Annotated in this window: 103 protein-coding genes, 1 tRNA gene and 1 riboswitch (2 of these 105 cut by a window edge); of the genes, 18 read left to right on the plus strand and 86 right to left on the minus strand. The window is 70.1% G+C overall.

All coding sequences use genetic code 11. The features are described from left to right. Positions 1 to 403 carry the 5' portion of an acyl-CoA dehydrogenase family protein gene (locus tag G3I56_RS10140; protein WP_164408581.1) on the minus strand. Its footprint begins 770 nt before the window's first position, so the window shows 403 of its 1173 coding nt (coding positions 1-403); the start codon lies at positions 401 to 403; its stop codon lies beyond the left edge, outside the window. A gap of 321 nt (positions 404 to 724) precedes the next feature. On the opposite strand from G3I56_RS10140, the gene G3I56_RS10145 reads away from it, so the two are divergent. Next, positions 725 to 1981: a glycoside hydrolase family 18 protein gene (locus G3I56_RS10145; protein WP_164408582.1), complete on the plus strand. Its 1257-nt coding sequence runs from the start codon at positions 725 to 727 to the stop codon at positions 1979 to 1981. Positions 1982 to 2036: 55 nt separating this feature from the next. On the opposite strand, the gene G3I56_RS10150 is transcribed toward G3I56_RS10145, so the two are convergent. The 3 genes from G3I56_RS10150 to G3I56_RS10160 all read right to left on the minus strand — a co-directional run bounded on the left by G3I56_RS10150 (position 2037) and on the right by G3I56_RS10160 (position 4489). Continuing rightward, complete coding sequence (locus G3I56_RS10150; protein WP_164408583.1) at positions 2037 to 2696, minus strand: TetR/AcrR family transcriptional regulator; 660 nt, start codon at positions 2694 to 2696, stop codon at positions 2037 to 2039. 118 nt (positions 2697 to 2814) lie between these two features. Then, complete coding sequence (locus G3I56_RS10155; protein WP_164408584.1) at positions 2815 to 2958, minus strand: SCO1431 family membrane protein; 144 nt, start codon at positions 2956 to 2958, stop codon at positions 2815 to 2817. Positions 2959 to 3121: 163 nt separating this feature from the next. Further along, positions 3122 to 4489 carry a peptidase C39 family protein gene (locus G3I56_RS10160; RefSeq protein ID WP_164408585.1) on the minus strand — a complete coding sequence of 456 codons (1368 nt, stop codon included), beginning with the start codon at positions 4487 to 4489 and terminating at the stop codon, positions 3122 to 3124. A 194-nt stretch (positions 4490 to 4683) separates the two neighbouring features. On the opposite strand from G3I56_RS10160, the gene G3I56_RS10165 reads away from it, so the two are divergent. Both G3I56_RS10165 and G3I56_RS10170 read left to right on the plus strand, forming a co-directional pair. Next, positions 4684 to 5346 carry a hypothetical protein gene (locus tag G3I56_RS10165; protein ID WP_164408586.1) on the plus strand — a complete coding sequence of 221 codons (663 nt, stop codon included), beginning with the start codon at positions 4684 to 4686 and terminating at the stop codon, positions 5344 to 5346. A 430-nt stretch (positions 5347 to 5776) separates the two neighbouring features. Further along, positions 5777 to 7642, plus strand: coding sequence for an AAA family ATPase (locus G3I56_RS10170; protein WP_164408587.1), 1866 nt, complete (start codon positions 5777 to 5779; stop codon positions 7640 to 7642). A 226-nt stretch (positions 7643 to 7868) separates the two neighbouring features. On the opposite strand, the gene G3I56_RS10175 is transcribed toward G3I56_RS10170, so the two are convergent. The 10 genes from G3I56_RS10175 to G3I56_RS10220 all read right to left on the minus strand — a co-directional run bounded on the left by G3I56_RS10175 (position 7869) and on the right by G3I56_RS10220 (position 17087). Further along, positions 7869 to 8954 carry a hemolysin family protein gene (locus G3I56_RS10175; protein WP_164408588.1) on the minus strand — a complete coding sequence of 362 codons (1086 nt, stop codon included), beginning with the start codon at positions 8952 to 8954 and terminating at the stop codon, positions 7869 to 7871. Beyond that, positions 8951 to 10303: a hemolysin family protein gene (locus G3I56_RS10180; RefSeq protein ID WP_164408589.1), complete on the minus strand. Its 1353-nt coding sequence runs from the start codon at positions 10301 to 10303 to the stop codon at positions 8951 to 8953. Before G3I56_RS10180 ends, G3I56_RS10175 begins: the two co-directional genes overlap by 4 nt. Before the next feature lie 202 nt (positions 10304 to 10505). Further along, complete coding sequence (locus tag G3I56_RS10185; protein WP_164408590.1) at positions 10506 to 10988, minus strand: PH domain-containing protein; 483 nt, start codon at positions 10986 to 10988, stop codon at positions 10506 to 10508. Positions 10989 to 11034: 46 nt separating this feature from the next. After that, positions 11035 to 11883, minus strand: coding sequence for an ATP phosphoribosyltransferase (hisG, locus tag G3I56_RS10190; protein WP_164408591.1), 849 nt, complete (start codon positions 11881 to 11883; stop codon positions 11035 to 11037). 46 nt (positions 11884 to 11929) lie between these two features. Continuing rightward, positions 11930 to 12202, minus strand: a complete 273-nt coding sequence (locus tag G3I56_RS10195) for a phosphoribosyl-ATP diphosphatase (protein WP_055533705.1) — start codon at positions 12200 to 12202, stop codon at positions 11930 to 11932. Between the two features lie 34 nt (positions 12203 to 12236). Then, on the minus strand, positions 12237 to 12722 hold the full coding sequence (gene ribH, locus G3I56_RS10200) for a 6,7-dimethyl-8-ribityllumazine synthase (RefSeq protein WP_053740326.1): 486 nt from the start codon (positions 12720 to 12722) through the stop codon (positions 12237 to 12239). Between the two features lie 60 nt (positions 12723 to 12782). Further along, a complete protein-coding gene (locus G3I56_RS10205; protein ID WP_203689611.1) occupies positions 12783 to 14132 on the minus strand; it encodes a bifunctional 3,4-dihydroxy-2-butanone-4-phosphate synthase/GTP cyclohydrolase II in 1350 nt (449 codons plus the stop codon). Continuing rightward, on the minus strand, positions 14129 to 14770 hold the full coding sequence (locus G3I56_RS10210; protein WP_164408592.1) for a nicotinamide mononucleotide transporter family protein: 642 nt from the start codon (positions 14768 to 14770) through the stop codon (positions 14129 to 14131). The genes G3I56_RS10205 and G3I56_RS10210 overlap by 4 nt, the downstream gene beginning before the upstream one ends. Beyond that, complete coding sequence (locus G3I56_RS10215; protein ID WP_164408593.1) at positions 14767 to 15369, minus strand: riboflavin synthase; 603 nt, start codon at positions 15367 to 15369, stop codon at positions 14767 to 14769. The genes G3I56_RS10210 and G3I56_RS10215 overlap by 4 nt, the downstream gene beginning before the upstream one ends. A 147-nt stretch (positions 15370 to 15516) precedes the next feature. Continuing rightward, a riboswitch (FMN riboswitch) is annotated at positions 15517 to 15652 on the minus strand. Positions 15653 to 15896: 244 nt separating this feature from the next. Continuing rightward, a complete protein-coding gene (locus tag G3I56_RS10220; RefSeq protein WP_164408594.1) occupies positions 15897 to 17087 on the minus strand; it encodes an ROK family transcriptional regulator in 1191 nt (396 codons plus the stop codon). A gap of 160 nt (positions 17088 to 17247) precedes the next feature. On the opposite strand from G3I56_RS10220, the gene G3I56_RS10225 reads away from it, so the two are divergent. Continuing rightward, on the plus strand, positions 17248 to 18459 hold the full coding sequence (locus tag G3I56_RS10225) for an MFS transporter (RefSeq protein WP_164408595.1): 1212 nt from the start codon (positions 17248 to 17250) through the stop codon (positions 18457 to 18459). On the opposite strand, the gene G3I56_RS10230 is transcribed toward G3I56_RS10225, so the two are convergent. Together G3I56_RS10230 and G3I56_RS10235 are read right to left on the minus strand one after the other, a co-directional pair. After that, on the minus strand, positions 18419 to 18868 hold the full coding sequence (locus G3I56_RS10230; RefSeq protein WP_164408844.1) for a thioesterase family protein: 450 nt from the start codon (positions 18866 to 18868) through the stop codon (positions 18419 to 18421). The genes G3I56_RS10225 and G3I56_RS10230 overlap by 41 nt on opposite strands. Positions 18869 to 18993: 125 nt before the next feature. Beyond that, positions 18994 to 20142, minus strand: a complete 1149-nt coding sequence (locus tag G3I56_RS10235; protein WP_164408845.1) for a glycoside hydrolase family 6 protein — start codon at positions 20140 to 20142, stop codon at positions 18994 to 18996. A gap of 175 nt (positions 20143 to 20317) precedes the next feature. Here G3I56_RS10235 and G3I56_RS10240 point away from each other — a divergent pair, with 175 nt between their 5' ends. Together G3I56_RS10240 and G3I56_RS10245 are read left to right on the plus strand one after the other, a co-directional pair. Continuing rightward, on the plus strand, positions 20318 to 20992 hold the full coding sequence (locus G3I56_RS10240; RefSeq protein ID WP_164408596.1) for a DUF5995 family protein: 675 nt from the start codon (positions 20318 to 20320) through the stop codon (positions 20990 to 20992). Positions 20993 to 21111: 119 nt separating this feature from the next. Next, positions 21112 to 22041 (plus strand): LLM class F420-dependent oxidoreductase, encoded by a 930-nt coding sequence (locus G3I56_RS10245; RefSeq protein ID WP_164408597.1) that lies wholly within the window; start codon positions 21112 to 21114, stop codon positions 22039 to 22041. Between the two features lie 40 nt (positions 22042 to 22081). Here G3I56_RS10245 and G3I56_RS10250 read toward each other — a convergent pair whose 3' ends face one another. The 5 genes from G3I56_RS10250 to G3I56_RS44665 form a co-directional block, all read right to left on the minus strand. Beyond that, positions 22082 to 23779, minus strand: coding sequence for an NAD(P)/FAD-dependent oxidoreductase (locus G3I56_RS10250; RefSeq protein ID WP_164408598.1), 1698 nt, complete (start codon positions 23777 to 23779; stop codon positions 22082 to 22084). 62 nt (positions 23780 to 23841) lie between these two features. Further along, complete coding sequence (locus G3I56_RS10255; RefSeq protein ID WP_164408599.1) at positions 23842 to 24630, minus strand: carbon-nitrogen hydrolase family protein; 789 nt, start codon at positions 24628 to 24630, stop codon at positions 23842 to 23844. Between the two features lie 182 nt (positions 24631 to 24812). Then, complete coding sequence (locus G3I56_RS10260) at positions 24813 to 25151, minus strand: hypothetical protein (RefSeq protein WP_164408600.1); 339 nt, start codon at positions 25149 to 25151, stop codon at positions 24813 to 24815. A 23-nt stretch (positions 25152 to 25174) separates the two neighbouring features. Beyond that, the gene (locus tag G3I56_RS10265) at positions 25175 to 25537 is read right to left on the minus strand and encodes a hypothetical protein (protein WP_164408601.1); all 363 of its coding nucleotides are present in this window, start codon (positions 25535 to 25537) and stop codon (positions 25175 to 25177) included. Positions 25538 to 25722: 185 nt separating this feature from the next. Next, positions 25723 to 25857 carry a hypothetical protein gene (locus G3I56_RS44665; RefSeq protein ID WP_275406674.1) on the minus strand — a complete coding sequence of 45 codons (135 nt, stop codon included), beginning with the start codon at positions 25855 to 25857 and terminating at the stop codon, positions 25723 to 25725. Positions 25858 to 25889: 32 nt separating this feature from the next. On the opposite strand from G3I56_RS44665, the gene G3I56_RS10270 reads away from it, so the two are divergent. Further along, positions 25890 to 26630: a GntR family transcriptional regulator gene (locus tag G3I56_RS10270; protein WP_164408602.1), complete on the plus strand. Its 741-nt coding sequence runs from the start codon at positions 25890 to 25892 to the stop codon at positions 26628 to 26630. A 107-nt stretch (positions 26631 to 26737) separates the two neighbouring features. Here G3I56_RS10270 and G3I56_RS10275 read toward each other — a convergent pair whose 3' ends face one another. From G3I56_RS10275 to G3I56_RS10285, 3 genes are all read right to left on the minus strand, one after another. Beyond that, complete coding sequence (locus G3I56_RS10275) at positions 26738 to 27190, minus strand: Lrp/AsnC family transcriptional regulator (RefSeq protein WP_164314977.1); 453 nt, start codon at positions 27188 to 27190, stop codon at positions 26738 to 26740. Positions 27191 to 27197: 7 nt separating this feature from the next. Then, positions 27198 to 28640, minus strand: coding sequence for a GuaB1 family IMP dehydrogenase-related protein (locus G3I56_RS10280; RefSeq protein WP_164408846.1), 1443 nt, complete (start codon positions 28638 to 28640; stop codon positions 27198 to 27200). 178 nt (positions 28641 to 28818) lie between these two features. Beyond that, a complete protein-coding gene (locus G3I56_RS10285; protein ID WP_164408603.1) occupies positions 28819 to 29235 on the minus strand; it encodes a barstar family protein in 417 nt (138 codons plus the stop codon). Positions 29236 to 29441: 206 nt separating this feature from the next. Here G3I56_RS10285 and G3I56_RS10290 point away from each other — a divergent pair, with 206 nt between their 5' ends. Next, the gene (locus G3I56_RS10290) at positions 29442 to 31691 is read left to right on the plus strand and encodes an MMPL family transporter (protein WP_164408604.1); all 2250 of its coding nucleotides are present in this window, start codon (positions 29442 to 29444) and stop codon (positions 31689 to 31691) included. Positions 31692 to 31774: 83 nt separating this feature from the next. On the opposite strand, the gene G3I56_RS10295 is transcribed toward G3I56_RS10290, so the two are convergent. Together G3I56_RS10295 and rpe are read right to left on the minus strand one after the other, a co-directional pair. Beyond that, entirely contained in the window at positions 31775 to 32788 is a 1014-nt protein-coding gene (locus G3I56_RS10295; protein WP_164408847.1) for a sugar-binding domain-containing protein, read from the minus strand. A gap of 125 nt (positions 32789 to 32913) precedes the next feature. Next, entirely contained in the window at positions 32914 to 33600 is a 687-nt protein-coding gene (rpe, locus tag G3I56_RS10300; RefSeq protein ID WP_164408605.1) for a ribulose-phosphate 3-epimerase, read from the minus strand. 134 nt (positions 33601 to 33734) lie between these two features. Here rpe and G3I56_RS10305 point away from each other — a divergent pair, with 134 nt between their 5' ends. Continuing rightward, positions 33735 to 35885, plus strand: a complete 2151-nt coding sequence (locus G3I56_RS10305) for an MMPL family transporter (RefSeq protein WP_164408606.1) — start codon at positions 33735 to 33737, stop codon at positions 35883 to 35885. Here the strand turns inward: G3I56_RS10305 and G3I56_RS10310 are convergent. Both G3I56_RS10310 and fmt read right to left on the minus strand, forming a co-directional pair. Further along, positions 35866 to 37284 carry a transcription antitermination factor NusB gene (locus G3I56_RS10310; RefSeq protein ID WP_164408607.1) on the minus strand — a complete coding sequence of 473 codons (1419 nt, stop codon included), beginning with the start codon at positions 37282 to 37284 and terminating at the stop codon, positions 35866 to 35868. The genes G3I56_RS10305 and G3I56_RS10310 overlap by 20 nt on opposite strands. A 111-nt stretch (positions 37285 to 37395) precedes the next feature. Then, positions 37396 to 38328 carry a methionyl-tRNA formyltransferase gene (fmt, locus tag G3I56_RS10315; RefSeq protein ID WP_164408608.1) on the minus strand — a complete coding sequence of 311 codons (933 nt, stop codon included), beginning with the start codon at positions 38326 to 38328 and terminating at the stop codon, positions 37396 to 37398. A 204-nt stretch (positions 38329 to 38532) separates the two neighbouring features. Here fmt and G3I56_RS10320 point away from each other — a divergent pair, with 204 nt between their 5' ends. After that, complete coding sequence (locus tag G3I56_RS10320; RefSeq protein ID WP_164408609.1) at positions 38533 to 39114, plus strand: hypothetical protein; 582 nt, start codon at positions 38533 to 38535, stop codon at positions 39112 to 39114. Between the two features lie 82 nt (positions 39115 to 39196). Here the strand turns inward: G3I56_RS10320 and G3I56_RS10325 are convergent, their stop codons facing one another. The 14 genes from G3I56_RS10325 to pyrR form a co-directional block, all read right to left on the minus strand. Then, positions 39197 to 41383, minus strand: a complete 2187-nt coding sequence (locus tag G3I56_RS10325; RefSeq protein ID WP_164408610.1) for a primosomal protein N' — start codon at positions 41381 to 41383, stop codon at positions 39197 to 39199. A 260-nt stretch (positions 41384 to 41643) separates the two neighbouring features. Continuing rightward, on the minus strand, positions 41644 to 42852 hold the full coding sequence (metK, locus tag G3I56_RS10330; protein WP_164408611.1) for a methionine adenosyltransferase: 1209 nt from the start codon (positions 42850 to 42852) through the stop codon (positions 41644 to 41646). Between the two features lie 259 nt (positions 42853 to 43111). Next, positions 43112 to 44314, minus strand: coding sequence for a bifunctional phosphopantothenoylcysteine decarboxylase/phosphopantothenate--cysteine ligase CoaBC (gene coaBC, locus G3I56_RS10335; RefSeq protein ID WP_164408612.1), 1203 nt, complete (start codon positions 44312 to 44314; stop codon positions 43112 to 43114). A 119-nt stretch (positions 44315 to 44433) separates the two neighbouring features. After that, entirely contained in the window at positions 44434 to 44706 is a 273-nt protein-coding gene (rpoZ, locus tag G3I56_RS10340) for a DNA-directed RNA polymerase subunit omega (RefSeq protein ID WP_006382157.1), read from the minus strand. Positions 44707 to 44744: 38 nt separating this feature from the next. Beyond that, entirely contained in the window at positions 44745 to 45338 is a 594-nt protein-coding gene (gmk, locus tag G3I56_RS10345) for a guanylate kinase (RefSeq protein ID WP_164408613.1), read from the minus strand. A gap of 36 nt (positions 45339 to 45374) precedes the next feature. Beyond that, a complete protein-coding gene (locus G3I56_RS10350) occupies positions 45375 to 45698 on the minus strand; it encodes an integration host factor (protein ID WP_164315001.1) in 324 nt (107 codons plus the stop codon). 276 nt (positions 45699 to 45974) lie between these two features. Continuing rightward, entirely contained in the window at positions 45975 to 46820 is an 846-nt protein-coding gene (pyrF, locus tag G3I56_RS10355; protein ID WP_164408614.1) for an orotidine-5'-phosphate decarboxylase, read from the minus strand. Next, positions 46817 to 47923, minus strand: a complete 1107-nt coding sequence (locus G3I56_RS10360; protein WP_164408615.1) for a quinone-dependent dihydroorotate dehydrogenase — start codon at positions 47921 to 47923, stop codon at positions 46817 to 46819. Before G3I56_RS10360 ends, pyrF begins: the two co-directional genes overlap by 4 nt. Before the next feature lie 78 nt (positions 47924 to 48001). Further along, positions 48002 to 51310 carry a carbamoyl-phosphate synthase large subunit gene (carB, locus tag G3I56_RS10365; protein ID WP_164408616.1) on the minus strand — a complete coding sequence of 1103 codons (3309 nt, stop codon included), beginning with the start codon at positions 51308 to 51310 and terminating at the stop codon, positions 48002 to 48004. After that, positions 51303 to 52460, minus strand: coding sequence for a glutamine-hydrolyzing carbamoyl-phosphate synthase small subunit (gene carA / locus G3I56_RS10370; protein WP_164408617.1), 1158 nt, complete (start codon positions 52458 to 52460; stop codon positions 51303 to 51305). Before carA ends, carB begins: the two co-directional genes overlap by 8 nt. Then, a complete protein-coding gene (locus tag G3I56_RS10375; RefSeq protein ID WP_164408618.1) occupies positions 52457 to 53035 on the minus strand; it encodes a hypothetical protein in 579 nt (192 codons plus the stop codon). The genes carA and G3I56_RS10375 overlap by 4 nt, the downstream gene beginning before the upstream one ends. Then, positions 53032 to 54318, minus strand: coding sequence for a dihydroorotase (locus G3I56_RS10380; protein WP_164408619.1), 1287 nt, complete (start codon positions 54316 to 54318; stop codon positions 53032 to 53034). The genes G3I56_RS10375 and G3I56_RS10380 overlap by 4 nt, the downstream gene beginning before the upstream one ends. Before the next feature lie 5 nt (positions 54319 to 54323). Then, positions 54324 to 55301, minus strand: a complete 978-nt coding sequence (locus G3I56_RS10385; RefSeq protein ID WP_164408620.1) for an aspartate carbamoyltransferase catalytic subunit — start codon at positions 55299 to 55301, stop codon at positions 54324 to 54326. Between the two features lie 91 nt (positions 55302 to 55392). After that, a complete protein-coding gene (gene pyrR, locus G3I56_RS10390; protein WP_164408621.1) occupies positions 55393 to 55974 on the minus strand; it encodes a bifunctional pyr operon transcriptional regulator/uracil phosphoribosyltransferase PyrR in 582 nt (193 codons plus the stop codon). Positions 55975 to 56239: 265 nt separating this feature from the next. Here pyrR and bldD point away from each other — a divergent pair, with 265 nt between their 5' ends. Continuing rightward, positions 56240 to 56740 (plus strand): transcriptional regulator BldD, encoded by a 501-nt coding sequence (gene bldD / locus G3I56_RS10395; RefSeq protein ID WP_003956405.1) that lies wholly within the window; start codon positions 56240 to 56242, stop codon positions 56738 to 56740. Positions 56741 to 56982: 242 nt separating this feature from the next. Here the strand turns inward: bldD and nusB are convergent, their stop codons facing one another. The 18 genes from nusB to G3I56_RS10485 all read right to left on the minus strand — a co-directional run bounded on the left by nusB (position 56983) and on the right by G3I56_RS10485 (position 76577). After that, positions 56983 to 57417 (minus strand): transcription antitermination factor NusB, encoded by a 435-nt coding sequence (gene nusB / locus G3I56_RS10400; RefSeq protein WP_164408622.1) that lies wholly within the window; start codon positions 57415 to 57417, stop codon positions 56983 to 56985. Positions 57418 to 57419: 2 nt separating this feature from the next. Next, entirely contained in the window at positions 57420 to 57986 is a 567-nt protein-coding gene (gene efp / locus G3I56_RS10405) for an elongation factor P (RefSeq protein ID WP_006382090.1), read from the minus strand. Positions 57987 to 58045: 59 nt separating this feature from the next. Then, complete coding sequence (locus G3I56_RS10410) at positions 58046 to 59155, minus strand: aminopeptidase P family protein (protein ID WP_164408623.1); 1110 nt, start codon at positions 59153 to 59155, stop codon at positions 58046 to 58048. 1037 nt (positions 59156 to 60192) lie between these two features. After that, entirely contained in the window at positions 60193 to 61098 is a 906-nt protein-coding gene (locus G3I56_RS10415) for a Pro-rich N-terminal domain-containing protein (RefSeq protein ID WP_164408624.1), read from the minus strand. Between the two features lie 165 nt (positions 61099 to 61263). Then, the gene (gene aroB / locus G3I56_RS10420) at positions 61264 to 62358 is read right to left on the minus strand and encodes a 3-dehydroquinate synthase (RefSeq protein ID WP_164408625.1); all 1095 of its coding nucleotides are present in this window, start codon (positions 62356 to 62358) and stop codon (positions 61264 to 61266) included. Further along, a complete protein-coding gene (locus G3I56_RS10425) occupies positions 62355 to 62837 on the minus strand; it encodes a shikimate kinase (protein WP_203689655.1) in 483 nt (160 codons plus the stop codon). Before G3I56_RS10425 ends, aroB begins: the two co-directional genes overlap by 4 nt. 29 nt (positions 62838 to 62866) lie before the next feature. Further along, the gene (aroC, locus tag G3I56_RS10430) at positions 62867 to 64051 is read right to left on the minus strand and encodes a chorismate synthase (RefSeq protein ID WP_164408627.1); all 1185 of its coding nucleotides are present in this window, start codon (positions 64049 to 64051) and stop codon (positions 62867 to 62869) included. Positions 64052 to 64220: 169 nt separating this feature from the next. Next, on the minus strand, positions 64221 to 65060 hold the full coding sequence (locus G3I56_RS10435) for a shikimate dehydrogenase (RefSeq protein WP_164408628.1): 840 nt from the start codon (positions 65058 to 65060) through the stop codon (positions 64221 to 64223). Beyond that, entirely contained in the window at positions 65041 to 66816 is a 1776-nt protein-coding gene (mltG, locus tag G3I56_RS10440; protein WP_164408629.1) for an endolytic transglycosylase MltG, read from the minus strand. The genes G3I56_RS10435 and mltG overlap by 20 nt, the downstream gene beginning before the upstream one ends. Positions 66817 to 66941: 125 nt before the next feature. Continuing rightward, complete coding sequence (gene ruvX, locus G3I56_RS10445; protein ID WP_164408848.1) at positions 66942 to 67406, minus strand: Holliday junction resolvase RuvX; 465 nt, start codon at positions 67404 to 67406, stop codon at positions 66942 to 66944. A 17-nt stretch (positions 67407 to 67423) separates the two neighbouring features. Then, positions 67424 to 70096, minus strand: coding sequence for an alanine--tRNA ligase (alaS, locus tag G3I56_RS10450; RefSeq protein WP_164408630.1), 2673 nt, complete (start codon positions 70094 to 70096; stop codon positions 67424 to 67426). Beyond that, complete coding sequence (locus G3I56_RS10455; RefSeq protein ID WP_164408631.1) at positions 70096 to 70455, minus strand: DUF6167 family protein; 360 nt, start codon at positions 70453 to 70455, stop codon at positions 70096 to 70098. Before G3I56_RS10455 ends, alaS begins: the two co-directional genes overlap by 1 nt. A gap of 8 nt (positions 70456 to 70463) precedes the next feature. Next, a complete protein-coding gene (locus G3I56_RS10460; protein WP_164408849.1) occupies positions 70464 to 70910 on the minus strand; it encodes a DUF948 domain-containing protein in 447 nt (148 codons plus the stop codon). Positions 70911 to 71181: 271 nt separating this feature from the next. Beyond that, the gene (gene rpsD, locus G3I56_RS10465) at positions 71182 to 71796 is read right to left on the minus strand and encodes a 30S ribosomal protein S4 (RefSeq protein ID WP_164315037.1); all 615 of its coding nucleotides are present in this window, start codon (positions 71794 to 71796) and stop codon (positions 71182 to 71184) included. A 299-nt stretch (positions 71797 to 72095) separates the two neighbouring features. Next, positions 72096 to 73451 carry a replication-associated recombination protein A gene (locus G3I56_RS10470; RefSeq protein ID WP_164408632.1) on the minus strand — a complete coding sequence of 452 codons (1356 nt, stop codon included), beginning with the start codon at positions 73449 to 73451 and terminating at the stop codon, positions 72096 to 72098. A gap of 44 nt (positions 73452 to 73495) precedes the next feature. After that, positions 73496 to 74155, minus strand: a complete 660-nt coding sequence (locus G3I56_RS10475; RefSeq protein WP_164408633.1) for a vitamin K epoxide reductase family protein — start codon at positions 74153 to 74155, stop codon at positions 73496 to 73498. A gap of 423 nt (positions 74156 to 74578) precedes the next feature. Then, on the minus strand, positions 74579 to 75841 hold the full coding sequence (gene hisS, locus G3I56_RS10480; protein ID WP_164408634.1) for a histidine--tRNA ligase: 1263 nt from the start codon (positions 75839 to 75841) through the stop codon (positions 74579 to 74581). Positions 75842 to 75854: 13 nt separating this feature from the next. Then, entirely contained in the window at positions 75855 to 76577 is a 723-nt protein-coding gene (locus G3I56_RS10485) for an MBL fold metallo-hydrolase (protein ID WP_164408635.1), read from the minus strand. Positions 76578 to 76755: 178 nt separating this feature from the next. Here G3I56_RS10485 and G3I56_RS10490 point away from each other — a divergent pair, with 178 nt between their 5' ends. After that, positions 76756 to 77574 carry a peptidylprolyl isomerase gene (locus G3I56_RS10490; protein WP_164408636.1) on the plus strand — a complete coding sequence of 273 codons (819 nt, stop codon included), beginning with the start codon at positions 76756 to 76758 and terminating at the stop codon, positions 77572 to 77574. 134 nt (positions 77575 to 77708) lie between these two features. After that, positions 77709 to 78938 (plus strand): DUF349 domain-containing protein, encoded by a 1230-nt coding sequence (locus G3I56_RS10495; protein ID WP_164408637.1) that lies wholly within the window; start codon positions 77709 to 77711, stop codon positions 78936 to 78938. Positions 78939 to 79045: 107 nt separating this feature from the next. On the opposite strand, the gene G3I56_RS10500 is transcribed toward G3I56_RS10495, so the two are convergent. The 16 genes from G3I56_RS10500 to pgsA form a co-directional block, all read right to left on the minus strand. Continuing rightward, positions 79046 to 81574: a bifunctional (p)ppGpp synthetase/guanosine-3',5'-bis(diphosphate) 3'-pyrophosphohydrolase gene (locus G3I56_RS10500; protein WP_164408638.1), complete on the minus strand. Its 2529-nt coding sequence runs from the start codon at positions 81572 to 81574 to the stop codon at positions 79046 to 79048. Positions 81575 to 81806: 232 nt separating this feature from the next. After that, positions 81807 to 82232, minus strand: a complete 426-nt coding sequence (locus G3I56_RS10510) for a hypothetical protein (RefSeq protein ID WP_164408640.1) — start codon at positions 82230 to 82232, stop codon at positions 81807 to 81809. A gap of 308 nt (positions 82233 to 82540) precedes the next feature. Beyond that, positions 82541 to 83080, minus strand: coding sequence for an adenine phosphoribosyltransferase (locus G3I56_RS10515; protein ID WP_164408641.1), 540 nt, complete (start codon positions 83078 to 83080; stop codon positions 82541 to 82543). Continuing rightward, entirely contained in the window at positions 83077 to 84192 is a 1116-nt protein-coding gene (gene secF / locus G3I56_RS10520; RefSeq protein WP_164408642.1) for a protein translocase subunit SecF, read from the minus strand. The genes G3I56_RS10515 and secF overlap by 4 nt, the downstream gene beginning before the upstream one ends. Position 84193: 1 nt before the next feature. Next, complete coding sequence (secD, locus tag G3I56_RS10525; RefSeq protein ID WP_164408643.1) at positions 84194 to 85954, minus strand: protein translocase subunit SecD; 1761 nt, start codon at positions 85952 to 85954, stop codon at positions 84194 to 84196. Positions 85955 to 86099: 145 nt separating this feature from the next. After that, complete coding sequence (gene yajC, locus G3I56_RS10530; RefSeq protein WP_164408644.1) at positions 86100 to 86603, minus strand: preprotein translocase subunit YajC; 504 nt, start codon at positions 86601 to 86603, stop codon at positions 86100 to 86102. 175 nt (positions 86604 to 86778) lie between these two features. Next, the gene (gene ruvB, locus G3I56_RS10535) at positions 86779 to 87852 is read right to left on the minus strand and encodes a Holliday junction branch migration DNA helicase RuvB (protein ID WP_164408645.1); all 1074 of its coding nucleotides are present in this window, start codon (positions 87850 to 87852) and stop codon (positions 86779 to 86781) included. Positions 87853 to 87941: 89 nt separating this feature from the next. Further along, positions 87942 to 88550, minus strand: a complete 609-nt coding sequence (gene ruvA / locus G3I56_RS10540; RefSeq protein WP_164408646.1) for a Holliday junction branch migration protein RuvA — start codon at positions 88548 to 88550, stop codon at positions 87942 to 87944. Next, a complete protein-coding gene (gene ruvC / locus G3I56_RS10545) occupies positions 88547 to 89164 on the minus strand; it encodes a crossover junction endodeoxyribonuclease RuvC (RefSeq protein ID WP_164408647.1) in 618 nt (205 codons plus the stop codon). Before ruvC ends, ruvA begins: the two co-directional genes overlap by 4 nt. Before the next feature lie 141 nt (positions 89165 to 89305). Beyond that, complete coding sequence (locus G3I56_RS10550) at positions 89306 to 90058, minus strand: YebC/PmpR family DNA-binding transcriptional regulator (protein ID WP_164408648.1); 753 nt, start codon at positions 90056 to 90058, stop codon at positions 89306 to 89308. Positions 90059 to 90106: 48 nt separating this feature from the next. Beyond that, positions 90107 to 90748: a pyridoxal 5'-phosphate synthase glutaminase subunit PdxT gene (gene pdxT / locus G3I56_RS10555; RefSeq protein ID WP_164408649.1), complete on the minus strand. Its 642-nt coding sequence runs from the start codon at positions 90746 to 90748 to the stop codon at positions 90107 to 90109. A 5-nt stretch (positions 90749 to 90753) separates the two neighbouring features. Then, positions 90754 to 91668, minus strand: coding sequence for a pyridoxal 5'-phosphate synthase lyase subunit PdxS (gene pdxS, locus G3I56_RS10560; protein ID WP_164408650.1), 915 nt, complete (start codon positions 91666 to 91668; stop codon positions 90754 to 90756). Positions 91669 to 91819: 151 nt separating this feature from the next. Beyond that, positions 91820 to 92365 (minus strand): LemA family protein, encoded by a 546-nt coding sequence (locus G3I56_RS10565; protein ID WP_164408651.1) that lies wholly within the window; start codon positions 92363 to 92365, stop codon positions 91820 to 91822. A 166-nt stretch (positions 92366 to 92531) separates the two neighbouring features. Beyond that, positions 92532 to 93701 (minus strand): glycosyltransferase family 4 protein, encoded by a 1170-nt coding sequence (locus G3I56_RS10570; protein ID WP_164408652.1) that lies wholly within the window; start codon positions 93699 to 93701, stop codon positions 92532 to 92534. Next, positions 93698 to 94645, minus strand: coding sequence for a phosphatidylinositol mannoside acyltransferase (locus G3I56_RS10575; RefSeq protein WP_164408653.1), 948 nt, complete (start codon positions 94643 to 94645; stop codon positions 93698 to 93700). The genes G3I56_RS10570 and G3I56_RS10575 overlap by 4 nt, the downstream gene beginning before the upstream one ends. Beyond that, a complete protein-coding gene (pgsA, locus tag G3I56_RS10580; protein ID WP_164408850.1) occupies positions 94642 to 95376 on the minus strand; it encodes a phosphatidylinositol phosphate synthase in 735 nt (244 codons plus the stop codon). The genes G3I56_RS10575 and pgsA overlap by 4 nt, the downstream gene beginning before the upstream one ends. A gap of 265 nt (positions 95377 to 95641) precedes the next feature. On the opposite strand from pgsA, the gene G3I56_RS10585 reads away from it, so the two are divergent. After that, complete coding sequence (locus G3I56_RS10585) at positions 95642 to 97840, plus strand: elongation factor G-like protein EF-G2 (RefSeq protein WP_164408654.1); 2199 nt, start codon at positions 95642 to 95644, stop codon at positions 97838 to 97840. A gap of 219 nt (positions 97841 to 98059) precedes the next feature. Beyond that, the gene (locus G3I56_RS10590; RefSeq protein WP_164408655.1) at positions 98060 to 99727 is read left to right on the plus strand and encodes a hypothetical protein; all 1668 of its coding nucleotides are present in this window, start codon (positions 98060 to 98062) and stop codon (positions 99725 to 99727) included. A 120-nt stretch (positions 99728 to 99847) separates the two neighbouring features. Here the strand turns inward: G3I56_RS10590 and G3I56_RS10595 are convergent, their stop codons facing one another. Next, entirely contained in the window at positions 99848 to 100435 is a 588-nt protein-coding gene (locus G3I56_RS10595; RefSeq protein WP_164408656.1) for an HIT domain-containing protein, read from the minus strand. A 67-nt stretch (positions 100436 to 100502) separates the two neighbouring features. On the opposite strand from G3I56_RS10595, the gene G3I56_RS10600 reads away from it, so the two are divergent. Beyond that, positions 100503 to 101186 (plus strand): potassium channel family protein, encoded by a 684-nt coding sequence (locus tag G3I56_RS10600; RefSeq protein WP_164408657.1) that lies wholly within the window; start codon positions 100503 to 100505, stop codon positions 101184 to 101186. A gap of 51 nt (positions 101187 to 101237) precedes the next feature. On the opposite strand, the gene thrS is transcribed toward G3I56_RS10600, so the two are convergent. The 3 genes from thrS to G3I56_RS10615 all read right to left on the minus strand — a co-directional run bounded on the left by thrS (position 101238) and on the right by G3I56_RS10615 (position 105123). After that, a complete protein-coding gene (gene thrS / locus G3I56_RS10605) occupies positions 101238 to 103214 on the minus strand; it encodes a threonine--tRNA ligase (protein WP_164408658.1) in 1977 nt (658 codons plus the stop codon). A 122-nt stretch (positions 103215 to 103336) separates the two neighbouring features. Next, the gene (locus tag G3I56_RS10610; protein WP_164408659.1) at positions 103337 to 104560 is read right to left on the minus strand and encodes a hypothetical protein; all 1224 of its coding nucleotides are present in this window, start codon (positions 104558 to 104560) and stop codon (positions 103337 to 103339) included. Next, entirely contained in the window at positions 104557 to 105123 is a 567-nt protein-coding gene (locus G3I56_RS10615; protein ID WP_164408660.1) for a DUF4365 domain-containing protein, read from the minus strand. Before G3I56_RS10615 ends, G3I56_RS10610 begins: the two co-directional genes overlap by 4 nt. A 168-nt stretch (positions 105124 to 105291) precedes the next feature. Here G3I56_RS10615 and G3I56_RS10620 point away from each other — a divergent pair, with 168 nt between their 5' ends. Beyond that, on the plus strand, positions 105292 to 106017 hold the full coding sequence (locus G3I56_RS10620; protein ID WP_164408661.1) for a 3'-5' exonuclease: 726 nt from the start codon (positions 105292 to 105294) through the stop codon (positions 106015 to 106017). A 97-nt stretch (positions 106018 to 106114) separates the two neighbouring features. On the opposite strand, the gene G3I56_RS10625 is transcribed toward G3I56_RS10620, so the two are convergent. Then, a tRNA-Val gene (locus tag G3I56_RS10625) sits at positions 106115 to 106186 on the minus strand. Between the two features lie 39 nt (positions 106187 to 106225). Beyond that, entirely contained in the window at positions 106226 to 106672 is a 447-nt protein-coding gene (locus G3I56_RS10630) for an SRPBCC family protein (protein WP_164408662.1), read from the minus strand. 101 nt (positions 106673 to 106773) lie between these two features. On the opposite strand from G3I56_RS10630, the gene G3I56_RS10635 reads away from it, so the two are divergent. Further along, on the plus strand, positions 106774 to 109206 hold the full coding sequence (locus G3I56_RS10635; RefSeq protein WP_239134815.1) for a hypothetical protein: 2433 nt from the start codon (positions 106774 to 106776) through the stop codon (positions 109204 to 109206). A gap of 7 nt (positions 109207 to 109213) precedes the next feature. Here G3I56_RS10635 and G3I56_RS10640 read toward each other — a convergent pair whose 3' ends face one another. The 4 genes from G3I56_RS10640 to G3I56_RS10655 form a co-directional block, all read right to left on the minus strand. Beyond that, a complete protein-coding gene (locus G3I56_RS10640) occupies positions 109214 to 111946 on the minus strand; it encodes a Tat pathway signal sequence domain protein (protein ID WP_164408664.1) in 2733 nt (910 codons plus the stop codon). Positions 111947 to 112078: 132 nt separating this feature from the next. Further along, positions 112079 to 112687 carry a hypothetical protein gene (locus tag G3I56_RS10645; protein WP_164408665.1) on the minus strand — a complete coding sequence of 203 codons (609 nt, stop codon included), beginning with the start codon at positions 112685 to 112687 and terminating at the stop codon, positions 112079 to 112081. Between the two features lie 10 nt (positions 112688 to 112697). Further along, entirely contained in the window at positions 112698 to 113573 is an 876-nt protein-coding gene (locus G3I56_RS10650) for a carbohydrate ABC transporter permease (RefSeq protein WP_164408666.1), read from the minus strand. Beyond that, positions 113570 to 114316: the 3' portion of a sugar ABC transporter permease gene (locus G3I56_RS10655; RefSeq protein WP_164408667.1), read on the minus strand. It continues 210 nt past the right edge of the window; 747 of the gene's 957 nt are visible here — the last part of the coding sequence; its start codon lies off the right edge, out of view; its stop codon occupies positions 113570 to 113572. The genes G3I56_RS10650 and G3I56_RS10655 overlap by 4 nt, the downstream gene beginning before the upstream one ends.

Raw genomic sequence — 114316 nt, forward strand, 5'->3', positions numbered from 1 at the left:
CGGAGAGGCAGTACGCGCCGAGGAGGCCGCCGCCGAGCATCGCGGGCAGATGTTCGGCCTGTTGCTCCTTGGTGCCGTAGCTCGCGAGGGCGTGGCAGGACAGCGTGTGCACGCTGGCGCCGAGGCCGACGGTGAGACGGGCCGCGGCGAGTTCTTCGAGGACCTGGAGGTAGACCTCGTACGGCTGGTCGCCGCCGCCGTGGTCGGAGGAGTACGGGAGACCGAGCAGCCCCGACTCCGAGAGCAGGGCGAAGACTTCGCGTGGGAAGCGGCCGGCTTCCTCCTCCTCGGCCGACTTCGGGACGATCTCGCGCTGGGCGATGTCACGGACGAGCGAGATCAGGTCCCGGGCCTCGTCCGTGGGCAGTTGACGGTCCACCGGCTGCGGGGCGTAATCGGGCATGTCGACGCTCTCCTCCCTGTCGGGCGCGACGGCACACGCGCGCCTGAGTAGGGGGCGTCCGCCGGTCTCACTGGTCACGGCCGATGCTGGCCCTTCCGGGTCGCGGAAGCGGTCGGCGAACGGCTGTGGAGCTGCGAGTATGCCCGATCGGCGGCACCGCGTCATCGGTTAACGAGCGTTTATTCGATCACACCTCGGGGCAGCGGGCTCGACCGGGAATTGGTCCGAACCATTGACCGCACTGGTCTAGTCCTCTTACTGTGCCCTCGGTTCCTGACACCATCTCCCCCACGCTCCCCTCCCTCCCGAGGAGACAGCTCGATGCACCGACCGCATCTCCCCCGCGTCCGATTCAAGGCGCTTGTGTCCGCCGCGTGTTGTGCCGTTCTCGGCGCCGGACTGCTGGCCGGCGCGGGCACCGCGACCGCCGCGCAGCCGGCCTCGAAGGCCGCCGTGAAACCCGTTCCGAAGGCCGCCGGCTCCAAGGTCGTCGGTTACTTCACCGAATGGGGCACGTACGACCGCAAGTACTACGTCAAGAACATCCAGACGTCCGGTTCTGCCGCCCGGCTGACCCACGTCAACTACGCCTTCGGCAACGTCATCGGCGGCAAGTGCGCGATGGGCGACGCCGATGCGGCGACCGGCCGGGCGTACACCGCCGCCGAGTCGGTGGACGGGGTCGCCGACACCGCGAGCCAGCCGCTGCGCGGCAACTTCAACCAGCTGCGCGAGCTGAAGCGCAAGCATCCGAACCTCAAGGTCCTCTGGTCGTTCGGTGGTTGGACCTGGTCGAGCGGTTTCGGCGAGGCCGCGCAGAATCCGGCCGCGTTCGCCAAGTCCTGCTACGACCTGGTCGAGAACTCCAAGTGGGCCGACGTGTTCGACGGCATCGACATCGACTGGGAGTACCCGAACACCTGCGGCAACACCTGCGACACCAGCGGCAGAGCGGCCTTCAAGAACGTGATGGCGGCGCTGCGGGCGAAGTTCGGCTCCGGCAACCTGGTCACGGCGGCGATCACGGCCGACGCCACCGCCGGCGGCAAGATCGATGCGGCGGACTACGCGGGCGCGGCCCGGTACGTCGACTGGTACAACCCGATGACGTACGACTACTTCGGTGCCTGGGCGGCGACCGGTCCGACGGCACCGCACTCCGCGCTGAACTCGTACTCAGGCATCCCCCAGGCCGGCTACTACACCTCGGCGACCATCGCGAAGCTCAAGGGCCTCGGCATCCCGGCCTCCAAGCTGCTGCTCGGCATCGGGTTCTACGGGCGCGGCTGGACCGGCGTCACACAGTCGGCACCCGGCGGCACGGCGACGGGTCCGGCGGCGGGTACGTACGAGGCGGGCTTCGAGGACTACAAAGTGCTGAAGTCCAAGTGCCCCGCGACCGGCACCGTCGGCGGAACGGCGTACGCCAAGTGCGGGAGCGACTGGTGGAGTTACGACACCCCGGCGACCATCGGGACGAAGATGGCGTACAAGAACCAGCAGGGGCTCGGCGGCACGTTCTTCTGGGAGCTGAGCGGCGACACCTCGAACGGTGAGCTGGTCAGGGCGATCAAGTAGGCGTATCCGGAGGGCGGTTGGGGGTGGAGGCCACGAGCCTTCGCCCCCGCTGCCGTCAGTTGTCCCGGCGGGCCGGCTCCGGTGTCACATACGTCGGGTCGAGTTCCTCGATGGCGCGCATGGCGCCGCCCAGCATCTTCACCAGGAGCTCGCGCATGGTGTCGCGGGAGAGCTGGGGGCGGTCGATCCAGTCGAGGGTGGCGCCCTCCACGCTGCACACCCAGCCGAACAGGCCCATGCGGGCCAGCGGTCCGATGTCCTGCCTGCCGTACGCGCCCTCGGCGATGGTCGCGACGATCGCCTCGCGCACCCCGTCCCGGATGGCGTGCACCTCGGCGTCGAAGCCGACGCCGCCGCTGACGATCGTGCGGTAGGCGGCCTGGTTGTGCTCGGCGAACCGCAGGTAGGCGTCGAGAGTGCGGTGCACCCGGTCCACGGGTGCGTGGACGAGGCCGCTGGACGCGAAGGTGACCAGGTCGGCGACCGAGTCCTCGACGATGGCGAGGTAGTAGCCGCGCTTGGACTGGAAGTAGTAGTAGATCAGTCCTTTGGCGACCTGCGCCTGACGTGCGATGTCGTCCATCGACAGAGCGTCGTACGACCTGTCGGCGAACAACTTCCGTCCGATGGCGATGAGTTCGGCGCGTCGCGTCAGAGAGCGGTCGGTGCCGCGCGCCCGCGGGCGTTCGGTGGCAGGCTGTCGACTACTGTTCAACTTGGGGCCCTGGTCTCCAACTGCGGGCGGGACATCCGAAGTATGGCAGACCGGAGCCACCTGCACGTTCGACTCTGATCGACAGGGCGGGGGCCCGTTCGAGGCGGATCGCACCGGGTCAGAGCAGGCCGAGTTGGACGACGAGCATGGCGAGCACGACCACGAACGTCCAGCCCATGACGTGCTCGAAGATCTTCGGGCCGTCCTCCCGGGGACCACCGGTACGGGTACGGACGGGGGCTGCGGCAGTGCTCGCGGTCATGGCATCTCACTGAGGTCGGCGTGCGATGGACTCCCCCCACCGTTCTGTTCACCTTGCCATTCATCGGGGCTTTCGCGGCGGAGACGTTGGTCACATCCCGCCGGAAAACGGACAGCCCCCGGTCTCCCGGGGGCCGCCGCACGCCGTCACGCGCCTCCTCGGCTCAGCGCACACCCACCGCCGCGAGCGCGGCGAGCTGAGCGGTGCTCGGCCGGGCCGGGAAGTACAGGTAGCAGACGCCACCGGTGCCGGACACGACCTTGCCACTGGCGTTGTACCGCTTGGTGCGCAACCAGATGTTCTCGAACTCGCGCCTGGCGTAGACGCGGCGCACGGCCTCGTTGGTCGCCGAGAAGGGGTCGTTGGCGATCACGTCGCCGTCGGCGGTGAAGCCGATCACGGTCATCAGATGGCCGGAGGTGCCGTAACCCGCCCCCGTCAGCTCGGTCTTGAGGAACGACTGGGACGCTATGGCCGGGATACCGGCCGCGATCAGCGTCTCCAGGTCGGTGAGCGAACCGAGCCGGGTGACCACGCCCTGGAGGTCCTTGTAGGTCGCCGCGTATGCCGCGTTGAAGGGCCAGTTGCCGCAGCCGCCGTACTGGAAGTCGTAGGTGAAGCGGGCCGCGTGGCACACCTGCGGGTCGGCGTAGGCCGGGTCGACCCAGGCCAGTTGCGCCGCCGTGGGCTTCCGCCCCCAGTACTCGATGATCATCTGCGAGGAGGTGGGACTGCACCAGGCCTCGCCGCCGTTGTCGTACTCGGGGTACTGACCGCTGTGGATCTCCTGCGAGTAGCGCGGGACGATCAGTTCCCTGACCACGCCGGGCGCCGAGGCGGGGACGGTGAAGCGGTCCGGGACGTCGGAACCCATCGCGCCGAGCCGCCAGACCGTGGGCGTGGCCGTGGTGCCGGGCTTGCGGTAGAGGGTCAGCCGCAGCCGGTACGAGTCCAGACGCAGGCCCGTGGCCGGGTCGTCGATGGCGAAGGTGTCGGTCCAGACCGTGCTTTTGTCGTCGGTCTGGTCGTCGACGGAGGTCCGCTTGATGTCCTGGTCGCCGGAGGCCCAGCGGCCCATCACGTACCAGGGGGTGGCCGTGCCGTCGGAGTACGTGCCCGTCAGCTCGACCTGGAGCCAGGTCCCGGCCGGGGTGCGCGCGTTCCAGGAGGCGATGACCTCGGTGGCGGGCACCTTCAGTCGGTGCACGACAGACGTCCAGGTCGCGTACTCCCAGGCCGCCGTCGTACCGGTGTGCGGATCGGTGTAGTCGACCGTGCCGACCGGAGCACCGATCACCACCCCGGGCCGCGCGCCGGCGACGGCACGGGTGCCCTTGGCCGTGCCGGCGACGCACCAGTCCGCGTAAGAGGTCCAGGCGCGGTGGTCGACGGGCCGGGCGGAGTCCGCCGCGGCCTCGTGGCCGGTCGCGTCCGGGGCGGCGGCGGCAGACGGGCCGGCGCTGCCCGCGACGGCGGCGGCGACCGCCGCGGCGAGGACGGTTCTGCGGGACGGCTCTTCGGCTCTGCTCATGGGCGGGTGACCCCCAGGTGACCTAAGCGGGCGGGACAGTGCACGGCTGTGCGCCCACTATGGCCGCCGATGACCTGCTCCTGCCAGCACTTCGGGCCATGCCACGCCCAGGAATTTTGGTCTCGACCATTGGCGTGACCTGGGGTGCGGGCGACGGCGGTGCCCGACTGGTCCCTAGAATGCGCCCTGGCAATATGTCCGAATCCCTTCACCCCCGCCACCCTCCGGGAACCGTCATCCACGACCTCGCACGCACCCTGCGCCGCCTCCCGCCCTCCTGCGGCCCGGTCCGGCTGATCGCCGTCGACGGACACGCGGGCTCCGGGAAGACCACGTTCGCCGGACGACTGGCCGCCGCTCTCGACGGAGCGCCCGTGCTGCACCTCGACGACATCGCCACCCACGAAGAGCTGTTCGAGTGGACGCGACGCCTGCTCGTTCAGGTGATCGACCCACTGAGGCGCGGCGAGAGCGCCTCCTACACCCCCTACGACTGGACGACCCGGCGCTTCGGACCACCCCGGCCCCTGCCGGCCGCGCCCGTGGTGCTGGTGGAGGGGGTCGGGGCCGGACGGCGTGCGCTACGGCCGTTTCTGGCGCGGCTGTTGTGGATGGAACTGCCGGACGAGGAGGCCTGGGCGCGCGGGCGGTCGCGGGACGGGGCGGAACAGAGCGAGTTCTGGGCCGGGTGGGTCGACGCGGAGCGGCGGCACTTCGCCGCGGACCCTTCGCGTCCGTTCTCCGAGCTCCTGGTGCGGCAGTGCGGCGAGGGATACGAGGTACTCCCGGGGCCTGCCGGGGCCGTTGGATCAGACCAGGATGTCACTCATGGTGACGGGCCGTCCGCTGTGTGCTGAACTTGTGAAGACCCTCGTCACGCAACTTCTACGAGTGCTTCAACTCGGCTTGACCGGTGAGCCGTACAGGACTTACGTTCTGAATGCGCGGCCGTTCGAAGCCGCCCACAGTCGCGAAGCCCCCGGTTGTTCCCCCGTGATCGGGGGCTTCGTTCTGCCCGCGGCCCGCTTTCCGGCCGCTCCGAGGCACGATCTGTTCACCCTCGGTGACTGCGCCGTGTGCGCCCCATCTGCTCCCACCTCGTCAAACAGCCTGTACGGCACCCTGCTGCGGGCACGTGAAGCGCAGGTACGATGCCCTCGGTGCGAATCGGACGGCTGCTCTGCGCACCGTTGCAACTCCCGTCCGCGGCACAGTGGTTCGACCAAGCTGCCGACGGGCACCGGCCCGTCGGAGAGGCAATCGGGGGCACGGTTTGTGGGGGACGTGATGGACTTCGGCACGCAGGGCCCCGAGGCCCCGGCCGACCTCGTCTGGCTGCGAGGTGTGGACGCCTACACGATGGGCGCCTATCCCCAGGCGGAGGAGGAGTTCCGCACCGCGGTGCGGATGGATCCCGGGATGGCCGACGGCTGGCTCGGACTGCACGCGCTGCGCGTCGACACGACGACCGCGCTGCTTCGGATGTTCCGGCACCGGGAGCGCTTCGGGGAGCAGCGCTCACGTCACCGCCGGACCCTCAACTCCTGGTACTGGCTGGGCTGGTGGGTGCAGCCCGTGCTCGAGAGTCCGCGCGATCTGCTGCTCGCGCACGCCTCGCACTGGCTGGACGGCCGCCACGTGCCTGAACTGGACCGGGCGTTGGCCGGCCTGCCACCGGTGGACACCGACCCGCAGGTCCGTTTCCTGCACGCGTGCCGCGCCTATCTCGTCAAGGACTGGGAGCAACTGGTCCGGCACACCGACCCGTTGATCAACGACACGTTGCTGGGCATCGAGGCGGGTCTGTTCGGCGGCATGGCCCGGGTGCGCCTGGAGATGTTCGGGCAGGCGGAGCCGCTGCTGTCGGCCGCGCTGATGCGCTGTCGCAGTGAGCAGCCGCAGCGCAAGGAACTGCGCTACTGGCTGGCACGGGCCCACGAGGGCACGGGCCGCTCGGCGGCGGCCCTCCCCCTGTACCGGGCCGTGCACCGCGTGGACGCCGCGTTCATGGACACCTCGGCGCGGCTCGCCGCGATCTCCGAGGGCGACGGGTACGACGAGGCGACCGACCTCGCGGCGATCACGCTCTCCGGGATCGGGCAGGAGTTGCTGGAGAGCCCGGACGGCATCGACCCCCTCTTCGGCGGCGAGGGCCGCGACCTGAAGCTCTCGGAGCCCGAACTCCCGCCTCCGGGTGGCCCGTTGCCGTCCGCGACCGACTCGGTGCGCGAGAAGGCCGCCCTTCCGGTGCAGCCGCTGCCGACCGGCCCGACCGATCCCGGGCTGCTCGAGGAGGCACTCGCCCAACTGGAGTGCATGGTGGGTCTGGAACCGGTGAAGCGCCAGGTGAAGGCGCTCTCCGCCCAGCTGAACATGGCGCGGCTGCGGGCGGGGCAGGGACTGCCGGTACAGCCGCCGAAGCGGCACTTCGTCTTCTCGGGTCCGTCAGGCACCGGCAAGACGACGGTGGCACGCATCCTCGGCCGGGTGTTCTACGCACTCGGGCTGCTCGGCGGCGACCATCTGGTCGAGGCGCAGCGGGCGGACCTGGTCGGCGAGTATCTCGGCCAGACCGCGGTGAAGGCCAACGAGCTGATCGACTCCGCGATCGGGGGCGTCCTGTTCGTCGACGAGGCGTACTCGCTCTCCAACTCCGGGTACGGCAAGGGCGATGCGTACGGCGACGAGGCCCTGCAGGTGCTGCTGAAGCGGGCCGAGGACAACCGGGACCACCTGGTGGTGATCCTGGCCGGCTATCCGGAGGGCATGGACCGGCTCCTCGCCGCCAACCCCGGGCTGTCGTCCCGCTTCACGACCCGCGTCGACTTCCCCTCGTACCGTCCGCTCGAACTCACCTCCATCGGCGAGGTGCTGGCGGCGGAGAACGGTGACGTGTGGGACGAGGAGGCGCTGGACGAGCTGCGCTCGATCGCCGGGCATGTGGTGGACCAGGGGTGGATCGACGAGCTGGGCAACGGGCGGTTCCTGCGGACGCTGTACGAGAAGAGCTGTGCGTATCGGGATCTGCGGCTGTCGGTGTACCCGGGGATGCTGACACGGGACGACCTGTCGACCTTGCGGCTGCCGGACCTCATGCAGGCGTACGGGGAGGTCCTGTCGGGGCGCGGGCCACAGGATCCGTCGGCCCCCTGATCGACAGCGGGCACCTTGAGTTCGGCGCCCGCTGTCGGTGCTGAGGTAGAGCTGGGTCGCGCAGCCCGGCGCTTACGGGGTGCCGCTCTCGGTGGGACGGGTGCCGCCCCTGGCGTGCGCATGCCCGCAGCTATGCGGGCTGGGGGCGCCCCTTCAGGGGCGCGGGGAACTGCGCGATCAGTCCCCGCCCATCCGCAGCCCAACAACCCGCCCGTCCCGCGGAGCGTCAACTCGCCAGCGCCTCCTTCTGTGCCTCCGCCCTGGGTTCCGTCGCCTTCGGTACCGGAGGTGACTGGCGGTGGGCGGGGTCGCGTACCTCGCCCACCAGGAGTTCCAGCACGTCCTCCATGGCGACCAGGCCGATCACCCGGCCCGAACCGTCCGCGACCTGGGCCAGGTGCGTCGCCGCCCGGCGCATGACCGTCAGCGCGTCGTCCAGCGGGAGTTCGGAGCGCAGCGTCGTCATGGCGCGCCAGATGTGCTGCGGCACCGCCCGCTGCGACTCCTCCACGTCCAGTACGTCCTTCACGTGCAGGTAGCCCATGAAGGCGCCGTTGTCCGCCACCACCGGGAACCGGGAGTAGCCGGTACGGGCGGTGAGGGCGACGACCTGGCCCGGGGTGACCGACGGGCCCACTGTCACCAGGGACTCGCGGTCGAGGAGGACGTCGGTGACCGGGCGGGAGCCCAGTTCCAGCGCGTCCTCCAGGCGTTCCTGCTCACCGGGGTCGAGCAGTCCGGCCTGGCCGGCGTCCTCCACCAGCCGGTTGAGCTGCTCGCTGGTGAAGACCGCCTCGACCTCGTCCTTGGGCTCGACGCGGAAGAGCTTCAGGATGAGCCGGGCACAGGCGCCCAGCCCCACCGTGACCGGCCCGCACACGCGGGCGAAGGCGACCAGGCCCGGGCTCAGCCACAGCGCGGTCTTCTCGGGCGCCGCCATCGCCAGGTTCTTCGGGAGCATCTCCCCGATGACCAGGTGGAGGAAGACCACGACCGCGAGCGCGATGACGTACCCCAGCGGGTGGATCATGCCCTCGGGCAGGTGGGCCGCCTCGAAGACCGGTTCCAGCAGCTGGGCCACGGTCGGTTCGGCTACCGCGCCCAGGGTCAGTGAGCACATGGTGATGCCGAACTGGGCGGCGGCCATCATCTGCGGCAGCCGTTCCAGTCCGTACAGCACCTGGCGGGCCCGCGCCGTGCCCAGCGGTTCGATCTGGCTTCGGCGGACGGAGACGAGGGCGAACTCGGCGCCCACGAAGAAGCCGTTGGCGAGCACGAGGAGCAGGGCGAAGAGGAGTTGGAGGATGCTCATCGGGCCGCCTCCACCGCGAGGTCCGCCGTCTTCGTACTGCCCTCGGCCCTGATCAGGCGTACCCGCTCGGCCCGGTAGTGGCCGACCTGGCGGACCGACAGACGCCAGCCCGGCAGTTCGGCCCTGTCACCGGGGACCGGAATTCTGCCCAGCAGGTCGGCGACGAGGCCGGCGACCGTCTCGTACGGCCCCTCCGGTACGTCGAGGCCTATGCGCTGGAGGATGTCGACACGGCAGCTGCCGTCGGCGTCCCAGGCGGGGCGGCCGTCCTCGGGCGGGGCGGCGGCGAGCTCGGTCGGTTCGTTGAGCACGTCGTCGTGCTCGTCGTGGACCTCGCCGACGAGTTCCTCGACGATGTCCTCCAGGGTGACCACACCCGCCGTACCGCCGTACTCGTCGACGACGACGGCGATGGGCTGCTGGCTGCGCAGCAGTTCGAGCAGTGGCTGCACCGGGAGCGTCTCGGGGACCAGCAGCGGTGATTTGGCGATCCGCCCGACCGGTGTGCGCAGCCGGTCCCCCGCGGGCACCGCGAGGGCGTCCTTGAGGTGGGCCATACCGACGATCTCGTCGATCCGCTCCCGGTAGACGGGGAAGCGGGACAGGCCGGTGGCCCGGGTCAGGTTGACGACGTCCTCGGCGGTGGCCGACGACTGCAGCGCGCTGACCCGCACACGCGGGGTCATGACGTGCTGCGCGGTCAGCTCGCCCAGCGACAGCGTCCGTACGAAGAGGTCCGCGGTGTCCTGTTCCAGCGTGCCGGCCTGGGCCGAGTGTCTGGCCAGGGAGACCAGTTCGCCGGGGGTGCGGGCCGAGGCCAGTTCCGCGGTGGGTTCGACACCCAGGGCACGGACCAGGCGGTTGGCCACCGCGTTGAGCGCGGCGATCACCGGGCGGAAGAGTCGGGAGAAGGCGTGCTGCGGGCCGGCCACGAAGCGGGCGACCTGCAGCGGCCTGGAGACCGCCCAGTTCTTGGGCACGAGTTCGCCGATCACCATCTGCACGGCCGAGGCCAGCAGCATGCCGACGATCACCGAGATGGTGGGGACGGCCCCTTCGGGCAGGCCGATCGCGGTGAACGGGCCGTGCAGCAGCTCCGCGAGCGCCGGCTCGGCGAGCATGCCGACGACGAGGGAGGTGATGGTGATGCCGAGCTGGGTGCCGGAGAGCTGGAAGGACAGCTCCTTGAGCGACTCGACGACCGTACGGGCCCGTCGGTCACCCTCGGCGGCCGCCTTCTCCGCGTCCGGTCGCTCGACCGTGACGAGGCCGAACTCGGCCGCCACGAAGAAGCCGTTGGCCAGGATCAGCAGGAATGCCGCGCCAAGGAGCAGCAGGGGGGTGGTCATGATGCCGCCGCCTCGATATGCCGGGAGGGGGCGGCGCAGGTACTACAGGACGATCCGTCCATCGCTGGAGGGAGTCACTCCTCGGGTAGCAGGGGGCCTCTGAAGACCGGGGGGAACATCAGAGGCGGAGGCGCGCGAAAAACGCCTCCGCCAACAGATTAATCAAGACATGGGCCTGAGCGGCAGGGTGGACGGCCCTGAGTCAGCCCTGATCTTGCTCGGGGGTACCCGCGGACCGCGCCTCGGTGAGCGCCCGCAGGGTGCGCGCGTCCTCGATGGCACGCTGTTTGGCGATGCCGGGCTGGATGCCGAGCGCGGGCAGGCTCGTACCGTCGCTGAGGTCGAGGAACACCCAGGGGTCACCCGGCCGGAGGTTCACCCGGAGGATCTCCGCCCAGTCCAGACGCCTCTTGCTCGCGATGTTGACGACGGTGACTCCGGACTCGTCGGCGACCACCTTCGGCCGGGACAGGAGCAGGAGTACGGAGGACAGCAGCGCGCCGGTGAAGACGAAGCTGAGGCGCTCCCCGGGGCTGAGCGTCTCCAGGAGCAGCGCGATCGTCGTGATGACGACGAAGATCGCGACGCCGGCGGTGGCCAGCACGGCCCGGGTGCGGCCCGGCCGGAAAGTGACGGGCAGCGCGGGCAGCGCCGGCGGAACGGGTGCGGTGGGCGGATCCTGCATCGGTGTACGGTCCCTGTCGCTCACGGTGTCGGTGGCTTCCCGTGTCTCAGAGGCGGCAGGCGTGGATGGCCGTGGTCAGGATGGCCCGCGCGCCGATGTCATACAGATCGTCCATGATCCGCTGGGCCTCCTTGGACGGGACCATCGCACGGACGGCGACCCAGCCCTCGTTGTGCAGCGGCGACACGGTCGGCGACTCCAGGCCGGGCGTCAGGGCGACGGCCTTCTCCAGCTGCTCGACGCGGCAGTCGTAGTCCATCATCACGTAGGTCCGGGCCACCAGGACGCCCTGGAGGCGGCGCAGGAACTGCTGGACCTTGGGTTCCTCGGCCTCCGCTCCGACCCGGCGGATGACGATCGCCTCGGACTTCATGATGGGTTCGCCGAACACCTCCAGGCCCGCGTTGCGCAGTGAGGTGCCGGTCTCGACGACATCCGCGATGACCTCGGCGACGCCGAGTTCGATCGCGGTCTCGACAGCGCCGTCGAGGTGAACGACGGAGGCGTCGACGCCGTGGTCGGCGAGGTGCTTGGCGACGATCCCCTCGTACGAGGTGGCCACGGTCAGGCCGGCCAGGTCCTCGATGCCCGCTGCGGTGCCGGGCTTGCCGGCGAAGCGGAAGGTTGAGCGGGCGAAGCCGAGCGGGAGGATCTCCTCCGCGTTGGCCCCGGAGTCGACGAGCAGGTCCCCACCGGTGATGCCGATGTCGAGGCGGCCGGAGGAGACGTAGATCGCGATGTCGCGGGGGCGGAGGTAGAAGAACTCGACCTCGTTCTCCGGGTCGACGATCCGCAGCTCCTTGGACTCCCGGCGCTGCAGGTAGCCGGCCTCATTCAGCATCGCCGACGCAGGGCCTGACAGGGAACCCTTGTTGGGGACGGCGATGCGCAGCATGAGACAAGCTTCCTTCGTTTCGTACGGAACGGTGTGCGACTACGGCTTACAGGTGGGCGTACACGTCGTCCAGCGAGATTCCGCGGGCGACCATCATCACCTGGACGTGGTAGAGCAGCTGCGAGATCTCCTCGGCGGCTGCTTCCTTGCCCTCGTACTCGGCGGCCATCCAGACCTCGGCGGCCTCTTCTACGACCTTCTTGCCGATGGCATGGACGCCCTTGCCCACCAGCTCTGCGGTGCGGGAGGTGGCGGGATCGCCCGTGGCGGCCTTGTGCTGGAGCTCGGCGAAGAGCTCCTCGAACGTCTTATTGGACATGATGGCCCCCACATTACGTGGTGAAGGGAACTCCCTATCGCCAGGGTTCGGATACTGAGCGGAGGGTGGCCGCCGTCGCCACGGCCGCCGTCACCGCCTCGTGCCCCTTGTCCTCGTTGGAGCCCTCGATGCCCGCGCGGTCGAGGGCCTGTTCCTCGGTGTCGCAGGTCAGCACGCCCATGCCGATGGGGACTCCGGTGTCGACCGAGACCTGGGTGAGGCCCTGGGTGACGCCCTGGCACACGTACTCGAAGTGGGGAGTGCCACCCCGGATGACGACGCCGAGGGCCACGATCGCGTCGTAGCCCCGCCCGGCGAGGACCTTGGCGACGACCGGGAGTTCCCAGCTGCCGGGGACCCTCAGCAGGGTCGGCTCGTCGATGCCCAGGTCGTGCAGGGCGCGCAGGGCGCCGTCCACCAGACCGTCCATCACCTTCTCGTGCCACTGGGCCGCGATGACGGCGACGCGCAGGTCACCGCAGTTGCGTACGGACAGTTCAGGTGCACCCTTGCCGCTCACGTTCTCGTCTCTCCTTGGCTATCTCTACTGCGTCTTCTACAGCGAGTTCTGCAGCGGTCTCTACTGGTTGCCGCAGGGGGACACGGGGGCCGTGTCCAGCCAGGGCAGGTCGTGTCCCATCCGGTCCCGCTTGGTGCGCAGGTAGGTGAGGTTGTGCTCGCCCGCCTGTACGGGCATCGGCTCGCGGCCGGTGACCCTGAGGCCGTGGCGGACGAGCGCGTCGGTCTTGTCGGGGTTGTTGGTCATCAGGCGCACGCTGCGGACGCCGAGGTCCTGGAGTATCTGCGCGCCCGCGCCGTAGTCCCGGGCGTCGGCGGGCAGGCCGAGCTCCAGGTTGGCGTCGAGGGTGTCGCGGCCCTGCTCCTGGAGTTCGTACGCCCGGAGCTTGGACAGCAGTCCGATGCCGCGCCCCTCGTGGCCGCGCAGGTAGACGACCACTCCGCGGCCCTCGTCCCGGATGCGTTCGAGGGAGGTCTCCAGCTGGGGGCCGCAGTCGCAGCGCAGGGAGTGGAAGACGTCGCCGGTGAGGCATTCGGAGTGGACGCGGACCAGGACGTCCTCGCCGTCGTCGGCGCCGATGTCACCGTGGACGAGGGCGACGTGCTCGACTCCGTCGACGGTGGAGCGGTAGCCGTACGCCGTGAACCTGCCGAAGACGGTGGGCAGTTGGGTCTCGGCCTCGCGACGGACGGTGGGTTCGGCGCTCTTGCGGTAGGCGACCAGGTCCTCGATGGAGATGATCGTCAGGCCGTGCTTGCGAGCGAAGGGGATCAGCTCGGGCAGGCGGAGCATACGGCCGTCCTCGCCGGCGATCTCCACGATGGCGCCGGCCGGTCGCAGCCCCGCGAGGCGGGCGAGGTCGACGGCGGCCTCGGTGTGGCCGTTGCGGACCAGCACGCCGCCGGGCCTGGCGCGCAGCGGGAAGATGTGGCCGGGGCGGACGAAGTCGTCGGCGCCCGCGTCCCCGCCCGCGAGGAGCTGAAGCGTGGTCGCCCGGTCGGAAGCCGAGATACCGGTGCTCACACCGTGAACGGCGGATGCGTCGACGGAGACTGTGAACGCGGTTTTCATCGACTCGGTGTTGTCGTCGACCATCTGCGGCAGCCGGAGCCGGTCGAGCTCGTCGCCCTCCATGGGGGCGCAGATGAGCCCGCGGCACTCGCTCATCATGAACGCGACGATCTCGGGGGTCGCCTTCTCGGCGGCGATGACGAGGTCGCCCTCGTTCTCCCGGTCCTCGTCGTCGACGACCACGACCGGGCGGCCGGCCGCGATGTCCGCGATGGCCTGCTCGATCGGATCGAGGGACCAGTCCTCGATGTTGTCCGTGCTGTAGAGGATCGGCGGGACCGAAGGGGTGACGTGTGGCGTCTCGTTCGGGGTGGTGGTGGGAGACGGGAGGGCAGTCATGCGGGCGCTCCTTCCAGGACGGGCCGCGTGTCCTTGCGGGAGCGCAGCCACCAGTCGCGCATGCCCCACAGGACGAGCGCGCCGTAGACGACGTAGACGAAGCCGGAGAAGGCGTAGCCGTTGGCGAAGTTGAGGGGGACGCCGACGAGGTCGACGAGGAGCCAGGCGAACCAGAACTCGACCATGCCGCGCGCCTGGGCGTACATGGCGACGATGGTGCCGACGAAGATGTAGGCGTCCGGCCAGGGGTCCCAGGACAGGGTCGGGTAGGCCTTGAAGAGCAGGGCCACGGCGACCGTGCCGACGGCGGCGGCGCCGATCATGGCCCCGCGCTCGCGCCAGGTGGCGAACCGCGGGGTGATGTGACCGTCCGCGGAGTCGCCCTTGTGGCGGTTCCACTGCCACCAGCCGTAGCCGGCGACGGCCATGACGACGACCTGCTTGCCCGCGCTGCCGGTGAGGTGGCCGAAGAACGCGCCGAAGAGGACGAGACCGGAGAGGAACTGCACCGGCCAGCTCAGCAGGGAGCGCCGCCAGCCGAGGGCGAGGGCGATCAGGCCGAGGGTGTTGCCGATCATGTCCGACCAGAGGATGTGCTGGTCGAGGAGGGTGAACGCCTCGGTGTTCAGCCGGTTCACTTCGCCGCCCCCTGGGGTCCGAGCAGCCGCTCGACGTACTTGGCGATGACGTCGACCTCGAGGTTGACCGGGTCGCCGGGCTGTTTGCGGCCGAGCGTGGTCAGGTCGAGGGTGGTGGGGATGAGGCTGACGGTGAAGTAGTCCGGCCCGGCGTCGACGACGGTGAGGCTGATGCCGTCGACGGTGATGGAACCCTTCTCGACGACATAGCGGGTGAGGTCGGCGGGGAGCGAGACCTTGACGATCTCCCAGTTCTCGGACGGCCTGCGTTCGAGGACCGTGCCCGTGCCGTCGACGTGGCCCTGCACGATGTGGCCGCCGAGGCGGGCGCCCAGGGCCATGGGGCGTTCGAGGTTGACGCGCGAGCCGACGGTGAGGACGCCCAGGCTGGAGCGGTCGAGGGTCTCCGCCATGACGTCGGCGGTGAACTCGGCGCCCTCGTGTTCGACGACCGTGAGACACACGCCGTTGACGGCGATGGAGTCGCCGTGGCGGGCACCTTCGGTGACCACGGGGCCACGGAGCCTGAAGCGGGACGCGTCGCCGAGGTTCTCGACCGCCGTGACTTCGCCCAGTTCTTCGACGATTCCGGTGAACACTTCCCGGGTCCTCCCTGCCTCTTCGGGCACGGACTCCGGGGCCTGTCGATGACGACAGCTGTGAACGGGCAGGAACACCGGGAGCGACGCCGGACGGAGCTCGACCCATGGCCAAGCTGTACGGCGGCGCGCACGAATGCCCGCCCGCCGCGCACTGCCTCCCATCCGGACTTTAACCGTCGGTCCAGGAATTCCACCTGGTCAACCGGCCGCCGAAAAACATGCGGACGGGTCGCGGACTGTAACCGCCGGTTCGGACTTTCACCGACCCCGGAGTGCGCTGCTTCTGTTAGAGGTCAGTGTGCCACGCCCGGCCGTACTCCATGCGGGTGAGTTTTGTGGACTGACTCACAAGAACCGATGGGAATATCCGACGGGAACGGGCGGCAGGTGAGAGGCGGGCAATCGAGCCGCACAATTGGTCCATACCTATTGACCGCCATGGTCCAGACCTCTTAGCGTCGGTGCCGGACCGGTGGCGGTGACGACGGCCCTGGCCCGCCGCCGGTCCCCCACACCCTCCAGAACTACCTGACCGGCGCCCCGAACAGCACCTCCTGCGCACCTTCCCGAGCCGTCAGCAACGCCCCGCGCAGTACCGCTCCGCCGCCCAGTGCGCTCGCGCGCACCTGAGCCGGGAGGGGTGACATCCGGGCAAGCCGTACCTCGACAAGGGTGGCGAGTACGTCACCGCCCGCCCGGCCGACCTCGCCGCCCAGCACCACGCATCCCGGGTCGAGGACGGCGACGACGGAAGCGACGCCGATGGCGAGTCGGTCGGCGAGGGTGTCGAGGAAACGGGCGTGGGCCGGGGCCCCGGGGGCCGTCACGGCCGCGCGGACCAGAGCCGCCGCGTAGGGCTCATGGGTGGCGGCGTCGGCCACCATGTCCTGCTTACCCGCCAGTCGGGCGATCGCCGCCGCTCCGGCGAGGGAGTGGAAGCCGCCCGCGCAGTCCGTGGCCGACGGCAGCTGCCCCGTGCCCGGCACCGGCAGGAAGCCGATCTCGCCGGTGCCGCCGGAGGCCCCCCGGCGCAGGATGCCGTCGAGGACCACGGCCGCGCCGGTGCCGTGGCCGAGCCACAGCAGCACGAAGGTGTCCCGGTCGCGGGCGGCGCCGTCGCGCTGTTCGGCGAGGGCGGCGAGGTTGGTCTCGTTCTCGACGATCACGCGGGTCCCGGGAAGCCGTTCCTGGAGCGCGGCGACCAGCCTGCGGTGCCACACCGGCAGGCCTCCGGTGTCCCGGAGTTCGCCGGTCGCCGGGTCGATCAGACCAGGGGCGCCGATCCCGACCGTGTGCAGTTGCTCGGCTCCGGCCTCCTTGGCGACCCGCTCGACGAGAGCGACCGCCTGTTCCACGGCGGGGCCGGTGCCGGTGTCGCCCCCGATCGGCACGGACGCCTCGGCGAGCACCTCGCCCAGCAGGTCGGCTACGACGACGGAGACACCTTCGGTACGGACGTCGAGGGCGGCCAGGTGGGCGAGGCCGGCGACGATCCCGTACACCTTCGCGTTCGGTCCTCGGCGCTGCTCCCCCGACTCCCCCACGACCGTGATCAGTCCGGCGGCGGTGAGGCGTTCGACGAGGTCGGCGACGGTCGGGCGGGACAGGCCGGTGAGCTGCTTCAACTGCCAGGCCGCCAACGGGCCTTCCTTCTGGAGCAGACGCAGGGCGAGCCGGTCGTTGATGGCCCGGGCGGTGCTCGGTGATGCGGGCATGCCGAGATCCTTCCAGATCGGCGGGGCCGTTCCCGCTGCGGACGGCCGATATCTCGCTATCTATCAGGCAGGGTTCCTGATAGTTTACGGCAGCGCGCGGCGGAGGTTCCGCGACACAGCTGGAGACACGGCGGAGAGCCGACCCGGGAAGGGCCGCAGAATGGGTGCAGTGCTGTACGAACGAGACGAGGTGAAGCGCGCCCGGTACGCCGTGGCCGCGGTCTTCGCCGTGCACGGCGCCGTCACCGGCTCGTTCGCGACCCGGGTGCCGTGGATCCAGGACCACGCCTCGGTCAGCGCGGGGCAGTTGGGGCTGGCTCTGGCGTTCCCCGCGCTCGGCGCCTCCCTCGCGATGCCGCTCGCGGGCCGCATCAGCCACCGTTTCGGCGCCCGTACGGCGTTGCGCGGTCTGATCGCGCTCTGGACCCTGGCGCTGGTCCTGCCGGCCCTGTCCCCGAACCTCCCCACGCTCTGCCTCGCCCTGTTCGTCTACGGCGCAACCGCCGGCATGGCGGACGTGGCGATGAACGCGCTGGGCGTGGAGATCGAGAACCGGCTGGGCAGGTCGATCATGTCCGGCCTGCACGGCATGTGGAGTGCGGGGGCCCTGGTCGGCGCGGCGGGCGGCACCCTCGCCGCGCATCTGGGCTCGGACGCGCGCCTCCATCACGTACTCGCGGCGGCGACCCTCACGGTTCTCGGCGTGGCCGCCTGCCGCTGGGTGCTCGATCTGCGCCCCACCGAGGACGAGGAGCCGCCTCCGAAGTTCGCGCTGCCGCCCAGATCCGCGCTGCTGATCGGCGCGGTCGGCTTCTGCGCGGTGTTCGCGGAGGGCGCGAGCCTGGACTGGTCGGCGGTGTACCTGCGGGACGAGTTGGGCACCTCGGACGGTCTGGCGGCGGCTTCCACGACCGGCTTCATGCTGACGATGGCGGTGGCCCGGCTCGTCGGCGACTCGGTCGTGAACCGTTTCGGCGCGGTGCGCACGGTCCGCGCGGGCGGCGTGCTCGCCGTAGTCGGCGGTGTCCTCATCGTGGTCGCGGAGCATCCCGCCACGGCGATGACCGGCTTCGCGCTGCTCGGTCTCGGCATCGCCGTGGTCGTCCCGCTGTGCTTCGCGGCGGCGGGCCACAGCGGCCCCAACCCCAGTCAGGCCATCGCGGGCGTCGCCACCATCACGTACACCTCGGGCCTGGTCGCGCCGAGCGCGATCGGGACGCTGGCCCAGGCGACGAGCCTGGTGGTGTCGTTCGGGCTGGTCACGGTGCTGGCGGGCGGGCTCGCCGGGTTCGCGGGAGTGCTGCGGGCCGGCGAGAAGGACCGCCCGAAGGTCAGTCCGCCGGGCGCAGCAGTTCCCGACCGCAGGCCCTGAACCGGTCGCTCCACGGCGTGGGCCGCAGGGTGCCCGCGTCGAGACGGACCAGCACCCGGGTGCCCCGGGCGTATGTCACCTCACCGTCGGCCGAGCAGAGCCGGAAGCCGTAGGTGAGGCCAGTGGTGCCGAGGCGGTCCACCCAGAGGTGCACGGCGTAGGCGCCGGGCCGATCGACCGGTGCCTCGTAGCTGATGAGCAGTTCCCTGACCACGTTGCAGAAGTCCCCGGCCGCCGCCCAGTCACCGTCGAAGGTGAAGCCGTACCCGTGCAGCAGCTCGTTCCAGGCCCGCTCCACCAGTAGCGGATAGCGGGCGTTGTGGAGCATGCCGAGGGAGTCGAGGTCGTCGAAGTGGACGGTGACGGGCATCAGCCGCCCGTACGAGACGTCCGGATCGGCGGAGGACATGGGCGCTGCGACTTCGGCTTCGGCGGTCACGGGCGGGGCTCCTGGGGCGTACGGCATGAATGGTGGATGCAGTTATTTACGCGTCCTCATCCTAAGCGCACGCTCAGAATCACCCTCCGGTCGGCTCAGCGCGCCAGGTCGTAGGCGTACGACGGGGTGAACGTGCCAGGTGTGCCCTTGCAGCCGTCCGACTCCCCCGGCAGCTTGACCCACAGATAGGCGTCGATCCGCGCCTCGCCGGTGCTCGTGGTCGGCGCCCGGCCGAGTTTCCGGCCGTCCGGGTCGCACCACTCGCCGTCGGCCGGGGCGCCGTTGCCGTTGCGGCTGGTGTCGATCACGGCTCCGAGGCCGGCGGGGCCGCCGAGGGCGTCGAGGACCTGTCGGTCGTACGTGATCTCGTCGTCCGTGCGGTGGAAGTTGGAGACGTTGCTGAAGACGCCGTCGGAGGAGGCGGCCGATGCCGCGCCCGCCTGACGGAGGAGGGCCGCCTGCTTGGCGGGGGCGTTCCAGCCGGAGTGGCCCGCGTCGTAGTAGACGCGGGCATTGGGGTCGGCGGCCTTGAGGGCGCGGCCCGCGCGGGCCAGCGAGGCGAAGCGGTCGGCACGCTGCCCCGTGGAGAGACAGTCGGACTGGGCGATCGAGTCGGGCTCCAGGATGACGATGACCTCGTCGGAGCCGAGGCCCGCCGCGAACGCGTCGATCCAGCCGTCGTAAGCGTCGAGGTCGGGCGCACCGCCCTGGGAGGCGCCGCCGCAGTCGCGGTCCGGAACGGCGTACGGCACGAGCACCGGGACCCGGCCGGCGCCCGCCGCACCCGCGGTGACCGCGCGGACCCGGGCGGCGATCGTCGAAGGTGAGAAGTCGGCGAACCAGACCGCCGCCGGACGGTCGGCGATCTCCGCCTCGATGACGGGGCGGCGCGGATCGTCGCGGTGGGCGCCGACCCAGTCGAGGACCTGGGAGTCGGGGTAGCGGTAGAGACGGGTGGACACCGCGGCGGGCGCCTGTTTCGCCTCCGGCTCGGCCCCCTGGGCTGCGGGCGAGGGGGTGCGGCTCGGCTTCTTCGCCTTCGTCGTACGGGCGGACGGGGAGGGCGACTTCGAGGGGGTCGGCGTGGGCGGGGCCGACGTCACGGCCGGCAGCGGGGCGAGCAGGGGCGAGCTGGTCACCTCGGGCCTGGCCTCGTCGGCACCGCCACCGCGCCCGTCGTCGAGCGCGGAGAGCAGCCCGGTCGCGGTGCCCACGGCGACCACGACCGAGGCGGCGGCGACCATGACGGAACGCCGGGCGGCGCGCCTGCGTTCGACCCGGCGCGAGGCCAGGCGGTGGGCGCGCAAGCCTGACACGTACAACTCCTCTTCCTCCGCCGCGGCGGGCGCGTTCCCCCGTTCTGGGGAAGCGTCCGGCTCGGCGGCACGTCCGCCAGCCTAGGGCTGGGACCCTGCCCTCATGGTGCAATTGGAACAGTTCACCACTTCTGTCGACCAGGTCCTCTCCCGTATGCGCGCGCTGGAGGCACACCTGCCGCCGCGCGACGGGCTGGCGGTCTTCAACCGCGTCTACCTCGCCGTCACGGAGGCCTTCGACCGGCGTCTGGAGGCCGGCGCGTTCCCCGACGCCGAGGCCGCGATCACCCTGGACGTACGGTTCGCCGAGCGGTATCTGCGGGTGGCCGAAGACGAGCACGCGCCCGCCTGCTGGCGCCCGCTGCTCCAGTTCCGCCGCCACCCCGGTGTACGCCCGCTGCAGTTCGCGCTCGCGGGCATCAATGCGCACATCGGGCACGATCTGGCGCTCGCCGTCGTGGACGCCTGTCGTACGCTCGACTGCGAACCCGCCGATCTCGAGGATGAGTTCGAACGCGTGGGTGATCTACTCGTTTCGCTGGAGGAGTGCGTCCGCGAAGAGCTGATGCCGGGTCCCGACCTGCTCCAGATCGCCGATCCGCTCACCCACCTGCTCGGCGCATGGAGCATGGAGCGGGCCCGGGCCGCCACCTGGTCGGCGGCCCGCACGCTGTGGGCGCTGCGCCGGCTGCCCGATGTCGCCGAGGAGTTCACCGACCGCCTCGACGCGGCGGTCGGCTTCGCGAGCCGCATGCTCCTCACGCCGCTGCCGGACTGATCCGGCCACTCCTGCGCGGGACCTCCGCCATAGCTAGGTGAACGTTGTACGTTCGATGGCGAACGCATCTCTTGTGATTTCTTGCGATCTCTAGCGATCTCTTGCGAAGGAGCACGGGTATGGCCGTCCGCCTGGGTCTGGGTCTTCCGCAGTCACACCAGTACGAGATCGGACGGGACGTGCCGGACGTGGCACGCGCGGCCGAACAGATCGGCTACGAGAGCCTCTGGGTGCTCGAACGCGCCCTGTTCCCGGAGCCCGCGACCCAGGGCCTGTACGGCATCGAGGGCCTCGCCTGGCCCGACGCGTACCGGGGTCTGGCCGAACCGCTGGTGACGCTCACGCTGGCCGCCACGGCCACCGAGCACGCCCGCCTGGGCACCAGTGTGCTGGTGGCCCCGCTGCACGGCCCCTTCCAACTGGCCCGCACGCTCGGCACGTTGGACGCAGCGAGCGGCGGCCGGGTGGTAGCGGGCTTCGGCACCGGCTGGTCCGTCGACGAGTACGCCGCCGCCGGAGTGGCCCCGTTCGCGGAGCGCGGTCAGGTGCTGGACGAGATCCTCGACGTGTGCCGGGCGGTCTGGGGCCCGGACCCGGTCCAGTACGACGGCCGCCTGACGAAGATCGCGTCGTCCGTGATCGGTCCCAAGCCCGCCCGCCCCATCCCGATCCTCCTGCCCGCCAACAGCAAGAAGGCACTGGCCCGGCTCGTCGAACGCGGCGACGGCTGGCACCCGATCGCCATGGGTGCCGAGCAACTCGCCGCCCAGTGGCGGCAGGTGCAGGACGTCGCCGCCGAGAAGGGCCGCACCAGGCCGATCGAGACGGTGGCGCGGGTGAACCCCACCTACACGGCGAAGGCATACGACGGCGCCGACCGCCGCCCCTTCCAGGGCAGCGTCGACCAGATCGTTACCGACCTCGCCGCCCACGCCGAGATCGGCCTCGACGAGTTCTTCTTCGACTTCGGCGACACCCCGAGGGACGCCGGCGAACTCAAGGACCTGGCCGCCGAGTTGTACGAGGCGGCACGGACCGCGGGGCTCTGACCGACCCCGACAGCCCTTGGTCCTGGTCCTGGCCCTAGTCCTAGTCCTCGGGGAGTTCGACGGGTGCGATCTCGTCGTACACGTCACCGGGGCCCGGGTTGGTCGGATCGGTGGTCCCGCCGAACTGGTGCATGACGCCCCAGACCGCGTTCAGCGCGGTCTGGACGGCGCCCTCGGCCCAGCCCGCCGTCCAGGAGATGTCGTCCCCGGCGAGGAAGAGGCCCCGCTTGTCGGCGGGCAGCCGGTCCTGCATGAAGTGCGTGAACAGGCGCCGCTGGTAACGGTAGTGACCGGGCAGGTTGGCCTTGAACGCGCCCATGAAGTAGGGCTCGTTCTCCCAGGACACGGTGACCGGGTTGCCGATGACGTGCCCCCGGATGTCGACCTTCGGATAGATCTCGCCGAGCGACTTCAGCATGACCTCCATCCGCTCGTTCGCGGACAGCGGCAGCCACTTGAGGCTGTCGTCGCACCAGGTGTACGAGAGGCAGATGACGGCGGGCTTGTCCGGACCGTCGTCGAGGAGGTAGGTCCCGCGCGTCATACGGTCGGTGAGGGTCATGGACATCACGTCACGCCCGGTGTGCTCGTCCTTGTCGAGCCAGAACGGCCGGTCGACAGGCACGAAGAGCTTGCTGGACTCCATGTAGTGGGTGCGCTCGATGGCGGTCCAGTGGTCGATCGGGAAGAGCGAGTCGTCGCAGGCGATCTTCGAGAGCAGCATCCAGGACTGGGCGGTGAAGACGGCCGCCGGGTACGTACGGATGTCGCCGCCCGCGTCGGTGACGGTGATCCCGTTGCCGGCCGTGCGGTGCAGGCGGGTCACGGCCGGGCGGGGTACGCCGTTCACGTGCAGGGACGCGAGGGAGGTCCCGTACGGCCAGTGGACGATCTTCCCGGGTTCGCGTTCCCAGAGCCGCAGCGGCAGTTGCTGGCTGCCGCCCACGATGCCCCGGTGATGGTCGTCGGCCTCGGTGTAGACGACCCGCAGGATCTCCAGGATCGAGTTGGGGAAGTCGGTGTCCCAGCCGCCCGTCCCGAAGCCGACCTGGCCGAAGATCTCGCGGTGCCGGAAGGACTTGAAGGACTCTGAGTCGCAGAGGAAGCCGTAGAAGGTCTGGTTGTCGAGCTTCTCGACGAGCCGTGCCCAGATCTCGCGGATGCGCGGGATGTCGCGCTCACGCAGGGCGCGGTTCATGTCGGAGAAGTCGGCGCCCTCTTCGAGGCATGTGTTCCAGGCCTCGGCGACATCACGGTAGACCTGCGGCAGGTCGCCGACCGTCTCGGCGTAGTGCGACTCGCCCTTGAGGTCGACGACCGTCGAAGGGGTGCACTGGGCAAGGGGGTTGGGGAACGGCCGGGTCTCCAGGTCCACCAGGTCGATGTAGTGCTGGAGGGCGGTGGAGGAGGGCGGGAAGCGCATCGCGCCCATCTCGGCGGTGAGCGCGGGGTCGCAGCCGTCGAACCCGACGGTCCGCAGCCGCCCGCCGATCTGATCGGCCTCGTAGACCACGGGCTTGAGGCCCATCTTCATCAGCTCGTACGCGGCGACGATCCCCGACAGCCCGCCGCCGATGACGGCGACCTCGGTGCCGTGCTCGGTCGCGGGCACCTGCCCGAGGCCGGCCGGGTGGGCGAGGAAGTCGTCGTAGGCGTAGGGGAAGTCCGGCCCGAACATGGTGATCGGCGGCTGCTGCGCGTCGGCGTGCTGGACGGCGGTGGGCACCGTGGACGTCATGGGGTACGGACTCCTTGCGGGGTGAAGCAGGTGAAGGGGGTACGGAAAAAAAGGGGGGAAGCTCAGACGAGGGAGCCGTACAGGCCGGGGCGCCGGTCCTGGAGATACGGGTTCGCCTCGCGGGAGGCGGCGAGGAGAACGTGGTCGACGTCGGCGAGGAGGAGTTCCTCACCGCGACCGGCCCTGGTGCGGGCGACTCCGTCGGGTCCGGCGACCGTGGAGAGCCCGACGAAGTCGAACTCCCCTTCCTGACCGACCCGGTTGACGTAGGCGACGTACATCTGGTTCTCGAAGGCCCGCACCGGTACGACGGACTCGGCGACGAACTGGAAGGGGTGCATCTGTGCCGTCGGGACCAGCAGGAGGTCGGTGCCGGCGAGCGCGTGGGCGCGGACGTTCTCCGGGAACTCGACGTCGTAACAGATCATCAGGCCGACCCGGAGCCCGTCCAGTTCGGCCTGTACGACGGGCTGCTCGCCCGGTGTGAAGTGGTCGCGTTCGAAGCAGCCGAAGAGGTGGGTCTTGCGGTAGTTGGCGAGACGCTCGCCGTCGGCGGAGATCAGCTGTGCGGAGTTGAAGACCTGGTCTCCGGACCGCTCGGGGTAGCCGTAGGCGATCGCGAGGCCGTGCCGGGTGGCGATGTCGGCGACCGCGTCGGCGGAGTCGCCGTCGGCGGGCTCGGCGAGGTGGCCGATGCCGTCGCCGATCGCGTACCCGGTGAGGAACATCTCCGGCGCGGCCAGCAGCGCGGCGCCCGCGGCGGCGGCCCGGCCCGCGGCCTCGTCGAGCACCTTGAGGTTCTCGACGAGGGAACCGGGGCGGCCGGAGCTCTGGAGCAGGGCGGTGCGCATGCGGGGTCCTTGCAGGGGCTTAAGGGGTTGGGGATACAGATAGACGGTACGGGGGGCGGGCTCGGCGGGACAAGGCTGAGCCGTTGCGTGCCGGTGAGCGATTCGTTGCGTGGGGAAGGGGCTGGGCGGCGATTCGTTGTTCTCGCCACCGCCGCCCCCACCCCGCTCGGGTTCTGAGGGTCTCAGTCCCCCTGCACCTGATCCGTACCGGTCACCGGCGGGACCACTCGGAGGTTCGCGTCGGGCCGCACCCAGGACAGGTCCGCGCCCTCCAACTCGACGACGGCGCTCCAGCCGGGGGTCAGTTCGGTGAACTCACCGTAAGGCTGTCGGTGTATACGGAGTACCCGGGCCGGGGGACCCCCGGCATCCGGTGGGGTGTCCATCGGGAGCACCAAATCGCCGGGGAAGACACTTCGCCCCACACTGACGCAACGGGCGTGACAGATCACCTTGTCCGCCGCGGGCCGCTCGTACACGATCAGTACCCGCAGTAGCCCCTCAGGCTCGTTACCGGTCATGCCGGGGATGCCTCCATTCAGGATCAGAACCAATTCATGACCTTGTCGGCCACCTCGGACGCCACACCGCTGGCGATGATGCCTCCGACGACACCGCCCACGACGGTGCCCGCGCCAGGGAAGACCGAGCCGATGGACGCGCCCACCTCAGCACCGTAGGCAGCGCCCGAAAGGCCGCCCGCGAGGCCCGCCGCGTCCCGCGAGGCCGTGTGGAGTTTCTGGGCCGGCGGTGCCTCGGCGACGTCGTAGGCGGAGAGCGTCACCGCGCCGACGAAGAGGCTGCCCTTCAGCGCGCCGCCGACCGTGATGAAGCCCGCGTCGCCCCCCGCCAGCCTGCTCGCGGCCGAGGCGGCACCGCTGCCCGAAGCGCCGGCCTGCAGGTACACGGCCCGGTGTCCGCCCTGCCCGGCCGCGCCTCGGCCCAGACCCCGGTCTGGGTCAGCGACGCGACCAACCGCACCAGGGACACCGCGGCCGAAAAGTTCACGCAGACCACGGACACCGGTCTGCCGTACCTGGCCGGCATCGACGTCAGCACGCCTGCCTCCGCCCCCACCGGCTCGCTGGTCCTCTACGGCGACCAGAGCGTCAACGGCGACACCGCGAGCGCCGACGGCCGCCACCATCTGAGCGACACCATCACCGACGCCATCGTCGGCGACCCCAACGGTGACTCCTCGGTGGACAACGGAGTGCTGCTGGTCACGCTGTGCACAGCGACAAACCCAGAGGGGAAGCATGACGGCGCGACACGAGGAGATCGCCGACGAGCTGCGCCGCGCGATCGACCGCGAGCAGTACACGGTCGGCAGCCGTCTGCCTCCGGAAACGGAACTCGCCGCGCACTACGCCGTGGCCCACGGCACGATCCGCCAGGCGGTGGCGGCCCTGACGTCCGAGAGCCTGATCGGCTCCCGCCAGGGCGCCCGCCGGGTGGTCCTGGCCAGCCGCCGCAGCCAGACCTTCGAGGAACTCCGCAGCTTCGCCCAGTGGGCCCGCGCGACGGGCCGCGAGGCAACGGGCCGAGTCGTGCACCAGGAGTACCGTCCCGCGACGACGGAGGACGCGATCCGCCTCCAACTCCCCGAGAAGGAAAGGGTGTTGCACGTCCTGCGCGTACGCGGCCTGGACGGCGAACCGGTCCTCCTGGAAAGCACGGTCTACGCCGGCTGGATCGCCCCGTCCGTGGAACCCATCGAACCGGACTGCCCGTCGGTCACCCAACGCCTCTTCGAGGACACGGGGTTGGTCTTCGCGTACGGCGAGCACGTCATCGACGCGGTGGCGGCCGGCGCCCAGGACGCCGAACTCCTCGACATCCGCCGCACGAGCCCCCTCCTACGCGTCCGCCAAGTAACGACGACAAGAGAAGGCCGCCCGGTGGAATGGTCGGACGACCGCTACAGGGGCGACGCGGTGAGCTTCAGCGTCCACAACTCGATAGCGAACAACGCCCTGGCGAGGAAGACAGCCGAATAGGAGGTGACTTGCAAACGGGGCAGTGGGCACCGCCGCCAAGGGGCGCGGGGAACTGCGCGAAAAGCCACGACGAACCCGCACCCGCCGACGAACACCCGAGAACCCACCTACGTAGGCGACCCAGCAGAAAACCTCCGCAGCAACGGCGACAGCACCAGCACGGACTTCGTCCGCTCGACAAACGGCTCCCCGGCAATACGCTCGAGCACCCGCTCGAAGTGCCGCATGTCAGAGGCGAAAACCTGCACCACCGCATCCGCCTCCCCCGTCACGGTGGACGCGGCCACCACCTCCTGATAGCGCTCCAGCCCCCGCTGGATCGTCTCCGGCGAGGTGTTCCGCCGGCAGTAGATCTCGACGAACCCCTCCGTCTCCCATCCCAGCGCCGCCGGATCCACCCGCACGGTGAACCCGGTGATCGCCCCGCTCGCCCGCAGCCGGTCCACCCGTCGCTTCACCGCCGGCGCGGACAGCCCGACCAACTGCCCGATGTCCGCGTAGGAGCGACGCGCGTCCTCGGCGAGGGCGTGCACGATGCGTTCGTCGAGATCGTTCAGCACGGTCGGGTCAGCTCCAGCTGGCGTGGAGCGGCTTGCCCTCCGCGTACCCGGCGGCGCTCTGGATGCCGACGATGGCCTTCTCGGCGAACTCCTCCAGGGAGTTGGCGCCGGCGTAGGTGCAGGAGGAGCGGACGCCCGCGATGATCGAGTCGATCAGGTCCTCGACGCCCGGACGGGCCGGGTCGAGGAACATCCGGGACGTGGAGATGCCCTCCTCGAACAGCGCCTTGCGGGCCCGGTCGTAGGAGGACTCCTCCGACGTACGGTTGCGTACCGCACGCGCCGACGCCATGCCGAACGACTCCTTGTAGAGGTGCCCGGCGGCGTCCTGCTGGAGGTCGCCCGGGGACTCGTACGTCCCCGCGAACCAGGAGCCGACCATGACGTTGGACGCACCGGCGGCCAGCGCCATCGCGACGTCACGGGGGTGGCGTACCCCGCCGTCCGCCCACACGTGCTTGCCGTACTTCTTCGCCTCGGCCGCGCACTCCAGGACCGCCGAGAACTGCGGCCGGCCCACGCCCGTCATCATGCGGGTGGTGCACATGGCGCCCGGTCCGACGCCGACCTTGATGATGTCGGCGCCCGCCTCGATCAGGTCCCTGACGCCCTCGGCGGCGACGATGTTGCCCGCGGCGATCGGGACGTGCGGGTCGAGGTCCCGGACCAGCTTGATGGCGCTGAGCATCGACTCCTGATGACCGTGCGCGGTGTCGATGACGAGCGTGTCGACGCCCGCGTCGAGCAGTTGCTGCGCCTTTCCGGCCACATCGCCGTTGATGCCGACGGCGGCGGCGATCCGCAGCCGGCCGTTCACATCCGTGGCCGGCGTGTAGAGGGTGGCACGCAGCGCGCCCTTGCGGGTGAGGATGCCGGCGAGCCTGCCGTCGGCATCGACAGCGGGCGCGTACCTGCGGTTGGCGCCGTCGAGGCGATTGAAGGCCTCGCGCGGGTCGATGTCGGCGTCGAGGAGCAGCAGGTCCTTCGACATGACCTCGGAGAGCTGGGTGAAGCGGTCCACACCGGTCAGGTCGGCGTCGGTGACCACACCGACCGGCCGCTGCTCGGCGTCGACGACGACACCCGCGTTGTGCGCCCGCTTGGGCAGCAGGGCGAGAGCGTCGGCGACGGTCTGGTGCGGCGCGAGCATGATCGGTGTGTCGAGAACGAGGTGGCGGCTCTTCACCCAGGAGACGACGTCGGTGACGACCTCGATCGGGATGTCCTGCGGGATGACGACGAGCCCGCCGCGCCGGGCGACCGTCTCGGCCATCCGGCGGCCCGCGATGGCGGTCATGTTGGCGACGACCAGCGGGATCGTCGTACCCGAACCGTCGGGGGAACTGAGATCCACGGCCTGCCGGGAACCCACGGCGGAACGGCTCGGGACCATGAAGACGTCGTCGTAAGTCAGGTCGTACGGGGGCTGGATGTCGTTGAGGAAACGCACGTGCTGCACATCCCGGTCGATCAAAGGTGGCCCCCGGACAGGTCAGCCAGGGGGAAGAGCACGTACCTCATTGTCCCATGCCGGTGACCTGAAACCGCCTGGTCGGATCGTCCAGACGAATCGTGGGACGGCTCGTGCCATCCTCCGAGGGACCGACGCCCGACCAGCGACGGAGAGTTCAGGCGAGCACCATCACCACCGCCAGCCCCGTCTCCGTCTCCCGCCAGCTCGCGGCGGCGTCGGCGAAGATCTCCTGGAGCGTGTTCCACTCCTCGGGCCGGGCCGTCGCGTATGCCTGCCAGTTGCGGACGAGGAGGAGCCGGCCTCGGCTCGCGGGCCACCACTGCAGGTCGCCGAGGCAGTCCGCCAGGGCGTCCCAGTTCGACCCGAAGTGGTCCGGGAAGCGCATCGCGATGGCGCAGGCCGTCATCAGCCCGGCCTTGTCCGACACGTCTGCGAGGTCGAGGTCGGCTGCCTCCCAGCCGGCCTCGCGGGCGGCTTCGAGCGCGCGGTCCGCGGGCAGGGCGGCGGGCCAGGACAGGACACCGGCGGGCGCGCGGCCGGCGAACACCGGAGCAAGCGGGTGGTCGGTCATCTCAGCACCGCCGTGAGGAGTCGCGATAGGTCGAAGTGATCATCGCTGTAGTAGATCCCACCGCCCGCCCCATGACAACGAGGACCCGGGCGGGAAACCGGGCGAGATCCTGGGCGAAGACCCGGGTGACAGCCTCCCAACAGGACACGTTGATCGGCGAGTCGTTCAATGAAGATGACCGGCAGAGTCTCCGGCGGGAGCCGCGCATGTCATCGCCGACAGCCACACCAGCACCAGCACCAGCACCCGGGGGACGCAAGGACACGCGTGGGAGACTGCGCCGGCTGGGCGAGTGGTGTGCCCGGCACTTCGTGATCGTGATCGTGGCCTGGCTGGTCGCGCTCGCCGGGCTCCAGGTGCTCAACCGTTCCTTCGGCGGTGACTACTCCGACAACTTCTCCCTCCCCGGGGTCCAGTCGCAGGAGGGCCTCGACGTACTGAAGAAGCACGATCCGGCGGCCGGCGGCTACGGCAGCCAGATTGTGCTGCGGGACTCGGCCAAGCCGCTGACCGACGTGTCCACACAGATGTCCCAGACGGTCACCGACCTGCAGAAACTCCCCCACGTCCTGTCCGTCCAGAACCCGCTGCCACCGCCGGGCTCACAGCCCAGCGGCAAACAGACCGTCGGCCCGATCTCCAGCGACGCGAAGACCGCCTACATCACCGTTCGCTTCGACGTCCAGCCCTCCACCCTCGACGACGGCTACCTCGACGGCGTCGACAACGCGGTGAAACCACTGCGGGCGGCCGGTGTGCAGGTCGAGTACGGCGGACCGCTCGGCGAGCTGGCCCGCCCCGCAGCCGACGACCGGACCAGCGAGCTGATCGGGTTCGCGGTGGCGATCGTCGTCCTGCTGGTCGGCTTCGGCAGCGTCCTCGCCGCCGGCATCCCCCTGCTGACCGCGCTGATCAGCGTGATCGGCGGACTGGCCTGCCTCGGGCTGCTCGCGGCGGCGTTCACCTTCGCCACGGTCTCCCCCACACTGGCCACGATGATCGGCCTCGGCGTGGGCATCGACTACGCGCTCTTCCTGATCACCCGGCACCGGCAGAACCTGATGGACGGCGACGATCCGGTCCGGGCGGCGGGCCGCGCCACCGCAACCAGCGGGCGGGCCGTCCTGGTCTCCGGGTGCACGGTGATCGTCGCGCTGGCCGGGCTGTCCGTCTCCGGGGTCACCTTCATCGGCAAACTGGGCGTGGCCGCCGCCGTGACGGTCGTCTCCGCGGTCGTGGGCGCCCTCACCCTGGTCCCGGCCCTGCTGGGGCTCATCGGCCGCCGTATCGACCGCTACCGGGTACGCCGCCCGGTCGCCGAGGCAAGCACCGACGATGCCGAGGGACACGGCGCCTGGCACCGCTACGCCCAGCGCGTCGAGCGGCGCCCCTGGTGGTTCCTGGCCGGCGGGGTCCTGACGGTGCTGGTGCTGGCGATCCCGGTGGCGTCCCTCCAGCTCGGCCACATCGGGGACGGCGCCGATCCGAAGTCGTTCACGGACCGGCGGGCGTACGACATCATGGCCCAGTCGTTCGGGCCCGGCTCCAACGGACCGCTGACCGTCGTCATCGACCAGACGAAGGTGCCCGCCGACCAGCGCTCCGCCCTCGCCTCGAAGGCGTCCAAGGCGCTGACGGACGTACCGGGCGCGGCCACCGCCACTCCGCTCACCGCGACCAAGGACGGCGACGTCCTGATCGGCACGGTCTACTCCAAGGCGTCGCCGCAGAGCGGGACGACCACCGCCCTGACGAACCGCCTCGTCGACACGACCCTGCCCGACGCCGTCTCCGGAACGGCGGCGCACGGCTACGTGACCGGCACGACCGCCGCCCAGGTCGACTTCCGTGACATCGTCGCGAGCCGCCTCCCGCTGATCATCGGCGTGGTCGTCGCCCTCGCCTTCCTGATCATCCTGGCCGTCTTCCGGGGCCTGCTGGTGGCGCTGAAGGCGGCCGTGCTCAACGTCCTGTCGATCGCGGCCTCGTACGGCGTCGTCGTCGCCGTCTTCCAGTGGGGCTGGGGCGGGCCCGCCCTGGGTGTGACGGGCAAGGTGCCCATCGAGAGCTATGTGCCGATGATGATGTTCGCGATCATCTTCGGGCTCAGCATGGACTACGAGATCTTCCTGCTCTCCCGTGTCCACGAGGCCTGGCTGCGCACCGGTGACGCCCGGGCCTCCGTGGCCCACGCCCTGGAGATCACCGCCCGGGTGATCACCTGCGCGGCCCTGATCATGGTGAGCGTCTTCGCCGCGTTCGTCCTGAGCGACAACGTGGTGGTGAAGATGCTCGGCCTGGGACTCGCTGTGAGCGTGCTCATCGACGCGACGGTCGTACGGCTGCTGCTGGTGCCGGCGGTCATGACGCTGCTGGGCGCCCACGCCTGGTGGACGCCCCGTCGGCTCGACCGGATTCTGCCGCGCGTGAACGCTGAGGGCGACGAGCACGACTGACGAACTGTCGGGCAGAGCCGTCGAACAGAGCGGTGCCCGGGCTCCGAAGGGAACCCGGGCACCACCCGCACCTTCACAACCCGTCAGATCCCGTCCGGGTCCGCCCTGTTGAGCGCCGGCTTCGGCGTCGGGCCCGCCGTCATCAGGTAGTCCGCGGCCGCGGTGTCCGTGACCAGGCTGGTGACCAGCCCGGACCGCAGCACCGCGTCGATGGCAGCGGCCTTGCGCTGCCCGCCCGCGATCGCGACGACCTCGGGAACCCGGCGGAGCTGGTCCGTCTTGACGGTGATGCACCGCTCGCCGAGGTCACGGCCGACCCGGCGCCCCTCGCTGTCGAAGAGATGCGCGGACATCTCGGCGGCGACACCCAGGGACGCGTAGTGGCTGCGTTCCTCGTCGCTGAGCATGTCGTGCACCGTCGAGATACCGGCTTCCCAGGAGCCGATGGAGACGCAGGCGACGGTGACCTTGTCGAAGTACTCGAAGGCCCGCGCGATCCCGGTCTGGTTGCGCAGCGCGGCGGCGGTGGCCGCGTCGGGCAGCAGCATCGGGGCGTAGATGGGGTGGGCGTCGCCGCCGGACACCTGGGCGGCACGGCGGACCGCCTCGACGGAGCCGCGCTCGGCGGTTCCGGCGTCGTACACGCCCGTCAGCTGAACCACCGTGCAGGGCGGCAGCCGGTCGAGGGCCGCCGCCATGTGGATGGTGGACCGGCCCCAGGCGAGACCCAGCACATCGCCTTCGTTGACCAGCTCGCCGAGCAGGTCGGCGGCCACTTCACCGAGGTTCTCAGGATCGGGTGACTCCTCGGAGGCCTCGGCCGGGGACTCGACCACGACCGCATGCCTGAGGCCGTACCGGGCGCGCAGCGCGTCAGAGCGCTCGGCGTCCAGTTCGGCCGGTACACGGATCTCGATCCGCACCAGATCCCGTTCGAGAGCGGTCTCCAGGACCCGGGCCACCTTGAAGCGGCTGACGCCGAACTCCTCGGCGATCTGGATCTTGGACTTGCCCTCCAGGTAGAAGCGGCGGGCCATGGCCGCCGCCTGCACCAGCTCAGCGGGTCCCATCCGCATGGCTGACCGGCCAGCCGACATACCCGACACGGCGATCTCCTCACTGCTCTTACATCGCTGCTGTTCACATTCTGGATTCGCCGTTCATCCTGTCAGATCCCGAGTACTTGATCTGCCCAGAAGTACGTCGTTCACGTTCCCTTGGCTCAGTGGCCGCACGCCCAGGACGCACCCGCGGTCGCCGTCCGCGCCTGGGTGCGCAGTGCACGTACCGCCTCGGCCGGGTCCGCGGCGCCGTAGACAGCCGATCCGGCGACGAAGACATCGGCGCCGGCCTCGGCGCAGCGCTCGATGGTGGAGGCGGCGACGCCTCCGTCGACCTGGAGCCACAGCTCAAGGCCGTGCTTGCTGATCAACTCGCGGGTGCGGCGAATCTTGGGGAGCATGATGTCGAGAAACGCCTGGCCGCCGAAACCCGGCTCGACCGTCATGATCAGCAACATGTCGAGTTCGGGCAGCAGATCCTCGTACGGCTCGATCGGGGTCGCGGGCTTGAGGGCCATGGAGGCCCGGGCACCCTTCGCCCGGATCTCGCGGGCGAGCCGCACCGGAGCGGCGGCGGCCTCCACATGGAAGGTGACGGAACCGGCCCCCGCTTCCACGTACTGCGGAGCCCATCGATCAGGGTCCTCGATCATCAAGTGGCAGTCCAGCGGGATGTCCGTCGCCCGGGCCAGGGACTCCACGACCGGCACACCCAGCGTGAGGTTCGGTACGAAATGGTTGTCCATCACATCGACGTGAAGCCAGTCGGCCCCATCGACCGCCTTCGCCTCCTCGGCGAGTCGGGCGAAGTCTGCGGACAGGATACTGGGGTTGATCTGCGCGGCCATGACCCAAGCGTGCCATGCCCTCCGGGGGTTGCGCGTTCGGGTCCGGCGTGGCGAAGGTGGTGGGCAGGTTGCGGGTCCGTCGTGGTTGCTCGCGCAGTTCTCCGCGCCCCTGACCGCGACCAGGCGAGGTTGGTATGAACAGTCACCGTGGGATCGCGTATTTCGTCTGTGGGCGGCGGGCCAAGTGGCTGGTGTTGGCACTGTGGCTGGTGCTGCTGGTGTTTGTCGCGCCCTTTGCGCAGAAGCTCACCGATGCCCAGGACAATGACGCCGCTTCCTGGCTGCCGGGGTCCGCCGAGTCCACCCAGGTGCTGCATCTCTCCGAGGGCTTCAGGCCTGAGCAGATCCCCGCGATCGTCGTCTACGCGCGCGAGAGCGGTCTCACGGCGGCGGACCGGGCCCGGATCACCGCGGGCGCGGCGCGCATCGAGAAGCTGCGGGACCACGGCATCCGGGGCGCGGAGACCCGGGGCCCGGTGTGGGACCGCGCTTCCGATCCGCGGGCCGCGCAGATCTTCGTACCCATCACGATGGACGAGAAGGGCTGGGAGGAGATCTCGCCCGCCGTCGACTCCATCCGGGCCGCCGCCGGTAGCGGTGCGGCCGGGATGGCCGTGCACATCACGGGGCCCGGCGGTACGTCGGCGGACTTCTCGGAGGCCTTCGAGGGCATCGACTCGACGTTGCTGCTCTCGGCGATGGGCGTCGTCATCGTGATGCTGCTGCTCACCTACCGCAGCCCCACCCTGATCGTCATGCCCTTGCTCGGCGTGGTCGCGGCCCTGTTCACCGCGCAGGCGCTGATCTACTTCCTCGCCGAACACGCGGGCCTGACGGTGAACGGCCAGAGCGCCGGCATTCTCACCGTGCTGGTGTTCGGCGCGGGGACGGACTACGCCCTGCTCCTGGTCGCCCGCTACCGGGAGGAGCTGCGCCGCCACGAGGACCGCCACGAGGCGATGGCCCTTGCCCTGCACCGCGCGGGCCCCGCCGTCATCGCGTCCGGCGCGACGGTCGTCCTCGGCATGCTGGTGCTGGTGGCCGCCGAGATGAACTCGACGAGCGGCCTTGGCCCGGTGGCGGCGATCGGGGTGGCGGTGGCCCTGCTGGCCATGATCACGCTCTTCCCCGCCCTACTGGTGATCTGCGGCCGCTGGATCTTCTGGCCGGTGATCCCGCACAACAACTCGCCCGACCCGACCGAGCGCGGCCTCTGGGCCCGGATGGGCCGGGGCATCGCCGTCCGTCCGCGCATGATCTGGGGCATCACGGCGGCAGCCCTGATCGCATGTTCGTTCGGCCTGATGCAGCTGCGCGCCGAGGGTCTGAGCAACGCGGACGCGTTCACCGACAAGCCGGACTCGATCGTCGGCCAAGAGGTGTCCGCACGCTACTTCCCGGCGGGCAGCGGCGATCCGCTCGTCGTCATCAGCAACCAGGCACAGGCCCAGCAGGTCGGCCGGGCGGTCGCGGAGACGCGTGGCGTGGTGCCCACGTCCCTCGGCCTGCCGCCGGGCACGAAGGCCTCCCACGAGGGCAAGGTGCTGTTCGAGGCCACGATGACCGCCCCCGCGGACAGCGAGGCCGCGAAACAGACCGTGGAGCGGGTCCGGGACGCCGTGCACGCGGTGCCGGACGCCGACGCCCAGGTGGGCGGCGGTACGGCGGCCCTGCTGGACATGGACAGGGCGACGACGCACGACAACCTGCTGATCATCCCGCTCGTCCTGGCGGTGGTCCTGCTGATCCTCTGCGGCCTGCTCCGCGCCCTGGTCGCCCCGCTGCTGCTGATCGGCACGGTGGTGCTGTCCTTCGCGGCGGCGCTGGGCATCAGCGCCCTCGCCTTCCGCCACCTGTTCGACTACGCGGGCGAGTCGACGGACTTCCCGCTCTTCGTCTTCGTGTTCCTGGTGGCGCTGGGCATCGACTACAACATCTTCCTGACCACCCGGATCCGCGAGGAGGCGGCCCGCCAGGGCACCCGCAAGGGTGTGGTGACGGGCCTGTCGACGACCGGCGCGGTCATCACCTCGGCGGGCCTGGTCCTGGCCGGCACGTTCGCGGCCCTGGGCACACTGCCGATGGTGGCGTTCGCGGAGATCGGCTTCGCGGTGGCCCTGGGCGTCATCCTGGACACGCTCGTGGTCCGGTCGGTGCTGGTCCCGGCCCTGTTCCTGGACGTGGGCCCGAAGGTGTGGTGGCCGCACCGCCTGGCCCGGGCGGACGGCAGAACCACGGCCCCGGAGCCCGCCGCCGCCCCGACGGTCAACCGGTCCGGCGGATGAGGGCCAGATACATGGCGTCGGTCCCGTGCAGATGCGGCCACAGCTGCACGTCGGGACCGTCACCGAGGTCCGTCACGCCCTCCAACAGCGGCCGGGCGTCGACGAGTTCGGTGTTCGGGTGCTGCTTGAGCAGGTCGTCGACAACAGCCCGGGTCTCGGCGAGGTGCGGCGAGCAGGTGGCGTAGCCGACGATCCCGCCGACGCGGACCGACTCCAGCGCGGTGGTCAGCAGCGCGCGCTGGAGCGGTGCGAAACCTTCCAGGTCATCGGGGCGTCGCCGCCAACGCGCCTCGGGCCGCCTGCGCAGCGCCCCGAGCCCGGTACACGGCACGTCCATCAGTACCCGGTCGAAACTCCCGGCCCGCCACGGCGGCCGGGTCCCGTCCCCCACGACGACCTGGTACGGGCCCGGATTGCCGTTCAGTGCCTTCGCGACCAGCCCGGCCCGGTGCGGCAGCTTCTCGGAGGCGAGCAGCAGCGCACCCCGCTCCGCGGCGAGCGCGGCGAGCAGCGCGGCCTTGCCGCCCGGCCCGGCACACCCGTCGAGCCAGGCCTTGTCGGGCCCGTCGAGCGGCGCGTTGGCCAGGGCGAGTGCGACGAGCTGACTGCCCTCGTCCTGCACGCCCGCCCGCCCGTCCCGTACGGCGTCGATGGCCCCGGGTTCCCCGCCTTCGGCGAGCCGCACGGCGTACGGCGACCAGCGCCCCGGCACCGCGGCCTCTTCGAGGAGCAGCTCCTCGGTGGTGGACCGTCCTGGCCGGGCGACCAGGGTGACCTCGGGCCGCTCGTTGTCGGCGGCGAGCAGTTCCTCGATCCCCGCGCGGCCACCCCCCAGCGAATCCCACAGGGCGGAGACGACCCACCGGGGATGCGAGTGCACCACAGCGAGGTAGTCCTCGGGATCGTCGTCGTAGGGCGGCGCGACCCGCTCGATCCAGCCGTCGAGATCGTGCTGGGCGACCTTGCGCAGCACGGCGTTCACGAACTTGGCCCGCCCGTCACCGAGCACGACCCTGGCCAGCTCGACGGAGGCGGACACGGCTGCGTGCGTGGGGATCCGCGTCCCGAGCAGCTGGTGAACGCCGAGGCTGAGCACATCGAGCACCGGCGGATCGACCTCGCGCAGGGGCCGGTCGACGCATTGGCTGATCACGGCGTCGTAGGTCCCCTGCCGACGCAGCGTCCCGTACACCAGCTCGGTCGCGAGGGCCGCGTCCCGCCCGTCGAAGTCCCCCTTCGCCCGGGCCGCCCGCAGGAGCGGCGGCAACACCAGGTTGGCGTACGCGTCCCGCTCGTCCACGGCCCGCAGCGCCTCGAAGGCAAGGATGCGGACGGGGTCCTTCTGGGGCCGACGGTACGGCTTGCCGGTCTTGTGGGGCCGACTGGGCTGCTCGCTCACGAAAAAGGTGCTCCGGATACGGGATGAGGGGTGCTGTTTCCAGCGTACGTCGTGTCGGGCCGCCCGGAACCTCGCGGTACGGCTACTGCAGCGGGCCGTGAGAACGACGGCTCAGGCTCCGAGAACCTCGCCGTCGGCGATCCGCACGCCCCGGGCCCAGTCGGCGGCGCGCATCGGCTTCTTCCCCTGCGCCTGCACCCACAGCAGCTCGACGGCGTGCGATCCGGTGCCGACGTACACGTTGTTCTTGCCGACGGAGAGCACGCCGGGAGCGAGATCGGTGCGCTCGGGCACGGGCGTGACGTGGATGAGCTTGAGCCGCTCGCCCCGGAACACCGTCCAGGCGCCGGGCGCGGGAGTGCACCCGCGCACGATCCGGTCGGCCCGGAGGGCGGGCACAGACCAGTCGACGTGAGCGTCCTCGACGGTGATCTTCGGCGCGAGGGTGATGCCGTCGGCGGGCTGCGGTACGGCCTTCAGGGTGCCGTCCTCGATGCCGTCCATGGTCGCGGCCAGCAGCCCGGAGCCGGCGAAGGCGAGCCGTGTCAGCAGGTCGCCGCTGGTGTCGGTGGGCCGGATCGTCTCGGTCACCGTGCCGTAGACGGGCCCGGAGTCGAGGCCCTCCTCGATGAGGAAGGTGGAGGCGCCGGTGATCTCGTCGCCGCCCATGATGGAGTGCTGCACGGGCGCCGCGCCACGCCAGGCGGGGAGCAGCGAGAAGTGCAGGTTGACCCAGCCGTGGGCGGGGATGTCGAGGGCGACGCGGGGCAGCAGGGCCCCGTAGGCGACCACAGGACAGCAGTCGGGCCCGATCTCCCGGAGCCTCGCGAGGAACGCCTCGTCCCTCGGCTTGACGGGCTTCAGCACCTCGATCCCGGCCTCCTCGGCCCGCTGGGCCACGGGGCTGGCGACCAGCCTGCGTCCCCGCCCGGCAGGCGCGTCGGGTCGCGTGACGACGGCGACCACTTCATGCCGTCCCGACCCGATCAGGGCATCCAGAGCGGGAACGGCGACCTCGGGGGTACCAGCGAAGACAAGCCTCATGGGTGGGCGGGGGCCTCTCGGACGGGATTCTGCGGGCAGCGCACCAGTCTATGACCGCGCTCGCCAGGGGGCGTACGCATATGTCCCTACGCCCCCGCACCGTGACCACTCACGCAAAATCGCGTTGGTCAAGAAAGAGTTGACCACAACGGGCCGCACACCGCGCGGCCCTTCCTTTTCAACGCCGGTTCGAGAGGCTTGTTCATGGCCGACCACGCAACCCACGACGCCCAGGCTCGGGCCAGCCTGCACTTGCTGGTGCGGGACATCGAGCGGGTCCGCCGGCAGGTGGACGCACTGCGCACGCTCACCGCCCAGTTGGGCAATGTCTACCGCCCGCGCCGCTCCGGCCCCTCCACGGGCTTCGTCGTCTACGGGCGCGCCCCCGCCCCGACCGTCCGCCTCGCCCAGGAGCTGCGGGACAGCGTCGAGACCCTGGTCACGGCCGCCGTGGACTTCGACCGCTCGCTCGGCTTCTCGTGGGACGCGGTGGGCTCCGCGCTCGGGGTCACCAAGCAGGCCGTCCACCGCCGTTACGGCGCCCGCCGTGCCGCCGCCCAGGCAGCGGCCGACGCCGAGCGCGCCACGGAGACCTCAGCAAGCCGCACGGTCGGCGTCGGCACGGTCAGCGGCGTCGGCACCGCCATGCCCACGGTGCCCGCGGCCCGGTCGATGCCGACCCAGCCGACGGCGGGCAGTCCAACCCTCCGCGACGAGGCAAGGCCCACGGCGTTCCAGCGCGACGAGTCGCGGCCCACAGCCTTCCCCGGCCCACGCAACGGCTGACCCGAACCACAACCCCACCCCACCCTCTGCCCTCCCGCCCCACCGCCGGGAGGGCAGAGGTGTACCCCGGGCCGCTCCCGCCTCACCCGATGTCGGGCGGATCGATCCGCACCCACACGCTCTCCTCGCCGCCCCGCCCCGCCCGAGCCATCCGCGCGGCCTGGGCAGCCTTCAGCGCGGCGGCCAGCGCGGACCCGCTCCCCGGTGGCACCCGGACCAACGCGCGCTCCCAGTGCTCGCCCGGCGGGGGCGCCCCTGTCCGCCGGGGCCGTCCCGTCGGCGTGACCGGCAGCGGCACCGGCCCCAACACCTGGGCGTCCTTCGGGAGTTCGGCCCCGGCGAGGAATCCGGCGACTGCCTCCGCCGTCCCGGCCACGGACGCCATCCTCGACACCGGCGGGAACCCGAGCTCGGCGCGCTCCGCGAGCTCCCGCACGGCATGCCCGACGGGATCCCACCGCACCAGCGCCTGCACCGGCCGCAGGGTGGGCTCGGCGACCACGACAACCGTCCCCCCCTGTGTCCCCTCCCCTCGCACGCCCTGTCCGCGTACGAGAGCCGCAGCCGCCATCCACCGCCGCAGCGCGTCCTCCCCGGCCCTCAGGTCGGGGCGCCCGAGCATGGCCCAGCCGTCCAGCAGCAGGGCAGCCGCATACCCGCCCTCGGCGACGGGCTCGGCGCCGGGCGTGCTGACGACCAGCGCGGGCGTCCCCGGCACCGTGTCCAGCACATGCTCGCGCCCGGAGGTCCGCACGGGCACGGCCGGAAATGCCCGCCCCAGTTCCTCGGCGGTCCGCCGCGCGCCCACGATCTGCGCCCGCAGCCGGAACCCGCCGCACTCCGGACAGTGCCAGGCGGTCTCCTCCCGCCCGCACCATGCGCACCATGGAGCCCCGGCGTCCCGCGCCTCCATCGGGCCGGCACAGTGCCGGCACCGGGCGGGTTCCCTGCACCGGGCGCAGGCAAGCCGCGGTACGTAGCCCCGCCGGGGCACCTGGATCAGCACCGGCCCGTGCTTCAGTCCGTCCCGCAGCGCCTGCCAGGCGAGGGTCGGCAGCCGTGCGGCCCGGGCGGCCTCGTCCCGGGCGAGATCCCCGTCGCCGACGGTCCGTACGAGCGGGGCAGCAGCCCGCACCTGCTCCCGCCCGGCGACCAGCGGCCGGGCCCACCCGCTCTCGACAAGCTGCGCGGCTTCCACCGTGCAGCTCCAACTCCCCAGCAGGAAGGCGCACTTGTCCTGCGCGGCCCGCAGCAACAGCACCTCGCGCGCATGCGGCTGCGGGGCGTGCGGCTCACTGTGGCTGTCGTCGCCGTCGTCCCAGATCGCGACGAGCCCCAGATCCCGGACGGGCGCGAACATGGCGGCCCGGGTCCCGACCACGGCACGTACAGCACCCCGCCGCACGGCGAGCCACTCCCGGTACCGCTTCTCGGGCCCGGCGTCGGCCGTGAGTACGGCGTGCCGTCCCTCCCCCAGGAGGGCGGTCAGGGCGGCGTCGACCCGCGCGACAGCACGTCCGTCCGGCACGACGACGAGCGCCCCGCGCCCGGAGGCGAGGGCCGCACCGACGGCCCGAGCCAGCTCCTCGCTCCACTCGGGCCCGGGCAGGGCGTTCCACACGGCACGCGGCGCACCTCCGGAGGCGAGCGTCTCGAGAAACGCGCCCCCCTGCTCGTACCGCCCCCAGGTGCCGGCATCGGGCGCCCCGGTGACGGGCAGACCCACGGCCGGGGCCGCTTTCTCCGCCCGGGCGTTGCGCGGCGGCACGGCCAGTTGCAGCACATCGGCGAGGCTCCCCGCGTACCGATCGGCGACGGCCCGAGCCAGCGAGAGCAGTTCCTCGCTCAGCACGACCTCGGGGGACACGACCTGTGCCAGCGCGGCCAGTGGCCCGGAGTAGTCGGATTCGGCGAGCCGTGCGACAAGGAACCCGTCGATGAGCCCCCCGCCCTCACGGCGCCCGTCCCGCACCCGATGCCGCCCGGCCCCGAACCTGACTCGCACCCGCACTCCGGGCTGCGCCTCGGCATCCAGCTCTTCGGGCACGGCATAGTCGAAGTAGCGGTCGAGGTGCAGCACGCCCTTGTCGACCAGGACCCGCGCGACCGGCAACTCCTTGGCGAGCGCGGCCCCCCGCCAGGTCCGCGGCTTGGCCCGCGGCGCCTTGGCCTGCCGGACGCTCTCCCGAATCAACGCAAGCTGCTCGGGCGGCGCCGCCCCGTCGGGCCTCCGGTCCCCGCCACTCCCCTGCCCGTTCTCGCTGCTCACGCCTGCATTCTTACCAAACGCCACTGACAACGGGCGGCGCCCGAACTCCCGAGATCAAGTCGGCAGCGGCACGAAATTCCAGATTCACCGCACGCCCAACGGACGCACTCCACCGAAGTAACCGCGGCCTGCGCACCGGGAGAGCACCACAGTAGGAAGCCGAGCCCCCACCCCGCCAGCCATTTCCCGACACGTCGAAGCCCGGCGCCCCCAACAGGACACCGGGCCTCGACGATCGATCAAGCAGTCCCCTGCGGGCCTTACAGACCGACAGCCTTCCGCAGCGCTTCCACGCGGTCCGTCCGCTCCCACGTGAAGTCGGGCAGCTCGCGGCCGAAGTGGCCGTACGCCGCCGTCTGGGCGTAGATCGGGCGCAGCAGGTCGAGGTCGCGGATGATCGCGGCCGGGCGGAGGTCGAAGACCGTGGTGATCGCGGCCTCGATCTTGTCGGCGTCGACCTTGGCCGTGCCGAAGGTCTCCACGAAGAGGCCCACCGGCTCGGCCTTGCCGATCGCGTACGCGACCTGGACCTCGCAGCGCGAGGCGAGGCCCGCGGCGACGACGTTCTTGGCGACCCAGCGCATCGCGTACGCCGCGGAGCGGTCGACCTTGGACGGGTCCTTGCCCGAGAAGGCGCCGCCGCCGTGCCGGGCCATGCCGCCGTACGTGTCGATGATGATCTTGCGGCCGGTGAGGCCCGCGTCGCCCATCGGGCCGCCGATCTCGAAGCGGCCGGTCGGGTTGACCAGCAGGCGGTAGCCGTCGGTCTCCAGCTTGATGCCGTCGTCGAGAAGAGCCTTCAGCTCGTGCTCCACGACGAACTCGCGGATGTCGGGAGCCAGAAGCGAGTCCAGGTCGATGTCGCTCGCGTGCTGCGAGGAGACGACGACCGTGTCCAGACGGACCGCCTTGTCACCGTCGTACTCGATGGTGACCTGGGTCTTGCCGTCGGGGCGCAGGTACGGGATCGTCCCGTTCTTGCGGACCTCGGACAGACGGCGCGCGAGACGGTGCGCGAGGTGGATCGGGAGCGGCATCAGCTCCGGGGTCTCGTCCGTCGCGTAGCCGAACATCAGGCCCTGGTCGCCGGCGCCCTGCTTGTCGAGTTCGTCCTCGTCGCCCTCGACGCGCTGCTCGTACGCCGTGTCGACCCCCTGCGCGATGTCCGGCGACTGCGAGCCGATCGACACGGACACGCCGCAGGAGGCGCCGTCGAAGCCCTTCTTCGAGGAGTCGTAGCCGATCTCCAGGATCTTGTCGCGCACCAGTTGCGGGATGGGCGCGTAGGCCTTGGTGGTGACCTCGCCGGCCACATGCACCAGGCCGGTGGTGATCAGCGTCTCGACGGCGACTCGGGACGTGGGGTCTTGGCGCAGAAGCGCATCGAGAATCGTGTCGCTGATCTGGTCAGCGATCTTGTCGGGGTGACCTTCGGTCACGGACTCCGAGGTGAAAAGGCGACGGGACACAACGCTCCCTGTGGTTGCAGCGGCTGCTGGCTGATCATTGGCGGACGGCTCGGGAGCTGCGCCCGGCGTCGTCCAAGAACAGTTTATCGGTCGCACTCGGCCATCCGCCCATCCGTCTCGCCTCTCGGAAGCGTCGTGACCTGCGACACGGGCATTCTGCCCATCACGAGCGGTGTGCGCCAGGGGGCGCCACGCCCCGAAGTACGGGACAGAAGGGATGTTGGGGATCTGTCGGGGCGGCGGAAATACTCACCGACGCTCACTCCAGGCGGCTGACGACCAGATCCCATACGACCTCGGCCAGTGCCTCCTTCGGCCCGTGCGGCACCAGGGTCTCGCTGCCGTCGGCGCCCAGCACGACGGCCTCGTTCTCCTCGGAACCGAAGGTCCGGCGCTCCCCCACCTCGTTGACGACGAGCAGGTCACACCCCTTGCGCCGCAGCTTCGTACGGCCGTTGGCGAGTACGTCGTCCGTCTCGGCGGCGAAGCCGACGACCACCTGGCCGGCTCGGGCGCGGTCGGCCGAGATCTCCGCGAGAATGTCTGGATTCCGGACCAGGGCGACGGGTTCGGGATCTTCGTCGTCCTTCTTCTTGATTTTGCCGGTCGCGTAGGCCACCGGGCGGAAGTCCGCGACCGCCGCGGCCATCACCACGGCGTCGGCGTCGGAGGCCGCCTTCAGCACGGCCTCGCGCAGTTGGACGGCCGTCCCCACGGGCACGACGTCCACACCTGCCGGGTCCGGCAGGCCGGTGTTCGCGGCGATCAGAGTGACCCGGGCGCCCCGCGCGGCGGCCGTACGGGCGAGCGCGTACCCCTGCTTGCCGGAGGAGCGGTTGCCGAGGAAGCGGACCGGGTCGAGGGGCTCGCGGGTGCCCCCGGCGCTGACGACGACGTGTCGGCCGACGAGGTCGGGTTCCGTCACACCCCGGGCCAGGACTCGGCGGCAGACCTCGAAGATCTCGGCCGGGTCGGGCAGACGTCCCTTGCCCGTGTCGACGCCGGTGAGGCGCCCCACGGCCGGTTCGATGACGAGGGCGCCGCGGCGGCGCAGTGTCGCCACGTTCTCCCGGGTGGCCGGATGCTCCCACATCTCCGTGTGCATCGCGGGGGCGAAGACGACCGGACAGCGGGCGGTGAGGAGGGTGTTCGTAAGCAGGTCGTCGGCGAGACCGTGGGCCGCCTTCGCGAGCATGTCGGCGGTGGCCGGGGCCACGACGACCAGGTCGGCCTGCTGTCCGATGCGGACGTGCGGGACCTCGTGGACGTCGTCCCAGACCTCGGTGGAGACGGGGTGGCCGGAGAGCGCGGACCAGGTCGCGGCGCCGACGAAGTGCAGGGCGGACCCGGTGGGGACGACGCGGACGTCGTGGCCGGACTCCGTCAGTCTCCGCAGCAGCTCACAGGCCTTGTACGCGGCGATGCCGCCACTGACCCCCAGTACGACCTTCGGCTTGCCCATCGGGCCTCCCCTGACTCGATACGCGCTCGACACCCGACTCGATACGCGTCTATGACACACCACAGGCCCGACAGTCGCGCTGTCGGGCCTGTGGATAAGTGAGCCGAAACTTGAAAATACTACTGCGCGGGGCCCTCAACGGCCTCGGACGTCAGCAGACCCGCGTTGATCTCACGCAGGGCGATCGAGAGCGGCTTCTCGTGGACATGGGTGTCCACGAGCGGACCGACGTACTCAAGGAGGCCCTCGCCGAGCTGCGAGTAGTACGCGTTGATCTGGCGGGCACGCTTGGCCGCGTAGATCACCAGGCTGTACTTCGAGTCGGTGGCTTCGAGGAGCTCGTCGATCGGAGGGTTGATGATGCCCTCGGGCGTGGAGATGGAAGAGGACACGCTCTGCCTTCCGAAAGGTGGGATGGGATCGAAAACGATCACACAACTTCCATCAAGGCTAGCAGCTCGCGCGCCACGTCCTCGACAGAGGTGTTGACCAGGGTCTCGTCGAACTCCGGCTCGGCGGCCAGTTCGATCTTGGCCGCCTCCAGGCGGCGTTCGATCACCTCGGGCGGTTCGGTGCCCCGCCCGGTCAGTCGGCGCACCAGCTCGTCCCAGGAGGGAGGAGCCAGGAACACCAGCAGAGCGTCCGACATGGACTCACGGACCTGCCGGGCGCCCTGGAGATCGATCTCCAGGAGGACCGACTCGCCGGACTCCAGACGCTCCAGCACGGCCGCACGCGGTGTGCCGTAGCGGTTGCCGGCGAACTCGGCCCACTCCAGGAGCTCGCCGTTGGCAATCAGCTTGTCCATCTCCTCGTCGGTGACGAAGAAGTAGTGGACGCCGTGCCGCTCACCGGGGCGCGGCTTTCGGGTCGTTGCCGACACCGAGAGCCACACCTCGGGGTGTGCCTTGCGCATATGAACGACGACCGTGCTCTTACCGACACCCGAGGGGCCGGAGAGCACGGTCAGCCGTGGACGTACGTCCGGGGGCTCGGGGGTCGTCCCCCGGAATGTTGCAGCCATGCGGCGATTATTCCAGGAATCCCGGGGTGCCAGGACTCAGGAGCCGGTGCTGCCGAACTCGCGCTCCAGGGAGGCGACTTGGTTTGAGCCAAGGCCACGCACCCGGCGGCTCTCGGAGATACCGAGTCGCTCCATGATCTGCTTGGCGCGGACCTTGCCCACGCCCGGGAGCGATTCGAGCAGGGCGGAGACCTTCATCTTGCCGATGACGTCGTTCTCGCGACCCTGCTTGATGACCTCGTGAAGGGAGGCGCCGGAGTGCTTGAGTCGATTCTTGACCTCGGCCCGCTCCCGGCGAGCCGCGGCGGCCTTTTCGAGCGCGGCTGCGCGCTGTTCAGGGGTAAGGGGCGGAAGAGCCACGCCTACGTCACCTCGGATGTCGAACTGTCGGATACGGACCGGTGAGGAAGCTAATCGCCCCTCACCTGGTGAGCTACGAGCAACACGCTCGCTCGTTGGCTCTCGTCGGAGACTAGCGGCCAAGTCCGCCAGAGTCAGCGAGAACAGCGGAAAAGTCCTGGTCAGCCTTCACCAGGTCGGATATTTCGGTCAAACTGCCCTGGATTTGAGAATGTATTCAGTCTCAAGGCGTCCGGAAGTCACTCATCGGAGGACTTCGCCGAACTGTGCGAATGCTCAGGTGGCGGCCACTGCGGCCCGGATCTCGTCCGCGAAGCGGTCCGACGCGTCCCGCAGTGCGGCGAGTTCGGGACCGTGACGCAGAACACCTCGGCTGACGTTCGGAACCACGTTCCGCAGTGCCGCCCCGAACACCCCGCGAAGATCGGCCGGGGTCGCCCCCTGCGCACCGACTCCGGGCGCCAGGAGAGGTCCGTTGATGTCGAGGTCGTAGGACGAGAGGTCACCGAGCGTGGCTCCGACGACCGCGCCGAAGGAGCCCATGGGCCGCTCCCCCGCGTTCTCTGCGGCGAGGTACGCCAGCATGGTCGCGCCGACGTTCAGCCCGTCCTCGCGGACGGCGTGCTGCACCTGACCGCCCTCGGGGTTGGAGGTCAGCGCCAGCACGAACAGGCCCACGCCGCTCTCCCGCGCGAGGTCGACCGCCGGCTGCAGGGAGCCGTAGCCGAGATACGGCGAGACGGTGAGCGCGTCCGAGAACAGCGGGGCGCCCTTCTCCAGGAAGGCCGCGGCGTACGCGGCCATGGTGGAGCCGATGTCGCCGCGCTTGGCGTCCATCACGACCAGCGTGCCGGCCTCCCGCGCCTCCTGGACCGTCTTCTCCAGCACGGCGACCCCGCGCGACCCGAACCGCTCGAAGAACGCGCTCTGCGGCTTCATCACCGCGACGCGTCCGGCCAGCGCCTCGACGACGGTGCGGCTGAACCGCTCCAGGCCGGCGACATCGTCGTTCAGCCCCCAGTCGAGGAGCAGGGAGGCGTGCGGGTCGATGCCGACACAGAGCGGGCCGCGCTCGTCCATGGCGCGACGCAGCCGGGCACCGAAGGGTTCCAGGACTGTCATACGGTCTTCCTCACGTCGGCGCCGACCGCGTCGGCGAGGGTGGCGTACGGGCTTGTACGGAGGCGGGCGGCGAGGCCCTTGTGGATGGCGCGTCCCCAGAAAGGGCCCTCGTATACGAAGGCGCTGTAGCCCTGTACGAGCGTGGCGCCGGCCAGGACGCGCTGCCAGGCGTCCTCGGCGTTCTCGATGCCGCCGACGCCCACCAGGGTGATCCGGTCGCCCACGCGCGCGTAGAGACGGCTCAGCACCTCCAGGGAGCGTGCCTTCAGGGGTGCGCCGGAGAGGCCGCCGGTCTCCTTCACCAGGGTGGGTTCGGAGGTCAGGCCGAGGCCCTCGCGCGCGATGGTGGTGTTCGTGGCGATGATCCCGTCCAGGCCCAGTTCGACGGCGAGGTCGGCCACGGCGTCCACGTCCTCGTCGGCGAGGTCGGGCGCGATCTTCACCAGCAGCGGGACACGGCGTGCGGTCACCGCACGGTCGGCGGCCTCACGGACGGCGCTGAGCAGCGGGCGCAGCGCCTCGGTGGCCTGGAGGTTGCGCAGGCCGGGCGTGTTGGGCGAGCTGACGTTGACGACGAGATAGTCGGCGTACTCGGCGAGCCGCTCGGTCGACTTCACGTAGTCGGCGACGGCCTCGACCTCGGGGACGGCCTTGGTCTTGCCGATGTTGACGCCGACGACGGTCCTGAAGACCGCCTCCCGGCTCGCCAGACGGGCCGCCACGGCCAGCGAACCCTCGTTGTTGAACCCCATGCGGTTGATGAGCGCCCGGTCCGGCACAAGGCGGAACAGCCGCTTCCTGGGGTTGCCTGGCTGCGGCTCCCCCGTGACCGTGCCGATCTCGACGTGGTCGAAGCCGAGCATCGACATCCCGTCGACGGCGATGGCGTTCTTGTCGAAGCCGGCCGCGAGCCCGAAGGGCCCGTGCATCCGCAGCCCGAAGGCCTCGGTGCGCAGTTCCTCGTACCGGGGTGCGAGGGCGGCGGCGACGAACGTCCGCAGCACGGGGACGCGGGCGGCGAGGCGGATCCAGCGGAAGGCGAGGTGATGGGCCGCTTCGGGGTCCATCCGTTTGAAGACCAGTCGGAAGAAAAGCTTGTACATGGTGGTGTCCTCGCTACGGCCTCGCGGTGAGGCCTCATGAAGAGGGGGACACCGTTTCCGGTGTCCCCCTCAGGGCTGCTAGTCGCGGGCCGCGGTCAACTGTTCGGCGTGTTCCTGGAGGGAACGCACGCCCACGTCACCCTGTTTGAGGGCGTCGATGCCCTGGACGGCCGCGGCGAGCGCCTGGACTGTCGTCAGGCAGGGCACGGACCGTGCCACGGCCGCCGTACGGATCTCGTAGCCGTCGAGGCGGCCTCCGGTGCCGTACGGCGTGTTGACGATGAGGTCGACCTCGCCGTCGTGGATGAGCTGGACGATGGTCTTCTCGCCGTTGGGACCCGTGCCCTCGTTCTGCTTGCGGACGACCCTCGCGTTGAGGCCGTTGCGCCTGAGGACCTCGGCCGTGCCGGAGGTGGCGAGCAGTTCGAAGCCGTGGGCGACCAGTTCACGAGCCGGGAAGATCATCGAACGCTTGTCCCGGTTGGCGACGGAGATGAACGCGCGCCCCTTCGTCGGCAGCGGACCGTACGCCCCCGCCTGCGACTTGGCGTACGCCGTGCCGAAGACGGAGTCGATGCCCATGACCTCGCCGGTGGACCGCATCTCCGGGCCGAGCACGGTGTCGACGCCTCGCCCGGAGGTGTCCCGGAAGCGGTTCCAGGGCATGACGGCCTCCTTGACGGAGATCGGCGCGTCCAGCGGCAGTTCGCCACCGTCGCCGGTCGCCGGGAGCAGTCCCTCGGCCCGCAGTTCGGCGACGGTCGCGCCGAGCGAGATCCGGGCGGCGGCCTTGGCCAGCGGCACCGCGGTCGCCTTCGAGGTGAAGGGGACCGTACGGGACGCGCGCGGGTTGGCCTCCAGGACGTAGAGGATGTCGCCGGCCAGCGCGAACTGGATGTTGATCAGGCCTACGACGCCGACTCCGCGCGCGATGGCCTCGGTCGAGGTCCGCAGCCGCTTGATGTCGAAGCCGCCCAGGGTGATCGGGGGCAGCGCGCACGCCGAGTCGCCGGAGTGGATACCGGCCTCCTCGATGTGCTCCATGACGCCGCCGAGGTACAGCTCCTCGCCGTCGTACAGGGCGTCGACGTCGATCTCGATCGCGTCGTCGAGGAAGCGGTCGACCAGAACCGGCCGGGAGGGGCTGATCTCGGTCGACTCGGCGATGTAGGAGGACAGCCGGGTCTCGTCGTACACGATCTCCATGCCGCGTCCACCGAGGACGTACGACGGGCGTACGAGGACCGGGTAGCCGATCTCGTCCGCGATCGCCTTGGCCTCGGCGAAGGTGGTCGCCGTGCCGTGCTTGGGGGCCGGCAGACCGGCCTCCGCGAGGACCCGGCCGAAGGCTCCCCTGTCCTCGGCGGCGTGGATGGCCTCGGGCGGGGTGCCCACGACCGGTACGCCGTTGTCCTTGAGGGCCTGCGCGAGGCCGAGCGGGGTCTGACCGCCGAGCTGCACGATCACGCCCGCGATCGGGCCCGCGAGGGACTCCGCGTGGACGATCTCCAGTACGTCTTCCAGCGTCAGCGGCTCGAAGTACAGGCGGTCGGAGGTGTCGTAGTCCGTGGAGACGGTCTCAGGGTTGCAGTTGACCATCACGGTCTCGTAGCCCGCGTCGCTCAGCGCGAAGGAGGCGTGGACACAGGAGTAGTCGAACTCGATGCCCTGGCCGATGCGGTTGGGACCGGAGCCGAGAATGATCACGGCCGCCTTCTCACGCGGCGCGACCTCCGTCTCCTCGTCGTACGAGGAGTAGAAGTAGGGCGTCTTCGCCGCGAACTCGGCGGCGCACGTGTCGACCGTCTTGTACACCGGGCGCACGCCCAGCGCGTGCCGTACCTCGCGCACGACGTCCTCGCGCAGGCCCCGGATCTCGCCGATCTGCTGGTCGGAGAAGCCGTGCCGCTTGGCCTCGGCCAGGAGTTCGGGGTTCAACCGCTCCGCCTCGGCCAGTTCGTCCGCGATCTCCTTGATGAGGAACAGCTGGTCGACGAACCACGGGTCGATCTTCGTGGCCTCGAAGACCTCCTCGGGCGTGGCGCCCGCGCGGATGGCCTGCATGACGGTGTTGATGCGCCCGTCGGTCGGCCGTACGGACTCCGTCAGCAGCTCCGCCTTGTCGCCGGGCTCGCCGACGAACGTGAACTGGCTGCCCTTCTTCTCCAGCGACCGCAGCGCCTTCTGGAGGGCCTCGGTGAAGTTGCGGCCGATGGCCATGGCCTCGCCGACCGACTTCATGGTCGTGGTCAACGTCGAGTCCGCCGAAGGGAACTTCTCGAAAGCGAACCGCGGGGCCTTGACCACGACGTAGTCGAGCGTCGGCTCGAAGGACGCCGGGGTCTTCTCCGTGATGTCGTTCGGGATCTCGTCGAGGGTGTATCCGACGGCCAGCTTCGCGGCGATCTTGGCGATCGGGAAGCCGGTCGCCTTGGAGGCGAGGGCCGAGGAACGCGACACGCGCGGGTTCATCTCGATGACGATGACGCGGCCGTCGTCAGGGTTGATCGCGAACTGGATGTTGCAGCCGCCGGTGTCGACCCCGACCTCGCGGATGATCGCGATGCCGATGTCACGGAGGCGCTGGTACTCGCGGTCGGTCAGCGTCATCGAGGGCGCGACGGTGATCGAGTCGCCGGTGTGCACGCCCATGGGGTCGAAGTTCTCGATGGAGCAGACGACCACGACGTTGTCGTTCTTGTCGCGCATCAGCTCCAGCTCGTACTCCTTCCAGCCGAGGATGGACTCCTCCAGGAGCACCTCGGTGGTCGGGGAGAGGGTCAGGCCCTGGCCGGCGATCCGGCGCAGCTCTTCCTCGTCGTGGGCGAAGCCGGAGCCGGCGCCGCCCATGGTGAAGGAGGGCCGGACGACGACGGGGTAGCCGCCGAGCGTCTCCACGCCCCCGATCACGTCGTCCATGGAGTGACAGATGACCGAACGGGCGGACTCGCCGTGCCCGATCTTCGCGCGGACGGCCTCGACGACGCCCTTGAAGAGGTCGCGGTCCTCGCCCTTGTTGATCGCCTCGACGTTGGCGCCGATCAGCTCGACACCGTACTTCTCCAGCACACCCTGCTCGTGCATGGAGATCGCGGTGTTCAGAGCGGTCTGGCCGCCGAGCGTGGGGAGCAGCGCGTCCGGGCGCTCCTTGGCGATGATCTTCTCGACGAATTCCGGGGTGATCGGCTCGACGTAGGTGGCGTCGGCGATCTCCGGGTCGGTCATGATCGTCGCCGGGTTGGAGTTGACCAGGATGACCCGGATGCCCTCGGCTCGCAGGATGCGGCACGCCTGGGTGCCGGAGTAGTCGAACTCGGCGGCCTGTCCGATGACGATCGGGCCGGAGCCGATGACCAGGACGGACTGGATATCGGTGCGCTTAGGCACGCTGGCCCTCCATCTGGACTGTGCTCATCAAAGACGTGAAGCGGTCGAACAGGTAGGCGGCGTCATGCGGGCCCGCTGCCGCCTCGGGGTGGTACTGGACGCTGAACGCAGGCCGGTCGAGCAGCCTGAGCCCTTCCACGACCTGGTCGTTCAGACAGACGTGCGAGACCTCGGCGCGCCCGTAGGGCGTCTCGGAGACCCGGTCGAGCGGCGCGTCCACGGCGAAGCCGTGGTTGTGGGCGGTGACCTCGACCTTGCCGGTCGTACGGTCCTGAACGGGCTGGTTGATGCCCCGGTGGCCGTACTTCAGCTTGTACGTGCCGAAGCCGAGCGCACGGCCCAGGATCTGGTTGCCGAAGCAGATACCGAAGAGCGGTGTGCCACGCTCCAGGACGGCCCGCATGAGGGCGACCGGGTGGTCGGCGGTGGCCGGGTCGCCCGGCCCGTTGGAGAAGAACACACCGTCGGGCTTGACGGCGTACACGTCCTCCACGGTCGCCGTGGCGGGCAGTACGTGCACCTCGATGCCGCGTTCGGCCATCCGGTGCGGGGTCATGCCCTTGATGCCGAGGTCGACGGCGGCGACGGTGAACTTCTTCTCACCGATCGCGGGGACGACGTACGTCTCCTTGGTGGCGACCTCCGCCGAGAGGTCGGCGCCCGTCATCTCGGGGGCCTGGCGCACCTCGGCGAGCATGGTGCCGTCATCGGGCAGCGCGTTGCCGGAGAAGATGCCGACGCGCATGGCACCGCGCTCCCGCAGATGCCGCGTCAGCGCGCGCGTGTCGATGCCGGAGATGCCGACCACGCCCTGGTTGCGCAGTTCCTCGTCGAGGGAGCGCCGGGAGCGCCAGTTGGAGGGCACGCGCGCGGGGTCCCGTACGACATAGCCCGCGACCCAGATCCGCTGCGACTCCGGGTCCTCGTCGTTGACGCCGGTGTTGCCGACGTGCGGGGCGGTCATCACGACCACCTGGCGGTGGTACGACGGGTCGGTGAGGGTCTCCTGGTAGCCGGTCATGCCGGTCGAGAAGACGGCCTCTCCGAAGGTCACCCCCACGGCCCCGTAGGCACGGCCGCGGAAGATCCGGCCGTCCTCCAGGACGAGTACGGCGGGAGTTGTGGTGGCTCCCCGGGTGGAGGTCGTCATCGTGCGCCTTCCGTTTCCGTCGTCTTGTTGATCATCTGGTTCAGGGTGCGGACCCACTCGTTGTGCTCGGCCGCGCGGTCGGAGCGGAACCCGGAGTCGAGCAGCTTGCCGCCGTGCTCCCAGGTGACGACCAGCAGGCCGCCCTCGCTGAGGACCTTGCCCGCGATGCCCTTGTCGAGCCGGGCCTCGCGCAGGGCCTCCAGGGGGACGTAGAAGTCGGCCGCACCGGGGCGTACGACGTCCAGTCCCGCGTCCGTCAGTGTCAGCTCGACCCGGCTGCGGGTGCCCAGGCCGTGCGCCACGATGCGGTCCAGCCACTGACCGGCGGTGGTGGAGCCGTGGTAGCGCCCGCTCATCGTCAGTTTCGCCTCGCCGGGCTCATCCGGCGCGACGAGCAGCTCGGGCAGGTCGCCCTGGAGCGTGCCGCGCCACTTCCATCCCTCGCGCATCAGCCAGTAGATGAGCGCGACGAAGAGCGCGAGCCCCACCAGCCAGCCCACGCGGGCGGCCCAGTCGGTCACCTCCGCCGACTTCTGTTCGGCGGCGACGTACGTCAAATGCGGCAGTGATGTCACGCGAGCTTCCCGTCGACGAGCGTGGCCTTGCCCCGGAGCCACGTGTGCGTGACACGGCCCGGCAGCTCACGGCCCTCGTACGGGGTGTTGCGGCTGCGGGAGGCGAAGCCCGCGGGGTCCACCGACCCACGGTATGCCGTGTCGACGAGCGTGAGGTTGGCGGGCTCACCTGCCGAGACGGGGCGGCCGTGGCCCGTCGCCCGCCCGATGCGAGCGGGGGCGAAGGACATGCGGTCGGCGACGGTCGCCCAGTCCAGCAGTCCGGTGTCCACCATCGTCTCCTGGACCACTGACAACGCGGTCTCCAGGCCGACCATGCCCATGGCGGCGGCGGCCCACTCGCAGTCCTTGTCCTCGTGCGGGTGCGGGGCGTGGTCGGTGGCGACGATGTCGATCGTGCCGTCGGCGAGCGCCTCGCGCAGGGCCAGCACATCGCGCTCGGTGCGCAGCGGCGGGTTGACCTTGTAGACCGGGTTGTACGTCCGGACCAGCTCGTCGGTGAGGAGGAGGTGGTGCGGGGTCACCTCGGCGGTGACGTCGATGCCCCGAGACTTCGCCCAGCGGATGATCTCGACGGACCCGGCGGTCGACAGATGGCAGATGTGGACCCGCGACCCGACGTGCTCGGCGAGCAGCACATCACGCGCGATGACCGACTCCTCGGCGACAGCGGGCCAGCCCCCGAGCCCCAGCTCGGCCGACACCACACCCTCGTTCATCTGGGCGCCCTCGGTCAGCCGCGGCTCCTGCGCGTGCTGGGCGACGACTCCGCCGAAGGCCTTCACGTACTCCAGCGCCCGCCGCATGATCACGGCGTCGTCGACGCACTTGCCGTCGTCGGAGAAGACGGTGACACCGGCCGCCGACTCGTGCATGGCGCCCAGCTCGGCGAGCTTCTTGCCCTCCAGGCCGACGGTGACGGCCCCGATGGGCTGCACGTCGCAGTAGCCGTGCTCCTGCCCGAGCCGGTAGACCTGCTCGACCACACCGGCGGTGTCGGCGACCGGGAAGGTGTTGGCCATGGCGAACACGGCCGTGAAGCCGCCGCTCGCCGCAGCCCTGGTCCCGGTCAGCACCGTCTCGGAGTCCTCGCGCCCCGGCTCACGCAGATGCGTGTGCAGATCGACGAGCCCCGGCAGCAGCACCTTCCCCTCGGCCTCGACGACCTCGGCCCCTTCGGCGGACAGCCCGGCACCCACAGCGGCGATGGTCCCGCCGTCGATCAGCACGTCCTGCGGCTCGCCACCGAGCACCCGCGCACCACGAATAAGGATCTTGCCCATGTGTCTTACTTCTCCTCGGTACGGGTGTGGGTGACGGCGGGTTCGTTGCCACCGAGCAGCAGATAGAGCACGGCCATCCGGATGGAGACACCGTTGGTGACCTGCTCGATCGCCGTGCAGCGCTCCGAGTCGGCGACCTCGGCGGTGATCTCCATACCGCGGACCATCGGCCCGGGATGCATCACGATGGCGTGCTCCGGCATCCGCGCCATTCGGTCGCCGTCGAGGCCGTAGCGCCGCGAGTACTCGCGCTCGGTCGGGAAGAACGCGGCGTTCATGCGCTCGCGCTGCACCCGCAGCAGCATCACCGCGTCGGACTTCGGCAGGGTGCTGTCCAGGTCGTAGGAGACCTCGCAGGGCCAGCTCTCGACGCCGACCGGCACCAGGGTCGGCGGGGCGACGAGGGTGACCTCCGCACCGAGGGTGTGCAGCAGGTCGACGTTGGAGCGGGCGACGCGGCTGTGCAGGATGTCGCCGACCAGGGTGATGCGCTTGCCGGCGAGGTCCTGCCCGATGCCCGCGTCCCGGCCGACCAGCCGACGCCGCATGGTGAAGGCGTCGAGCAGGGCCTGCGTGGGGTGCTGGTGGGTGCCGTCACCGGCGTTGATGACGACCGCGTCGATCCAGCCCGAGGTGGCGAGCCGGTACGGGGCCCCGGAGGCGCCGTGCCGGATGACGACCGCGTCGACGCCCATGGCTTCGAGGGTCTGGGCGGTGTCCTTCAGGGACTCGCCCTTGGAGACGCTCGACCCCTTGGCGGTGAAGTTGATGACATCTGCGGACAGGCGCTTCTCGGCGGCCTCGAAGGAGATCCGGGTCCGGGTCGAGTCCTCGAAGAAGAGGTTGACGACGGTACGGCCGCGCAGGGTCGGCAGTTTCTTGATCGGCCGGTCGGCGACCCGGGCCATCTCCTCGGCGGTGTCGAGGATCAGGACGGCGTCGTCGCGGGTGAGGTCGGCGGCCGAGATGAGATGACGCTGCATCTTTCAGGCTCCGTAAGGAAGTTCAGGAGATTCCGGGCAGGCAGGGGCATCGCGAAGGGACGTACGGCGCGGGGCCGCACGCGCACGCGTGCTACTGCTGGGCGGTCTGCTTCACCCCGAGCAGCACGGTGTCCCGACCGTCCTCCTCGGCGAGCTGGACCTTGACCGTCTCCCGCAGCGACGTGGGGAGGTTCTTGCCGACGTAGTCGGCGCGGATGGGCAGTTCACGGTGTCCGCGGTCGACGAGGACCGCGAGCTGCACCGCGCGCGGGCGCCCGAGGTCGTTCAGGGCGTCGAGGGCGGCGCGGATGGTGCGGCCGGAGAAGAGCACGTCGTCGACGAGGACGACCAGTCTGCCGTCGAGACCGTCAGCGGGGATGTCGGTGCGGGCCAGCGCGCGCGGCGGATGCATGCGCAGGTCGTCGCGGTACATGGTGATGTCGAGCGAGCCGACCGGGATCTTGCGATCGGTGATCTCCGCCAGCTTGGCGGCGAGCCGCTGGGCGAGGAAGACGCCCCGGGTCGGAATGCCGAGGAGCACCACGTCGTCGGCGCCCCTGGCGCGTTCGACGATCTCGTGGGCGATGCGGGTCAGCACCCGCGCGATGTCGGGGGCTTCCAGAACGGGCCGTGCGCCGGCCTCGTACTGCTGCTTGTCCTGCTCAGAGTCCATAGGAAACGGACCTCCTTCTCCGCCTCACAGGACGGATCATTAAAGGACGTCGGAATTGCGCCAGCTACGGTACCAGCCCGCGCAACACACCTGATCACCCCCCTGGCTCCAGGCGTCACCCGACTGCCGTAACCGCACGTCGCCCGGCACGGGAGGGCCGGGCGGGACCATTCGGCTTGACGGGGAAGAGTAACGCTGCGTAACCTCACAGTGAGTCACCAGCCGCGCGGCTCGTCCGCACGTCGACACTGTGTCCGGGAGCTATATGTCCAGCGAATACGCCAAACAGCTCGGGGCCAAGCTCCGGGCGATCCGCACCCAGCAGGGCCTTTCCCTCCACGGTGTCGAGGAGAAGTCCCAGGGACGCTGGAAGGCGGTCGTGGTCGGTTCGTACGAGCGCGGCGATCGTGCCGTGACCGTGCAGCGCCTCGCCGAGCTGGCGGATTTCTACGGGGTTCCCGTGCAGGAACTGCTGCCGGGCACCACGCCGGGCGGAGCCGCCGAGCCGCCGCCGAAGCTCGTCCTCGACCTTGAGCGGCTGGCCCATGTGCCGGCCGAGAAGGCGGGCCCCCTGCAGCGCTACGCGGCGACGATCCAGTCGCAGCGCGGCGACTACAACGGCAAGGTGCTGTCGATCCGCCAGGACGACCTGCGCACGCTCGCCGTCATCTACGACCAGTCGCCCTCGGTCCTGACCGAGCAGCTGATCAGCTGGGGTGTCCTGGACGCGGACGCGCGCCGCGCCGTCTCCCACGAGGAGAGCTGAACCCGACGGCTTTCAGCCGTTGAGCAGAAACGTGCCGCCAGGGTGGCCGGAACCATACGGTTCCGGCCACCCTGGCGGCGTTTTGCGGGCTCCGGAGGCCCCCTGGGTACGCGGGCACCCTCGGGACCTCTCCACGCCTCCCCCGATCGCACCTGGTCGTATGAACGCCGGTGGGCCCCAGCAGTGTGTCGCTGGGGCCCACCGGCGTTCATACGACCAGGTGCCCGAAGGCCTGGCTCAGGTCAGGCCTCGTCGCGGCGCAGCGTGGACTTCAGGTCCTTGAACCGGCCCAGGAGCCCGTTGACGAACGAGGGCGACTCGTCCGTGGAGAACTCCTTCGCCAGCTGCACCATCTCGTCGAGGACGACGGCGTCCGGGGTCTCGTCGACCCAGATCAGCTCGTAGGCACCGAGGCGCAGGATGTTGCGGTCGACGACCGGCATCCTGTCGAGCGTCCAGCCGACCGAGTACTGCGAGATCAGCTCGTCGATGCGCCGCGCGTGCTGCGCGTAGCCCTCGACGAGCTCCATCGTGTACTCGCTGACCGGGGGCTGGCGGGTGTCGTCCCGGGAGAGCCTGATCCAGTCCCCGAGGACCGTCTGGACATCGGCTCCGCGCTGGTCGCCTTCGAAGAGGATCTGGAAGGCACGCTTGCGGGCCGTGTTGCGGGCAGCCACGGTTAGCTGTTCACCCGGCCGAGGTAGTCGCTCGTACGGGTGTCGACCTTGATCTTCTCACCGGTGGTGATGAAGAGCGGCACCTGGATCTGGTGGCCGGTCTCCAGCGTGGCCGGCTTGGTGCCGCCCGTGGAGCGGTCGCCCTGGACGCCCGGCTCGGTCTCCTGGATGACGAGCTCGACGGCGGCCGGCAGCTCGACGAAGAGCACCTCGCCCTCGTGCTGCGCGACCGTGGCGGTGAAGCCCTCGATCAGGAAGTTGGCGGCGTCGGCGACGGCCTTGCGGTCCACCATGAGCTGGTCGTAGGTCTCCATGTCCATGAAGACGAAGTACTCGCCGTCCATGTAGGAGAACTGCATGTCGCGCTTGTCGACAGTGGCCGTCTCGACCTTGACGCCGGCGTTGAAGGTCTTGTCGACGACCTTGCCGGAGAGCACGTTCTTCAGCTTGGTGCGCACGAAGGCCGGGCCCTTGCCGGGCTTGACGTGCTGGAACTCGACGACGGACCAGAGCTGGCCCCCGTCGAGCTTGAGCACGAGGCCGTTCTTGAGGTCGTTCGTGGAAGCCACGGTTGCGGAATCTCCTGGACTGACGTGGACGACCCCGGGGCAGCCGCGACAGCTCGAAGCTAGAGCGCGAGCAGTTCCTTGGTCGTGATGGTGAGTAGCTCGGGTCCGCCGTCCGCCTCAGGGCGTACGACGAGCGTGTCATCGATCCGGACACCGCCCCGGCCCGGGAGGTGGACCCCCGGTTCGACGGTGACCGGCACGCAAGCGTCCAGTTTACCCATGGCCGCGGGGCCGAGCTGCGGGTCCTCGTCGATTTCGAGCCCGACACCGTGTCCGGTGAGCTCCGGAAGGCGGTCCGAGTACCCCGCGGAGTCCAGTACCTGGCGTGCCGCGCGGTCCACGTCACGGTAGGCGGCGCCGGGTGCCAAGGCCTCCCGTCCAGCGCGCTGGGCTGCGAAGACGAGGTCGTAGAGCTCGATCTGCCAGTCGGCCGGCGAGGTCCCGATGACGAACGTGCGGCCGATTTCACAGCGGTATCCGCGATAGACGGCGCCGAGACAAACAGAGAGGAAGTCTCCTTCTTCCACACGCCGATCGGTGGGCCGGTGCCCTCTGCGGCCGGAGTGGGGCCCGGTGGCGACGGCGGTCGCGAAGGCGGGCCCGTCGGCACCGTGATCGACGAGCCGTCGCTCCAGTTCGAGAGCGAGATGTCTCTCCGTACGCCCGACGAGGATGGACTCCAGCAGCTCGCCGAGGGCCTGGTCGGTGATCTCGGCGGCGATCCGCAGACAGGCGATCTCCTCCTCGTCCTTGACCAGCCGGAGCTGCTCGACCGCACCGCCGAGGTCGGCGAGGCGCAGCCGGGGCGCGACCGAGCCGATGGCGCGATGCCGGGCCACGGTCAGGTGGTGCTCCTCGACGGCGAGGGAATCGGCGCCCTGGGCGGCGGCGAGATCCGCGGCGGCGACGGCCGGATCGCCACCGGGCTCGGACAGCGCGTGCACGCGCAGGGCCTCGTCAGGACGGCTGCCCTCGGGGGGCCGGTCGTCCTCGGGCCCCGCCCACACGAGCAGGTCCTCCCGTTTCCCCAGCAGCAGTACGGCTCCCTGCGGGGCCGCGCCTGCGAGATACCGCACATTGGCGGCGCGGGAGACGAGCGCTCCCGCACTGCCGCCCGCGTGACACCGCTCCCGAAGCCGCGCTCTGCGCGCCGCGTACACCTCTGACATGCCCCGAGCGTAAGAGCGCGGCCGGGTCGCCGCCGGTCGGAGAGAGCCGTCTGGGCGGTGCGGGGCCGAGGCTGGCCAGGAGGGCGCCTCCCGGCCAGGCTGACGAGGCCCGGGCACCGCCCGCCCGCCGGTCTCCAGACGCCGTACGGCTGAGAACCACGCCGGCGAACGGGAGCGGGGACGGGCAACGTCGGAACAACAGGGCCGCAACGCGGGCCGTCGGCCTGCCGACCGTGTCCACCGAGGCTCTGCCACCGGACGACAGCACGGACCAGGCCCCACCGGATCACCAAGCCACCCGCGGGGAGCCGTCACCCCGCCGACAGTGCTCCCGAAGCCAGGCCGCCGAACCACACCACCGACCCAAGCCCGACCGCAGCCGCAGGCCACCCGCAGGCGGCCGTCACCGCGCCAACTGTGCCCCCGAAACAAGGCCGCCGAACCACACCACCGACCCAAGCCCCACCGGCGCAGCAAGCCGCCCGCCGGGGAGGCCGTCGGCCCTCCGACGGAAGGTGTCGTGCGCCGGCCATCGAACCCGCGATGCCGACCAGATCCAACCGGAATGACGAGTCGCCCGCAGGCGGCCATCGTCCTGCGGGCGGTGACCAGCGAGGCACCGCCCGCCGCACGGCACCGCGGCTCGGGCACCGCCGGAACGGCGAGTCGGCGGCGTTGCCCCGCCCAACGTGATCACCCTCACACGGCCCAGCGCACGCCGGCACGGACCAGGCGCCGCTTGACGGCAAGCCAACCGCCTTGGAGCCCGTCGCCCCGCCGACGGGGATGGCCCAGGAACCGACCATCGGACCTCGAGCAGACGGCCGACCCGACCCCGCTCGGCCGGGTCACCCGTTCGGCCCACCCCGCCCTCTCCACGGCCAGTACGCCGGGCCACGAGGGCCTTGCGCGGCCGGGGAACAGGACAGGGACCCGGAGAGCGGTGGCACACGCCCGTGCGGTCGTCGGCCAGGGCCCGGCAGGCGGGCGGCGACCGGTGGACGTACCCTGCCCAGCTCCCGGAGGACGTACGCCGGCTACCACTTGGGCGGGCTGGCCAGCAGTCGCGCGAGGACGTCGTCCAGGACCCGGGCCGTCGCCGGTACGTCGAGTTGGGAGTTGTCGATGATCGGGAGGCCGGAGCCGTACCAGCCCGCCATCCGGCCGTGGATGCGGGCGACCTCCTCGTCCGTGAGGCGGCGGTTGCCGGAGCGCTCGGCGTTGCGCTCCAGGACGACCTCCAGGCCGGGCAGCAGCACGACCGGCAGCAGACCGGGCCCCACGTGCCGCTTCCAGCCGCCGAGGCCGACGACCGGGCGGTCGGGGAAGACCGCGTCGTCGAGGATGCAGGAGATGCCGTTGGCCAGGAAGTTGCGCGCGGCGAAGCCGCAGGTGCGGCGGGCGAGACGGTACTGCGCCTCGGAATGGTCGTTCCACCCCGACTGCGGGTCGGCGAAGCCCGAGCGGACCCACTCGCGTACGTCGTCGAGGCTGATGTGCGCGGTGGGCACCCGCCGATGCTCCGCCCAGTACTTCGCGACGCTCGTCTTCCCCGCGCCCGCGGGGCCGATCAGCAGCACGGCGAGGGGCACCGCGGCCGGGTCGACGGGGCCCGTGGCGGGCGGCGGACCCGGCGTCGGGACGAAGTCGCCCTGCGGCAGTCGCATATGGCCGGTGGTGTCGGGCGTGGGCGGCACCGGGGCGTGCTGAGGAACGGGAGCGTGCTGCGGCAGGGGTGGTTGCTGGGCCTGCGGAACCGGCCCCGACGGCGCTCCCCCAAGGTAGACCGGGGCCGGAGCCGGTGGCCGGCTCGGGGGTGCGGAACCCGGTTGCGCGCCCTGGTGTTGCTGCCCCGCGTGCGGAGCGGCCGACGACCAGTCGGCGCCCGGTCCTTGCCCCGGCTGATGGGGCGGCGGCAGCGGAGACCCCACTGCGTCCTGCATCCGGTGCCACTCCATCTCGTACAGGCGATTGGCGCTGGCGAGCGGGGCACGGACCCCGCTCGCCACCGAACGGTACCGTCCCGGGCCGCCGTTTGGTGAACGGCCCGGAACGGCCCGAAGTGCCCGTCCCCACAGGCTAATCGGGCCAAGCGCCCGAGTGGGGAGCTACTGCCCCACTTCGCCGTAGGCGGCGAGGAGGACGGCCGGGTCGGGCCCTTCCAGGACGGTCGGCTTGGCCAGTCCGTCCAGGACGATGAACCGCAGCAGGTCGCCCCGGGACTTCTTGTCGAGCTTCATCGTCTCCAGCAGCTTGGGCCACTGGTCGTAGCGATAGTGCAGCGGCAGGCCCACGGACTCCAGGACCGTGCGGTGCCGGTCAGCCGTCGCGTCGTCCAACCGGCCGGCGAGGCGGCCCAGTTCGGCCGCGAAGTGCATGCCGACGGAGACAGCCGCGCCGTGCCGCCACTGGTAACGCTCGTTCTTCTCGATGGCGTGCGCGAGCGTGTGCCCGTAGTTGAGGATCTCGCGCAGGCCCGACTCCTTCAGGTCCGAGGAGACGACCTCCGCCTTCACCTTGATCGACCGCTCGATCAGCTCGGCGGTGTGCGGCCCTGCCGGGCTGCGGGCGGCCTGCGGGTCGGCCTCGATCAGCTCCAGGATCGCCGGGTCGGCGATGAAACCGGCCTTGATGATCTCCGCGAGCCCGGACACGTAGTCGTTGACCGGGAGCGAGTCCAGCGCCGCCAGGTCGCAGAGCACACCGGCGGGCGGGTGGAAGGAGCCGACGAGGTTCTTGCCCTCGGCGGTGTTGATGCCGGTCTTGCCGCCGACCGCCGCGTCCACCATCGCCAGTACCGTCGTCGGGATCGCGATCCAGCGCACCCCGCGCAGCCACGTCGCCGCCACGAAGCCGGCCAGGTCGGTGGTCGCCCCGCCGCCGACACCGACGATGACGTCGGTGCGGGTGAAGTTGGACTGGCCGAGCGCCTTCCAGCAGTAGGCGGCCACCTCCGCGGTCTTGGCCTCCTCCGCGTTCGGCACCTGGATGGCGACCGTCTCGAAGCCCTGGCCCGCCAGATCGGCGCGCAGCGCCTCACCGGTCTCCGCGAGCGCCTCGGGGTGGATCACCGCGACCCGCTTCGTCCTGGGCCCGATCAGCCCACCCAGCTCCTCCAGGAGCTGTCGGCCGATCAGGACCTCGTACGGGTCGCTGCCCGCCGTGCCTCCGACCTGGATCCGCGTCACTGCCTCGCTGCTCATGCTGACTTCAACTCCAGTGCGTCCAGGACGGCTTGGGTGACCTCTTCGGGCGTACGGCCGTCGGTGGCCACGACCGCGTCGGCGACCTCCGTGTACAGGTGGCGGCGGGCCTCCATCAGCTCCCGCCACTGTCGGCGCGGATTGACCGCCAGCAAGGGGCGGGCCGCGTTCAGACCGGTGCGCTGGACCGCTTCCTCGACGTCCATCGACAGGTAGACGACCCGGTGCCCGGCCAGCAGTTCGCGGGTGTCCTCGTCGAGGATCGAGCCACCGCCGAGCGCGAGAATGCCGTCGTGCTCGGCCAGCGCCCGCTGGACCGCCTGCTTCTCGACGGCCCGGAAGACCGGCTCGCCCTCGTCGACGAAGATGTCGGCGATCGTTCGGCCCTGCTCGGCGACGATGTCGTCGTCGGTGTCCCGGTACGAACAGTCGAGCCGCTCGGCCAGCAGCCGCCCTACGGTGGACTTGCCGACGCCCATCGGCCCGACCAGCACAATCTGCACCGCGCTCACCGGACGATCAGGTGTTCGAGGTAGGACTCCACATTGCGGCGCGTCTCGGGCACGCTGTCGCCGCCGAACTTCTCCACGACCGCGTCGGCCAGGACAAGGGCCACCATCGCCTCGGCGACGATCCCGGCCGCCGGGACCGCACACACGTCGGAACGCTGGTGGTGGGCCTGCGTGGCCTCACCAGTGACCACGTCGACGGTCTGCAGGGCGCGCGGCACGGTCGCGATCGGCTTCATCGCCGCCCGTACGCGCAGCAGCTCTCCTGTGGACAGGCCGCCCTCAGTACCACCGGAACGGCCGGTCGCACGCCGGATGCCGTCGGCGGTGGGGACGATCTCGTCATGCGCCTTCGAGCCCGGCACGCGCGCGAGGTCGAAGCCGTCGCCGACCTCGACGCCCTTGATGGCCTGGATGCCCATCAGCGCAGCCGCCAGCCGGGCGTCCAGGCGCCGGTCCCAGTGCACGTGCGAGCCCAGGCCCACCGGCACGCCGTACGCCAGCACCTCGACCACGCCACCCAGGGTGTCGCCGTCCTTGTGCGCCTGGTCGATCTCCGCGACCATCGCCTTCGACGCGTCCGCGTCCAGGCAGCGCACCGGGTCCGTGTCCAGCTTCGCCACATCGGAAGGCTTGGGGTAGACACCGTAGGGGGCCTTCGCCGCCGCCAGTTCGACGACGTGCGAGACGATCTCGATGCCGGCCGCCGCCTTCAGGAACGAGCGGGCCACGGCGCCCAGCGCCACCCGCGCCGCCGTCTCACGCGCGGAGGCGCGTTCCAGGATCGGGCGGGCTTCGTCGAAGCCGTACTTCTGCATACCGGCGAGGTCTGCGTGGCCGGGGCGGGGGCGGGTCAGCGGGGCGTTACGGGCGAGCCCGGCCAGGATCTCCGGATCCACCGGGTCGGCCGCCATCACCTGCTCCCACTTCGGCCACTCGGTGTTGCCGACCATCACCGCGACCGGCGAGCCCATCGACAGGCCGTGCCGCACGCCGCCGAGGAAGGTGATCTCGTCCTGCTCGAACTTCATCCGGGCACCGCGCCCATAGCCGAGCCGCCGCCTCGCCAGGTGGTCCGCCACCAGCTCCGTGGTGATCGGCACGCCGGCGGGAAGACCCTCCAACGTCGCGACAAGAGCGGGACCGTGGGACTCCCCCGCGGTCAACCAGCGCAACCTGCTCAACGGTGCTCCTCATACTCGCGCCCTGGTACTGCCCTGCGTACGCGCGTCCTCGCGTACGTCGACGGCGTGACCGGGTGCGCGGCCCTGGCCCGCCACCTCCCGATCCTCCCACGTCCGGGCCACAGGGCTGATCGGCCGTCCAGCAAACGGACGGGGAACGCAAATGGGGTCAGCGGTCGGCCAGTGCCTTCTCGCCCGCCCTGCGCATGGCGCCCAGCGGGCCCGGGACGCACCCGGTCATCTGTTCCACCTGAAGCACCGCCTGGTGCACCAGCAGGTCGAGTCCGCTCACGACCGCCCCGCCGTACGCCGACCAGCGGGCCGCCAGATCGGTCGGCCAGGGGTGGTAGAGCACGTCGAAGAGGGTCGCCGGCCGTTCGGGGACCGCGCGGGACAGCTCGTCCGTCGCGCCGGCCGGGGTGGTGGCGATCACCAGCGGGGCCTGCAGCGCCCGGGCCGCGTCCGACCAGTCCGCCGTACGGACCTCGATGTCGAGGCGTTCGCCCCACTGCCGCATCTCGGCGGCCCGGGCCTCGCTGCGGACGTACACGACGACCTCACCGATGCAGATCCGGGCCAGCGCGGCGAGCGCGGAGGAGGCGGTGGCGCCGGCGCCGAGGATCGCGGCGGAGTCGACCTGTTCGATGCCGTGCTCGCGCAGGGCGCCCACGATCCCGGGGATGTCGGTGTTGTCGCCGATGCAGCGCCCGTCCGCGCCGAACACGACGGTGTTGACGGCCTCGACCGACGCGGCCGTCTCGCTGATCTCGTCGAGCAGCGGGATGACCGCCCGCTTCAGCGGCATCGTGAGCGACAGCCCCGCCCACTCGGGCCCGAGCCCTCCCAGGAACCCCGGCAGCCCCGCCTCGTCGACCTCGAAACGGTCGTACGTCCAGTCGGCGAGCCCCAGTTCCTCGTACGCCGCGCGGTGCAGCACCGGCGAGAGGGAGTGGGCGATGGGGGCACCGAGCACTGCGGCCCGGCAGGCGTCAGCTGCCCGTGCTCTCATTGAACTTTTCCTTGAGCTTCTGGAATTGCGCGTGCGTCTTGGCGAATTCGGTCTTGCTCACGCCGTCGGTCGCCACGAAGTAGTACCAGCCGTCGTCGGTCGGATTCAGCGTCGCCTTCATCGCCACATCGCCCGGGTTTCCGATCGGACCGGGCGGCAGACCCTTGTTGGTGTACGTGTTGTACGGGTCCTTGTTGCTGTTGATCTCCGACTCACTGATGTCGATCTTACTCTCCTTCATCACATAGTTGAAGGTCGAGTCGAATTGCAGGAAGCCATAGGTCTCGGGGTTCGAGTAGTCGAGGCGGTTGTAGACCACTTCCGCCATCTTGCGGTAGTCGTCGCTGGTCTTGCCCTCTGCCTGGACGAGGCTCGCGACCGTGAGGACCTGCAGCGGGCCGTCGAGTTTGAGTGCCTTGGCCTTGGCTTCGAGGTCGAGCGCGTCATACTTGGCGGCGGCCTGCGTGACCATTGCCTTCAGGACTTCCGCGGGTTTCATACCCTTGGCGGCCGGATAGGTCGCCGGGTAAAGGAAGCCTTCCAGCGGGTCCTTGATTTTCTTGTTGTCGTTCGCCCAGTCCGGCAGCCCGAGGCTCTTGTAATCCTTCTTCGCCACCTTCTCGGTGGTACCGGTGGAAAGCCCGAGCTGTTTGTCGATCTTCTCGTAGACCTGGATGTTGCGCAGTCCGGGGGCGACGATCAGGTTGTTCTGGCTCTTTGGGTCGAGCATCATCACGACGGCGCTCTTGGCGGACATCTCCTTGTTCAGGACATAGACGCCGGCCTGGATCTTCTTCCCGTCGGGGTTCTCCGACTGCGCGGAGACAAAGGCGTCGACGCTCTTGACGACACCTTTCGCTTTCAGCGCCTGGGCGATTTCGTAACCGCCCGCACCCTTGGGGATCTCGACGGTCACCGTCGCACTCGTGCCGTCGCCCGCGTAGTCGGGAGCCGCACCGAAGCGACTTTGGTAGAACTGGTACCCGAAATACCCGATTCCGGCGATGCCGCCACCGAACACCAGGACGACCACCAGGCAGGCGGTCCCGGTGCGGCGCTTCTTGCTCTTCTTGCTCTTGCCGCCGTCCCGGCCCTTCCGGTCGCCGCGGCCCCGACGCCCCTCCGCCTCGTCCTCGGGCTCGGGCTCGGGTCCATCGTCATCGTCACCGCCCGCGAAGAAGGCGTGCTCACCTTGGTCGGGGCCGGGGTCCCAGCCCGTCTTCGGTTCCGGCTCCGGCTCGGGTTCCGGCTCGGCACGGCGCCTGGCCGGCGGCTCCGGCGGCGGATAGGCGTCAGGCGTGCCGTAGTAGTCGGGCTGCTCACCGCCGTACACGGCGGCCTGCTGGGCGTACGGGTCCGTGGGGTCGGCGACGTACGGGACCTGCGCCTGCTGACCGGCGTCCCAGCCGCCGTTCGCGTACTGCTGCTGGCCCTGGTCGACGTACTGCTGCGGGTGGGCCTGCTCGCCGTACTGCTGCGGGTACTGCTGATGCTGGGGATGGGGCTGCTGCTGGTACTGCTGTGGGTACTGCTGGTTCGGGTACTGCTGCTGCGCGTGACCGTAGGCGGCCTGCTGGCCGTCGGTGCCCCAGTCGCCGTACTGCTGCTGTTCCGGCTGCTGCGGGTATTGCTGCGGCTGGCCGCCGTAGGAGGACTGATCGGCCTGGGCCTGCTGGCCTTCCCATCCGACGTCCCCGTACAACGGGTCCTCCGGATGCCACGGTTCGGAGCCTGGGCCCCGGCCATACTCAGTCATCGATCCCCTAGAGCCGCGAGGCGGCCGATCACGCGGCCCCCACATCGCCGCTACCGTTCCGCCTCTTACTGTGCGGCTACTGTTCGAACAGAGCCACAATCGCGCGGAACGTTACCGTATCGCGATCAGATGACCACTTCGACGCCCTCGCCGGGTGCTTTACCTGACACCCGTTCGGATTCCAGGGCCTGCTGCAGGATGATCACGGCTGCGGCCTGGTCAATGACCGATCTGCCCTTTTTCGATTTCACGCCCGAGGCGCGCAGTCCCTGACTGGCCGTCACCGTCGTCATACGCTCGTCCACCAGCCGGACCGGGATCGGCGCGATCAGGCGGGCCAGCTGCTGGGTGAAGCCGCGGACCTTCACGGCGGCGGGGCCCTCGCTCCCCTTGAGGGAGCGAGGGAGGCCGACGACGACCTCGATGGGTTCGTACTCGTCGACGAGTTGCTTCAGCCTGCGCTGAGCTGCGGGAACGTCTCTGCCCGGGACCGTCTCCACCGGGGTGGCGAGGATCCCGTCGGGGTCGCACGAGGCGACCCCGATCCGGGCGTCCCCGACGTCGATCGCGAGTCGACGGCCGCGCCGCATGGTGTTGCCGTCGACGCTCACTTGGCCGTTTCCGCCACGAGGCGCTCGACGGCGTCGACGGCCTCACCGATGGCGGCCGGGTTCTGGCCACCGCCCTGGGCGACGTCCGACTTGCCGCCACCGCCGCCGCCGAGGGTCTTGGCGGCCGTACGAACCAGGTCGCCCGCCTTGAGACCGCGCTCGCGGGCGGCCTCGTTGGTGGCGATGACCGTCAACGGCTTCCCGTTGGCCGTGGTGAAGAGGGCGACCACGGCAGCACGGCCGCCCTGGATCCGACCCCGCACGTCGAGGACCAGCTTGCGCAGGTCGTCGGCGCTCGTGCCGTCCGGGACCTGGCCGGTGACGAGGGCGACCCCCTTGACGTCCTTGGCGCCCTGGGCGAGACCGGCGGCGGCCTGGAGGACCTTCTCGGCGCGGAACTTCTCGATCTCCTTCTCGGCGTCCTTCAGCTTGCCGAGCATGGCCGAGATCTTCTCCGGGAGCTCCTCCGGGCGGCCCTTGACCAGCTCCTGGAGCTGGGCGACGACCGTGTGCTCCCGGGCCAGGAAGTTGTAGGCATCCACGCCGACCAGGGCCTCGATACGCCGGACACCCGAACCGATGGACGACTCGCCGAGCAGCTTGACCAGGCCGAGCTGCGAGGTGTTGTGGACGTGCGTACCGCCGCACAGCTCCTTGGAGAAGTCGCCGATCGTCACTACGCGCACGCGCTCGCCGTACTTCTCGCCGAACTCGGCGATGGCGCCCTGTTTCTTGGCCTCGTCGAGGCTGAGGATCTCGGCGTGCACGTCCAGGTCGCGGGCGAGCACCTCGTTGATCTGCTGCTCGACGTCGGTCATCACGGTCGTCGGGACGGCGGACGGGGAGCCGAAGTCGAAGCGGAAGCGACCGGGCTGGTTCTCGGAACCGGCCTGGGCGGCCGTCGGGCCGAGAGCGTCGCGCAGGGCCTGGTGGGTGAGGTGGGTGGCCGAGTGGGCGCGGGCGATGGCCGTGCGGCGGCGCACGTCGATGGCGGCCTGGGCCTTGGCGCCGACGGTCACCTCGCCGACCTGGACGACGCCCTTGTGGACGTAGACGCCGGGAACCGGCTTCTGGCAGTCACGGACCTCGATCACGGCACCGGTGTCGATCCTGATGCGGCCGGTGTCGCCGATCTGGCCGCCGCCCTCGGCGTAGAACGGGGTGCGGTCGAGGACGATCTCGACCTCGTCGCCCTCGGTGGCGGCCGGGGAGGACACACCGTCGACGAGGATGCCGACGACCGTCGACTCGCCCTCGGTGCGGTCGTACCCGAAGAACTCGGTCTCACCGGAGGCGTCGGAGATCTCGCGGTAGGCGCCCATGTCGGCGTGCCCGGTCTTCTTGGCCCTGGCGTCGGCCTTGGCGCGGTCCCGCTGTTCCGTCATCAGGCGCCGGAAGCCGTCCTCGTCCACGGAAAGGCCCTGTTCGGCGGCCATTTCGAGGGTGAGGTCGATCGGGAAGCCCCAGGTGTCGTGGAGCAGGAAGGCCTTCTCGCCGGCGAGGATACTGCCGCCGGCGGCCTTGGTCTCCGTGACGGCGGTGTCGAGGATGTTGGTGCCGCCCTTGAGGGCCTTGAGGAAGGCGGCCTCCTCGGCGAGGGCGACGGTCTCGATGCGCTTGCGGTCGGTGACGAGCTCCGGGTACTGCTGGCCCATCATCGCGATCACGACGTCGATGAGGTCCTGGACCACCGGGCCTGTGGCGCCCAGCAGTCGCATGTTGCGGATGGCTCGGCGCATGATGCGGCGCAGCACATAGCCGCGGCCCTCGTTGCCGGGCGAGACGCCGTCGCCGATGAGCATCACGGACGTACGCATGTGGTCGGTGACCACGCGCAGGGAGACGTCCGAGTCGTGGGCGTCGCCGTAGCGGACACCGGTCAGCTCGGTGGCCTTGTCGATCACGGCCATGGAGGTGTCGATCTCGTACAGATTCTGCACGCCCTGCAGAATCATGGCGAGCCGCTCCAGTCCGAGGCCCGTGTCGATGTTCTTGCTCGGCAGGTCGCCGAGGATCTCGAAGTCCTCCTTCGAGGTGCCCTCGCCCCGCTCGTACTGCATGAAGACGAGGTTCCAGATCTCCACGTACCGCTCGTCGTTGACGGCCGGGCCGCCCTCGACGCCGAACTCGGGGCCGCGGTCGTAGTTGATCTCGGAGCAGGGTCCGCACGGGCCCGGGACGCCCATGGACCAGAAGTTGTCCTTCTTCCCCAGACGCTGGATGCGCTCGGCCGGAACGCCGATCTGCTCGCGCCAGATCTGCTCGGCCTCGTCGTCGTCGAGGTAGACGGTGATCCAGAGCTTCTCGGGCTCAAGGCCGTAGCCACCGTCCGCGACGGAGTTGGTGAGCAGGTCCCAGGCGTACCGGATGGCTCCTTCCTTGAAGTAGTCACCGAAGGAGAAGTTGCCGCACATCTGGAAGAAGGTGCCGTGCCGGGTGGTCTTGCCGACCTCTTCGATGTCGGGCGTACGCACGCACTTCTGCACGCTGGTGGCGCGCGGGGCGGGCGGCTTCGTCTCACCGAGGAAGTACGGCTTGAAGGGGACCATGCCGGCGTTGACCAGGAGCAGAGTCGGGTCGTCCGCGATGAGCGACGCCGAAGGAACGACGGTGTGCCCGCGCTCCTCGTAGAAGCTCAACCAGCGGCGACGAATCTCGGCCGACTCCATCAGTGGTCCTCATTCCGGTTGTACGAGTGCTTGTTGTCCAGCATCCCGTAGTGCTTCTCATCGTGCTTCTGGTTTTCCGGCCTGCGGTCGAGGGCGGCGAGCCGCCGCTGCGGGGGCAGGCCTCGGCCCGGGGTTTCGGCGATCCCGAGGGCCTCGCCCAGCTCTGCCTCGCGCTGGGCCATCCCGGCCCGCACGTCGAGGGCGAAGTCCTTGACCCGGTGGCCGGCCTCGATCGCCTTGTTGGCGGCCTGCGCGGCCAGGTGCTCGGGGGTCAGCTGCCGGATCTTGCGGTTGACCTTGGTGGTGGCCCACACACCGGCCGCGGCGCCCGCGGTGAACCAGAACGTACGGCGGAACATGGCGGGGTTCAGCCCTTCTGCCTGCGGCGCTTTTGGCCCTTCGGGCCCGATACGGTACGGCCGACGATGACGGTGCGCCGGGCCCGCTCGGGCTCGGGCGCCTCGTCGGCCCTGGTGCGGCTCATCGCCCGGCGTACGCCGTAGCCGAACGCGGCGACCTTGACGAGCGGGCCGCCGAAGGTCGAGGCGACGGTGGTGGACAGCGCCGACGCGTTGGAGGTGACCTCCTGGACGTCGGTCGCGATGGCATCCACCCGGTCGATCTGTGTCTGTGCGGAGCGCACGGCCTGGGAGGCGTCGGCCAGCAGCGGCACCGCCTGTTCCGTCACCTCCGCGACCAGCTTGGTGGTCGCCCTGAGCGTCTGGGCCAGCCTCACCAGCGCCACGGCGAGGAAGGAGACCAGGATCGCCCAGAAGACGGCCACCAGGATCCCGGCAACCTCTCCACCGGTCACACCGCACCGCTCTCTGCGCTCGTAGATCGACTGAAGTTCGGGGTACTTCACTTCAGTTCCGGATACTTCGAAAGTCGCCCCCGACCCTATCGCGCCGGAGGTGGCTGTCCGTACCCGGACGGGGCCTGCCGGGACGGCGGTCGTACGCGGACGAGGCGGTCGTACGTGGACGAGGTCGTACGCGAAAGCCCGCCGCTCCCCCGCCGGTGAGGGCGGGGAAACGACGGGCCGAGGCGCGAAGCCGGTGGTACCGGGTACTACAACCGCTGGATCAGCGGGCGTAGTACTCGACGACGAGCTGCTCGTCGCAGATCACCGGGATCTCCTTGCGGTTCGGCTCGCGGTCCAGGCGGAAGGCCAGGGCGCCGAGGTTCACCTGCAGGTAGCGCGGGGTCTCGCCGTCGGGGGCGAAGCCACCGGCGCGGGAGACCTCGAACAGCGTCTTGCTGCGGCTGCGCTCGCGGACCATCACGACGTCGTCGGGACGGACACGGAACGACGGCTTGTCGACCTTGCCGCCGTTGACCTCGATGTGGCCGTGAACGACCATCTGGCGGGCCTGGTAGATCGTGCGGGCGATGCCCGAACGGAGAACCAGGGCGTCGAGACGACGCTCCAGCTCGATGACCAGGGCCTCACCGGTCTTGCCCTGCGTCTTGGCGGCACGCTCGTAGGCGCGGACGAGCTGACGCTCGGACACGTCGTACTGCGCGCGCAGACGCTGCTTCTCCAGCAGACGGACCTTGTAGTCCGAGTTCTGCTTGCGGCCACGACCGTGCTCGCCGGGCGGGTAGGGGCGGGCCTCGAAGTACTTGACTGCCTTCGGGGTCAGCGCGATGCCGAGGGCACGCGACTTCTTGACCTTGGGGCGGGGCTGGTTGGCCACTTCTTTTCCTTTTCCTTTTCGGCTGCCTCAGGGTTACGGGAGGTCGCATCCGCAGCCGGGGATTCCCGGCAGGTCCACGAGGGACTTGCCAGGCAGCCGTTCCCCTGTGCTGGGCACATATGTGCAACACACGAACGGCCCACCGACCGTTCCCGGAAGCCGGGTGGTGGTGGGCTGCCCGCGACACCTACGAAGGTGCGCGACGCTCCTGGATCAGAAGATCCGGCTGATTGTCCCGCCTGAGGCGCCGACCGAAGCCGGACACGGGACGCAGCACTGCGCAGGATTCTACAGCGTGCTCAGGACCGCTTGCGACCAAGGTGTTTCCTGGTCCACTCGACCGCGTCCGCGTACCTGGCCTCGGCTCCGTGCCGGGTCGGTTCGTAGTACGTACGGTCCTTGAGTTCCTCCGGGGCGTACTGCTGCTCGGCGATTCCCTCCGGCAGGTCGTGCGGGTACACGTACCCCTGCGCATGGCCGAGTTTCGCGGCGCCCTTGTAGTGCCCGTCGCGCAGGTGCATCGGCACGGGGCCGGCGTGGCCCTTGCGTACGTCCTCCATGGCGGCGCCGATCGCCATGGTCGCGGCGTTGGACTTGGGGGCCAGGGCGAGGGCGATGGTGGCGTGGCTGAGGGTGAGGGCGGCCTCCGGGAAGCCGATCATGGCGACGGCCTGCGCGGCGGCGACGGCTATCGGCAGGGCGTTCGGATCGGCGAGGCCGATGTCCTCGCTGGCGGAGATCATCAGACGGCGGGCGATGAAGCGGGGGTCCTCGCCTGCATCGATCATCCGGGCGAGGTAGTGCAGGGCCGCGTCGACGTCGGAGCCCCGGATGGACTTGATGAGGGCACTGGCCACGTCGTAGTGCTGGTCGCCGTCACGGTCGTACGTCACGGCCGCCCGGTCGACGGTCTCCTCCAGGGTCTGGAGGGTGATGTCCGCGTCGCCCTTGTCGAGTGCGGCTCCGGCGGCGGCCTCCAGGGCGGTCAGGGCCCGGCGGGCGTCTCCGCCGGCGATCCGCAGCAGGTGTTCCTCGGCGTCCTCGGGCAGCGTGACGGCGCTCTTGAGACCACGCTCGTCGGCGACCGCGCGGCGCAGCAGGCTGCGCAGATCGTCGTCCGTGAGGGGTTCGAGGGTGAGGAGGAGGGAGCGGGAGAGAAGGGGCGAGATCACCGAGAAGTACGGGTTCTCGGTGGTCGCCGCGATCAGGGTCACCCAGCGGTTCTCGACGGCGGGGAGCAGGGAGTCCTGCTGGGCCTTGCTGAAGCGGTGGATCTCGTCGAGGAAGAGGACGGTCTCCTTGCCGAAGCCGCCGGTGGCGCGGCGAGCCCCGTCGATGACCGCGCGGACCTCCTTGACGCCCGCGGTGATCGCCGACAGTTCGACGAAGCGCTTCTGGGTGGCCTTCGACACGACGTACGCCAGGGTGGTCTTGCCGGTGCCGGGTGGCCCCCAGAGGATCACGGAGGAGGGGCCGGCGGGTCCGCCCTCGCTCTCACCGACGAGTCTGCGCAGCGGCGACCCCGGTTTCAGCAGATGCTGCTGGCCCACGACCTCGTCGAGGACACGCGGGCGCATCCGCACGGCCAGGGGGCTTCCGGAAGGGTCCTTCTCCTGGCGTGCTTCTGCTGCGGCGGTGAAAAGGTCGGGCTCCACGTCCAAAACCCTATGCCACGCCACTGACAGTGGGACCGGCACTGTCAGCTGGTCCAGAACTCCCACCAGCGAGTCAGGATCAGCATCCCGATGATGCCGATGTGCAGGACCGGTACGACCCAGGTGAACTCGCCGAAGAAGCTCCTGAGCCACTTCGGGGCTGGGATGAAGCCGTTCCTGACGTTGAACGAGGTGACGTACCAGAACATGATGATCGTCGCGACCCAGGCCAGGGAGCACCACAGGCACAGCGCGTTGATCCGGTACAGGGACTGGAACTGCAGCCAGGTGCAGAATCCGACGCCGAAGAGGGTGCCCGCGTTGAAGGTGAGCCAGTACCAGCGCGGGAAGCGGGCCCGGCCGAGCAGGCTCATGCCGACGCAGATGACGACGCCGTAGGCGACGAGGCCGAGCATCGGGTTCGGGAACCCGAAGGCGGCGGCCTGCTTGCTCTCCATCACGCTGCCGCAGGACACCACGGGGTTGAGGCTGCAGCCGGGCGTGAACGTCGTGCCCGCGACCTTGGCTTCCAGCAGCTTGAACTTGTCGATCGTGATGACCCACGCCGCCAGCAGTCCGGCCGCACCGGTGAGCAACAGCATCACGGCGAACGCACGGCTGCCGCCCACGGAGCCCGAGGCCTCGGCGGGGGGCTCGGGCTGGTCGGTGGAGACGCCGTCCTTCAGCACTGTCGTCTTGGTCATCACGCCGTTCCGTTGCTTCGAGAGGGGGCTGGCGGGCACGGTCATTGTGCCGCACGCGGGCGCGTGTCCACCGTTCGGTGGACATAAGTAGGTACGCACGGCCGTCCCGGAGGGTCCGGTTCGGGGTGAGGCTCGACGGCAGGTCAGCAGGCGCGCACGACGTCGCGGTGGCCCTAGGGGGACGTGACCGTCGTGACAACGCGCGTGGCGTGCACCAAGTTGACGGCGCGCGAAACCGAACGTCATTTCGCCCCCGAACCCCCGCTCCTCAAACGCCGGAGGGGCTGGATCTTTCAGCCCGTCCGGCGTTTGAGGACGAGGCCCCTTCAGGGCCGAAGCGGGGGTCTGGGGGCGCAGCCCCCAGGAACAGGACGGGACGGGTAGTGGCGGCGGGGGCGAAAGAACCCCTCGCCGCCTCAGGCCTCAGCCCAGCCTCGACTCCAGTTCCGCCACGATCTCGTTCACGCCGATCGCCGTCTGCTCCCCGGACTCCATGTCCTTCAGCTGGACCACACCCTCCGCGAGGTCCCGCTCACCGGCGACGATCGTGTACCGCGCCCCACTCCGGTTCGCGTTCTTCATCGCCCCCTTGAGCCCCTTGGCGCCGTAGGAGAAGTCCGCCGCGACCCCCACCTTGCGCAGCTCCGTGACCTTCGCGAACAGCACCCGGCGAGCCTCTTCGCCCAGCGGCACCGCGAACACGCTTGTCGCGGACGGGAGTTCGAGTTCGACGCCCTCCGCCTCGAGCGCCAGCACCGTCCGGTCGACGCCGAGCGCCCAGCCCACGGACGGCAGCGCGGGACCGCCGAGCATCTCGGAGAGGCCGTCGTAGCGCCCACCGCCGCCCACCGCGGACTGCGAGCCCAGTCCGTCGTGGACGAACTCGAAGGTCGTACGGGTGTAGTAGTCGAGGCCACGGACCAGCTTCGGGTCGTCCTCGAAAGCGACGCCCGCCTCGGTGATCAGGTCCCGGACCTCTTCGTGGTACGCCTTGCACGAGTCGCAGAGGTAGTCCCGCAGCAGCGGCGCCCCGACCAGCTGCTTCTGGACGTCGTCCCGCTTGTCGTCCAGCACGCGCAGCGGGTTGATGTCGGCCCGGCGCAGCGTCTCCTCGTCCAGGTCGAGACCACGCAGGAAGTCCTGCAGTGCCGTCCGGTAGACCGGGCGGCACTCCTTGTCGCCCAGCGAGTTCAGCAGGATGCGGAAGTTCCGCAGACCCAACGTCCGGTACGCCTGGTCCGCCAGGATGATCAGCTCGGCGTCGAGCGCCGGATCCTCCGCGCCGATCGCCTCCGCGCCCACCTGCGAGAAGTGGCGGTAGCGCCCCTTCTGGGGGCGCTCGTAGCGGTAGTACGAGCCTGAGTACCAGAGCTTGACCGGGAGGTTGCCCAGCTTGTGGAGGTTGGCCTCCAGCGCAGCTCGCAGGACCGACGCCGTGCCCTCGGGGCGCAGGGCCAGCCTGTCGCCGCCCTTGGTCTCGAAGGCGTACATCTCCTTCGTCACGATGTCCGTCGATTCACCGACGCCCCGGGCGAACAGCTCGACGTTCTCGAAGCCAGGCGTCTCGATGTAGCCGTAGCCGGAGTTGCGCAGCGGCGCGGCGATGGCTTCCCGTACCGCCAGGAACTTCGCGCTCTCCGGCGGGATCAGGTCGTACGTGCCCTTGGGGGCCTTGAAGGTGCTCACGGGAGGTATCTCGTCACATTCCTCGTCGGTGAGGGGGGTTCGATCCCTCGCCGCGATCTTGAAGGCCGGCCGCCACCTGCCGCAGATACGGGTTGGTGGCGCGCTCCTGGCCGATGGTCGTCTGGGCGCCGTGGCCGGACAGCACCACGGTCGAGTCGTCGAGCGGCAGGCACACGCGGGCCAGCGAGTCGAGTATCTCGGCCATGTCACCGCCGGGCAGGTCGGTGCGTCCGATGGAGCCGGCGAAGAGCAGGTCGCCCGAGAAGAACACGGACGGGATGTCCGTCCGCTCCGGCATCCTGAACGTCACCGACCCCTTGGTATGGCCCGGTGCGTGCGCCACACTCAGCTCCAGTCCCGCCAGTTCCAGCCGTGCGCCGTCCGTCAGTTCCTTGACGTCGTCCGGTTCCCCGATGGTCAGCTCGCCCATCAGCTGCATGCCGATGGACCGGCCGAGCGCCTTCTCCGGGTCGCTCATCATGTAGCGGTCGTCGGGGTGGATCCACGCCGGGACACCGTGCGCGCCGCACACCGGGACGACCGAGGCCACATGGTCGAGATGGCCATGGGTGAGGACGACCGCGACGGGCTTGAGCCGATGCTTCTTCAGCGTCTCCTCGACTCCCTCGGCAGCCTGGTGGCCCGGGTCGATGATCACGCACTCCTCACCGGCGGCGGGGGCGACGAGATAACAGTTCGTCCCCCAGGCGCCGGCCGGGAACCCGGCAATGAGCACGATCGTCCTTCGATTTGTGGCGTACGTGGTCGTACGGGGCGGATGGCAGTGACGCAGAGCCTACCGGCGCTGCCGTTTCCTCAGCGAACCCATATACGGTACGGGGCACACGCAGGCGATCGGCACACAAGACGCAAGCGTCCCAGTTGACGTACGAGACGCATGAGGAGAAAACCCGGTGGTCACCCAGGAGCAGCGGCGGCGTCAGCTCGCCCGGGAGAAGTTCTTGCGGCAGCAGCAGCGGCGTACGGCCGCGCGGCGCAAGTCGAACGTGCGCAACTCGGTGATCGGGTCGGTCCTCGGCGTGATCGTCGTGGGCAGTGTGGTGTCGTATGCGACCGGGGTCTTCAAGAACGACGACAGCAAGTCGAACGCGAGCGCGGAGGTCACTCCGAGCGCCTCGCCCAGCAAGGCCCCCGACCCCTGCGAGAAGGCGGCTGCGGGGAAGGTGAAGTCGCTGAGCTGGAAGAAGGAGCCGGCGATGACCATCGACAAGTCGGCGAAGTACGACCTGAAGCTCGCGACGACCTGCGGCGACATCGACATCGCCCTGAAGACGGCCGCGGCCCCGCACACGGTGAACTCGTTCGACTTCCTGGCGCGCGAGGGCTACCTCGATCACACCAAGTGCCACCGGCTCACCACGAACGGCATCTACGTGCTGCAGTGCGGTGACCCGAAGGGCACCGGTATGGGCGGCCCCGGCTACACCCTCCCGGACGAGAACCTGAAGGACAAAACCCTCAAGAACAACACCTACCCGGCGGGCACGATCGCCATGGCCAACACGGGCCAGGCGCACACCGGCGGCAGCCAGTTCTTCCTGGTCTACCAGGACAGCTCGCTTCCGCCCAGCTACACACCGTTCGGCACGATTTCCGCGTCGGGCATGAAGGTCCTGAAGAAGATCGCCGCGGCCGGTGAGGCCACGGGACAGGGCGACGGCGCACCGAATGCGACCGTTGTGATCAACAAGGCGACAGTAACGAAATCCTGACCGCCAACTGCGAAACTTCGGTCGCGCGGGATGCGGACAGCATCCCTGCCGGTCGCCTATGTTGGCCGTGACGAAACTGTGGACGATGCCCGGGGGTGCAGAGCCCTCCGCAGGCATCATGTGGAGGAGGCGCTGTGAGCAGCGACCCGTGGGGCCGCGTCGACGAGACGGGGACCGTGTACGTGCGTACTGCCGACGGTGAGCAGGTCGTCGGTTCCTGGCAGGCCGGCTCCCCCGAGGAGGCGTTGGCCTACTTCGAGCGCAAGTACGAGGGCCTGGTTGTCGAGATCGGCCTCCTCGAAAAGCGAGTCAAGACCACCGACCTGTCCGCGAAGGACGCCCAGGTGGCGATCGACCACATCCGCGAGCAGGTGGACGCCCACCACGCGGTCGGCGATCTGGTCGCGCTGAGGGTCCGGCTGGACAAGCTCGTCGAGACGGTCGAGACCCGCCGCGAGGAGCGCAAGCAGCAGCGGGCCAAGCAGTCCGACGAGGCGCGGGGCGCCAAGGAGGCGCTTGTCGTCGAGGCGGAGGAGCTGGCGCAGTCCGATCAGTGGCGGTCCGCCGGTGAGCGGCTGCGCGCGCTGGTGGACACCTGGAAGGGGCTGCCTCGGCTCGACCGGAAGTCGGACGACGAGCTGTGGCACCGCTTCTCGCACGCCCGCTCGGCGTTCTCCAAGCGCCGCAAGGCGCACTTCGCGTCCCTGGACGCGCAGCGTGAGGACGCCCGCAAGACCAAGGAGAAGCTGGTCGCGGAGGCCGAGGGACTGTCGGCGTCGACCGACTGGGGTCCTACGGCGGCGCGCTACCGCGAGCTGATGACGGACTGGAAGGCCGCGGGCCGTGCCCAGCGCGAGCACGAGGACGACCTGTGGAACCGCTTCCGCGGCGCCCAGGACGTGTTCTTCGCAGCGCGCAGTTCGGTCTTCGCCGAGCGGGACGCGGAGCAGACCGAGAACCTCAAGCTCAAGGAGGAGCTGGCCGAGGAGGCCGAGAAGCTCCTGCCTATCAGCGACCTGAAGGCGGCGCGGGCAGCCTTCCGTTCGATCAACGAGCGCTGGGAGGCCATCGGTCATGTGCCGCGCGACTCGCGGCCGAAGGTCGAGGGCCGGTTGCACACGGTCGAGCGGGCCCTTCAGGAGTCCGAGGACACCGAGTGGCGCCGGACGAACCCGGAGGCACGCGCGCGTGCCGAGGGTCTGACCGGTCAGCTCCAGGCGGCCGTGGACAAGCTCGGGGGCCAGATCGAGACGGCCCGCGCGCAGGGCAACAACGCCAGGGCCGACAAGCTCCAGAAGGAGCTGGACGGCCGTCAGGCGCTGCTGGACCAAGCGCTCAAGGCCGTACAGGAGTTCGGCGGCTAGGTCTTCCCCGCCGGTTTTCTCGCACGCTGTCACGCAGAGGGGCTCCCGTACATCTCGTACGGGAGCCCCTCTGCGTAGTTACGTGCGTACCTGTGTACCGCTTGTGGTCACGGCCTGCGGGCCGAGGTCACCCGGTACACGTCGTACACGCCCTCGACGCCCCTGACGGCCTTCAGGACGTGTCCCAGGTGCTTGGGGTCGCCCATCTCGAAGGTGAAGCGCGAGGTGGCCACCCGGTCCCTCGACGTCTGAACGGCCGCCGACAGGATGTTGACGTGCTGGTCGGACAGGACACGGGTCACGTCCGAGAGGAGGCGGGAGCGGTCCAGGGCCTCGACCTGGATGGCGACCAGGAACACCGAGGACTGGGTGGGCGCCCACTCGACCTCGAGGATGCGCTCGGGCTCCCGGTTCAGTGACTCGATGTTGACACAGTCGTTGCGGTGAACCGATACGCCGCTACCGCGCGTGACGAAACCGATGATGGGGTCGCCGGGTACGGGCGTGCAGCAGCGGGCGAGCTTCACCCAGACGTCGTCGACGCCCTTGACGACCACACCCGGGTCGTTGTTGGTGCGCCGCTTGCGGCCACGGGCGGGCGGAACGGACTCGTCGATCTCCTCGGTGGCCGCCTCCTCGCCGCCGAGCGCCTGCACGAGCTTCTGTACGACGTTCTGCGCGGCCACATGACCCTCGCCGATCGCCGCGTACAGGGACGAGATGTCCGGGTAGCGCATCTCGTGGGCGAGGGTGACGAGGGAGTCGCCGGTGAGGATGCGCTGGATCGGCAGGTTCTGCTTGCGCATCGCGCGCGCGATGGCGTCCTTGCCCTGTTCGATCGCCTCGTCGCGCCGTTCCTTGGAGAACCAGGCGCGGATCTTGTTGCGGGCGCGCGGCGACTTGACGAAGCCGAGCCAGTCGCGGGAGGGCCCCGCGCCGGCCGCCTTGGAGGTGAAGACCTCCACCAGGTCGCCGTTGTCCAAGGTGGATTCGAGCGGTACGAGGCGGCCGTTGACCCGTGCCCCTATGGTCCGGTGGCCGACCTCGGTGTGCACCGCGTACGAGAAGTCGACCGGGGTCGCGCCCGCCGGAAGCGCTATCACGTCGCCCTTGGGCGTGAAGACGAAGACCTCGTTGCGGGACAGGTCGAAGCGCAGGGACTCCAGGAACTCGCTGGGGTCCTCGGTCTCCTTCTGCCAGTCAAGCAGCTGCCGCAGCCAGGCCATGTCGTTGAGGTGGTCGTCCTTGCCGGTGGTTCTCGGCTGGTCCGACCGCACCTTGGAGGCGCCGGCGACGGCCTCCTGCTTGTACTTCCAGTGCGCGGCGATGCCGTACTCGGCGCGGCGGTGCATGTCGAACGTACGGATCTGGAGTTCGACGGGCTTGCCGTTGGGGCCGATGACCGTCGTGTGCAGCGACTGGTACATGTTGAACTTCGGCATCGCGATGTAGTCCTTGAACCGGCCGGGGACCGGGTTCCAGCGCGCGTGCACGGTGCCGAGGGCGGCGTAGCAGTCGCGGACCGTGTCGACAAGTACACGAATGCCCACGAGGTCGTAGATCTCCGCGAAGTCACGGCCTCGGACGATCATCTTCTGGTAGACGCTGTAGTAGTGCTTCGGGCGGCCGGTGACCCCCGCTTTGATGCGGGCCGCGCGCAGGTCGGACTGGACCTCGTCCGTCACTATGGCCAGGTATTCGTCACGCTTCGGTGCCCTCTCGGCCACCAGCCGGACGATCTCGTCGTACATCTTGGGGTAGAGGATCGCGAAGGCGAGGTCCTCCAGTTCCCACTTGATGGTGTTCATGCCCAGGCGATGGGCGAGCGGCGCGTAGATCTCCAGCGTCTCGCGCGCCTTCTTCTCCTGCTTCTCGCGCTTGAGATAGCGCATGGTGCGCATGTTGTGCAGCCGGTCGGCGAGCTTGATGACCAGGACGCGCGGGTCCTTGGCCATGGCGATGACCATCTTGCGCACGGTCTCGGCCTGTGCGGCCTCGCCGAACTTGACCTTGTCCAGCTTGGTGACGCCGTCCACGAGGAGCGCGACGGAGTCGCCGAAGTCGCGGCGGAGCTGGTCGAGGCCGTACTCGGTGTCCTCGACCGTGTCGTGCAGCAGGCCGGCCATCAGTGTCGCCGGGTCCATGCCCAGTTCGGCGAGGATCGTGGTGACGGCCAGCGGGTGGGTGATGTACGGGTCGCCGCTCTTGCGCTTCTGGCCGCGGTGCCAGCGCTCGGCGACCTGGTAGGCGTTCTCGATCTGGCGGAGCGTCGCCGTCTCGATCTTCGGATCGTTGCTGCGCACCGCCCGCAGCAACGGTTCGAGGACCGGGTTGTACGGGTTGGAGCGCTGCACTCCGAGCCGGGCCAGCCGTGCACGCACACGGTTGGGGGAGCCGGAACGGGCGGACTGGCCGGAGGCCGCCGGACGGACCGCGGGCGCGGGGGCCGGGCTGGGAGCGGGCTCGGGCGTGGCGGGTTTGGGGCGCGAGGGCTCGGGTGCCCGGTCGACGGGGGCGGACTGGGCGTGCTCGACCGGCCCGTGCGCGTCGTCGTTCGCCGCGCGCGCGGGCGTCGCCGCGGGCTCCGAGCCGGGCTCGGGCTTGGCGGCGGTCAGGGGCTGGGCCTCGTCTGCCAAGAGGACTCCTCGTGCGCGATCCGGGTCCCCAGGTCAGGCTCCGGAGCACCCATGGTAGCGATCCCGCGCTCCGGGATCGCCTTCAGGCCACTGTGAGAGCGGTCTACCGGTGGAAACCCCGGAGGCGGTCGCCGGATTCCTCCGGCCGCCCCATGGGTGGGCGAGCCGTGCGTCGGGCACAACGGAACGGGCGCCCCGGGAGGAATCCCGGGGCGCCCGTCAGGCGAAAGGATCAGGCGACGGTGTCGCCCGTCCTGCAGTTCCGCGGCGCCTGACCGGCCTGGGTGTGGCAGACCTTGAGGGTCACCTTGGTGTTCTCCCTGAGGTCGCCCGTCTTCCAGGGGCTGCAGTAGTCCGCGGAGTGACCGCTGGTCGTGGCGGAGCGGTCCCAGGTTCCGTCGCGGTTGACGTCCAACCAGGCGGTGACTCCCCAGGTGTCCCCCGTGAAGTCACAGGCTCGGATGGCGTCCCCGGGCACATCCTGGCTCTCGCCGGGGTGGTCGACCGGGTCCTGGTTGAAGTTGCCCCAGTCGGTGGAGTTGCCGACGGGGCGCACCCCGAGGAGCAGGCCCGTGCCCGCCTGTGCGGGGCTCGTCGCGAGCCCGAGGAAGGTGGCGGCGGCAACCGCGGTGACGACTGGCAAAGCTCGCAGACGCATAAAAAATCCCCCTAGATCATTTACCACAAGGCCATCGGGGGATGACGAAGAGCACGCCATAGGGCGTCGGCATACACCTGTTCTCTCGTTCCCCCTGCGCCTCGACCAGTGGTCATCTGGTCAATGTGGCGCGCGATCATCAAATACTAATGGATCCGTACATGTCAATCACGTTCTTGAGTGCTGCTCGACCAGGCACTGAGTATGTTTCGCGGAGGAACACGAAGGGGGCGAAAAGACCTGTGCTTCCGCAGTACGCCGATATCAGCGCACTGCGGAAGCACAGGTCATGGGCCGTCAGAGTCCGTTCAGAGCAGGATCAGCGACTCCAGCGGAGCGCCGTCCAACACGGACTCCAGCCGTTCCCGGCCGGCCAGGAAGCCCAGCTCCATGAGGACCGCCACGCCCGCGACCTCGGCGCCCGCGCGGCGGATCAGCTGGAGGGATGCCTCGGCGGTGCCGCCCGTGGCCAGTACGTCGTCGATCACCAGGACGCGGTCTCCCGCGTTCAGGTCCTCGGCGTGCACCTCGATCTCGGCGGAGCCGTACTCCAGGTCGTACGCCTGGCTGAGCGTGGCTCCGGGGAGCTTGCCCGCCTTGCGTACGGGGATGAAGCCCAGGCCGGCCCGGACCGCCACCGGGGCGCCCAGGATGAAGCCGCGGGCCTCCAGGCCGACGATCTTCGTGGCACCGCTGCGGACAGCGATGTCGGCCAAGGCGTCGGTGAGTGCGGTGAACGCCGCGGGGTCCGCCAGGAGCGGTGTGATGTCCTTGAACATCACACCCGGCTTCGGGTAGTCCGCCACATCACGGATACGGCTGAGCAGCAGCTCCTTGACCGCGGTCATCGGCGCTTGCCCGAGGGCCGGCCCCGACCCCGGTTGCGGGAGGCCGGCTGGTTGCGCGGACCGACGACCGCCGGAGCGGCGTCGTCGTCCTCGTCGTACGGCTGCTCGTCACTGACCCGGGACGCCGGGGCATCACCCTGCGCCGCGGCCTGCGCCCTCTTGGCCAGGACTCGCTTCCTGAGGGCCTTCATCTGCGGCTCGCGCTCCTTGAGGTCGGCGACGAGCGGCGTGGCGATGAAGATCGAGGAGTACGCACCGGCCGCGAGGCCGACGAACAGCGACAGCGAGATGTCGTTGAGCATGCCAGCGCCGAGCACACCGCCACCGATGAACAGCAGGCCGGCGACCGGGAGGAGCGCGACCACCGTGGTGTTGATGGAGCGGACCAGGGTGCCGTTGATCGACCGGTCGGCGATCTCGCTGTAGGTCCAGCGGGTCTGCTTGGTGATGTCCTTGGTCTGCTCCTTGAGACTGTCGAAGACGACGACCGTGTCGTAGAGCGAGTAACCGAGGATCGTGAGCAGACCGATCACCGTGCCTGGCGTGACCTCGAAGCCGACGAGGGCGTAGATGCCGACCGTGATGGTGATGTCGTGGATGAGCGCCACGAGCGCCGCGATGGCCATGCGCCATTCGAAGGCGATGGCTAGATAGATCACCACAAGGATCATGAAGATCACCAGGCCCTGCCAGGCCTTGTTCGCGACCTGGTCACCCCAACTGGGGCCGACCAGCTCGCCGGTGATGTCCTTCTCCGGAATGCCGAAGTCGGTGGCGAGCTTCGCCGAGACCTTGTCCGCCGCCGCCGTGTCGATGGTGGCGACCTGGATGCGCAGGCCGTCCTTGCCGAGCTTCTGCACGATCGCGTCGTGGCCGGAAGCCGCTTCCGCGTACTTCTCGGCCTGGCTCACCGAGACGCTGGTCTTTTCGATGGTGAAGACGGCGCCGCCCTCGAACTCGATGCCCATGTTCAGGCCGCGCACCGACAGGCCGAGGATGGCCGTGATGGTGATCAGGATCGAGATGCCGTACCAGATGAAACGCTTGCCGACGAAGTCGTAGCCGATCTCGCCGCGGTGGAGCCGGGCGCCGAGTGTGCCGAGTTTCGACATCTCACGCCTCCTTCATGTCGACGGGCGCGGACGCGCGACGGGTGCGACGGAGCGGCGGTTGGGCGCCCAGGCGCTGCGGGTCGAGGCCGGACCAGCGGTGGCCCTCCGCGAAGAACTTCTTGCGGGCGAGGATCGTCATCAGCGGCTTGGTGAAGAAGAAGACGACGACCACGTCGAGCAGGGTGGTCAGACCGAGCGTGAACGCGAAGCCCTGGACCTTGCCGACGGTGACGATGAAGAGCACCGCGGCGGCCAGGAAGGACACGAAGTCGGAGACCAGGATGGTGCGCCGGGCGCGCGGCCAGGCCCGCTCGACGGCGGGCCGCAGCGTACGGCCCTCCCGGATCTCGTCCCGGATGCGTTCGAAGAACACGATGAACGAGTCCGCGGTGATACCGATCGCGACGATCGCACCACAGACGGCCGGCAGGTTCAGCGCGAAGCCGATGGCTGGACCGAGCAGCGACATGATCACGTACGTGAGGGCAGCAGAGACCAGGAGGGAGGCGATGGCGACGGTCGACAGGCCCCGGTAGTAGACCACCAGGTAGATGACGACCAGGGCCAGGCCGATCGCACCCGCGATCAGACCCGCGTGCAACTGCTCGCCGCCGAGCGCGGGGCTCACCGTGCTGACGCTGTCCGTCTTGAAGGTGAGCGGCAGGGCACCGTACGACAGCATGTTCGCCAGGTCCTGGGCTTCGGTCTGGCTGAAGCTGCCGGAGATCTGCGCGGAGCCGCCCGAGATCGATGTGCTCACATACGGGTTGGAGACGACCTCACCGTCGAGGACGATGCCGAACTCGTTCTGCGGGGCCTGGTTCTGGGCGAGGCGGCCGGTGACATCGGCGAACTGCTTGCTTCCCTTGGACGTGAAGTCCATGGTGACCTGCCAGCCGGCGGCACCCTGCGTGTCGAAGACGGCCTGGGCCTTCTTGACCTCGGTGCCGGACACCTCGGCCGGGCCCAGGATGAACTTCTGCCACTGGCCCTGCGAGTCCTTGCCACAGGCCACGGTGGGCTCGGTGGGCTTGACGCCGTCACCGGTGACGGCGCGGACGGCCCTCTTGGTGCAGTCGAGCGCCGCGTACTTCGCCTGGAGCGCCGCGGTCGCCGCGTCGGGCGTGACGGCAGCCGAGGGCGACGTGCTGGCGTCCGCGGACTGCGTACCGCTCGGCGTGGGGGTCGCATCGGCCTTCAGGGCGTCGGTGACCGGGCGGCCCTGAGAGGTGGCGCTGGCCGACGGGCTGGGCGAGCCGGAAGACGACGAGGTCGCCTTGTCACCGGTTGCCGAGGCCGACGGCGAAGGGCTGCCGGACGTGCTCGCGCTCGGCGTGGGGCTGGCCGTCGCGGCGCCGCCCTGGACCTCCAGAGCCAGAACCGGTCGGAAGTAGAGCTTGGCGGTGGTGCCTACCTGATCCCGGGCCTGCTTGGAGTTCGTGCCCTTGGGGATGTTGACGATGATGTTGCGATCGCCCTGTGTCTGCACCTCGGCCTCGGAGACGCCCAGACCGTTGACACGGCGGTTCATGATGTCGACCGCGATGTCCATGTTGGTCTTGTTGATGGCGGATTCCTGGCCGCTCTTGGCACCGAGCGTGATGCTCGTACCACCGGCCAGGTCGATACCGAGACGCGGAGTCGTGTGCCCCGAGAGGAACATGCCTCCGGTGAGCGCCACGATGGCGATCAGAATGAGGGCCAGCGAGCGTCCTGGCTTGCTCTGGGAGCTTGCGCTCCGGCCCTTCTTAGGTGCTGCCACCTTCTCGTACTCCCTCTCGGGCCGCCTCGCGCCGGGTCAGCGCGGTCGGCGGCCATGACATGGTGTCGGGACTCCTGGCGAGAACCGCACGTGCCGGGGTACGTAACGCGAGCGGATCGCGCCGCGCTCCTCCCCCGGAACACGGCTACTTCGCGTCGGACTCGCCGTCGGTCTTCTTCGGCTCTTCTTCCGCCTTCACCTCGGCGGCCTCGGTCTCTTCGGCCGGGTCGTCGGCCGCGTCCTTCTTGCCGAGGTCGATGGGCTTGTCGTCGGAAGCGGCGGAAGCGTCGTCGGAGGGCTCGTCGGTCTCGGTGAGGGAGGAGGCGTCGTCCGGGACGACGGCTTCGTCGGTCTTCAGGTCGTGCTCGATGCCGTGAACGATGCGGTTGTACTCGTCATCGCCGAGGACGGCGCCGATGGAGTTCTTCGCGAAGAGAAGCTCCACACCCGGGCCCGCGTCAAGGAGGACCGTCTCCTCGTTGACCTCCTTGACCGTCGCGTACATGCCCCCGATCGTGCGGACACCAGTGCCGGGCTGCATGTCGTTGCGCATCTGCGCGGCGGCCTGCTGCTTGCGCTTGGCCGAGCGGGTCATCAGGAACATGGCCCCGATGAGCACGATGAACGGGAGGAGGGTCACAGGATTCACGGGACGGGATTTCCTTCGCACTACCGCGGCGGTGAGCGGCCTGTTGGATGGGGGTGTGGTCGGCGCCACCTGCAAAGCTACAAAGGCGGCATCGGCGGAGTCTAAGCGAGTCCGCACTCCAGGAACAACGCTCAGCATGGCACCACGGTTCCTGAGCCTGCGAGCAGCCGCGCCCTCACGCCCCGAACAGGTCCTGTTGTCCGCTTCCCCCCGTTGTGGAACGTGGCGGCGTGAGGCCGAGATGCGCCCATGCGGCGGGCGTCGCGACTCGTCCGCGCGGGGTACGGGCCAGCAGTCCCTCCCGTACGAGGAAGGGCTCGGCGACCTCCTCGACGGTCTCCCGCTCCTCCCCCACCGCGATGGCCAGCGTGGAGAGCCCGACCGGGCCGCCGCCGAACAGCTTGAGCAGCGCTTCGAGAACACCTCTGTCGAGGCGATCGAGACCGCGGGCGTCGACCTCGTAGACCTTCAGGGCCGCCCGCGCGATGTCGGGCGTGATGACGCCGTCGGCCTTCACCTGCGCGTAGTCCCGGACGCGGCGCAGTAGGCGGTTGGCGATACGGGGGGTACCGCGCGAGCGGCCGGCGATCTCGGCGGCGCCGTCGGCACCGATCTCCACGTCGAGGAGGTTCGCGGAGCGGTGGATGACGCGCTGCAGCTCGGCCGGTTCGTAGAACTCCATGTGCGCGGTGAAGCCGAAGCGGTCGCGCAGCGGGGGCGGCAGCAGTCCCGCGCGCGTGGTGGCGCCGACCAGTGTGAACGGGGGCAGTTCGAGGGGGATGGCGGTGGCTCCCGGGCCCTTGCCGACGATCACGTCGACGCGGAAGTCCTCCATCGCCATGTAGAGCATCTCCTCGGCCGGCCGGGACATGCGGTGGATCTCGTCGAGGAAGAGGACCTCTCCCTCCTGGAGGGAGGAGAGGATCGCCGCGAGGTCGCCGGCGTGCTGGATGGCGGGGCCGCTGGTGATGCGGATGGGGGCGCCCATCTCGGCCGCGATGATCATCGACAGGGTGGTCTTGCCGAGGCCGGGGGCACCGGAGAGCAGCACGTGGTCGGCGGTGGCGCCACGCGCGCGTGCGGCACGCAGGACGAGGTCGAGCTGTGCGCGGACCTTCTCCTGGCCGATGAACTCGTCCAGGTCCTTGGGACGCAGGGCGGCATCGACGGCCTGGTCCTCGCCGTCGGCGGACGCGGCGACGAGCCGCTCGGAGGCGGTGCTCTCGTCGGTCGTGTCGTCCCAGTTCATGCGTGTGCCTCGCGGTCGGGGTCGGTCGGGTGGTTCGTGCGGAGAGGCGTGCGGCGGTGGGGGCGCCCCAGCTCAGCCGGCTCCGTCGGTCAGCGGGCTCTGTTGAGGGTCTGCAGGGCCGCCTTCAGCAACTGGCCGATCTGGGGCGCGCCTTCGGCGGCCTCGGCCTGGGGCGTCACGGCGGCCACGGCCTCGTCGGCCTCACGGGTCGCGTACCCGAGGCCGATCAGAGCGGCGTGCAGCTGGTCGCGCCAGCCGGTGGTGACCGGGGAGCCGATGGCAGGGCCGGTGCCGAGGGGGGCGCCGAGGCGGTCCTTCAGCTCCAGGAGCAGCTTCTGGGCGCCCCTCTTACCGATACCGGGCACGGCGATCAGCGCCTTCTCGTCCGCCGTGGACACCGCGCGGCGCAGGGCGTCCGGCGAGTGGACGGCCAGCATGGCCTGAGCCAGGCGGGGGCCGACACCGCTCGCGGTCTGGAGCAGTTCGAAGGTCCGCCGCTCGTCGTCGTCCTGGAAGCCGTAAAGGGTCAGGGAGTCCTCGCGGACCACCAGGGAGGTGGCGAGTCTGGCCTGCTGTCCCATCCTGAGTCCGGAAAGGGTGTTGGGGGCGCACTGGACGGCGATGCCGATCCCGCCCACCTCGACCACCGCGGAGTCGGGAGCGAGGGCGGCGACCGGGCCGCTGACGAAGGCGATCATGCGGGGCGGCCTTTCGAGGCGGGTGCTGTTGGCGATACGTGTGCTGTTGTCGATGCGGTTGCGTTGGCGGCCTGCGCCTTGTGAAGGGCGACAGCCTGCTGGAACCGGTTCTGTGCGACGGCCTGCTGCAGGCGCGTCTGCGCGGGTGCGCGCCAGATGTGGCAGATGGCGAGCGCGAGGGCGTCGGCGGCATCGGCCGGTTTGGGCGGCGCGTCGAGCCGGAGCAGCCGGGTCACCATCGCGCCGACCTGGGCCTTGTCGGCTCGTCCACTGCCGGTGACGGCGGCCTTGACCTCGCTGGGAGTGTGCAGGGCGACGGGGATGCCACGCCGGGCCGCACACAGCATCGCGACGGCACTGGCCTGGGCCGTGCCCATCACCGTACGGACGTTGTGCTGGCTGAACACCCGCTCCACAGCGACGAATTCGGGCCGGTGTTCATCGAGCCACTGCTCGATGCCCTGCTCGATCGCGACCAGCCGCAGGCCCAACTCGGCATCGGCGGGCGTGCGTACGACTCCGACACCGACCATCGTCAACGGGCGCCCGGGGACGCCCTCCACGACACCGATCCCGCAACGGGTCAGTCCCGGGTCAACTCCGAGTACGCGCACCCGCCCCACCCCTCTGTCCGGTCGCGGTCCGTCGACGGTGATCTTTGACTGCCGTCAGGCTATCCGCTGCCACTGACAACAGCGGCGGGCCGGTAGGACGTGTCCCACCGGCCCGCCGGAACCGCTCGCTTCGAGTCGGCGCTACGCGTCGACCTTCTCCATGACCTCGTCGCTGACGTCGAAGTTGGCGAAGACGTTCTGCACGTCGTCGCTGTCCTCGAGCGCGTCGATCAGCTTGAAGATCTTCCTGGCACCGTCCTCGTCGAGCTCGACCTGCATGGTCGGGACGAAGTTGGCGTCGGCGGAGTCGTAGTCGATACCGGCCTCCTGGAGCGCGGTGCGCACCGCGACCAGGTCGGTGGCCTCGGAGATGACCTCGAAGGAGTCACCGTGGTCGTTGACCTCCTCGGCGCCTGCCTCCAGCACGGCGCCCAGGACGTCGTCCTCGGCCAGCTCACCCTTGGGGACGACGATGACGCCCTTGCGGTGGAAGAGGTACGAGACGGAGCCCGGGTCGGCCATGTTGCCGCCGTTGCGCGTCATGGCGACGCGGACGTCCGAGGCGGCGCGGTTGCGGTTGTCGGTGAGGCACTCGATGAGTACCGCGACACCGTTGGGGCCGTAGCCCTCGTACATGATCGTCTCGTAGTCGGCGCCACCGGCTTCGAGGCCGGCGCCGCGCTTGACAGCGGAGTCGATGTTCTTGTTCGGTACCGAGCTCTTCTTGGCCTTCTGGATGGCGTCGAACAGCGTGGGGTTGCCGGACACATCGGCGCCACCCGTACGCGCCGCGACCTCGATGTTTTTGATCATCTTCGCGAAGAGCTTGCCGCGCTTGGCGTCGATCACGGCCTTCTTGTGCTTCGTCGTAGCCCATTTAGAGTGGCCGGACATCTGCCTGTCTCCTTCGCGTAACCCATCTCTGTACGAACCCCAGAGATCCTACAAGGACTCCGCTGTACGGTCCGCGCCCACCGCGCGTGCCATGTGGGCCCGCACCATGCCGACGAACAGGGAGTGGACGCGGTGGTCGCCGGTCAGTTCCGGGTGGAACGACGTGGCGAGCGCGTTGCCCTGGCGTACGGCGACGATGTGACCGGCGTGCTCGGCGAGCACCTCGGCCTCGGCGCCCACGGACTCGACCCAGGGGGCACGGATGAAGACGCCTTCTACAGGATCGCCCTCCACGCCCTTCACGTCGACCACCGCTTCGAAGGACTCGTTCTGGCGTCCGAAGGCGTTGCGGCGCACGATCATGTCGATGCCGCCGACGGTTTCCTGCCCCGAACGCGGGTCGAGGATCTTGTCGGCGAGCATGATCATGCCGGCGCAGGTGCCGTACACGGGCATTCCGGCGCGCACGCGCGCGCGGAGGGGCTCCATCACGCCGAAGAGGACGGCCAGCTTGGAGATGGTGGTGGACTCACCGCCGGGGATGATCAGGCCGTCCACCTCGGCCAGTTCCTCGGGGCGCCGCACCGGCCTGGCCAGGGCGTCCGCCTCGGCCAGGGCGATGAGGTGCTCCTGCACGTCGCCCTGGAGCGCCAGGACGCCGATGACGGGAGTGTCGTACACGGATGACATGAGTGCTACCAGCCCCGGTTCGCGTAGCGCTCGGCCTCGGGGAGGGTGTCGCAGTTGATGCCGACCATGGCCTCGCCGAGGTTTCGGGACGCGTCCGCGATGATCTTCGGGTCGTCGTAGAAGGTGGTCGCCTTCACGATGGCGGCGGCGCGCTTGGCGGGGTCGCCGGACTTGAAGATGCCGGAGCCGACGAAGACGCCCTCGGCGCCCAGCTGGCGCATGAGCGCGGCGTCGGCGGGGGTCGCGACACCGCCGGCGGAGAACAGCACGACCGGCAGCTTGCCGAGCTCGGCGACTTCCTGGACGAGCTCGTACGGGGCGCGCAGGTCCTTGGCGGCGGCGTACAGCTCGTTGTTGTCGTAGCCGCGCAGACGGGCGATCTCGTTCTTGATCTGCCTCAGGTGGCGGACGGCCTCGACGACGTTGCCGGTACCGGCCTCGCCCTTGGAACGGATCATCGCGGCGCCCTCGGCGATACGGCGCAGGGCCTCACCGAGGTTGGTGGCACCACAGACGAAGGGGGTGGTGAAGGCCCACTTGTCGGAGTGGTTGACCTCGTCGGCGGGGGTCAGCACCTCGGACTCGTCGATGTAGTCGACGCCGAGGGACTGCAGGACCTGGGCCTCGACGAAGTGGCCGATGCGGGACTTCGCCATGACCGGGATGGACACGGCCTCGATGATGCCCTCGATCATGTCCGGGTCGGACATCCGGGCCACGCCGCCGTCCTTGCGGATGTCCGCCGGGACGCGCTCCAGGGCCATGACGGCGACGGCGCCGGCGTCCTCGGCGATCTTGGCCTGCTCGGCGTTGACCACGTCCATGATCACACCGCCCTTGAGCTGCTCGGCCATGCCGCGCTTCACGCGGGCGGTGCCGGTCTCGGGCGACTGGGCGAAGTTGGAGAGCGTGCTGGACACGGTTTGACCTCACTCGGTGAAAGAGGGCTGCTGCAGTACCGAGCAAACGGGAGGGAACCAGTCCACAGCAAGAGCCAATGGGGAGCCGGTGGATCGTTTTCGCCCCCGAGGCTGATTTTCGGCCCGTCCCGCGGGGGCAGGGAAACCGCATCTACGCCGGCGCGCGCTCCGCCAGAGCCGTCGGCGCCTCGTCGTCCATCTCGAACGCCAGTGGGAACGCAGCATGCCCCGCCAGCCGGAACCACCGCACCTTCCGATGCCGCCGCAACGCCCGCGCCGCCCGCACCGCGTCGTTGTGGAACCGCCGGGCCATCGGCACCCTGCGCACCGCCTCGGTCAGCTCCCGCGCCGCCGCCTCCCCGCCGGGCACCTCCCGCAGCGCCTCGACCTGCGCCACCTCCCCGAAGACGGCACGCAGCGCCTGGCTCAACTCGCTCTCGGCGACCTCACGCTGCTCCTCCTCGGCCTGCCGCGCGGCGTGCGCCGCCTCGTACAGCACGATCGAGGCGGCCGGGTCGAGGACACCCGACGTCGCCAGTTCCTGGGCGACGGAAGCCCGGCGCAGCAACTGCGCGTCGAGACCCGCGCGCGTGGCGTCGATGCGGGCGTGCAGCCGGTCGAGCCGCCCTGCGGTCCAGCTCAGGTAGAGGCCGATCGCGACGAGCCCGACAAGGATCCAGATGAGGGTTGGGGTCACGGGCGGCAACGCTACATGGGCGCTCCGCTGGCTCCGTGGAGTCCCTCACCTGGGCGCCCCCTGGGGGCTGCCGCCCCCAGACCCCCGCTTCGGCCTGAACGGCCTCGTCCTCGAGCGCCGGACGGGCTGGATGGTGCCCGCCGACCGCTGAGGGGTGCGTCCTCCCTCAGTCCCGGGCCGCCAACCCCAGCCGCGCCCGCAGCCCCGTCGCCGTGCGCTCGTCCGCCGCGACGGCAGTCGTGCCGTCCGTCACCGTCTCGTACACGGACAGGATGTCCGCCCCCACCGTCGACCAGTCGAACCGCCGCACATGGGCGCTGCCCCGCTGCCGCAGCTCGGCCCGGCGGGCGGGGTCGCCCAGCAGCCGTACGGCCGCGTCGGCCAGGGCGTCCGCGTCCTCGTTCGTGAAAAGCTCGCCCGCCGCTCCCTGGTCCAGGACCTGGACGAAGGCGTCGAGATCCGAGGCCAGGACCGGTGCGCCCGCCGACAGCGCCTCGACCAGGATGATGCCGAAGCTCTCGCCGCCGGTGTTGGGGGCGATGTACACGTCCACGCTGCGCAGCAGCCGTGCCTTGTCCTCGTCGCTGACCATGCCCAGGAACTCGACGCGCGAGCGCAGCTCCGACGGCAGGCCCTCCAGTGCCTCCTCCTCGTCGCCGCGGCCCGCGATCAGCAACCTCGTCTCGGGACGGGCGGCGAGAATCTTCGGAAGCGCCTTCATCAGGACCGGCAGACCCTTGCGGGGTTCGTTGATGCGGCCGATGAAGCCGATCGTGTCGCCCTGCCACTCGGGTTTCGGCTTGGCGCCTGCGAACGAGTCGACGTCGACACCGTTCGGGATGACGACCGCGTCACCGCCCAGGTGTTCGACCAGCGTGCGCCGGGCGTACTCGCTCACCGCGATCCGGGCACTGATCTTCTCCAGGGCGGCCTGCAGCATCGAGTACGCGGCGATCATGGCCCGGGAGCGCGGATTCGAGGTGTGGAAGGTGGCCACGATCGGGCCCTGCGCCGCCCAGCAGGCCAGCAGGCCGAGCGAGGGCGAGGCCGGCTCATGGATGTGGAGCACGTCGAACGCGCCGTCGTGCAGCCACCGCCGCACCCGGGCCGCCGACAGGAAGCCGAAGTTGAGGCGGGCCACCGAGCCGTTGTACGGCACCGGGATGGCACGACCCGCCGAGACGACGTACGGCGGCAGGGGGGTGTCGTCATCGGCGGGGGCGAGGACGGAGACGTCGTGGCCCAGGCGGATGAAGTACTCGGCCAGGTCGCGAATGTGGAACTGGACGCCCCCCGGCACGTCCCAGGAGTACGGGCAGACGATGCCGATCTTCACGGGGTCCCCTTCGCCGGATCCTTGGCGGAATCCTTGACGGGATCCTTCGCGGGGTCGAGATCCGCGAGCCACAGTCGCTGCAGCATGTGCCAGTCCTCCGGGTGGTCGGCGATTCCCGTGGCGAAGGCATCGGCCAGCGCCTGTGTCATGACTGACGTCTTTTCGGCCTTCGTACCTGTCTCGGGTACCTCGATCGGGGGATAGACACGGCCTTTCATGATCGGAGAGTCGTCGAACCACAGGGTCACCGGGAGCAGGAGCGCGCCGGTCTGCTGGGCCAGCAGGGCCGGACCGGCGGGCATCCGGGCCGCGTCGCCGAAGAACTTCACCTCGACGCCCGAGGCTGACAGGTCCCGGTCGGCGACCAGGCAGACCAGTCCGCCGTCCCGCAGCCGCCGCGCCAGGGTGCCGAACGTGGTGCCGCCGCTGTGCGGCAGGACCTCCATGCCCAGGCTCTCGCGGTAGGCGACGAAACGGTCGTACACCGTCTCCGGCTTCAGCCGCTCGGCGACCGTCGTGAACGGTGTCTCCAGTTTGGTGGTCACCCAGGCACCGGCCAGGTCCCAGTTGCCCAGGTGCGGAAGCGCGAGGATCACCCCCCGGCCCGAGGCCAGACCGTCGGTCAGGTGGTGCATGTCCGTACCGTCGAAGCCCGCCTTCACCCGCTCCGGGCTCCACGCGGGCAGTCGGAAGGACTCCATCCAGTAGCGCAGGTACGAACGCATACCCGCGCGGGACAGTTCGGCGAGGCGCTCCGGTGTCGCGTCGGGCACCACGCGCGCGTAGTTCGACTCGAGCCGCAGGACGCGCTCCCCACGCCGTTTCCAGGCGAGGTCGGCGATGGTCCGCCCGAGCCGGACGGCGACGGGCTCCGGGAGCTTCTTGACGACGCTCCAGCCCACCGCGTAGGCCCCGTCGGTCAGCCGGTCCCGCAGGTCGCTCACGATGCCGTCCCGCTGCTCTGCGTGGTGCTCCCGCTCTCGGCTGCCGCGTCCGCCTCCGCGGACTCCCGGCGGACCGTGACGACACGCTGGATCAGCGTGACCAGGCTGCCGACGGCGACGATCCACAGGGCGACCGGCAGCAGGTACTGGATGCCGGGCACCCCGAACTTGTGCATACCCGAGAGACCGGCCGCGACCAGGGAGATCACCAGGCGCTCGGCGCGCTCGATCAGGCCGTTGACGGCGACCGGCAGGCCGATCGACTCGCCCCGCGCCTTGGTGTACGAGACCACCTGGCCGCTGGTCAGACAGAAGATGGAGACCGCGCACAGGACGATGTCGTTCCCGCCGCCCGCGTACCAGAGGGCGAAGCCGCCGAAGACCGCGCCGTCGGCCACCCGGTCGAGGGTGGAGTCCAGGAAGGCGCCCCAACGACTGGAACGGCCCAGCTGGCGAGCCATGTTGCCGTCGACGAGGTCCGAGAAGACGAACAGCGTGATGACGATCGTGCCCCAGAAGAGCTCGCCCCTGGGGTAGAAGACCAGCGCGCCCGCGATCACTCCGGCGGTGCCGAGGAGCGTGACCGTGTCGGGGCTGACGCCCCGGCGGATGAGAAACGCTGCGAACGGTGTGAGGACACGCGTGAAGAATGCACGCGCGTACTTGTTCAGCATGGCCTTCCCGAGGGTCGGTGTGGCCGCGCGGCCCCTAGTGGCCACCGGCTGGCCCATCGTAGCCACGCGCGCGCATGTGCGACGTTCGGGCACCCGCACCCCCGTGTCACGGCCTGACGCCATCCGGGTCACAGCGGGATGTCGGCAGCCCGGATCACCGCACGCACTTCGTCCCGTCCGCGCGATCACGTCCGTCGTATGGACGCACCGTGACCCGAGTGCAAAGCTCGAAAGCACCGCGGGCGTCACCGGAGCCGCCACCGCACGCGGCTTCGGCACGTCCGCGCCCACAGTGACCTCACCGTGCACGGGAGGCAGGACCATGGGCGACAAGGCGAACGCACACCCCGGAGCCGCCGGCAGGGCTACGGCGGCCGACCACCCCGCGTCCATACGGAATGTGGTGCTGGTCGGCCACTCCGGATCGGGCAAGACGACTCTGGTGGAGGCTCTCGCGCTGACTGCGGGGGCCGTCAACCGGGCGGGCCGTGTGGAGGACGGCGGCACCGTCTCCGACTACGACGAGATCGAGCACCGGCAGCACCGCTCGGTACAGCTCTCGCTGGTACCCGTCGAATGGGGCGGATACAAGATCAATATTCTGGACACTCCCGGATACGCCGACTTCGTCGGGGAGCTCAGGGCCGGTCTGCGCGCGGCGGACGCGGCCCTTTTCGTCGTCTCGGCCGCGGACGGGGTGGACGGCTCGACGCGGATGGTGTGGGAGGAGTGCGCGGCAGTAGGCATGCCGCGGGCCATCGTCGTCACGCATCTGGAGTCAGCGCGCGCGGACTTCGACGACATGACCCGCACCTGCGCGGAGGCCTTCGGCGCGGACGACCCCGACGCCGTACTGCCGCTCTATCTGCCGCTGCACGGCGCGCCCGGGCCGGACGGGCACGCGCCCGTGACCGGGCTGACCGGGCTGCTCTCGCGGAAGCTTTTCGACTACTCCACCGGGGAGCGCAAGGAGGCCGAACCGGGCCCCGACCAGCTCCCGGCCATCGAGGAGGCACGCAACCGGCTCATCGAGGGGATCATCGCGGAGAGCGAGGACGAGACCCTCATGGACCGCTATCTGGGCGGCGAGGAGATCGGCTTCGGCACGCTGGTCGAGGACCTGGAGCGCGCCGTCGCGCGCGGAACCTTCTTCCCCGTGCTCGCCGCCGCCCCCGCCGCCGAGGGTGCCCGGCAGGGTCTGGGCACGGTGGAACTGCTGGAACTGGTCACCGGGGGCTTCCCGACCCCGCTGGAGCGCGCGGCGCCCGGGGTCACCACGGTGGACGGCCGCCCGCGCGAGCTGAAGCTCTGCGATCCGGACGGCCCGCTGGTCGCGGAGGTCGTGAAGACGGCCAGCGACCCCTACGTGGGCCGGGTGTCGCTCGTCCGCGTCTTCTCCGGCACCCTGCGGCCCGACGCGACGGTCCATGTCTCCGGGCACGGGCTCGCCGACCGCGGCCACGAGGACCACGATGTCGACGAGCGCGTCGGCGCCCTGTCCGCGCCCTTCGGCAAGCAGCAGCGCGCGCTCACGCACTGCATCGCGGGCGACCTCGCCTGCGTGGCGAAGCTGAACCACGCGGAGACCGGCGACACCCTCTCCGCGAAGAACGACCCGCTGCTGATGGAACCGTGGGAGATGCCCGACCCGCTGCTGCCGCTCGCCATCCAGGCGCACAGCAAGGCGGACGAGGACAAGCTCTCCCAGGGCCTCGGCCGGCTCGTCGCCGAGGACCCCACCATGCGCCTCGAACAGAACCCGGACACCCATCAGGTGGTCCTGTGGTGCCTGGGCGAGGCCCACGCCGACGTCGCCCTGGAACGGCTGCGCAACCGGTACGGCGTCCAGGTCGACGTCGTACCGCACAGGGTCTCCCTGCGGGAGACGTTCGGCGGCCGGTCGGCGGGGCGCGGACGCCATGTGAAGCAGTCCGGCGGGCACGGACAGTTCGCGATCTGCGCGATCGAGGTGGAGCCGTTGCCCGGCGGGTCGGGCATCGAGTTCGTGGACAAGGTCGTCGGGGGCGCCGTGCCCAGGCAGTTCATCCCGTCCGTGGAGAAGGGCGTCCGGGCCCAGGCCGGCAGGGGAGTCGCCGCCGGGTATCCGCTCATCGACATACGGATCACCCTGCTCGACGGCAAGGCGCACTCGGTGGACTCCTCCGACGCCGCCTTCCAGACCGCCGGCGCGCTCGCCCTGCGCGAGGCCGCTGCCGACGCGAAGATCCATCTCCTCGAACCCGTGGCCGAGGTGACGGTGCTGGTCGGCGACGACTACGTGGGGTCCGTGATGAGCGACCTGTCCGGGCGGCGCGGCCGGGTCGTCGGCACCGAGCAGGCGAGCGGCGGGCGGACCCTCGTACGGGCCGAGGTGCCCGAGATCGAGATCAGCCGGTACGCCGTCGATCTGCGCTCCCTCTCGCACGGCACCGCCCGCTTCGACCGCAGGTACGCGCGGCACGAGCCGATGCCGCCGCAGATCGCCGAGAGGGTCCGCGAACAGGCCCAGGGCACCCCGTAGTTGGCGGCCGGTGCCCGACAAGTGGCCTTCACGGAACGTTCCCCTCCGGATCGGCGGACGGTTTGTGCCGTCCGCCGCCCGATTGTCGGTGGCTGCGGATACGCTGATCACCTGATCAAGTTGTGACGAGATCAACGTGATGACCTGTTCAACAGGTGTGCGGGGCAAGGAAGTCGGGAAAGGCCGCAGAAGCGGGTACGGCGGCGAGGGGGCGGCACAGTGGCGGACGACGGTTTCGATTTCAGTCCCGGGGCACAGGTGCCCCTTTCGGGTTCCGCGGGCCAGACGGCGGCGACCTTCGCGCTGGCCTCGGCGGCCTACCGGGAGGACGACGAGGTCACCAAGATCCTGGAGGCGGACAACGAGTGGCACCAGTCGACGGTCAAGCCGCCCCGAGGCGCGTTCGGGAAGCTCTTCCGGCCCAAGCTCGGTGAGGCCTTCTCCCGGGCCGTGATCGACCGCATGCTGGGCGCCGGCCGCAAGCCGCTCATCCAGTCCTTCGGCACCGAGCCGCAGGTCATCGTCGAGCACGCCCTCGCGGCCCACCGCATCCGGCGCGACCGCGACAACCTGCTCTCCGCGGTGACGGTGCTGTGCGGGGTGCTCTTCCTCCCCGGCCTCCTGCTGTGGCTGCTGGTCTTCGTCGGCCGCGCGAGCGTCTCCAGGCGCGCGGACAAACGGGCCTCCGCCCTCGCCACCACCCTGCTGGTCGCCGTGGGCGCCTTCGCCGTGATCTTCCTGATCAAGATGCCGTTCACCGGCTTCTGGGCCTGGTACGCACGCGCGTGCGTCGTCCTGCCGGTCGTCGGCTGGCTGTGGGCCAAGCAGATCTGCGAGCGCACCGCGCAGGACCTCCGCGACCGCTGGGCCGGCCTGCTGTCAGGCGGTGGCGTCGGCGCCAGGATCCCCGAGGCGGTGCCCGGCAGCCCCGGCGAGACGGCCGCCGAACACCTGCGCAAGGAGCTGGCCCGGCTCAGCGCCGAGCAGCAGTCCAACTCCGTCTTCTACGCCGGCCCCAAGGGCATACTCGGCATGGGCACCCGGTGGGGCAGCTGGCAGCTCGCCGAGGACCTGGTCCCCCGGGACGCCGGCAAGGAGATCCACCCCTTCCGCAGCTGGGACGTCATACGTTCCATCCACGACCAGCTGCGCATGCTGGAGCGCGGCCCGCTCAACACCGGCGGGTTCACCAAGCCGTCCCTGAAGCACTGGATCGTCACGCCCGTCGGCGAGGGCGCGAAGGAGGTCTCCCGGCCCAGCGGCACGGACGTGGACGCCTACATGATCAAGAACCACGCGATACAGGACATCTGCAACAAGCAGCAGTTCGGCAGTGGTCAGCGCCACTACCTCGGGGTCCAGTGGACGCTCTGGGACGGCCAGTTGATCATCACGATGCTCATCACCGTCACCGTGCTGCACGAGACCCTGCGCATCGAGGTGACCGGGCACGCGCTCGGTCCGGTGCACTCCCTGTTCACCAGCAAGCCCGCGGCCAAGGAGAAGGAGGTCCAGAAGTCGGTCAGGTTCTGGGAGACCCGGAAGGTCAAGCTGCCCCTGGTCGACGCGGACGAGGTCGTACGGCTCGCCGCGCGTGCGCCGCTGACCTGGTACCCGCCGCTGCTGAACTGGCTGGGCGGCTCACTGGGCCTGCCGGAACCCTTCGGGCTGCGTCACTCGTGGGCGGACCAGCCGTGGCGGCACCGCTTCATGGCCGACGACGCGCTGCGGGCGGCCACGCCGGTACTGCGGGTCGTGCACGCGGCGGCGATGAAGGTCCTGGAGGAGAACGGCGTGGACACGGAGAAGTTCGGCAACCGCTCGTCGTTCCTCAGCACGGCGGTACAGGACGCGACGCCCCGCAAGGCCGACGTCTACGACGCGTAGGCCTCCGGCGGTTCGGCGGTTCCGGTTGGCGGGGGTGGGCGTCTCCGGGGGCTGCGCCCCCAGACCCCGCTACGGCCCTGAACGGGCCTTGTCCTCAAACGCCGGACGGGCTGGGGGTGCCTAGGCCGGGCTCGGGGTGCCCGGGTCCGCACTCGACGGCCACGCCTCCGCCAGCATCTTTCTTGTGTCCCCCAGCAGTTGGGGGAGCACCTTCGTGTGGCCCACCACCGGCATGAAGTTCGTGTCGCCGCCCCAGCGCGGGACGATGTGCTGGTGCAGGTGGGCCGCGATACCCGCGCCCGCCACCGTGCCCTGGTTCATCCCGATGTTGAAGCCGTGCGCGCCGGACGCCCTGCGCAGGGCCGTCATCGCCTGCTTGGTCAGCTCGGCCAGTTCGGCGGTCTCGGAGTCCGTCAGATCCGTGTAGTCGGCGACATGCCGGTACGGCACGACCATCAGATGGCCGCCCGTGTACGGGTACAGATTCAGCACGGCGTAGACCTGCTCGCCGCGCTGGAGGATGAGGCCGTCCTCGTCGGACTTGGCCGGGATCGAGCAGAAGGGACAGCCGTCGTCGGCGCCCGGACCGGTGGGCTTGTTCTCGCCCTGGATGTACGCCATTCGGTGAGGCGTCCACAGGCGCTGAAACGCGTCCTGCGTCCCGACTCCGATCTGCTGCTCCGGCTCACTCGTCATGCCATGCAGCATATTGCTTCGCCCATATGGAGCGTGTCGCCGGGGCACGCGCCTGGACACACACGGCCAAGCTGGCGGAATGGACGACGACAGCCGTACGGAACACTGGGAGCGGCGCACCGAGGTCCCGCTCGGGGTGGCGTCACTGCTCTTTCTCGCCGCGTACGCGGTCCGCGTACTCGCCCTCGACCCGTCCGACGCCGGACAGGTCCTCTGCCTGGCCGTGCTGCTGGCAGCCTGGGCGGTATTCGCGCTCGACTACGCGGTGCGCTGGCGGCTGAGCGGCGAAGGCGCCCGGTTCGTACGCACGCACTGGCTGGACACCCTCGTCCTGCTGCTGCCCCTGTTGCGCCCGCTGCGTGTCGTCAGGGTGTACGAGGCCGTACTGCACCGGCATGGCAGGCCCCGGCTCGCGCTGCACGCGCGCGTGATCGTGTACGCCGGTCTGTCGGTGGCACTGCTCGGGTTCGCGGGCGCCCTGGCCGTGTACCAGCAGGAGCATGCCGAGCCCGGCGCGACGATCCGGACGTTCGGCGACGCCGTGTGGTGGACCTGCGCCACGCTCTCGACCGTCGGGTACGGCGATGTCTCTCCCGTGACTCCGGTCGGCCGGCTGGTCGCGGTGGGCCTGATGGCGTGTGGTCTCGCGCTGTTGGGGGCGGTGACGGGGTCGTTCTCGTCGTGGCTGCTGCAGGTGTTCTCGCAGGAGGACGAGCCGACGCGGGAGGGGCCCGGGGACGCCGAAGGGCCCCCGGGGAAGTGACTTCCCCAAGGGCCCCGGTCAGCCGTCCGTCGGCCACCGACCAGCTGCCGATCAGACCTGCGCCCGCTCCTCGACCACCTTCGCGATCTTCGCGATGGCGTCCGCGAAGGGAATGCCGTTCTCCTGCGAGCCGTCCCGGTAGCGGAAGGACACCGTCTCGCCGTTCATGTCGTCGTCGCCGACGATGACCATGAACGGCACCTTCTGCTTCTGGGCGTTGCGGATCTTCTTCTGCATACGGTCGGACGACGAGTCCACCTCGACCCGCAGCCCCTGCTTCTTCGCCTCCGCGGCGAACTTCTGCAGGTAGTCCACGTGCCCGTCACCGATCGGGATACCGACCGCCTGGACGGGCGCCAGCCACGCCGGGAACGCGCCCGCGTAGTGCTCGAGGAGCACGGCGAAGAACCGCTCGATGGAGCCGAACAGGGCGCGGTGGATCATCACCGGGCGCTGCTTCGACCCGTCGGGGCCGGTGTACTCCAGGTCGAACCGCTCGGGCAGGTTGAAGTCGAGCTGGACCGTCGACATCTGCCAGGTCCGGCCGATCGCGTCCTTCGTCTGGACGGAGATCTTCGGACCGTAGAAGGCAGCGCCGCCCGGGTCGGGTACGAGAGGCAGCCCCTGCTTCTCGGCCACCTGCCGCAGTGTCTCCGTGGCCTCTTCCCAGACCTCGTCCGAGCCGACGAACTTCTCCGGGTCCTTGGTGGACAGCTCAAGGTAGAAGTCCGTCAGGCCGTAGTCGCGCAGCAGCCCGAGCACGAAGGTGAGCGTGCGGTCGAGCTCGTCCGCCATCTGCTCACGCGTGCAGTAGATGTGCGCGTCGTCCTGGGTGAAGCCCCGGGCACGGGTGAGACCGTGCACGACGCCGGACTTCTCGTACCGGTACACGGTCCCGAACTCGAAGAGGCGCAGCGGGAGTTCACGGTAGGAACGGCCACGCGCGTCGAAGATCAGGTTGTGCATCGGACAGTTCATGGGCTTGAGGTAGTAGTCCACGCCCTCGTCGAGCTGCATGGGCGGGTACATGCCGTCGGCGTACCAGTCCAGGTGGCCCGAGGTCTCGAAGAGCTTCCCCTTCGTCGCGTGCGGGGTGTAGACGAACTCGTAGCCCTCCTCCTCGTGCCGGCGGCGCGAGTAGTCCTCCATCACGCGGCGGATGACGCCGCCCTTGGGGTGGAAGACGGCGAGGCCGGAGCCGATCTGCTCCGGGATCGAGAACAGGTCCAGCTCGTTGCCCAGCTTGCGGTGGTCGCGCTTCTCCGCCTCGACGAGGAAGTCGAGGTGCGCCTTCAACTCCTCCTTGGTGGGCCAGGCGGTGCCGTAGATGCGCTGGAGCATCGGGTTCTTCTCGCTGCCCCGCCAGTAGGCGGCGGCGTTGCGCATCAGCTTGAAGGCCGGGATGTTCCGGGTGGTGGGCAGGTGAGGACCGCGGCAGAGATCCTTCCAGCACAGGTCGCCGGTCTTGGCGTCGAGGTTGTCGTAGATGGTCAGCTCACCGGAGCCGACCTCGACGTTGGCGCCGTCGTCGGTCGAGGCGGAGCCCTTGATGCCGATCAGCTCCAGCTTGTACGGCTCCGACGCCAGCTCCTCGCGAGCCGCCTCGTCGGTCACCACACGGCGGGAGAACCGCTGCCCGCGCTTCTGGATCTCCTGCATCTTCTTCTCGATGACCTTGAGGTCCTCGGGAGTGAACGGCTTCTCGACGTCGAAGTCGTAGTAGAAGCCGTCCTTGACCGGCGGGCCGATACCGAGCTTGGCCTCCGGGAACAGCTCCTGCACGGCCTGGGCCATGACATGGGCGGTGGAGTGGCGCAGGATGTTCAGGCCGTCCTCGGAGGAGATCTCGACCGGCTCGACCTCCTCGCCGTCCGCCACCGCGTACGCGAGGTCCTTGAGCTCCCCGCCCACCCGCGCGGCGACGATCGAACGTTCGCCCGCGAAGAGGTCGGCGGCCGTAGTCCCCGTCGTCACCACGCGCTCTTCCCGCTCGGAATCGCGATGGATGATTACACGGACGTCTGACACCGGTCTCTCCTGACTGCAGGTGGGTGCGGCGCCATACCGAGAGCGCGCGCAAGGGAGGATCGTACCGACCCATGCCCGCCCACCGCTAAACAGATAAACCGGAAGCCCTCGTCACGCCGCCCTCAGTCGTCCCCGCTGCACGCCTCCTCGAAGAAGTCGAGGTTCTCCTGCAGCGACTTCATCAGCCGGTCCCGCTCCGCCTCGTCGACCTGTACGGGTACGACCCCGGAGGCCTGGGTCAGCCGGCGGAAGCCGCCCCGGCTCTCCAGCCGGCCGTGCACCCGCACCGGCAGCCCGACGAGGTGCGCGTGCCCGGCGATCCGGTACGCCTCCTCGTCCAGCGTCATCCGGACGTGCGGGATCTCGGCGCCGGCCAGCACCCGCAGACGTACGGCGCCTTCGCCGTGCGGCCCCGACCTGCGCATCCGTACCACCGTGCCGGTGATCCGGACCGGAACCGACGGTTCCTCGCGAAGGTAACGGCCACCGGCCGCGCGCAGGGCGGGCAGGTCGCCGGGTGAGAACTCGACGGGTTCGGTGCGGGCCGAGCAGCCCTCGGGGACCTCCGCGCCGGGTGCCCACTCGACGGCGATCCGGGCGCCTTCCGCACCGCGTACGAGGGCGACGAGGGCCTCCGTCAGCTCGTGGCTGACGCCTGCCTCGACGGCGCCGTCGAAGGCGTCCATGCCACCGGTGGCCCGGTGGTAGTCGATGGCCTCGCGGGCCGCGTAGAGGGCCTGGTGGAGGCGTACGGCGAGGGGGCGGCCAGTGTCGACGGGGACGAACGCGGTGAGGCTGCGCCCTGCCGGAGCGGCGCCGACGAGTACGTGTTCGAGGAGGGCGTCGGCGGTCCTGCGGTGGCGGGCGCCGTAGTAGCCGGCACGCGCGCGCGTGGCGAGTGCTCCGGCGAGCATCATCCGGCGGGCGGCCGAGCGCAGTTGTTCCTCGACCGGCCAGGAGGCGACGCCTGCGGGGCCGGTCGGGACGTCACGCCACCAGCGGATCTCGTCGCTGGGCACAGCTAGGCCGACGAGCACCTCGCGTGCGGAGGGCGACCCGCTGCGGGCGAGCGCGACAAGGGCCTCGGCGAGCAGGTCGTCACTGTCGGGGAAGGCCCGGCTCTCGGGCACGAGGAGGCTCGTGCCGTTGCCGCCGGGCCCGGGTGGGGTCCAGCGACCGTACCGTCCGGCGGCTCCCCCGCGCCGCTGCCAGCCGTGCCGGCGCAGGAGAGCGCCGAGCACGGCGGGGTCGACCTGTTCGGGCGCGGGCGGTTCGTCGTGCCAGGGGGTGTCAACAGGGTGCGGCCGGACGGGCCGCAGGGGGTCCTCGGTGGGCCGGTGCGTCACGGTCTGCCTCCCGTCCCGACGCGCGTCATGATCTCGCAGAGCGCGCGGTCGTCGAAGATGCGTGAGGTCGGTATCCGCACGGTGGTCCGGTACCGGCCGGTGATCCGCTGGCCGGCGAGGTTGATCCAGTAGCAGCAGTGCCGCAGGTCGAGGCGGTCGTGGCCGGCGCGCAGCCAGTCGTCCTGCGCGCGCGGTACGAGCATCACGACCAGGATCTTGTGCACCGATACCGGGGTGCGGGCGAGTTTCGTCAGGTGGGCGTTGTCGAGCGTGAAGGAGAAGTACGGGCCCGGCGGGTTCGGTGCGATCTGGTACGTGCACTTCAGCTGGACCTTGATGGTGACCTCGTCGTCGACCGTGTGCCCGGGGGCGCCGTGGCTGACGTGCCAGTCGATGCCGTTGTCGGGGAACGGCTGGGACAGCGAGCAGCCGGCCGCCGCGGCGACGGCGTGCAGATAACCCACCTGCAGTGTCTCCATGCAGGCGGTGGTGGCGAGGTTGCCTCGATGGGGTGCCGTCCGCTCGGGCAGCAGCCCGCCCCGTTCGGGCTGCGCTATCGCCATGACCAAATGCCTTCCAAACCAGGTGAATTACGGTGACAGGCTGGTGAAGTGCGTAAACCTGTATCTCTGTTGTCTCCTTCCGGCGTACGGCGCAAACAGCCCGGGTATCACCAAACGGGCAGAAGACGGTGCGTCAGCTGCCGCGGGTGAACGAGGAGTTGCATACGTATGACGTGCTGGTACGAGGGCCCCTTGGCCGCGTTCGACACGGAGACCACGGGTGTGGACGTCGAGACCGACCGGATCGTGTCGGCTTCCGTCGTGGTCCAGGAAGGTCCGGCCATCCGGCCGCGGGTCAGCCGCTGGCTGATCAACCCGGGTGTGCCCGTGCCCGCTTCGGCGACGGCGGTGCACGGGCTGACGGACGAACATCTACAGCGCAACGGCCGCTGGCCGGCCCCTGTGATGGAGGAGATAGCCCGGGTGCTGGCGGAGCAGGCGGCGGCGGGCCGCCCACTGGTCATCATGAACGCGCCCTTCGATCTGACCATGCTGGACCGGGAGTTGCGCCGCCATCGCGCCTCGTCGCTCGACCGCTGGTTCGACTCGACACCGCTGCTGGTGCTGGATCCCCGGGTCCTGGACAAGCACCTGGACCGCTACCGCAAGGGCCGCCGCACCCTCACGGACCTGTGCGCGCACTACGGCGTCACACTGGAGGGCGCCCATGACGCGGCGGCGGACGCGACGGCCTCACTGGAGCTCGTACGGGCGGTCGGGCGCCGTTTCGCGACCCGTCTGGAGCGCCTCTCCCCCGCCGAACTGCACACCCTCCAGGCGGTGTGGCACGCGGCGCAGGCACGCGGCCTGCAGGCGTGGTTCGCGAAGAGCGGTACGCCGGAGGCGGTCGATCCGGCGTGGCCACTGCGCCCGGAGATGCCGGCGGCGGCATAGCCGTACGACGCATACCCGTACGACAGATGGCCGTACGACAGATGTGCGAGCGCATGAAAAAAACCGGTCCGTCGATGACGGACCGGCCTTCTCCCGGTGGGCGATACTGGGTTCGAACCAGTGACCTCTTCGGTGTGAACGAAGCGCTCTCCCACTGAGCTAATCGCCCGGGAACGCACCGAACAATACAGGTCCGGACGGGCTTCGTTCAAACCGCTTGAAGGTGTGCGGTCAGTCCGCGTCGCCCCGCGCGCATCATCAGGGCGTGGTTGGCGCGGAAAACGGGCCGTCCGGGCACGGCGAGGCGGCGCATCAGCGGCTTGGTGACGTCGACCTCCTGGTCGTAGCGGGCGAGGGTGCCGGTGCCGGCCGCGGTGAGTGTCCAGCGCGCCCAGCCTTCGAGGTCGCCGGTCATGGCGATCTCCAGGACTCCGGCCGCCGGATCACGGCGCACCTCGCGTGCGGTGAAGGTCAGGTCGTACGGCAGCAGGGAGCGGATACGGATGACTCCACTGGTGTCGTCGACGCGGTCGACCTCGCGTACCTGCGGCCACCAGCGCGGATACTCCTCGGCCCGTTCAAGGGCGTCGTACACGACGGCGGGGGCCGCGGGCAGCCGCCACCGGCTGCGAAAGCGGTAGTGGGTCCATTCCATGAGCGGAGTGTGCCCCGGACGGAGGCCCAGAGGCACATCTGAGTACGTACTGAGTACGCAGACTCATGCCGTACGAAGTGGCGCGAACCACACTCGTCAGCATGACGCATTTTCCGCCCCCGGCCGAGGAGCTGCGGCTCATCGACGCCGAGCTGTGGCAACTGGACGCCCGCCGGACCCAGTTGCTGACGCGCCGCGCCTGGCTGGTCGCGGCCCTGCACCAGGCACGGCCGACGCCTGTCGCGCCGCCCCGCCCCGAGTCGTCCGCGCCGAGCGTCCAGAACGTGCTGCTCCTGCTCGGCGGTGTTCTGCTCACCATCGCGGCGATGGTGTTCACACTGGTCAGCTGGGGTCATCTGGGAATCACCGGGCGGGCCCTGGTGCTGGGCGCGGTCACGCTGGCCACGCTCGCCACTCCGGTGGTGCTGCTGAAGCGGGGACTGCGCTCGACGGCCGAGTCGGTGGCGGGCCTCGGGCTCACGCTGATGGTGCTGGACGCCTACGCGCTCCACGCGGCGGCGCTCGCGGGCACCGACGGCACGGGATACGCGGCGGTCGCGGCGGCCGTGCTCGCGGTGATGTGGGCCGGGTACGGCCTGCTGCCCGCCACCCGCGGCCTGCGGCTGCCCCTGCCCGCCGCCCTGGCCTCGGCCCAACTCCCGCTGCTGCTCTGGGCGCTGGCCGGCGACGCGGTGCCCTACGGGGTCACGGTCGCGCTCCTGCTCACGGCTGTGTTCGATACCGCTGTGGCGCTCCGGGTGACGGCCCGTTCGATACGGGTCGTCGCGGCGATCGGCGCGTACGGCATGGGCGGCTGGGGTGTACTGGCCGCCGGCTGGCTGTCCTGGACGGCCACCGGCCCGAGCGCCGTCGCCCGTGCGGCGGCGCTCCTCCTCCTCGCGGCGGCCACAGCGCTGGGCGCCTCCTGGCACGGCAGCCTGTCGGAGGCGCGCACCGACGAGCACGGCCCCGGCCGGAAGGGCGCCCTCGGCCTCGCAGTGACCGCAGGGCTGCTCGTCGTCGCGGCCCTCGGCGGTGCGGTGCGCCCGGCGCTGCCGGAGGCGTGGACCGTTCCGGTCCATCTGGCGTGCGGGATCGCCCTGTTGGCGACGCTCCGGGCCGGGCGACTGCCTGCGGCGGTGCGGCACGGCTTTGTGTGGGCCTCGGGCACCGTGCAGGCGCTGGCCGTGCTGTGGGCGCTGCCCGTGGTCGGTCTGGCGCTGCTCGGGCCGGTCGGCTGGGTGGATCGCGCCTGGACCGGCGCCCCGTCGGACGCCCGTGCCGGGGTGTCGCTCGGCACCCCCTGGCCGCAACACACGGAGACGGCTCCCGTCGTCCTGGCGGCCGTCGCGGCCGTGCTCCTCCTGACCGTCCGGGCGGGCGTCCGGCAGCCTCAGGCGCTGTGCGGCGCGCCGGCCCTGCTGTGGGCGACGGCGGTCGCGCTTCCGGCGGTACTCGAACTCCCCTATGCGGCAGCTCTGCTCACCCACGGCGTCATGACAGCCGGGGCGCTCGCGGCGACGGTGTACGTCCGCCGAGGCGCGCACGTCCCGCCAGCGGCAACGCCGGTCCGTCCGTTCACTCCGCCTCGGCTCACCGCCCTCGTCCTCGCCCTGGTCGGCTCCCTCAGCCTCGCCTTCCTCTCCCTCGCCTCGCAGTCGGCGACCCTCGCCGTGCTGTCCACCCTGACCGCGCTGTTCACGGCGGCCTCGTGGCACCCGCGTCTGGCCCCTGTCACAGCGCCGGCCGCACTCGGGTACGCCGCCGCACTCGCCTGCGCGACCGGCGCCGCCCTGGACTGGCAGCTCTCGCACACCGCGCTGCTCGTGCTCGCCGTCCCCGCGACCGCGGCCCTGTCGGCCGCACGCCGGGGCAACGCCCGGGCGGTCGTGCCGGTCGAGATCACGGGCGCGGTCGGCGGGCTGCTCGCGGTCGGGCTCGCGCTCACCGACCCACCGCTGCTGGCCCTGGTGCTGGCCCTGTGCGCGGTGATCGCAGGGGGCACGGCGATCCGCCCGGACCGCCGCCCCGTGGGCTACGCGGCCGCCGCCCTGTTCGTGCTGGCCACCTGGGTACGCCTGGCGGCCTGGGACGTCGAGACGCCCGAGGTGTACACGCTTCCGGTCACCGTCCTGGCGCTGCTGCTCGGTGCCCTGCGCCGGCGTCGCGACCCGCAGGCGTCGTCCTGGACGGCGTACGGTCCCGGCCTGGCCGCCACCCTCGTGCCGAGCCTGGTCGCGGCCTGGGGCGACACGCACTGGACCCGCCCCCTGCTGCTGGGCCTGGCGGCGTTGCTGGTCACCCTGCTGGGCGCCCGGCACCGCCTCCAGGCTCTCCTCGTGCTCGGCGGTTCGGTGCTGGTCCTGGACACGCTGCACGAACTCGCGCCCTACCTCGTCCAGGTCACCGATGCTCTCCCCCGCTGGATCCCTCCCGCCCTCGCCGGACTGCTGCTGCTCGTACTCGGAGCGACGTACGAGCGGCGGATCCGCGATGTCCGGCGGGTGCGGGAGGTCCTGGGAAGGATGAACTAGCCGTCCGCTACGGCATCTTGTGGCCCAGCAGGGCGAGGTTCTCGATGGCGGCGAGACCGTAGAGGGCGGTGTCGTTGGTGTACACCCAGTTGGCCTCGCTGCCCGGGACCAGCGCGACCGGGCCGCTCACCGGCTCGGTCTTCCAGGGGGCCGACTCCTTGTAGCCGTCGGAGTTGTAGAACTTGTCCCACGCGCGCGTGACAAGCTTCGCGTCACCGGTCTGTACGGCCGCGTACGCGTCGAGCCGCGAGTGACCCTGGAAGAGGAGCAGCGTGCCGAAGTTGGAGCCGTAGCGGGCCGCCTGCTCGGCCTTGGTGGCGTTGAAGTAGCGGCAGTAGTCGAGGTACGCCTCCTTGAACTTCGGCATCTCGACCAGGTCGATCAGTTCCGCGCACAGCTCGTTGAGCCCGAAGACCGCGGAGAGGTGCGAGACGCCGACGACGGGCGCCGCGGCGACGGCGAACTTCCCGGTGTCGAGGTCGTACAGGCCGCTGCCCTGCACGAAGCCGTTGGGCTGGGCGGCGATGGTCTCCATGGTGGACAGGACCCGCGCCTTGGCCTTCTCCCACTTGGGGCCCTTGCGCTCCCACTCGGTCAGCCAGGCCGACACGAGCCCGCTCCAGTCGGTGCCGAAGCCGATCGACAGGGCGTGCCGGTCGGGTGTGTACGGCTCGGTGCGGATCTTGCGCAACGGGTCGAGGGCGAGGAACGTCTCGTCGCTGTCGACGTTGGCGTGCATGAGGTCGCCGACGCGTTCGTCACCGGTGAGGAAGTAGTAGTAGCGGCGGTAGGTGGTGTTCGCGATGCGCTGCTGCTTGGCGCTGTCGGCGTAGTGCTGCACGCCGTGCCGGGTGCCGAGGCCTGCCCACTGCCCGAGGTGGTAGACGTCCACCTCCCCGGTGTGCCGGGTCATCGCCTCGGCGAAGCGGAAGATGTCGGCGCGGCCGGAGCGCAGGTACGCGAACCAGAGCCAGAGGTCGGGCGACAGTTCGGAGTTGTCCCACGCGTAGCCGCCGACGTCGTACCGCCACTGGTGCCTGACGGGGTCGTACGAGTGCATGATGTCGCCGTAGTCCCAGAAGCCGTACCAACGGCGCATCTCCACCTGGTCCTTGTAGTAGGTGAAGAGGAAGTCGAGGTGGTCCTCGATCTTGGCCTTGGCTGGCGTGGAACGGTCGGGCTCGGAGTAGAGGCCGGGGCCGAAGACCTGGGCCTTGATGAGCTGCCTGGGCGGGGCGGCGAGCTGCGGCAGCACCCGTACGGCTTCGACCTGTTCGGCGAGTTTCTCGGCGGTCGGGGTCGACTCGTTGGCCCAGAAGAGGAGTTCGGAGGTGCGGGCGATGCCGTAGGGGGTGCCGAAGCCGGGTTCGTAGTCCTCGTAGGTGATGTTGAGGCCTTCGAGCTGTTCGGCGTACGTGTCCTGGCCCATGCCGTCGTGGTAGAAGCGCAGGTCCATGGGCTGGGCCTCGGGCGACCAGAGCCAGAGGGTGACCTCGGCCTCGTCGGTCTGGGCGTCGCGGATGTCGAGCTGGGCGGGGTGCTTCTCCCAGAAGTCCCTCAGCCCGAAGGAGAATCCGCCGCTCGCCCCGCCGACGTAGCCGAATCCGGAGGCGCGCTTGCCGCCGCCGGCGCCGATCCAGCCGTGTCCCTTCTTCGTGCGCTTGCGGAGGGTGAAGCCGTCGGCGGAGAGCTGGGAGAGGGTGTAGTCGCCCCACTCGGGGATGTACTGGAGGCGGGTGGTGACGCGCTGGTCCCAGGTCGAGGGGTCGGCCAGCTTCTCCCCCGCGAACTGGGCGGCCTGGACGGTCGCTCCGGGGTCGCGCCGCTGCCCGGTGATGCCCTTGACGGCCTCGCGCAGCAGTCCGGTGCCGTCGCCGCCGATCCGGATGTGCCGGTCATAGGAGGCGTCCCGCATCGGCACGGTGAAACGGACCCCGATGCCGCGGATGAAGTCCCCGCTGGCCTTGCCGGGTTCCTGGGTGCCGTCGAACGTGATGGTGTGGACCATGCGGAAGGAGTCGGCGCCGGCGTAGAAGTAGAGGCGGACCGAGAACGGGAGCCAACTGCGGCTGCCCTTGCGGTGCTTGCCGTCGATGCGGACAACTGCCCTTACGGGACCGTCCTGTTCGACCTCGACCTTGCCGATGGCGCTCTCGAAGCGCTCGAACTTGGTGGCGCCCTGGTCCTCGTCCTCGATCTCGGGCTGGCGGATGAGGACGAGCCGCCCGTTCTTCGCGATCTCGGTGGAGCCGCGTTTCACCGACTTCACCAGCGTGGAGCCGGACTTGCCAATGCGCGCGGTGATGACTCCGGTCGATATGTCGATGGTTCCGCCGCTCTTGTCGACGGTGACCTTCGCGGCGGGGGCCGCAGGCGCCCCGGCGGCGAGCGTCAGCTTGCCGGAGCCCGAACTCACTGCGTGCGCGGTCCACTTGAGGGAGCCGTCGGGCCAGTAGGCGAGCGGCCAGGACTGCACGGGTACGGCCGTGCCGGTGGCGTCCGTGAGCGCGAAGGTCTGGCTCGCGTCGTAGGTGCCCTTGGGCCAGGGCACGCCGACCGTGGAGCCGGGTGCGGCGCCGAGGCCGCCGTCCTCCAGCCAGTCCAGGGTCACGGGATCGGCGTCGGCCTCGGCGGCTGCGGGCGCGGCCTGCGCGGTCGAACCGAGGGCCCAGCTGAACTGGGCGGCGGCTCCGGCGACTGCGGCGGCCTTGAGGAGTGACCTGCGGGGGATGGGAGACATGGGAGACCAGCCTTTCCTTTCCGTGCGGATGCAGGGGTGATGGTCAGGGGTAGTGGTCAGAGGTGGCGGTCAGGGGCATGACAGAGAGGGGTGCGACGCCCGGGCGCCGACCTTGCGCGAGGGCGCCGCCCGTCAGCGGCGCCGGTACCGCTCCTCCACGGCGACGGCCGCCGCCTCGACGGCCCCGAGGACGGGAACCGCCAGCGGCGGAAGAAACCCTGCGGACAGCACCACCACGGCCAGCCCGCAGACGACCAGCAAGGACCCGGCGGGATCGCGCAGCGTTCGGCGCCCGGCGTCCGCGAGCAGCGCCCGCCAGGGGGCGCCCGGCGTCCAGACGGCCGCCGCCCGCAGCAGGGCCACGGCGAGCCCGATCAGCGCGAAGATGCCGACGGCCCCGACGAACCGCCCGCCGGGAATCCCGGCCCGTGCGGCCAGGACGTCCACCCAGACCGCGGCGGCCAGCGCCCAGCCGACGAGCCCGACGGCCCACCCGCCGCGCACGGCCGCCCGGAAGTCCGCGATGAACTCCCGCAGGCCACCGCTCACGTGGGTGGTACGACGCCGCAGATGCCGTGCGCCGGCGGCGAAGGCCGCGGGGTAGGTGACGACCCCGAGGCAGGCCACGGCGATCCACACCCCGGTGAGCAGGCACTCGGCGAAGAGCGCGAATCGCTCGCCGAACACGGACTCCTTGCGCGCATTGCGCGGGGGGCGTGCCTTCACGCGTGTCTGGGCCATGGTGGCCGCCTCAGCCCTTCAGTCCGGAGGTCGCCATACCGTCGATGAGGTAGCGCTGGAAGGCCATGAAGAAGGCGACGACCGGCACCAGCGCCACCAGCGACATGGCGATCATGCTGCCGTAGTTGGAGATGCCCTCCTGGTCGCGGAACATCATCAGACCGAGCGAAACGGTGTACTTGGAAGGGGTGTTGAGGTAGATCAACGGCCCCATGAAGTCGTTCCACGCGTTGATGAAGGTGAAGATCGCGCTGGTGATGATGGCAGGCCGGCTGAGCGGCAGCACGATGGACCAGTAGGTCCGCAGGTGCCCGCACCCGTCGAGCTTGGCGGCCTCGTCCAGCTCGCGCGGCAGCCCACGCATGAACTGGACCATCAGGAAGACGAAGAACGCCTCCGTGGCGAGGAACTTGCCCGCGACGAGCGGCACGAGCGTGTCGATGTAGCCGAGGTTGCGGAACAGCACGTACTGCGGGATGAGCAGCACGTGGTACGGCAGCAGCAGGGTGCCGATCATCAGCGTGAACAGCAGGTTCCGCCCGGCGAACCGGATCTTGGCGAAGGCGTACGCGGTCAGCGAGCTGGAGATCACCACACCGACCACGGCCAGGCCCGCGTACATCAGCGAGTTGCTGAAGAAGCTGCCGATGGAGATGCCGGAGATGCCGTCGGCGAGCCCGGAGAAGTTCGCCCAGACCGGCTTGGTGGGCAGCAGGTCGAGGCTGGCGATGATGTCCTTGCTCGGCTTGAACGAGGCGCCGAGCACCCAGATCACCGGGTAGAGGACGACCGCGAGCACGAGCAGCGCGCCCACGTGCCAGACGAGGGAGCCGATGCGCCGCCGCTCGGTGGCGGAGCTCGCAACAGGGCTGGTGGCACTGGTCACTTGGCGGCCTCCTCGTAGTGCACCCACTTCTTCTGCGACCAGAACAGGACCGCCGTCACGAGCGCCACCGCGATCACCAGCGTCCAGGCCATCGCGGAGGCGAAGCCCATCTGGGCCTCCTTGAAGCCCTTCTGGTAGAGGTAGCAGGTGTAGACGAGGGTGGCGTCGGCGGGCCCGCACCGGGTGTCGGAGACGACATAGGCGGAGCCGAACACCTGGAACGCGTGGATGGACTCCAGCAGCACATTGAAGAACAGCACCGGGGAGATCATCGGCAGCGTGATGTTCCAGAACCGCCGGAAGGGACCGGCTCCGTCCATCTCGGCGGCCTCGTACAGCTCCTGCGGCACCTGCTTGAGCCCGGCGAGGAAGATGACCATCGGCGCGCCGAACTGCCAGATGCTCAGCGCCACCAGGGCGTACAGGACATAGTCCGGGTTGCCGATCCAGCCGCCGACGTCGAGCCCGAAGACCTTCTGCGTACGGTCCACGACGGCGTCGTCGGAGAACAGCGCCCGCCAGACGAAGCCCACGGACACGCTGGCGCCGATGAGCGACGGCAGGTAGAACGCCGCCCGGTACAGGGCCTGTCCGCGCCGGCTCTGCGCGAGCAGCAGTGCCACGCCGAGCGCGAGGAGCAGCTTCAGCGGTGTGGCCACGACGACGTACTTCAGCGTGACCTCGACCGACTTCTGCCAGCGCGGGTCCTGGAACATCGTCGTGAAGTTGTCCAGCCCCACCCA

This window comes from Streptomyces sp. SID12488, from assembly GCF_010548275.1.
Lineage (GTDB): Bacteria > Actinomycetota > Actinomycetes > Streptomycetales > Streptomycetaceae > Streptomyces.

What these genes read in the sequence shown, in the direction of transcription:
- G3I56_RS10510 (WP_164408640.1), bottom strand. Translation starts at nt 82,232, where the DNA reads ATGCGTCTGCGAGCTTTGCCAGTCGTCACCGCGGTTGCCGCCGCCACC.
- G3I56_RS10285 (WP_164408603.1), bottom strand. Translation starts at nt 29,235, where the DNA reads ATGACCGACCACCCGCTTGCTCCGGTGTTCGCCGGCCGCGCGCCCGCC.
- alaS (WP_164408630.1), bottom strand. Translation starts at nt 70,096, where the DNA reads ATGGAGTCGGCCGAGATTCGTCGCCGCTGGTTGAGCTTCTACGAGGAG.
- G3I56_RS10320 (WP_164408609.1), top strand. Translation starts at nt 38,533, where the DNA reads ATGGCCGACCACGCAACCCACGACGCCCAGGCTCGGGCCAGCCTGCAC.
- G3I56_RS10170 (WP_164408587.1), top strand. Translation starts at nt 5,777, where the DNA reads ATGGACTTCGGCACGCAGGGCCCCGAGGCCCCGGCCGACCTCGTCTGG.
- carA (WP_164408617.1), bottom strand. Translation starts at nt 52,460, where the DNA reads ATGACGACCTCCACCCGGGGAGCCACCACAACTCCCGCCGTACTCGTC.
- G3I56_RS10435 (WP_164408628.1), bottom strand. Translation starts at nt 65,060, where the DNA reads ATGAGAGCACGGGCAGCTGACGCCTGCCGGGCCGCAGTGCTCGGTGCC.
- G3I56_RS10175 (WP_164408588.1), bottom strand. Translation starts at nt 8,954, where the DNA reads ATGAGCATCCTCCAACTCCTCTTCGCCCTGCTCCTCGTGCTCGCCAAC.
- G3I56_RS10255 (WP_164408599.1), bottom strand. Translation starts at nt 24,630, where the DNA reads ATGCGCACCGCCCTGCTCCAGAGCTCCGGCCGCCCCGGTTCCCTCGTC.
- G3I56_RS10415 (WP_164408624.1), bottom strand. Translation starts at nt 61,098, where the DNA reads ATGCAGGACGCAGTGGGGTCTCCGCTGCCGCCGCCCCATCAGCCGGGG.
- ruvA (WP_164408646.1), bottom strand. Translation starts at nt 88,550, where the DNA reads ATGATCGCCTTCGTCAGCGGCCCGGTCGCCGCCCTCGCTCCCGACTCC.
- G3I56_RS10635 (WP_239134815.1), top strand. Translation starts at nt 106,774, where the DNA reads ATGACGCATTTTCCGCCCCCGGCCGAGGAGCTGCGGCTCATCGACGCC.
- hisG (WP_164408591.1), bottom strand. Translation starts at nt 11,883, where the DNA reads ATGCTGCGCATCGCCGTCCCCAACAAGGGTTCCCTGTCAGGCCCTGCG.
- G3I56_RS10260 (WP_164408600.1), bottom strand. Translation starts at nt 25,151, where the DNA reads ATGACCGGTAACGAGCCTGAGGGGCTACTGCGGGTACTGATCGTGTAC.
- G3I56_RS10290 (WP_164408604.1), top strand. Translation starts at nt 29,442, where the DNA reads ATGTCATCGCCGACAGCCACACCAGCACCAGCACCAGCACCCGGGGGA.
- G3I56_RS10380 (WP_164408619.1), bottom strand. Translation starts at nt 54,318, where the DNA reads ATGGGCAAGATCCTTATTCGTGGTGCGCGGGTGCTCGGTGGCGAGCCG.
- G3I56_RS10425 (WP_203689655.1), bottom strand. Translation starts at nt 62,837, where the DNA reads ATGGGCGTCGGCAAGTCCACCGTAGGGCGGCTGCTGGCCGAGCGGCTC.
- bldD (WP_003956405.1), top strand. Translation starts at nt 56,240, where the DNA reads ATGTCCAGCGAATACGCCAAACAGCTCGGGGCCAAGCTCCGGGCGATC.
- G3I56_RS10145 (WP_164408582.1), top strand. Translation starts at nt 725, where the DNA reads ATGCACCGACCGCATCTCCCCCGCGTCCGATTCAAGGCGCTTGTGTCC.
- fmt (WP_164408608.1), bottom strand. Translation starts at nt 38,328, where the DNA reads ATGAGGCTTGTCTTCGCTGGTACCCCCGAGGTCGCCGTTCCCGCTCTG.
- G3I56_RS10185 (WP_164408590.1), bottom strand. Translation starts at nt 10,988, where the DNA reads ATGCAGGATCCGCCCACCGCACCCGTTCCGCCGGCGCTGCCCGCGCTG.
- ruvX (WP_164408848.1), bottom strand. Translation starts at nt 67,406, where the DNA reads ATGCGGCGCGGCCGTCGACTCGCGATCGACGTCGGGGACGCCCGGATC.
- gmk (WP_164408613.1), bottom strand. Translation starts at nt 45,338, where the DNA reads ATGGCTGCAACATTCCGGGGGACGACCCCCGAGCCCCCGGACGTACGT.
- secF (WP_164408642.1), bottom strand. Translation starts at nt 84,192, where the DNA reads ATGTCGAAACTCGGCACACTCGGCGCCCGGCTCCACCGCGGCGAGATC.
- G3I56_RS10630 (WP_164408662.1), bottom strand. Translation starts at nt 106,672, where the DNA reads ATGGAATGGACCCACTACCGCTTTCGCAGCCGGTGGCGGCTGCCCGCG.
- G3I56_RS10600 (WP_164408657.1), top strand. Translation starts at nt 100,503, where the DNA reads ATGGACGACGACAGCCGTACGGAACACTGGGAGCGGCGCACCGAGGTC.
- G3I56_RS10305 (WP_164408606.1), top strand. Translation starts at nt 33,735, where the DNA reads ATGAACAGTCACCGTGGGATCGCGTATTTCGTCTGTGGGCGGCGGGCC.
- pgsA (WP_164408850.1), bottom strand. Translation starts at nt 95,376, where the DNA reads ATGGGCCAGCCGGTGGCCACTAGGGGCCGCGCGGCCACACCGACCCTC.
- pdxT (WP_164408649.1), bottom strand. Translation starts at nt 90,748, where the DNA reads ATGTCATCCGTGTACGACACTCCCGTCATCGGCGTCCTGGCGCTCCAG.
- G3I56_RS10620 (WP_164408661.1), top strand. Translation starts at nt 105,292, where the DNA reads ATGACGTGCTGGTACGAGGGCCCCTTGGCCGCGTTCGACACGGAGACC.
- G3I56_RS10195 (WP_055533705.1), bottom strand. Translation starts at nt 12,202, where the DNA reads ATGTCCAATAAGACGTTCGAGGAGCTCTTCGCCGAGCTCCAGCACAAG.
- G3I56_RS10245 (WP_164408597.1), top strand. Translation starts at nt 21,112, where the DNA reads ATGGCCGTCCGCCTGGGTCTGGGTCTTCCGCAGTCACACCAGTACGAG.
- G3I56_RS10410 (WP_164408623.1), bottom strand. Translation starts at nt 59,155, where the DNA reads ATGTCAGAGGTGTACGCGGCGCGCAGAGCGCGGCTTCGGGAGCGGTGT.
- G3I56_RS10155 (WP_164408584.1), bottom strand. Translation starts at nt 2,958, where the DNA reads ATGACCGCGAGCACTGCCGCAGCCCCCGTCCGTACCCGTACCGGTGGT.
- G3I56_RS10240 (WP_164408596.1), top strand. Translation starts at nt 20,318, where the DNA reads ATGGTGCAATTGGAACAGTTCACCACTTCTGTCGACCAGGTCCTCTCC.
- G3I56_RS10225 (WP_164408595.1), top strand. Translation starts at nt 17,248, where the DNA reads ATGGGTGCAGTGCTGTACGAACGAGACGAGGTGAAGCGCGCCCGGTAC.
- G3I56_RS10595 (WP_164408656.1), bottom strand. Translation starts at nt 100,435, where the DNA reads ATGCTGCATGGCATGACGAGTGAGCCGGAGCAGCAGATCGGAGTCGGG.
- G3I56_RS10515 (WP_164408641.1), bottom strand. Translation starts at nt 83,080, where the DNA reads ATGACCGCGGTCAAGGAGCTGCTGCTCAGCCGTATCCGTGATGTGGCG.
- G3I56_RS10645 (WP_164408665.1), bottom strand. Translation starts at nt 112,687, where the DNA reads ATGGCCCAGACACGCGTGAAGGCACGCCCCCCGCGCAATGCGCGCAAG.
- aroB (WP_164408625.1), bottom strand. Translation starts at nt 62,358, where the DNA reads ATGAGCAGCGAGGCAGTGACGCGGATCCAGGTCGGAGGCACGGCGGGC.
- G3I56_RS10385 (WP_164408620.1), bottom strand. Translation starts at nt 55,301, where the DNA reads ATGCAGCGTCATCTCATCTCGGCCGCCGACCTCACCCGCGACGACGCC.
- G3I56_RS10205 (WP_203689611.1), bottom strand. Translation starts at nt 14,132, where the DNA reads ATGACTGCCCTCCCGTCTCCCACCACCACCCCGAACGAGACGCCACAC.
- G3I56_RS10615 (WP_164408660.1), bottom strand. Translation starts at nt 105,123, where the DNA reads ATGGCGATAGCGCAGCCCGAACGGGGCGGGCTGCTGCCCGAGCGGACG.
- ruvB (WP_164408645.1), bottom strand. Translation starts at nt 87,852, where the DNA reads ATGAACTGGGACGACACGACCGACGAGAGCACCGCCTCCGAGCGGCTC.
- G3I56_RS10220 (WP_164408594.1), bottom strand. Translation starts at nt 17,087, where the DNA reads ATGCCCGCATCACCGAGCACCGCCCGGGCCATCAACGACCGGCTCGCC.
- G3I56_RS10360 (WP_164408615.1), bottom strand. Translation starts at nt 47,923, where the DNA reads ATGTACAAGCTTTTCTTCCGACTGGTCTTCAAACGGATGGACCCCGAA.
- coaBC (WP_164408612.1), bottom strand. Translation starts at nt 44,314, where the DNA reads ATGGGCAAGCCGAAGGTCGTACTGGGGGTCAGTGGCGGCATCGCCGCG.
- G3I56_RS10270 (WP_164408602.1), top strand. Translation starts at nt 25,890, where the DNA reads ATGACGGCGCGACACGAGGAGATCGCCGACGAGCTGCGCCGCGCGATC.
- G3I56_RS10550 (WP_164408648.1), bottom strand. Translation starts at nt 90,058, where the DNA reads ATGTCCGGCCACTCTAAATGGGCTACGACGAAGCACAAGAAGGCCGTG.
- G3I56_RS10235 (WP_164408845.1), bottom strand. Translation starts at nt 20,142, where the DNA reads ATGGTCGCCGCCGCCTCGGTCGTGGTCGCCGTGGGCACCGCGACCGGG.
- G3I56_RS10455 (WP_164408631.1), bottom strand. Translation starts at nt 70,455, where the DNA reads ATGTTCCGCCGTACGTTCTGGTTCACCGCGGGCGCCGCGGCCGGTGTG.
- G3I56_RS10160 (WP_164408585.1), bottom strand. Translation starts at nt 4,489, where the DNA reads ATGAGCAGAGCCGAAGAGCCGTCCCGCAGAACCGTCCTCGCCGCGGCG.
- G3I56_RS10475 (WP_164408633.1), bottom strand. Translation starts at nt 74,155, where the DNA reads ATGACCAAGACGACAGTGCTGAAGGACGGCGTCTCCACCGACCAGCCC.
- G3I56_RS10640 (WP_164408664.1), bottom strand. Translation starts at nt 111,946, where the DNA reads ATGTCTCCCATCCCCCGCAGGTCACTCCTCAAGGCCGCCGCAGTCGCC.
- pyrF (WP_164408614.1), bottom strand. Translation starts at nt 46,820, where the DNA reads ATGACAGTCCTGGAACCCTTCGGTGCCCGGCTGCGTCGCGCCATGGAC.
- pyrR (WP_164408621.1), bottom strand. Translation starts at nt 55,974, where the DNA reads ATGGACTCTGAGCAGGACAAGCAGCAGTACGAGGCCGGCGCACGGCCC.
- rpe (WP_164408605.1), bottom strand. Translation starts at nt 33,600, where the DNA reads ATGGCCGCGCAGATCAACCCCAGTATCCTGTCCGCAGACTTCGCCCGA.
- G3I56_RS10180 (WP_164408589.1), bottom strand. Translation starts at nt 10,303, where the DNA reads ATGACCACCCCCCTGCTGCTCCTTGGCGCGGCATTCCTGCTGATCCTG.
- G3I56_RS10585 (WP_164408654.1), top strand. Translation starts at nt 95,642, where the DNA reads ATGGGCGACAAGGCGAACGCACACCCCGGAGCCGCCGGCAGGGCTACG.
- G3I56_RS10295 (WP_164408847.1), bottom strand. Translation starts at nt 32,788, where the DNA reads ATGTCGGCTGGCCGGTCAGCCATGCGGATGGGACCCGCTGAGCTGGTG.
- G3I56_RS10250 (WP_164408598.1), bottom strand. Translation starts at nt 23,779, where the DNA reads ATGACGTCCACGGTGCCCACCGCCGTCCAGCACGCCGACGCGCAGCAG.
- G3I56_RS10165 (WP_164408586.1), top strand. Translation starts at nt 4,684, where the DNA reads ATGTCCGAATCCCTTCACCCCCGCCACCCTCCGGGAACCGTCATCCAC.
- G3I56_RS10230 (WP_164408844.1), bottom strand. Translation starts at nt 18,868, where the DNA reads ATGTCCTCCGCCGATCCGGACGTCTCGTACGGGCGGCTGATGCCCGTC.
- mltG (WP_164408629.1), bottom strand. Translation starts at nt 66,816, where the DNA reads ATGACTGAGTATGGCCGGGGCCCAGGCTCCGAACCGTGGCATCCGGAG.